Origin of the sequence: Nonomuraea sp. NPDC048892 (genome assembly GCF_040649735.1) — a bacterium.
Lineage (GTDB): Bacteria > Actinomycetota > Actinomycetes > Streptosporangiales > Streptosporangiaceae > Nonomuraea > Nonomuraea maheshkhaliensis.
This window is the reverse complement of record NZ_JBEZFZ010000002.1, coordinates 1-114,234: the sequence shown is the minus strand read 5'-3', so window position 1 is coordinate 114,234 and position 114,234 is coordinate 1. Positions and strand designations below refer to the sequence as shown.

The window sequence follows — 114,234 nt, the reverse complement described above, 5'->3', positions numbered from 1 at the left end:
AGGATCTCCTCCTGGACGGACAGGCTCATGCGTTCGGCCAGGTCCTGCATCAGGGCCAGTTCGGCGCGGCCTAGCGCGACGCCCGTCGCCAGGGACGCTCCGGCGGCTACGGCCCAGAGCGCGGCAGGGGACGCGTGGCCTGCGGTGGCGGCGTCGGTCAGCTCCCGGAGGAAGACGCCCACCAGGCCGTGGCTGAGCGCTCCGGAGAGGAGGAAGGCGGTCAGGACGAGGCCGGCGCGGCGGTCCGTGTGCCAGGCGAGGGTCAGCAGGCTGCGGAGGGTGCCCCACGTGGTGGAGGCGGCTGGAGTGGAGATGGCTCCCGTGGAGGTGACGTCCGTCGTGGCTATCCCGGTGGGGATCGGCTCGGTGGAGGTCGGTTCCGTGGGGGTGGGTGGGGTGGGGTTTGTGGTCATTGGGCGTCCCGGGTGATCAGGTCTGCCTGGAGGTGGTACCAGTGCGCGTAGTGGCCGTTCGTGGCCAGTAGCTCGGTGTGGCTGCCTTCCTCCGCGATGACGCCTTGGTCGAGGACGATGATGCGGTTCGCTCTGCGTACGGTGGCGAAGCGATGCGAGATGAGGACCAGGGTGCGGCCTCGGGCGCGCTCCAGCAGGCGTTCGAAGACCTCGCGCTCGGCGCGGGCGTCCAGGTGGGCGGTGGGTTCGTCCACGATCAGGACCTGGCGTCCGCGTGGGTGGAGCGCGTACATGGCTCGGGCCAGGGCCACCTTCTGCCACTGGCCGCCGGACAGGTCGCGGCCCCCGGTGAAGGCGCGTGAGAGCGGCGTGTCCAGGCCGGCGGGCAGGACGTCCAGGAGGTCGAGCGCGTCGGCCGACTCCAGGGCGGACAGGACGTCGGCGTCGGTGCCGGCGAAGGTTGGATCACCCAGGCGGATGTTGTCGCGGAGGGGCAGGGGGTAGCGGACGAAGTCCTGGAAGACGGCCGCTGCGGTGGTGGGGGTGGTGGCGAGGCCGGTGGTGGGGGTGTAGAGGCCGGTGAGGAGCTTGGCGAGGGTGGTCTTGCCGGCGCCGTTGCGGCCGACGACGGCCAGCCGTTCGCCGGGGCGGATGTGGAGGTCGAGGTCGTGGAGGAGCGGGGTCTCGGCACCGGGATAGGCGAAGGTGACTCCCTCTAGCGCGAGGACGCTTCCGTCACGGGCGAACGAGGCGCGAGTCGGTGCGGGCGCCTCCTCATCTGTCGCCAAGTGGGCAAGCGAGGCGCTTCCCGGGGCTGGTGCATCCACGTTCTCCCCCGGGTCGGCGAACGACACATCTTTCGGTGTAGGCGCGTCTTCGTCCTCCACCGGGCGGGCGGACGAGACGCCTCCCGATGCGAGCGTGTCCCCGTTCTTTGCCGGGCGGGTGGCTGTGGTGGGGGCGGGGGTGGACAGGGGTGGGGTGAGGAGGCGTTGGGTGGCGTGGTGGGGCTCTCTTGCGTGGGCTATCTCGAACATCTGGTGGCTGCCTGCGCCGTACGCGAACACCAGCAGGGCCGCCAGTACGCACTGCGCCAGCTCGCCGGGACCGAGCAGGCCCGTTCCGGTGTGCCAGGCGAGGATGGCGAACGTGCCGGCGGCGGAGAGCAACTGCAGGGACAGCACTGTCCCGTATCCGCGCACCACAGCGCGCCGGCCGCGTGACTGCGGGGTGAGGAATGCGCGCATCGCGGCCACGTACCGGTCGATGAAGAAGGGCTGGAGGGAGAAGACGCGCAGTTCCTTGGCGGCGGCCGGGCCTCCCGCGACCTCGGCCAAGTAGTCGGCGCGGCGTCGGCGGCGTGCCTGGTCGGGGCTGTCGGCCAGGGTGTCGGCTCCGCCGGGGCCGACCAGCATGGTGGCGATGCGGTGGTTCTGGAGCAGGGAGAGTGACAGGGCCAGGACGGCCGGCCACCACACGTGCAGGGCCAGGATCGACGCGCCCAGCAGGGCGGAGGCCAGGCGGCCCGCCTCGCCGGCCGCGGCTACTGCTGCCGTGCCCGGTGTCCTGCCTCGGTGGCCGTGCAGGGCCAGCCGTAGGTCCGCCTGTGTCGCCGGTGTCTCCAGGAGGGCGAGCGGCAGGTTCGAGGCGGCAGCACGTACGCGTGTGCGGAGGACGCCGTCGATTCGGCGGGCCGCGGCGGTTCCGGCCGGTTCGCGCAGAGCCGTGCAGAGCTCCTGGGCGAGCAGTACGAGCAGCAGGGTGATCAGCGGCGCGGCGCCTCCGTGAGAGATGAGGAGGCCGAGGGGCACCGTGCTGAGCGGGCCGAGCGTCGCCGCGCCCACGCTGAGCAGCATGAACGGCAGCAGGTTACGCGCCCCGGCCAGCGGCAGCAGCCTGGCGTATCTCGTCATTGCAATCCGATGTGACCGTATTGGTCTGCCATGGGCGTGACCGTAACTCGGCGACACCGGATCAGTCAAACCGATGTGGTCAGCTTGGAATGTGTATCCGACGCCTTCCGCCGGTGACCGGGTGGCCAGGTTCGAGTAGGTTCTGGGCGGCGTCGCGGGGTGAGGGTGGCGGGAAAATGTTCGCCTGGGCTGTCGATCCGACCGGGTGCCGTTCGACGCGTTGATGGGAGGCGGCGCCGCGCGACCGCCCGTCACGAGCGAAGGAGAACAGACCGATGAAGTTCATGATCGTGGGCAAGGCCAGTCCCGAGTCCGAAGCCGGGGAGTTGCCCAGCCAGGAGCTCGTGGACAACATGCACGCCTACAACGAGTCGCTGGCCAGGGCCGGGGTGCTGCTGGCGGCCGAGGGTCTCTACCCCAGCTCGCACGGCGCGCAGATCGCCTACAGCGGGGGCAAGGCGAGTGTGATCGACGGACCGTTCGCGGAGGCCAAGGAGCTGATCGCCGGGTTCTGGCTGATTCAGGTCAAGTCGCGTGAGGAGGCCCTCGAGTGGGCGCTGCGGGTGCCGGTGCCGCCGGGGCACGACGGGATCGGGCTGGATGTGTGGCGGGTGTTCGACGCCTCGGACGTACCGGACGACTCGATGCCGGCCGAGGAGCGTGAGCGTGAGGAAGCGCTGCGGGAACGACTCGGCGCGGACCAGGGCCAGGGCCACCCCAACGCCTGATCCTGGTCAGAACGGGTGGGTCGGTCGGGCGCCTGACCGCTGCGGGTGACCGGGTCGGCGGCTGAGCACCGTTGAGGCGGGTTGCGAGGGTGTGAGGCGGGCTGGTCTCATGGGCCGGTGACGGCTACGGACACCCACCGCGCCATCGAGGCGGTCTGGCGCATCGAGGCGGCCCGGCTCATCGCCGGGCTCGCCGGGCTGGTGCGCGATGTCGGCCTGGCCGAGGAGCTGGCGCAGGACGCGCTGGTCGCAGCCTTGGAGCAGTGGCCGGAGTCCGGCGTGCCGCGCAATCCGGGCGCCTGGCTGATGACGGTCTCCAAGCGGCGCGCCATCGACCTGATCCGCCGCAACGAACGGCTCCAGCGCAACCTCGTCGAGCTCGGCCACCGCCTCGACCTGGAGGAGGAGCCGCCGGAGGTCGACGAGATCGAGGACGACCTGCTGCGGCTGGCGTTCACCGCCTGCCATCCGGCGCTGTCGGTGGCGGCGCGGGTGGCGATGACGCTGCGGGTGCTCGGCGGGCTGACCACCGACGAGATCGCGCGGGCGTTCCTGGTGCCGGAGGCGACCGTGGCGCAGCGCATCGTCCGGGCCAAGCGCACGCTCGCCGACAGGAAGATCCCGTTCGAGGTACCGCAGGGCGCTGAGCTGGCCGGTCGGCTGTCGTCCGTGCTGGAGGTCATCTACCTCATCTTCAACGAGGGCTACTCGGCGACCGCCGGTGACGACTGGATGCGGCCCGGCCTCTGCGCCGACGCGCTGCGGCTGGGGCGGGTGCTGGCCGGTCTGATGCCGAAAGAACCCGAGGTGCACGGGCTGGTCGCGCTCATGGAGATCCAGGCGTCCCGGTCGGCGGCCCGCGTGGGTCCTTCGGGTGAGCCGATCCTGCTGCTGGAGCAGAACCGGGCGAAGTGGGATCGGCTACTCATCAACCGGGGCCTGGCCGCGCTCGACCGGGCCGAGGAGCTGTCCAAGGCTGCGGGTATGCAAACCGGGGAAGCCATCGCAGGTCCGGGCGCCGCCGGGGAAACGGGGCAAGGGGCGGGCGCGGCCGGAGGATCGGGTACAGCGGCAGGGCCGGGTGGGATTGGGGAAGTCGGCACAGTGCTGGGGCCGTACACACTGCAGGCGGCCATCGCCGCCTGTCATGCGCGGGCGAGCGCCCCCGAGGAGACCGACTGGGTGCGCATCGCGAGCCTGTACGAGGCGCTGGCCCGCCTGTCCCGCTCCCCCGTCGTCGAGCTCAACCGGGCGGTGGCGCTGTCGATGGCGTACGGGCCGGCGGTCGGGCTCGGGCTGCTCGACCAGATCGTGGACGAGCCGGCGCTGAAGGGCTACCACCTGCTGCCGAGCGTACGCGGGGATCTGCTGGTCAAGCTGGGGCGGATGGCGGAGGCGCGGGTGGAGTTCGAGCGGGCGGCGGGCATGACCCGTAACGCGCGTGAGCGTGCCCTGCTGGAGGAGCGCGCCGCCGCCGCTTCCCGAGATGCCACCTCCTAGAACCTGGAAGGCCACCCCCAAGGCGCCGCTCGCCAACGCGGCTGAGGCTCACTCTGGGTGACATTGCCCTGGATGTGACACGAATGGTGCCTCTTGAGATGGGAGCGCTCCCAAACGGGCCTTTACGAGGTTTATGCCCATAAGTCCTATTCAAAGCGACTAAACCGCCCCATTGGTAACGGTTCCGTTTCGCGGGATTGACGGGCAGAGCCGCTAAGTGCACCCTTTGTGGGAGCGCTCCCAAAGACTCCCACCGCGGCGGAGCGGGGTACCGCGGTGCACTCCCCCAACCCAGTCACCCGAGAAGGGGTCCACCATGATGATCAGCAAGCGTCGCGGCGGTCTTGCCGTGGCCTCGGCCCTGGCCGCGGCGGCGCTCACCGTCGCGTCCTGCGGCTCCGGCAGCACCCCGGAGTCCAGCGCTCCAGCTTCGTCGGCGGCCGCTGAGCCCGTCACGATCCGCGTGCAGACCTTCGGCGGCGGCACCAACTTCGGCTACAAGAACGCCATCACGAAGTGGAACGCCGAGCATAAGGACATCCAGATCAAGGAAGAGCACCTCACCGACCAGTTCGAGCAGCAGTACTGGCCGCAGATGATCCAGTGGCTGCAGGCGGGCAACGGCGCCGGTGACGTGGTCGGCATCGACGAGGGCGGCATGGGCCTGGCCAAGGCGCACCCGGAGTGGTGGGCCGACCTGAAGGAGTTCGGCCTGGAGTCGCGCAAGGCCGACTTCCCCGCGTGGAAGTGGGAGAACGGCGTCGCCGCCGACGGCAAGCTGTTCGGTCTGGGCACCGACATCGGCGGCATGAGCATCTGCTACCGCACGGACCTGTTCAAGAAGGCCGGCCTGGCCACGGACCGTGAGGAGGTCGGCGCGCTGTGGCCGACGTGGGACGAGTTCATGAAGGTGGGCCAGCAGTTCCAGGCGAAGGTCAAGGACACCAAGTGGGCTGACGGCACCAACACCCTCTACCAGGTGGTCCTGTATCAGGAGGCGGCCAAGAACGGCAACGTCACCTACTTCGACAAGGACAACAACCTCATCGTCGACAAGAACCCGGCGGTGAAGGCGGGCTTCGACTTCGCCTCGAAGATGAGCCAGCAGGGCCTGACCGCCAAGCTGCGCAACTTCACCGACGAGTGGGCGGCGGGCACCCAGAAGGGCGCGTTCGCCACGGTCGGCTGCCCGTCCTGGATGCTCGGCGTGGTCAGCGGCAACGCGGGCGACGCGGGCGCGGGCAAGTGGGACGTGGCCTCGGTGCCCGGCGGTGGCGGGAACTGGGGCGGCTCCTGGCTGGCCGTGCCGAAGCAGTCGAAGCACCCGAAGGAGGCCGCGCAGGTCGCGGACTACCTGACGCAGGCGCAGACCGAGGCGAGCATCTTCACCGACTTCGGCAACATGCCGAGCAACACGAAGGCGCAGCAGGACCCGGCGGTGCAGGGCGCCAAGAACGAGTTCTTCAACAACGCCCCCATCGGTGAGATCTTCGCCAAGTCGGCGTCGAGCCTCCAGCCGGTCTTCCTCGGCGTGAAGCACGCCCAGGTCAAGAACGCCATCGAGTCGGTCATCCAGGGCATGGACGACGGCTCCGTCCCGCACGACAAGGCCTGGCAGCAGCTGGTCGACGACGCGGTCAAGGCCGCGGGCTGATGACCGTCCCGCCCGGCCCGCCATCGGCGGGCCGGGCACGTCGCCGCTGAAAGGTCTGGTATGAGCCTCGACACCCCTACGACGTACCGTCGTGATCGTCCGCCCGGTCGCCGCTGGCGTTCCAGGTTGGACGTCAGGGCGATGCCGTACGCCCTGGTGTCTCCCTACTTCATTCTGTTCGCCGCCTTCGGGCTGTTCCCGTTGGCCTTCACGCTCTACTACTCGCTCTACGACTACGACCTGGCCGGGACCACGGAGTGGGCCGGGCTGGACAACTACGCCGCGCTGCTGGCGGACGACGACTTCTGGCGTGCCGTGGTGAACACCGTGGGCATGTTCGTCATCGCCACCGTCCCCCAGATGTTGCTGGCGCTGTTCCTGGCCAACGCGCTGAACAAGCGCTTCAGGTTCCGGCTGGCGATCCGGATGAGCGTGCTGCTGCCGCTCGTCACGTCGGTGGTCGCGGTCGCGGTGGTGTTCACGCAGCTGTACGCCCGCGACTGGGGCCTGGTCAACTGGATCCTGGGCGCGTTCGGCGTGGAGAACACCAACTGGCGGGCCGAGCGCATCCCGTCCTGGATCGCCATCGCCACCATGGTCGACTGGCGCTGGACCGGCTACAACGCGATCATCTTCCTGGCCGGCATGCAGACGATCCCGCGCGACCTGTACGAGGCCGCCGCGATCGACGGCGCGTCCAGGCGCCGGCAGTTCTGGCAGATCACGCTGCCGATGTTGCGCCCGACCATGATCTTCGTGGTGCTCAACTCGACGATCGGCGGGCTGACGCTGTTCTCCGAGCCGACCACGTTCTACAACGGCAACGTCGACGGCGGCTCGCAGGGCCAGTTCCAGACGGTGGCCATGTTCATCGTCAAGCAGGGCTTCCGCGAGTTCGACTACGGCTACGCCGCGGCCGCCGCCTGGCTGCTGTTCCTGCTGATTCTCATCGGAGCGGCGATCAACTTCCTGTTCGTGCGCAGGATCGGGGGCACGAAATGACCAACTGGTCACCGACCATCCTCACCAGGGTGATGCTGGCCTTGGCGGTCTTCCTGTCGGCGTTCCCGCTGTACTGGATGCTGGTCATCGCCTCGCGCACCAACGCCGACGCGGTGGCGGTGCCGCCGCCGTTCCTGCCGGGCGGCAACCTCGGCGAGAACATCGTCGCGGTGCTCAACAACGAGGACGCGAAGTTCCTGCTGGGGCTGACGAACTCGTTCATCGTGGCGACCGTGGTCACCGTCTCCGTGGTGATCATCTCCACGCTGGCGGGCTTCTCGTTCGCCAATCTCAACTTCAGGGGCCGCAACCTGCTGCTGGTCCTGGTGCTGCTGACGATGGCGGTGCCGCTGCAGCAGATGGGCGTGGTGCCGCTCTACCGGCTCATGGTGAGCCTGGAGTGGACGGGCACGCTCAAGGCGGTCATCCTGCCGTACCTGCTCAACGGGTTCGGCGTGTTCCTGATGACGCAGTACACGCGCCAGGCCGTGCCGATGGAGCTGGTCGAGGCCGCCCGGGTGGACGGCGCCGCCACGCTGCGCATCTGGTGGAACGTCGTGCTGCCCGCCGTGCGGCCAGGAATGGCCGTGCTCGGCATCAACACGTTCATGCTCATGTGGAACGACTTCATGTGGCCGCTGATCGTGCTCACCCCGGACAACCCGACCGTGCAGATCGCGATCACCTCGCTCAACGCCAGGTTCTCCACGAACTACACGTTGATCTTCGCGGGCACGGCGCTGTCCATCATCCCGCTCATCGCGGTATTCGTCGCATTCGGCCGTCAGATCGTCGGCGGACTCATGGAAGGTGCGGTCAAGGCGTGACGACTCAAGAGGAACAGACGCGTTCCGACCTGTGCTTCCCTCCTGGTTTCTCGTTCGGCGCGGCGACGTCGGCGTACCAGATCGAGGGTGCCGTCTCCGAGGACGGGCGCGGCGTCTCCATCTGGGACACCTTCACCAAAACGCCGGGCAGGGTGCTGAACGGCCATCATGGTGACGTTGCCATGGATCACTACCACCGGTTCGCGGAAGACGTCGCGATCATGGCGGAGCTGGGGCTGACCGCCTACCGGTTCTCGGTGTCGTGGCCGCGGATCCAGCCGACCGGCTCCGGCGCGATCAACCAGAAGGGCCTGGACTTCTACCGGCGGCTCACCGACGAGCTGCTGCGGCACGGCATCGACCCGTGGCTCACCCTCTACCACTGGGACCTGCCCCAGGCGCTGGAGGACCAGGGCGGCTGGCCGAACCGGGACACGGCCTACCGGTTCGCGGACTACGCGGCGGCCGTGCACGAGGCGCTGCAGGACCGGGTGCACACGTGGAGCACCGTCAACGAGCCGTGGTGCGCCGCGTTTCTCGGCTACGCCTCTGGGGAGCACGCCCCCGGCAGGCGTGAGCCGCAGAACGCGATCAGGGGCGCGCACCACCTCAACCTGGCCCACGGGCTGGCCGTGCAGGCGATGAACGCCCGCCGCGTCGGCGGCTGCGTGAACCTGTACGCGGTCACCCCCGAGACCGACAGCGAGCGCGACCTGGACGCGGCCCGGCGCATCGACGGGCTGCAGAACCGGTTCTTCCTCGACGCCCTGCTGACCGGCCGCTATCCGGAGGACGTGCTGGCGGACCTGCGGGTGGAGCCGGAGGACTTCATCCAGCCTGGCGACATGAAGACCATCGGCGCGCCGATCGACGTGCTGCTCGTCAACTACTACAGCCGCTTCACCGTCTCGGGGGCTCCGGGCGGCAAGGCGTCGGCGGCGGCGGCCCCCACGGACTCGGCCTCCCCGTGGGTGGGCAGCGAGCACGTGTCGTTCGTCAACGGGGGCCGGCCGGTCACCGCGATGGGCTGGGAGATCGACGAGGCCGGCCTGGTGGAGGTGCTCACCCGGGTGATGCGGGACTACCCGCCGATCGCGATGGTGGTCTCGGAGAACGGCGCCGCCTTCGACGACGTGCTCACCGACGGCCGGGTCCACGACCGGGAGCGGCGGGCGTACGTGGAGGCGCACCTGGGCGCGTGCAAGGAGGCGATCGAGGCGGGCGTGCCCCTGGAGGGCTATTTCGCCTGGTCGTTGATGGACAACTTCGAGTGGGCCTGGGGTTACGGCAAGCGGTTCGGCCTGGTCCATGTGGACTTCGAGACGCAGGAACGTCTGCTCAAGGACAGCGCGCTCTGGTACGCGGAGATCATCCGGCAGAATAGGCCACATGAACCGACCGACTCTTGAGGCAGTCGCTGCCCGGGCCGGCGTGGGCCGGGGCACGGTGTCGAGAGTCATCAACGGCTCACCGAACGTCAGCGCCAAGGCCCGCGAGGCCGTCGAGCTGGCCATCAGCGAGCTGGGCTATGTACCCAACCGTGCGGCGCGTGCCCTGGTCACGCGCCGCACGGACACCGTGGCGCTGGTGGTGTCCGAGTCGCAGTTCCGGGTCTTCGACGAGCCGTACTTCGCGGGCACGATCCGCGGCATCGGCTCGGCGCTGGCCGAGACCGGGTTGCAGCTCATCCTGGCGATGGCGCGCACCCCTGAGGAGCACGCGCGGCTGGAGCACTACCTGACGGGGCAGCACGTCGACGGCGTGCTGCTGCTGTCGCTGCACGGCGCCGACCCGCTGCCGGGGCGGCTGGAGGCGATGGGCGTGCCGACCGTGCTCGGCGGCCGGCCCGTCGGTCTCGACCCCTACAGCTACGTGGACATGGACAACAGGGCAGGGGCCCGGCAGGCGGTCAAACACCTGCTGGGCCTCGGCCGCACCGCCATCGCCACGATCGCCGGGTCGCAAGACATGGGCGTGGGCGTCGACCGGCTCGCCGGATACCGTGACGCGCTGCTGCCCTCGCGCCTGCCCGAGCTGGTGGCCTACGGCGACTTCTCCGAGCACAGCGGCGCCACGGCGATGACCGAGCTGCTGCGGGATCATCCCGACCTCGACGCGGTCTTCGCCGCGTCCGACCCGATGGCGCTGGGCGCGATGCGCGTGCTCAAGGCCCAGGGCCGGGTGATCCCCGGCGACGTCGCGGTGATCGGGTTCGACGACTCCAAGGCCGCACTGCATGCCGACCCGCCGCTGACCACCGTCCACCAGCCGACCGAGGCGATGGGCCGTCAGATGGCCCAGCTCCTGGTGGCCCGGATCAACGGCGAGCAGCTGCGCCAGCCCGTCGTCATCCTCGACACCCATCTGGTGCGGCGCGAGTCCGCCTGACAGTCACGAGAGGGGTCCCGTGGACAGCAGGACCAAGCGCCGGTTATCACCCGCCGAGCTCGACGCGCTCGTCCGGCGGGCGGTCGGCACGGGCGTCACCAGCGCCACCGAGCTGACCGACGGCTACGCCAACGCCGTCTGGCGGCTGAAGCTGGAGGACGGCCGGGAGGCGGTGCTCAAGCTGTCGCCGCCGCCCGAGCTGCGCCAGCTCAGCTACGAGACCAACCTGCTGCGCATGGAGGCCGCCGCCATCGCCCTGGCGCTGGAGGCGGGCGTGCCGGTGGCGGGGCTGCTGCGGGCCGGCTTCGACGATCCGGTGCTGGGCGGCGACTACCTGCTGCTGGACGCGCTCGACGGCGTGTCGTGGAACGACGTCAAGCCCGAGGGCGAGGCCGCGCTGCGCAGGGAGCTGGGCGCACATCTGGCCCGGTTCAACGCGGTGACGGGCGAGGTGTTCGGCTATCCGCACGCCGGCATCGTGGGCGCGACGTGGCGGGAGGCGTTCCTGGCCATGGTGGCGGCGTTGCTGGGCGACACCGAGCAATATCCGGCGCCGCTGCCGCTGCCGGCCGCGCGGATCATGGAGGTGTTCGAGGCCGCGGCGCCCGCGCTGGACGAGGTCACGACGCCGCGGCTGGTGCACTTCGACGTGTGGGCCGGCAACGTCTTCCTCGACCTGCGCGGCACGCCCAGGATCGAGGCGATCATCGACCACGAGCGCGCCTTCTGGGGCGACCCGCTCGCCGAGTTCGTCACCCCGACGATCTTCGGCGAGCTGAGCGAGGACGATCCGCTGCTGGCGGGCTACCGCGAGGTGACGCCGCTGGAGCTCACGCCCGCCGCGATGGTCCGGCTCGACCTCTACCGGACCTACCTCTACCTCATCCTGCTGATCGAGAACGGACCCCGGCAGTACCCGGAGGACGAGTACGCCAGGGTCCGCGATCTCGCGACGGCCTCACTGACCGATGTGCTCGACCGCCTCGTACGCGCGTCCCCTGGAGCCGTCGGCTAGGTCGGCGCAGGCGCCGCCGCCCTTGACCGTGTTCGGCACGCCGAGGTCGACCGGCATGGTGCCGGAGCAGGCGAGCGCGCCCGCGATCGTGCTGCCCGACAGGATCGGCGCGGTGTTGCCGCTCAGCAGCGCGGCGCCGCGCAGGTCGGCGCCCACGACGGTGAGGTTGCCCGCGCCGCTCACGGCGAGCGCGCCGCTGACGCGCGTGCCGAGCAGGTGCACCTGCGCGGCCCCCGCGGCGGTGAGCGCGCCGGTGACGCGGCCGCCGGTGACGACCAGCGAGGCGCCCGGCCTGACCGTGACCGCCCCCGTCACCTCGGCGCCGTCGAGGCAGGTGACCCCGGAGGACACGACGAGCGCGCCGCGGTGCACGCCGGTGACGGTGCGGGTGCAGGCGGGCGGCGGGGCGATCGTGGTGACGGTGAACTTGTCCGGCTTGCCGTAGTTGCCGGCCGCGTCGATCGAGCGGTACTCGATCGTGTGCCGGCCGCGCGGCAGCTTGCCGTACACGAGCGAGTCGATCGTCGTGCCCTGCTCCGTGAACGTCCACGGCAGCTCCGACGAGGTGGGCCAGCCGAAGTAGTTGAACCAGCCGTCGCCGTCCACCCGCGACTCCGACACGACGTAGCCGTCCTTGTCGTCGGTGCCGGTGAGCCGCATGGTGAAGGGGCCGTTGTAGACGTAGGTGTGGCCGGAGCGGGCCAGCGGGCGCGACAGCTCGTACGCGGTGGCCGGCCCGGTGGCGTCGATCGTCCAGGTCAGCGTGCTTGTGCCGAGGGCGGCGGTGAGGGTGTGCGTGCCCGGCTTCAGGTCCAGCTCGCCGAGGTCCAGGTCGGCGCCCTCGTACCGGGTGCCGTTCAGCGTCCAGGTGACCTGGGGGACGGTCCGGGCGGGGTGGGTGGTCTCCACGTACACGACGTCGTCGCGGCCGAGCGGCCGGTCGGTGGGGGTGGAGGAGACGAACGCGGGCTCGGTGGCGTCCGGCGGGGTGGTGATCGCGGTGTCCACCGTCCAGGTGCGGGACCTGGTCATCGCCGCCCTGACGTCCGGGTCACGGACGAACGCGGTCGGGTCGGAGACGGTCGCGGTGACCGTGTGCCGGCCCTGGGCCAGGCCGAGCTCGCGCAGGTCGAGGGAGTCGCGGTCGCCGGGCAGGTCCCGGCCGTCCACGTTCCAGGTGGTGACCAGGGAGTGGCCGACGGGGCGCATCGGCTCGACCCACAGCACGCGGTCGGCGCCGACCGGCGCGCCCGTGGGCGTGGCGTCCTGGACGACCATCGTCTTGGCGGTGATGCTGCGCACCATGACCTCGCGGCTGACCTGGTCGAAGTAGTAGCCGAGGGTCTTCATCATCGAGTGCGCGCTGGGCCGCCACACGCCGGTGGTCGCGTACATGCCGCCCTCGTAGCGGCCGATCGGGCCGCCCGACTCGCTGGGCTCGCCCAGCCAGCGCCACCACTTCCTGCGCTGGTCGCTCATCTCGCGCTCGGTGAGCAGCGTGTGGTGGGCGCTGGACGGCTCAGGTCCTGTGTAGGCGCCGCCGGGGACGCCGCGCTGGTAGTAGTCGTACTCGTCCTGCAGCCCGCCCAGGGAGTGGCCCAGCTCGTGCGGGCTGATCAGAGCGGACATGCTGTTGCTGCCCGAGGCGGTGGCGTACGAGCCGCCCGCGCCGCCGTACGTGCCGCTGTTGCCGAGCGCGAGGATCTGCCGGTTGGCCGAGGTGGTGCCGGTGACCATGTTGGCGTAGCGGGTGGCGGCGGCGTTGTCCATGGTGATCAGGCGCTGGACGCTGCCCGGGTTGCACTGGCCCCAGAAGCCCATGCTCAGCGGGGTCGTCCTGCGCGGCGCGTCGAGGCCGGGGTCGCAGCTGATGCCCGACTCCCCCGAGACGATGTCGATCCGATAGACGTTGATGTAGTTGCGGTAGGACTTGAACGGCTCGATCGACCACATGACGTTGAGGTGCCGGTCGGTGTCGGCCCGGAACTTCTCCTGCTCGGCCTCGGTGTAGCCGTCGCCCATGACGATCAGGTTGAACCGCTTGGCGGTCGTGCCCGTGACCTGCACGGGCACGACGGTGGCCGAGCCCGGCTCGGCGGCGCTCGCGGGGGCGGCCGGGGAGAGGCATAACGTGGCGGCGGCCAGAGTGAGGGCCGCGAAGATACGCATGATCAGCACTATCGGACCGGCGCTGCCCGCGCGTCCATCCCCATACCCCATCAAACCCACCCGATTCGGGATATGTCCCGATCGGACTCGTCCTGATCAGGTCGCGCGCTCAGGTCCGCGCAGTGGGCTGCACGCAGTGGGATGCGCGCGATGAGGGTGCGGCGATGGGGGTGCGGCGATGGGGGGCAGGCGGTCGGGTGCGCGCGATGGGGGTACGCGCGGCGACGTGCGGGCAGCGGGGCACGCGCGGTGGGGCGCGCGGTCGCGTGCGGGCGGTCAAGCGCGGGGCAGTTGGGCGAGCATGATCGGGCGGGTGGTCGGGCGGTCGGAGCCGCCGGCGGGCTCGACGGTCAGCGCGACGCGGTCGTCGCGCTTCAGCGCCACGAGCACCAGGGGCGCGGTCATCCCGTCCGCGCCCCGCCGCAGCAGGCCTGCGGGGCGGGCGCCCGCCGGGTCCATCAGCCACAGCTCGTACGCCTTCGTGGCGGGCAGCTCCGGCAGGCCCGACGAGGTGAACAGCACCCGGCCCTCGTCCCGCGAGATGACGATCGTGCCCGTGCCGCCGGAGGCGATCGGGCGGCGCAGCGTCTCGGCGTCGGGCGCGGCCAGCACCGCGACCAGCCGCTCGTTCCTGGTGGCGGCCTCCTCCAGGTCGCGGCGGGCGTCGAACGCGACCACGCCGAGCGCCACGGCCGCCGCCGCGCTGACGGCCGTCAGCGCCGCCATGACCTTCGTCCGCCGCCGCGGCACCGGCACCCCGCCGTCCGCGACCAGGTACGGCCCGCCCGCGGCGATGTCCGGCGCATCGGCGGTGACGTACGGCCCACCTGCCACGATGTGCGGCCCGCCGGCGGTGGCGGGCGACTCGGTTCCGGTGGTGTGCCACCCGGCCGGCGCGCCCGCCCAGGGCCCGGGGCGGGCGTCATCGGGACGGCTCTCGGGGCCGCGTGACCGATGCGCGGCGGCGAGCAGGCGACCGCGCAGCCCCGTGGGCGGCGCCTCGGCCACCGACTCCGCCAGTTTCGCGGCGGTCTCGCGCAGGCGTCGCACCTCGTCCGAGCAGCCCTGGCACACGTGCAGGTGCTGCTCGAACCGCACCCACTCGGCGTACGGCAGTGCGTGCACGGCGTAGGCACCAGAGAGGGTGTGGAGTTCGTCCTTCATCGTCCACTCCCTGCGGTGAGAGGCGGCTCACGCATGTACTTCGGCCGTTCGGGCATGGCGGATGGTTCCGGCCTTGCTCTTTTCCCGTGACATGAGACAATCTCATTGGGTGATGAATTATGGGGTGTGTAATAGCCGGCGGCGGACCCGCCGGAGCGATGCTGGCCCTGCTGCTGGCCAGAGCGGGCGTCGAGGTGACGCTGCTGGAGAAGCACGGCGACTTCCTGCGCGACTTCCGGGGTGACACGATCCACCCGTCGACGCTGCAGGTGCTCGACGAGCTGGGACTGGCGCCGGAGTTCCTGAAGCTCCCGCACCGCAAGGCGTACGAGCTCAACCTGGTCACCGACGCCGGTGAGGTCAGGCTGGCCGACCTGCGCGGGCTGCGCGGCGCCTACAAGTACATCGCGTTCGTGCCGCAGTGGGACTTCCTCACGCTCATCACGTCGGCGGCCGAGCGCTACCCGGGGTTCCGGCTGCTGATGAACGCCGACGCGTACGACCTGATCCGCGAGGGCGGCGCCGTCCGCGGGCTGCGTTACCGCGACGACTCAGGCGAGCACGAGATCAGGGCGGACCTGACGGTCGCCGCCGACGGGCGGCACTCGGTGCTGCGCGCCCGCGCGGGCCTGGTGCCCGAGAACCTCGGCGCGCCGATGGACGTGGTCTGGTTCCGGCTGCCCCGCCACGAGACCGACAGGGACGACACGTTCCTGCGCATCGCCGGCGGGCGCATGATGGTCGCGATCAACCGCGAGAGCTACTGGCAGCTGGCCTACCTCGTGCTCAAGGGCGGCTACGACGAGATGCGCCGGCAGGGCATCGACGCGCTGCGCGAGCCCGTGGCCAGGCTGATGCCGTGGCTGGCCGACCGAGTCTCAGACATCGGCGGCTACGACGACGTCAGCGTGCTGACCGTCCGGCTCGATCGGCTGCGCCGCTGGCACCGGCCGGGGTTTGTCTGCATTGGGGACGCCGCGCACGCCATGTCGCCGGTCTTCGGGGTCGGCATCAACCTGGCCGTGCAGGACGCGGTGGCCACCGCCAACCTGCTGGCGGGTGCGCTCAGGGCGGGCGCGCCGATCCCCGAGCGGACGCTGCACCGGCTGCAACGCCGGCGCATGCTCCCGACCAGGGTGACCCAGGCGGCCCAGCGGCTGGTGCAGAACCGGGTCATCGGCCCGGCACTGCGGCGGCGGATCGACCCGGCCGGGCTGCCGCGCGATCTGACCAGAATTCCCCTGGTCGGCCTGCTGGCGCCGCGCTTCATCGGCCACGGTGTCAGACCCGAGCACGTGGCGGTAAAGGAACTTTGACTGCCTCTGGGTTAGTCTGCGGATAACCGCATTCTCACAACGTGGACATGGGGGTCGGTGGGGCCGGGCCAGTGGAATACCCTCGTATCTCGTGAGCAGCAATCTAGTGGACCTCGATACCTGGCGAGCCCTCCCCGCGGCGCAGCAGCCTGACTGGCCAGACCGCGGCGAGCTCGACAAGGTTGTCGCCGAGCTCGGCGGCCTGCCCCCATTGGTCTTCGCCGGCGAATGCGACCAGCTCAAGGAGCAGCTGGCCGCCGTCGCGCGCGGTGAGGCGTTCGTCCTTCAGGGCGGCGACTGCGCCGAGACCTTCTCCGGCGCCACGGCCGACAACGTGCGCCAAAAGCTGAAGACCTTGCTGCAGATGGCCATCGTGCTGACCTACGCCGGCCGGGTGCCGGTGGTCAAGATCGGCCGGGTCGCGGGCCAGTTCGCCAAGCCGCGTTCGAAGGGCACCGAGACCCGGGGCGGGGTCGAGCTGCCCGCCTACCGGGGTGACATGGTCAACGGCTTCGACTTCACCCCCGAGGCGCGCAGGCCCGATCCGTGGCGGCTGCTCAAGGCGTACCACTCCTCGGCCGTGACGCTCAACCTGGCCCGGGCCTTCACCAAGGGCGGCTACGCCGACCTGCGCCAGGTGCACGCCTGGAACCAGGACTTCGTGGGCGAGTCGCCCGCCGGCCGGCGTTACGAGCAGCTGGCCAGGGAGATCGACCAGGCGCTCGCGTTCATGCGGGCCTGCGGGGCCGACCCCGAGGAGTTCCACACGGTCGAGTTCTACTCCTCGCACGAGGCTCTGATCCTCGACTACGACCAGGCGCTCACCCGCATCGACTCGCGTACGGGCCTGCCCTACGACGTGTCGGCGCACATGGTCTGGATCGGCGAGCGCACCCGCCAGCTCGACGGGGCCCACGTCGAGTTCTTCTCCAAGATCCGTAACCCGATCGGCGTCAAGCTCGGCCCGACGACGACGCCGGACGAGGCGCTGGCGCTCATCGACAAGCTCAATCCGGGCAACGAGGCCGGGCGGCTCACGTTCATCACCCGCATGGGCGCCTCCAAGATCCGCGAGCACCTGCCCGCGCTGGTCAAGGAGGTCACGGCGACCGGCGCCCGGGTGGCCTGGATCTGCGACCCGATGCACGGCAACACGTTCGAGGCGCCCAGCGGGCACAAGACCCGCCGCGTGGACGACGTGCTGGACGAGGTGGCCGGCTTCTTCGAGGTGCACCGCTCGCTCGGCACGCACCCCGGAGGCATCCACATCGAGTTCACCGGCGACGACGTGACCGAGTGTGTCGGCGGCGGGCACGAGATCGGCGAGACCGACCTCGCGACCCGCTACGAGACGGCGTGCGACCCCAGGCTCAACCGCAGCCAGTCGCTCGACCTGGCCTTCCGCGTGGCCGAGCTCTACCGCGGCTGACCTGCCGAGGTTCCGTCGCCGCCGGGCTCCCGGCGGCGACCCTCACCCTGCCGGGCATGCGCGGGTGAACGCCTGAGATGAAAGTGATTCAGGTCTCATCGCCGTACGTGAAGAACCTTCGGTGAACCCTGGGATTCCAGGGCTATGATCGCCCCGATAGATACCAATTTTTCGGGAGATGATCCGTGGATAATGCTCCAGAGGGGGTCGACCCGAACGTCCCCAACGTCGCGCGAATGTACGACTATTTTCTCGACGGCAAGGACAACTTCGCCGCCGACCGGGCCGCCGCGGAGCAGATCCTCCAGACGTTCCCGAACACCAAGGAGGGCGCCCGCGCGAACCGGGCGTTCCTGCGGCGGGCGGTGCGGCACCTGGTGGACCAGGGCGTCAGGCAGATCGTGGACCTGGGCGCGGGGCTGCCCACTCAGGGCAACACCCACGAGATCGCCCCTGAGGCACGCGTGGTGTACGTGGACTACGACTCCGTGGTGTGCGTGCACGGCAGGGCGCTGCTGGCCAGGCGGGACAACGTGGACTTCCTCCAGGCCGACGTGCGCGAGCCCGAGGCGCTGCTGGACAAGCTCGGCACGATGGTGAACTTCGAGCAGCCCGTGGCGTTCCTGATGCTGGCGATCCTGCACTTCATCCCGGACGACGACGCCTACGACGTGGTGACGAGGCTGCGCGAGGCCAGCGCGCCCGGCAGCTACCTGGTCATCAGCCACGCCGTGGACAGCACGCCGGACACCACCCCGCAGGCCCTGGAGATCTACCGCAGGGCCACCGCCGCGCTCAACCTGCGCACGCGGGAGGAGGTCCTGCGCTTCTTCGACGGCTACGAGCTGGCGGAGCCGGGACTGACGTACCCGAACGGCTGGCGTCCCGAGGACCCGGACGCGCCCGGGAACGGCATCACGTTCGGCTACGTGGGAGTCGGCCGCAGGCCCTGAGGGCACCTGGACAGACGAAGACCCCGCTCGTGAGGGCGGGGTCTTTTTGCGTGCGCGAGTTCAGTTCTGCTGGGCGCTCTTCAGCTCTTCGCTGAGCTCGGCCCTGATCGCGTCCATGTCGAGCGCCTTCACCTGGCGGATGAGGTCTTCGAGCGCGGGCCCGGGGATGGCACCGGCCTGCGCGAAGACGACGATGCCGTCACGGATCGCCATCAGCGTGGGGATCGAGGTGATGTCGAATCCCTGCGCGAGCCCCTGCTCGGCGTCGGTGTCGATCTTGCCGAAGGTGATGTCGTCGTGCTTGTCGGACGCCTGCTCGAAGATCGGCCCGAACTTCTTGCACGGCGGGCACCACTCGGCCCAGAAGTCGAGCAGCACGATCCCCTTGTCGGCGATGTCGTTGAAGTTCTTCTCTGTTACTTCGATGGTCGCCACAAGTGGCTCCTCGCTCGTTGTCGCTGTCATGCGGTTTGTCGCTGAAGTGCATCGGTTTCAACCACGTACCCGGCACCAGCATTCCATGCCCGGCGGGCGGGCGCGGCCCCGTGCGTGCCGCGCCCGCGCGCGGGTTCAGCGACCGCCGGGCAGCGTCAGGCCGATGACCAGCGGGTCGTGGTCGGAGGAGCGGTAGGCGTCCGGCTGGTAGAGGCCGGGCGGGTTGAACTCCTGGTTGTAGTCGCGGATGCGCGGCTCGTCGGAGTTGATGTGCCAGATCGTCGCGCTCGTCACCCGCTTGAGCAGCTGCTTGCCGACGAGGGCGTGGTCGAGCTCACCCGCCAGCCCGTCGAAGAGGTAGCTGTAGCGCTGCGGCTCGGGCACGAACCTCTTCGTGACGCTGGTCAGGCCGCCCGCCTCCAGGGTGTCGATCGGGTCCTCCTCGCCGTAGGCGTTGAGGTCGCCGAGCACGATCGGGTTGGGCAGGTCCAGGTCCGCGACGATGCCGAGCAGCGCCTGGGCCTGGGCCACGCGGGTGGGGTTCCAGCAGCTCTGCCCGTCGCCCTGGTCGGCGTCGGGGCCGCTCGCGGGGCAGCTGCCCTTGGACTTCAGGTGGTTGACCAGCATGGTGAACGGCTGGCCGCCGCTCTTCCTGCGGAAGGTCTGGATCAGCGGCGGGCGGCTGAACACGGCGTCCTGCGAGGCCTTCGGCTCGCCGACGGGGGTCAGCTTGGCGGGCTTGTAGATGAGGCCGACCTGGATGGCGTCGGTGCCGGGGAACGGGTGCGCGAGCGCGGCGTACGTACCGGCTCCGACCTCGGCGTTGACGGCGTCCACGAGCGCCTGCAAGGCGGTCTGGCCGTTGTTCTCGACCTCCATGAGGGCCACCGCGTCGGCGTTCAGCCCCTTGAGCGCGGCGACCAGCTTGGTGAGCTGGCGCTGCTGCTCCACCGCGTTGCTCGCCCCCCTGGAGCCGAGGGTGGTGAACCAGTTCAGCGTGTTGAACGAGGCCACCTTGACGTTGCCCACGACCGGGAACGGCTTGGGCGGGCGCGGGTTGGCGTTCAGATAGCTGACGGGCTTGGTGGGTTGCAGGCGGTAGGAGCCGAACCCGTACCCGAGCACGCCTGTCACGCCGACCGCCACGGCGCCCGTGCGCACGATGGGCGGCAAGGTGGCCGGGTTCTCGCGGGTGGAGCCGTCGTCGACGAGCAGGGAGCGGCGCTCGTTCCGCGCGGCGTCCACCCCGCGGCGGTCGGTCGGCTGGAACAGCCGGCCCTGCGAGGAGAGCACGACCTCGCCGAAGCGGCCGAGGTTGAAGTGCTCGCTCACGGTCAGCGGCTGCGGGAAGGTCAGCAGCATGTTCTCGACGGGCTCAAGCCCGTCGGAGGGCAGCCGGTACGACTGCGTCCTCACCTTGCCGGTGCCGCACACGTCCACGGCGGTGACCGGCGACAGCTCGGTCCAGCCGTTGAACTCGATCGCCCGGCCGGTCACGAGGACCCGGTCACCGGGCTGGACGTCCTTGACCGTGTCCCTGGCGAAGGCGAACAGCCCCTCGGACGTCCGCGGGTCGGCGTCGGGGCTCGGATCCTGGAGGAAGAACCCGCTCAGCTGGTCGGAGCGCTGGAAGTCGCCGGTGACGATCCCCTCGACCCGCACCGTCTGGCCGGCCAGCGGAGTGGCGTCACCATCACCCTGCACCTGGGCGATGCGGTGAGTGGCCGGGGTGTCGCAGGGCGCCGCCGGTTCGGCGGCCGCGGGACCGGCGCACAAGGCCACCGCGAGGAGGGCGGCCAAGGAGGCTTGGGATAAAGCTCGCATGTCACGCACTTTAGAGCCAATTTAGCTCGCATTTTTCCACATAAAAGTGGATAGAACATGAAATCACCGAACCTTGACATCGGCCGCGGCGGGTATCACCCATGCATGGACTGGGTCACCTGCGCGCATTCTGCTGGTTGCACCGGAATCGCCGGCCGGCCGTCCGGCCTCTGCCTGGCACATCTGTCCCCAGAACAACTCGGCGCGGCGCTCGGCGCGCTGTCCCCCGGCCGCCTGCTCGACCTGCGCGGCACCACCGTCACGAGCGATCTACTGTCCCGGGTGCTCGACGCCACCGGCGCCAGGCCCGGCAGGACCCGGCTCGACCGGGTCAGGTTCACCGGCGACGTCAAGCTGGCGGGCGTGACGTTCGGGGGCGACGTGTCGCTCGACGGCGCCACGTTCGAGCGGCTGGCCTCGTTCTTCGGCGCCCGGTTCGAAGGCAACGTGTCGCTGGCCGGCGTGCGGTTCAGCCGGGAGCTGTCCTTCCACGGCGTCACCGTGCGCGGCCACGTCTCGCTCGACCGGGCCGTGATGTCGAGAGACGCGCTGTTCAGCCAGGCCGTGTTCGGGCACGGGCTGTCGTGCGAGCGGGCCAGGTTCGACGGCTACGCCACCTTCGACGGCGCCAGGCTCGGCGACGGCGCCGCCTTCAGGGGCGCGCGCTTCGGCCGTACGCTGTCGTTCCGCAAGGTCAGCGGGCACGCCGGGTTCGACGGGGCGCACTTCGCGGCCGACGCGTACCTGTCGGCCACCGGCCGGCTGTCGGCGGCCAGGGCCCGCGCCGACGGGCTGCTCGACGTGGCGGTCGCGCGCTGCGGCGTCGACCTGCGCGGCGTGGAGGTGACGGGGCCGATGACGGTGCGGCTCACCGACTCGCAGGCCGACCTGGAAGGCGCGCGGCTACGCGGGCCCGCCACCGTGACGGGCCGGGGCAGGTCCACGGTGACCTCGCTGCGGGAGGTCGAGGCGGCCAGCCTGGGGCTGTTCGGGCTGGACCTGTCGTCGTGCCGGTTCGCCGGGCTCGCCCATCCGTCGGGGGTTCGGGTGAAGGACTGCACGTTCGCGCTCACACCGCGCGGGATCCAGGTGGGGCTGCGCTGGCCGATGCTGCGCTGGTTCTCGCGGCGGCGCGCGCTCGCCGACGAGCACACCAAGCGCGGGCACGGCCACCTCGGCGACGACCCCGGCGCCTCGCCCGACAGCCTGGCCGCGCTCTATGCGGGCCTGCGGCCCACCGACCGGGCGACCGCGGCCGACTTCGCGTTCGCGGCCATGGAGATGCGCCGCCAGGCCGGGCACGGGTGGTGGCTGTCGGTGTCGTGGCTCGTCTGCGGGTACGGCATGCGGATGGGGCGGGCGGCGGCGTGGTGCGCGCTGGTGGCGGCGATCACCGCGGCGGCGGTGCTGTGGAGCACGGCCTCCCACGCCACCGGCCACACCGGCGCACCCGCCTTACCGTCCGCCCCCGCCCATTACACCTGGACCCGCTGAGCCCTCCGTTCTTGGGCGTGGTGGTGAAGGTGAACCGGTGTCTTGTCGTCATCGGGGTGGGACATCGTCGTCCTCCCTCTCGTCGAGCAGGGTCGTGAGGCCGGCGAGTCGTTCCCGCCAGAACCGTTCGTACGGGCCGAGCCAGTCGCGGATCTCCATCAGCGGCCCCGCCTCCAGCCGGTAGTGGCGTTCCCTGCCCCTGCGGCTCTCGGCGACCAGCCCGGCGTCCTTGAGCACCTTGAGATGCTCCGACACGCTCGGCCTGCTCATGTCGAACCGCTCGGCCAGCCGCCCGGCGGGCTGGGCGCCCTCGTCGAGCAGCAACCGCAGCAGCTCCCGCCTGGCCGGGCTGGCCAGCGCCGTGAAGACGTGGCCGGCCGTCACGCGTCGTCGCCGGACGGGCCGCCGGACGGGTCGCCGGACGGGTCGCCGGACGGGTCGCTGAAGGGCACGGTGAGGATCGATGAGATCGGCATGCCAGCCACGATATGTAGGAATTTTCCTACATGACAAGCGCCGAAATATCAGGGGGTTCCCCGATGGGACCCCGAGGGCGGCGTTCGTACACTGGGGGGCATGCTCATCGACGACTACGTGGCCGAGCTCGACGACGCCCTCGCCGGCCCCCACGGACCCAAGCGGGACCTGGTCGTCGAGGCGCGGGACAGCCTGCTCGACACGGCCGAGGCGCTGGAGGCCGGCGGGCTCGACCGGGCGGAGGCCGAGCGGCTGGCGGTGACGGAGTTCGGGGCGGTCGCCGAGATCGCGCCCGGCTACCAGGCCGAGCTGACCGCCTGCTCGGGGCGGCGGCTGGGCCTGCTGCTGTTCGTCAGCGTGCCGATCACGGTGGCCATGTGGTCGGTGCTGTGGCGGCTCTACCCGGCCACCGACGAGGCGTGGACGATGCAGCCGGCCTGGTGGTCGGTGGTCTCGCGGCTGCTCGACGTCGTACAGCTGGGCGTCGGCGTGTACGGCGGCCTCGTCACGTTCGCGCTGAGCCGGGGTTCGCGCTGGATCCGCCGGCCGCGGCCGGCGACCAGGTCGCTGGGCGTGCTGGTCTGGACGGCGCTGCCGGTCACCGTCGGCCTGAGCCTGCTGCTGTCGTACGGCACCGGCACCTCACCCAACACCCTCACCGCGCTGCCGGCCCTGCTGGCCAACCTGGTGACCATGGCGATGTGGGGGCTGCAGATCTACGGGGCCACCCGGTGCGTGCGGATCACGCGGGCGTCCGTACAGACCGCTTGACGTTCCTCCGCGCTCACCCCTGGGCGCTCATCCCTGGGCGGTGGCTTCGGCGCGCAGGACGCCGCCGATCACGTTCGTGAACTCCTGCCAGGCCGACCGCTCCCCCTCCAGTTGCTTCCTGCCCGAGGCGGTGAGCCGGTAGGTGCGGCGCTTGCGCCCGCCGACCGTGGCCCACTCGCTGGCCAGGTAGCCGATGCGCTCCAGCCGGCGCAGCGCCGGATAGACGGTGCCCGTGGGCACGTTGAGCGCGCCCCCGCTGCGCTCCAGCAGCGCCTCGATGATGGCGTAGCCGTGCAGCGGCTCCCGCTCCAGCACTGAGAGCAGCAGCGCGTCCATGTGCCCGCGAAGCGCGTCGGGATTCATGACTCCGATCCTAAACACCGATCCTCCATGTAGACAGACTACATGTAGACTGTCTACTCATAAGAGAACGTACGACGACGGAGCGGTGATGGACGTAGTCGATCTGGCACGCACGCAGTTCGCGGTGACGGGCAGCCTGCACTTCCTGTTCGTGGTGCTCACGCTCGGCCTGGCGCCCCTGGTGGCGATCATGCACACGCGGTGGGCGCGGTCGGGCCGACCGGTGCACGAGGCCATGACGCGGTTCTGGGGGCAGGTGTACGTCATCAACTACGCGCTCGGCATCGTGACAGGGCTGGTGATGGAGTTCCAGTTCGGCCTCGCCTGGAGCGGGCTGACGCGGTACGCGGGCGACGTGTTCGGCGCGCCGCTGGCCATGGAGACGCTGGTGGCCTTCTTCCTGGAGTCCACGTTCCTGGGCCTGTGGATCTTCGGCTGGGGGCGGCTGCCCAAGTGGGCGCACGTGGCCTGCATCTGGGCGGTCACGCTGACCGCGTACGCGAGCGCGTTCTTCGTCATGGTGGCCAACTCGTTCCTGCAGAACCCGGCCGGGGCGGTGGTCAGCGGCGGGCGGATGCACCTGACCGACTTCGGCGCCCTGCTCGCGAACAAGGCCCTCGTCTTCGCCTTCCCGCACGTGATCGGCGCGGGGCTGTTCACCGGCGGCATGGTGCTGGTGGGCGCGAGCGCGTGGCGGCTGCGCCGGCGCACCCCCGACACGGAGTTCTTCACCCGGTCCCTGCGCACCGGCGTGGTCACCGCCGCCGTCGGCATCTTCCTGGCCATGGGCTTCGGGTACGCGCAGTTCGGCGGCGTCGCGGAGGACAAGTTCGGCCCCGGCCTCGACCCCCTGGCCGCCGTGGGGCTCGGCTTCATGATCGAGATAGGGCAGTTGCTCGCGCTCGTCGTGCTGCTCGTGATGCTGCCGATGATCTCCGTCCTGCCGCGGCTGCGGTGGACGCACCCGATCCTGATCGCGATGACGCCGCTGCCGTTCGTCCTGTCGATCCTGGGCTGGATGGCCAGGGAGATCGGGCGGCAGCCCTGGATGATCTGGGAGCGGCTCACCGTGGCCGACGCCCTGTCGCCTGGGCTGACCTCCGGCATGGTCACGGGCTCGCTCATCGGGTTCGCGGCGGTGCTGGGGCTGCTGGCCGTCGTCGACTACGTCCTCATCGCGCGGGTGATCAGGCGCGGCCCGTACGGACTCGACCTCGGCGCCGCCGGCGACGAGACGCGCGCCCCCGCGCTGAGCTACTGAGGAGTGCTGAGCATGGAAGTGATCTGGTTCGTCGTCTTCGCGCTGTTGCTGGCCGGATATTTCGCCCTTGAGGGCTTTGATCTGGGTGTCGGGCTGTTACTGCCGGTGCTGGGCAGGACGCCCGCGAACCGGGACCGCATGGTGGCCGCCGTGGCTCCGTACGTGCTGGCCAACGAGGTGTGGCTGGTGGCGGTGGCCGGGACGCTGTTCGGCGTCTACCCGCTGCTGGAGCACCACGTGCTGTTCGGGCTGTATCCGCTGGTCGTGGCCATGCTGCTGTGCTGGGTCCTGCGCGACGCCGGGCTGTGGTTCCGCCGCAGGCTGGACGGCGCCCTGTGGCGGGGCTTCTGGGACGGCGCGATCGCGTTCGGCTCCCTGGGACTGTCGGTGGGCTGGGGCATGATCCTGTACGCGGCCGCCACCGGCTTCGCCGCCTCCCCCGTGCATCCGGTGGGCCTCATGCTGGGCGTGGTGGTGACGCTGCTGTTCGCCCTGCACGGATGGACGTTCCTGGGCTGGCGGCTGCCGGGCGTGTTCGGGGTCACCAGGCCGGGGCGGGTGCTGCTGGCGACGGCTCTGGTCGCGGCGCTGCCCGCGCTGGGGGTGCTCGGGGGCGCCATGCCGTACCTGCTGGCACACAGCGCGCCGCCGGCCACGCTGAATGTGCTCAGTCTCATGGTCCTGCCGTTCGCGCCCATCATGCTGGGCGCGCAAGTATGGGTATGGCGCACTTTCCGGCCAGGCAAGGACGCCGTCCGGCTCCTCCCGTCGTTCTTCTGAGGGAACGTGCATAAGGATCTTCTCGCGCTCATGCGGGCCGAGCGCTCGGTGCGCCGCCACCTGGGCATCACCATGGCCGCCGCCATGCTGGCGGGGCTGCTCGTACTGGTGCAGGCCGAGCTGCTGGCCGGGGTGCTGTCCGGCCGCTTCACCGCCGCCGCCCTCGCGCTGCTGGCGGCGGTGGTGGGCGCGCGGGCGCTGCTGGCGTGGACGCAGGGGATCTTCGGCGGGCGCACCGCGACGGGCGTGAAGTCCGCGCTGCGGCACCGGCTGCTGGAACGGCTGCGCGAACTCGGGCCCGCCCGGCTCGCCGCACACCGCTCGGGCGAACTCGTCACCCTGGCCGGACGCGGCCTCGACCGGCTCGACGACTACCTGACCGGCTACCTGCCGTCGATCGCGGTGGCCGCCGTGGTGCCGCTGGCGGTGCTGGTCCGGCTCTTCGCCGCCGACCTCGGCAGCGCGGTGATCGTGCTGATCACGCTGCCGCTGATCCCGATATTCGGCGCGCTGGTCGGGATGACCACCAAGGCGGTGACCGAGCAGCAGTACCTGGCGCTGTCGCGGCTCGGCGGGCACTTCCTCGACGTCGTACGCGGCCTGCCCACCCTGCGCGCCTTCGGCCGGGCCCGCTACCAGGCCACCGTCATCAAGGAGATCGCCGACGCGCATCGGGGCGCCACCATGCGGACGTTGCGGGTGGCGTTCCTGTCGTCGCTGGTGCTGGAGCTTTGCGCGTCGCTGTCGCTGGCGCTGGTGGCGGTGCCGATCGGGCTGCGGCTGCTCGGGGGGTCGCTGGACCTGACGACGGCGCTGCTGGTGCTGCTGCTGGCGCCGGAGGCGTACCTGCCGTTGCGGGCGATGGGGACGCGTTTTCACGCCTCGATGGAGGGGGTGGCCGCCGCCGACGCGGCCTTCGCCGTACTGGATCGGGCCTCCGACGAACCGGCGCCCAGAACCGGCGTCCTCGCGACCACCCAGGAGAGCAGCCCGGCACCCAGCGGCGGCGCGCCGGAGATCCGACTTGAGGGCACGCCGGGGACAGGTCTTGAGGGCACGCCGGAGATCCGGTTCGAGAACGTGACCGTGCGCTACCCGGGGCGCGACGTGCCGGCCCTGGAGGACGTCTCGCTCACCATCGGCGCGGGCGAGCGGGTCGCCCTGGTCGGTGAGAGCGGCGGCGGCAAGAGCACCCTGCTCCACCTCGTCCTCGGCTTCGTCAGCCCGTCGGAGGGGCGGGTCTTTGTGGACGGCGTCGACCTGCGCGAGCTGGACCTCGCGGAGTGGCGGGGGCGGCTGGCGTTCGTGGCGCAGCGACCGCACCTGTTCGCCACGTCGGTGGCCGACAACATCCGGCTGGGGGCGCCCTCGACGTCGCTGGAGGAGGTACGCCGAGCGGCCGGCGCGGCACACGCGGACTTCGTGGCGGAGCTGCCCGAGGGGTTCGACACCGTCCTCGGCGAACGCGGCACCAACCTGTCGGCGGGCCAGCGCCAGCGCATCGCCCTGGCCAGAGCGTTCTGCCGCCCCGCCGCGTCGGTGCTGCTGCTGGACGAGCCCACCGCCCGCCTGGACGGCCGCAGCGAGGCCGCCGTGGTGGCGGGCACCGCCGAGCTGTCCAGGGGCCGCACGGCGATCATCGTCGCCCACCGCCCCGCCATGATCGACCTGGCCGACCGCGTCATCCGCATCCACCAAGGCCACGTGGTCTCCGACACAGCCGCCACACCCACGGACGCCGCACCTACGGACACCCCACCCGGGAACAACACACACGGAGACGCTGCACACGCGGACTCGACGCCTCCGGACCCAGCGCCTGAGAACGGGGCACTGGTGGACCGAGCACACGCGGACCCGCGACCCGCGGGCCCAGCGCCTTCGGACCGGACACAGGCGGACACCATACCCAGGGACCCGCAACGCGCCGACTCGGCACCTACGAACCCGCCGCCTGGCGATCGGGCACCAGCGGACCCCATGCAGGCGGACACCACACCTACAGGCTCGACGCCTGCGGACCCCATGCAGGCGGGTGCTTCGGGGAGCGGGCAGGAGCGGGTGACCGTGACGTGGCGGGAAAGGGGCGGGCGATGAACCGGCGTATGGGGGCGCGTCTCTTCTGGGCGGTGCTGGCCGGGGCGGCGGCCGATCTGGCCGGGCTCGGGCTCATCGCCGCAGCCGCCTGGCTGATCACGCGGGCCGCCGAGCAGCCGCCGCTGGCCGCGCTGAGCGTGGCGATCGTGGCGACCAGGGCGTTCGCGACCGGAAAGGGCGTGTTCCGCTACGCCGAGCGTCTCACCGGCCACGACGTCGCCCTCCGCGCCCAGGCCGGCACCAGGGAGCGGCTCTACGAGGCCCTGATCCCGCCGCAGCGGCCCCGGCACGGCGGCGCCGACCTGCTGAGCCGCATGGTGGACGACACCGAGGCCGTGCAGGACCTGCTCGTCCGCTGCCTGCTCCCGGCCGCCGCGGCGGCGATCGCGGGGCTGGCCGCCGTCGTCGTCGGGCTGACGATCCTGCCGGTGTCGGCGCTGGTGCTGGTGGCGGGTCTGGTGGTGGCCGGTGTGCTGCTGCCCGCGGGTACGGCCGCCGCGGCCCGGCGCTGGTCGGCCAGGATCGCCCCGGCGCGGGCGGCGCTGGCGGGCCGGGTGGCCGACCTGGTGCACGGCTCGGCCGACCTGGCCGCGTACGGCGCCGACGGGCAGGCGCTGGCCAGGGCTCTGACCGCGGACAGAGCCCTGGCGGCCCTGGAGCGGCGCCAGGCGCGCGTGCACGCCGCCGCCCTGGCCGGAGGCACCCTGGTGCAGGGGCTGACGGTGGCGGCCGTCGTGCTGATCGCGCAGGGCGCGGGGGCGGGCTCGGTCGGTACGGCCGTGCTCGCGCTGACGTCCCTGGTCGCCTTCGAGCCCGTGCTGCCGCTGGCGGCGGCGGGTGAGCGGCTGGCGGGCATCACGGCCGCGCTCAGACGCCTGCGCGAGGTACGCGCCACCGCCCCGGCGACCACCGAACCGGTCACCCCCGCGCCCCGCCCGGAAGCCCCGCTGACCATCGAGATCGACAACCTGGTGGTACGCCATCCCACCCACGACAGCGACCCCCCTGCCGGCCCCGGTGACCTACTCTCGGCGCCTGCCCTCGACCGGCGCTCCTCCGCCTCCGGTGACGCCTCGTCGCTGCCTGCCCATGGCCAAGACTCCCCCGCCCTCGGCGAGGTACCCTCGCAGCCTGCTCCTGACCGGCGATCGTCCACCTCCGGCGATGTGCGCGCGCCGAGCGGCGGCGCCCCCTCACGAGGCGATGACGTGCCCTCTCTTCCCTCCCCCGATCGGCAAGCGTCTGTTCCTGGCGACGTGGGCTCGGCGAGCGGGGGCGCGTCCGCGCGAAGCGGCGGTGGGGTGGGACGAGCCGGCGCGAGCGGGCGGCCCGCGCTTGATGGGGTGTCGTTGCGGCTGACTCCCGGGAAGCGGGTCGCGATCGTCGGTCCCAGTGGGGCCGGTAAGAGCACGCTGCTGGCCGCACTCATGCGGCTGGTCGAGCCCGAGTCGGGCGCGGTCAGGGTCAACGGCACCGACCTGCGTGACCTGGCCGGTGACGACGTGCGGACGCTGATGACCGGCCTCACCCAGGACCCTTACATCTTCCGCGCCAGCCTGCGCGACAACCTGCGGCTGGCCGGGCCCGGCGCCGACGACGAGCGGCTGTGGCAGGCCGTGCGGGACGCGCGGCTCGACGAGTGGGTGGAGCGCACGGGGTGGGACGCGGAGCTGGGTGAGGACGGCAGAACCGTGTCCGGCGGCCAGTTGCAGCGGCTGGCCCTGGCCAGAGCCCTGCTGTACGACCCGCCGGTGCTGCTGCTCGACGAGCCGGCCGAGGCGCTCGACGAGGAGGCGGCCGACCGGCTGATGAGCGACCTGCTCGACGTGACCCGCGAGCGTACGACGCTGCTGGTCACGCACCGGCTCAAGGGGCTGGAGCTGGTCGACGAGATCGTGGTGCTGGAGGAGGGCCGGGTCGTCCAGCGAGGCCGGCACGACGAGCTGGTCTCGGTGCCCGGTTACTACCGCGACCTGTGGGAGTCCGAGGTCCTCACCCGGCGGTAAGGGTCATTCGCCCGACCCCGGTGCGCTTGGCGGCGCAATCAGGTTTATGATGCAAACTAGTTTACTGATTCGAGGAGTTTGCATGGTGGACGATGATCGCGCGCCGAGTCCCGAGGAGATGCTCCGCGTCATGGAGGAGCAGAACGTCGCCACGGTGCGATGGCTCTACGCCGACAGCGTCCTGCTCTACGTGCCCTGGGGCGTGGCCTGGCTGTTCGGCTTCACCGCGCTCTTCCTGCACTACGGGCTCGACGGGCACTCCTACGCGCCGATCACGCAGATGCAGGGCGTCGGCGTGCTCATGGCGGGCCAGCTCGTCGCGGGGTCGTTCGCCGCGTTCGGCATCGTGCGCATGAACCGGCTGGTACGCGGGGGCACCTCCATGAAGGGGGCGATGTACGGGTACGCGTGGTTCGCCGGGATGCTCCTGATGACGGTCATCGCGCTCAGGCTCAGCCCGCTACTCCCCCCGGAAGAGAGCGGCCTGCTCTGGGCGGGCAGCTCGCTCATGGTGGTGGCCGTGCTGCAGATGGCCGGCGGCGCGGTCTGGGGCAACTGGCCGATGTTCTTCGTCGGCGCCTGGGTCGCCGGCGTCAACGCGCTGGGCGTGCTGCTCGGCGCGGGCTGGCACGCGCTGCTCACGGCCGTGCTGCTGGGCGGCGGGTTCATCGTCGCCGGGCTGTGGCTGAGGCGGCGCAAGTGAGTGACGACAACGCTTCTCCCGACGACACCCCGGCCGACGACACCGCGCCTGGCAAGACGGCGCCCGACGGGCCCGATCTCGGCGTGCCCGATCTCGATCCGGTGATCCACGCTCAGGCCAGGCTGCGCGTGGTCGCCACGCTCAACGTCCTGCCCGACGGGGACGAGATGGCGTTCAACTCGATGAAGCGGCTGCTCGGCATGACCGCGGGCAACCTGTCGGTGCACCTGACCAAGCTGGAAGACGCCGGATACGTCCGGATCAACAAGACCCACAGGGGCCGAACCCCCGTCACGTTCGCGGCTCTCACCAAGCGCGGGCGGCTGGCCTTCGAGGAGTACACGAAGGCGATCCGCGCACTGCTGGACAACGCTGGAGGAAACCCATGACGGTCCTTGCCCGGGCACACGAGGTCACCCGCCGCTACGGCGAGGTCCTGGCTCTCGACCGGCTCTCGCTCGACATCGGGGCGGGCGAGCTGGTCGGGCTGCTCGGCCCCAACGGGGCGGGCAAGTCCACCCTGATCAACCTGTTCGTCGGCCTGCGCCGGCCCACGTCGGGCACGGTCGAGCTGTTCGGCGGCTCGCCGCTGGACCCGGTCATGCGCCGCGGCATCGGCGTGACACCGCAGGAGACGGGGCTGCCCGAGTCGTTGCGCGTGAAGGAGATCGTCGACTTCGTCTCGGCCCACTTCCCCGAGCGGGCCGGCACGAAGGAGCTGCTGGCCAGGTTCGGGCTGGACGACCTGGCCGGGCGGCAGGTCGGCGGATTGTCCGGCGGGCAGCGGCGGCGGCTGGCCGTGGCGCTGGCGTTCGCGGGCAAGCCTCGGCTGGTGTTCCTCGACGAGCCGACCACCGGCCTGGACGTCGAAGCCAGGCGGGCGCTGTGGGACGGCATCAGGTCCTTCCACGAGGAAGGCGGCACCGTCCTGCTGACCAGCCACTACCTGGAGGAGATCGAGGCCCTGGCCCAGCGCGTGGTCGTGATCGGCTCCGGCCGGGTGCTCGCCGACGACACGGTCAGGGCCGTGCGCGACATGGTGGGCGTGCGGCGCGTCTCGCTCGTCGCCGGCGACCTGCCCGAGCTGCCGGGCGTGCTCGGCAGCGAGCACGTGGACGGCCGGACCCACCTGGTGACCACCGATCCCGACCGGCTGGTCGTCGAGCTCGTACGGAGCGGCACGCCGTTCTCCGGCCTGGAGATCAGGCCGACCACCCTGGAGGAGGCCTTCCTGGCCCTGACCACGAAGGAGAACGCGCATGTCTAGCCTGGCCCTCGCGCACACCCGCTACCTCCTGCTCGAACAGCTCAGAGTGCCCATCGGCCTGATCGCGGGCGCGCTGTTCCCCGCGATCACGATGGTGGCGTTCGTGGTGCCGTTCGCGGGCCAGGATCCGCGGGCCGCCACGATGGCGACCGGGTCGCTGATGTTCTTCGGCGCGATGTCGGGGGCGCTCATCGGGCTGAGCATCACCGTGGCCCAGGACCGCGAGCAGCCGTGGAACCCTTACCTGCGCACGCTTCCCGCCGGGCCGGCGGCCCACTTCACCGGCCGGATCCTGGCCACGCTCGTCACGACGGTGATCTCGACGGTTCCGGTGCTGGTGGTCGGCGCGCTGTTCACCGAGGCGACGTTCACGGCGCCGCGGCTGCTGGCGGCGGTGGGCGTGGTGGTCGCGGGCACCGTGCCGTTCATGCTGCTGGGCCTGCTCATCGGCTACCTGATGGCGGCCAAGGGCGCGATCGCGGTGTCGCAGGTGCTGTTCTTCCCGCTGGCGATCCTGGGCGGGCTGCTGCTGCCGCCCGCGATCCTGCCGGACTTCATCCAGGTCGTCTCGCCGTTCACCCCCACCAGGGGCGTGGCCGAGCTGATCTGGGCGGTCACGGCGCAGACGACGCCCGATCCGGTGGCGCTGGTCTCGCTGGCGGTGTGGACCGTGCTGGCGGCGGTGGCGGCGGGCTGGGCCTACCGCCGCGACGAGGGCCGGCGCTTCTCCTGAAAGTCCGCGCTTCTTCTGAAAGCCGGAAACGCCTCTTGAAATGGGGGGGTGTGCCGCCGAGTCCGCAGCGATCTCGACGGCACACCCGTCCATGAGGGGGTCCTGTTAGTTGTTCTCACTGAGGGTCACGGTGACCTCGGCGGTCTTGCCGTCCCTCATATAGGTGATCTTGACCTGTTGGCCCGGTTTGAAACCTCTGACCTGCCCGACAACGGTATCGCCTCCGTCAACCGCCTTGTCGCCGATTTTGGTGATGAGGTCGCCCTGCTGCAGTCCGGCCTTCTCCGCCGGGCTTCCGGCGGTGACCTGCCGGACGAGGGCCCCCGGCACGTCGCCCGTCGCGTCGGTGACGCTCACGCCGAGGAAGGCGTGGCTGACCTTGCCGTTGCGGATGAGCTGGTCGGAGACCTGCTTGGCGGTGTTGACGGGGATGGCGAAGCCGACGCCGCCGCCCGCGGCGTCGGAGGCGATGGCGGTGTTGATGCCGACCAGTTCGCCCGCGGCGTTCACCAGCGCACCGCCGGAGTTGCCCGGGTTGATGGAGGCGTCGGTCTGGATGGCGCCGCCGATCGTCGTGGGCGCGCTCTGCTGCTGCTGTTCCTGGCCCCAGCCGGGCGGGATCTGCTGCCGCTGGTCGTTGCCGAGGTTGAGGGTGCGGTCGAGGGCGCTGACGATGCCCGCCGTCACGGATCCGTCGAGGCCGAGCGGGCTGCCGATGGCGAGCACGGCGTCGCCGACCTTGAGCTGGTCGCTGTCGCCGAGCGTGGCCTTGGTCAGCCCCGAGACGCCTTCCGCCCTGATGACGGCGAGGTCGGTGGCGGGGTCGGTGCCGACGACGGTGGCCTTGGCCGTCTTGCCGTCGCTGAACTTGACGGTCATCTGGCCGCCCTGCCCCGCGCCCACGGCCACGTGGTTGTTGGTGAGGATGAGCCCGTCCTCCGACAGCACCACGCCGGAGCCCTCACCGGTCTGTCCCTGGATCATCACGACGGTGGGCTGCACCCTGGCCGCGACCTCGGCGACGGTGAGCGGGTCGCCGGCCGACTTGAAGACCGGGCTCGGTGCGTTGGGGCTGCTGCTGGCCACCTGCTCGGGCTGGAACGAGGTGGCGACGACGGCCCCCACGGCGCCGCCGCCGATCGCCATGGCGGCCATGGCGAGCCCCGCGACGACCTTCTGCCCGGTGGTGAACCGGTGTCTGACGGGAGCCGCCGCCGGGGGTGGTGGCGGCACCTCCATGGCGATCGTGTCGCGCCGGGGGAAGCCCCCTGCGCGCGGCGGGGCGGATCCGAACTGGCTCCACCCACCGGCGCCCTTCTCCTGCGGGCCCTGCTCGTGAGGCTCGTTCGCGTTCATCTGTCATCTCCTCGAATCCCGATGATTCAAGGATGTCAAGTCGCGCGTAAGAGCTGGTTAAGGGGATGATTGCGGTGGGCGGCGGCGCCTGACGGCGGCCTTATCGGCAAAGGTCGGACGACCGCCGCCGGCCCGGGAAAATCTTCAAGATTTTACTTTCCGGCGGGCCAGTACTCGTCTCTGAGCAGCCGCTTGTAGAGCTTGCCCGTCGGGTGGCGGGGCAGCTCGGGCCGGAAATCCACCGACTTGGGGCACTTGTAGTGCGCCAGATTCTCGCGGCAGTACGCGATCAGCTCCGCCTCGAGCCCTGGCCCCGCCTCATCCATGGACATCGGCTCGACCACGGCCTTGACCTGCTCGCCCATCTCTTCGTCCGGCACCCCGAAGACCGCGACGTCGGCTACCTTGGGGTGGACCGACAGCACGTTCTCGGCCTCCTGCGGGTAGACGTTCACGCCGCCGGAGATGATCATGTACGAACGGCGGTCCGTGAGATACAGGAAGCCCTCCTCGTCGAGGTAGCCGATGTCGCCCAGCGTGGTCCAGCCGCGACCCCTGGGGTCCTGGGCGGAGCGGGTCTTGCCCGGGTCGCCGTGATACTCGAACCGGCCGCCGTTCTCGAAGTAGATGGTGCCGTGCTCGCCGGGCGGCACGTCCTCGCCGTCCTCGTCGCAGATGTGCACGACGCCGAGCAGTGAACGGCCGACGGTGCCCTTGTGGCGCAGCCAGTCGTCGGGGCCGACGTAGAGGAAGCCGTTGCCCTCGGTGCCCGCGTAGTACTCGTGGATGATCGGGCCCCACCAGTCGATCATCTGCTCCTTGACGGGTACGGGGCAGGGGGCGGCGGCGTGGATCGCGTACTTGAGCGAGGAAATGTCATACTTTTCCCGTATTTCTGGCGGCAGTTTGAGCATCCTGATGAACATCGTCGGGACGAGCTGCGTGTGCGTCACGCCGTACCGCTCGACCAGCGACAGGTACTGCTCGGGGTCGAAGCGCTCCATCACCACCACCGTGGCCCCGAGCCGCTGGAACGTCAGGCTGTAACGCAGCGGCGCGGCGTGGTACAGCGGCGCGGGCGAGAGGTAGACGCTCTCGGCGGACGGCGCGAACAGGCCCTGGATCAGCTTGAACAGCATGCCGGGCTCGTCCAGCGGGCCGTGCGACGACACCAGCTTGACGCCCTTCGGGCGGCCCGTGGTGCCCGAGGAGTAGAGCATGTCGACGCCCGTGCACTCGTCCTCGATCGGGGTGACCGGCTGCCCCGCCACCACCTCCTCGTACGACGCGAAGCCGTCGGCCACGCCGTCCAGCATGAGCCGCAGCTCGACGCCCGGCGTGGCGGCGGTGATCGAGGTGGCGACGCCGGCCAGATCCGCGCTGGAGATGAAGACCCGGGCGCCGCAGTTGCCGACGATGTAGGCGAGCTCGTCGGTCTGCAGCCGCGAGCTGACCGGCGTGTAGTACAGGCCCGCGCGGTGCGCGGCCCAGGCGACGACCAGGAAGAGAGGGTGGTTGGCGAGCATGAAGGCGATGTGGTCACCCGGCCGCAGCCCCGCCGAGCGGAACAGGTGGGCCAGCCGGTTCGACTCCTCGTCCAGCTCGCGGTAGGTGACGACCCGCCCGGAGCCCGCCATGATCACAGCGGGCTTGTCGGGGGTGACTGCTGCGATGGCTCCCGGATACATGATTAGAACAGTATTCGGTTGATCGGCCGCCACGCCAGAACCCGTTCGGGGATGCGGGAAGCCGCGGCCTCCTCGTCGAGGCCGCGGCTTCGCGGGTGCCGGTGAGAGGCGGTCAGACGGCCGCGTGGTACACGTCCTTCCAGCCGGAGTAGTGGCCGGTCGGACGGTGGTGGCCACCCCGGCTCACGTTGACGTAGATGTGCGCGGCGTTCTTACCGTGGAAGGAGAAGTGCCCGCGGTGCTTGCCGCACTGGGAGAAGGTCCTGAAGTACGAGGAACCGTCGTGGTTCACGACCTTGAACGTCTCCCACGCGCACTTGTTCCTGCCCCACCACTTGTAGTTCTGCAGCGTGCTGTGCACGGTGTAGAAGTGGTCGAAGCGCCATTCCCAGACCTTCTTCTTGAACGTCTTCTCGACCCACCTGCAGTGCCGGTGACCCTTGTGGTCCTTGCGGCACTCGCGCTTCTTGACGACGTCCGTCTTCCAGTACCAGTGCTTGAACCGCTTCCTGTCGACGGACACGTGACCATAGGCCTTGGCCTTGTGATCGGCGGAGAAATAGGGTCCCCAGCCGTCGTAGGAAGAAGCGGCGGGCGTTGCGGATGTGACGGACGCGTTCGCCGCGACGGGCGCGCCGATCGCGACCACGGTGGCGGCGGTGAAGCCGAGCAAAATCCGGGACACGAATTTCACTGGGTGCCTCCTCGGGAGAGGTTGACTGACACCGCATTCGTACGCCCGCCACATTGCGTTCCACTTACAAGGGACTTAATACGCTCAAGTATCGGATAAGTGGATATTTCCGATCATGTCCGGTGATTGTTCATTCCGCCGGAATGACCGAGCCCTCGTACTTCTGCTTGATGAAGTCCTTGACCTTCTGGTCCTGCAGCAGCTTGCCGAGGGTGACGATGTTGGGGTCCTTCTCGTGCCCGGCCGGCACGACCAGGCCGTTGACGTACGGGTTGCCCTCGGTCTTCTCCAGCACCAGCGCCTGCGTGGCGGGCTTGAGCCCGGCCTCGATGGCGTAGTTGCCGTTGATCACGGCGGCGTCCACGTCCTCGAGCGAGCGCGGCAGCTGGGCCGCCTCCAGCGGCTTGAACTCCAGCTTCCTGGGGTTGTCGACGACGTCGCGCTCGGTGGCGGCCGTCCCGGCGCCGTCCTTGAGCTTGATCACGCCGTTGTCGGCGAGCAGCTTGAGCGAGCGGCCCAGGTTGGTGGCGTCGTTCGGCAGGGCCACGGTCGCGCCGGTGGCCAGCGCCGTCACGTTCGTGATCTTCTTGGAGTACAGGCCGAGCGGCTCCAGGTGGACCGGCGCGACGAAGACCAGGTCGGTGCCCTTGGAGGCGTTGAAGTCGTCCAGGTACGGCCTGTGCTGGAAGAAGTTGGCCGTGAGCTGGCCCTCCTGCAGCTGCACGTTCGGCTGCACGTAGTCGGTGAACTCCACGATCTCCAGCTTGAGCCCGGCCGCGGGGGCCAGGTTCTGCTTGACGAAGTTGAGGATCTCGCCGTGCGGCACCGGGTTGGCGCCGACCTTGATCACGGCGTCGGCGCCCTCGGCGGCCGCGGTGTTGGTGGCGGACTGCGACGTACCGCATGCGGCGAGCGACAGAGCCAGCGCAACGACACCTACAAAGCGGTGAATTTTCATGATTTTTCCTTACTTATGCGATAGGCGCCGAGCGACCCAGTCGCCCAGGCTCTGCAGCAGTTGCACGATGACGAGCAGCAGCACAACGGTGACGATCATCAGGAGCGTCTCGAAGCGCTGGTAGCCGTACCGGACGGCCAGGTCCCCCAGCCCGCCCCCGCCGAGCGTGCCGGCCATGGCGGAGTAGCCGATGAGCGCCACCACGGTCACGGTGAGCCCGGCGATCAGGCCGGGCAGCGCCTCGGGCAGCAGCACTTTGCGCACGATCGTGGCCCGGCTCGCGCCCATGGCCTGGGCGGCCTGCACCACGTCCGCGCCGACCTCGCGCAGCGCCGTCTCGACCAGCCGGGCGAAGAACGGCACCGCGCCCACGGTCAGCGGCACCACGAACGCGGCCGTCCCGATGGTGGTCCCGACGACGAGCCGGGTGAACGGGATGATCGCGATCATCAGCACGATGAACGGCAGCGACCGCCCGACGTTCACCACGAACCCGAGTGACGACTTCAGCGCCGGGACCGGCCGCAGCCCGCCCCGGTCGAACACCACCAGCGCCACGCCCAGCGGCAGCCCGAGCAGCAGGGTGAACAGCGTGGACCACCCGACCATCAGCGCCGTCTCGACCGTCGCCGGCCCGAGCAGCGGCAGCATCTCCTCCCAGGTCACGCGGCCTCCCCTGCCGTCTCGACGATCAACCCGCACTCGCGCAGGTAGGAAAGCGCCGCCCCTGTGTCCGCGCCCTCCAGCGCGACACGCAACCGGCCCACCGAGCCCCCCGCGAAGTCCTCGATGGAGCCGCCGAGGATGCTGAGGTCCACGTCGAACTTCCGCACCACCTCCGAGACCACGGGCTGGCGCGGGTCACCGGTGAACGTGAGCGTCACCGAGCCGGCCGGCGCGGGTTCGGGCAGCGGGAAGATCTCCCTGGTCAGGCGCGATCCTGGCGTCCTGATCAGGTCGGCGATGGCGCCCGACTCCTCAATCCGGCCGCGGGTCATGATGGCGACCGAGTCGCAGACGCTCTTGACCACGTTCATCTCGTGGGTGATGAGCAGGATCGTCAGGCCGAGCTCGGTGTTGAGCCGCTTGAGCAGGGCGAGGATCGACTGCGTGGTGGCCGGGTCGAGCGCCGAGGTGGCCTCGTCCGACAGCAGCACCGCCGGGTTGCCGGCCAGCGCCCTGGCGATGCCGACGCGCTGCTTCTGGCCGCCCGACAGCTGGTGCGGGCGGTCCTTGCCGCGGCCGTCCAGGCCGACGAGCTCCAGCAGCTCGGCGACGCGGCGCTCGCGCTCGGCCGCCGGCACGCCCATGACCTCCAGCGGGAAGGCGACGTTGCCGGCGACCGTGCGCGAGGAGAGCAGCGCGAAGTGCTGGTGGATCATGCCGATGCGCTGCCTGGCCCGGTTGAGGTCGCGGCTGCCGAGCGCGGTCAGGTTCTGGCCGGCGACGGTGACGGTGCCCGCGGTGGGGCGTTCGAGCAGGTTGACGCAGCGCAGGAGCGTGCTCTTGCCGGCGCCGCTCTGTCCGAGCACGCCGAAGATCTCGCCTTCGCGCACGTGCAGGTCGACGCCGTCGAGCGCGACGGTGTCGCCGTACTGCTTGCGCAGGCCGGAAGCCTGGATCACGGAGAATCCCCACGACTGAGGGCGGCCTGTGGCGGGACCGCGGGAACGTACATCACCTGGAAGAAGAACCGGGGTAAGCCTCAGCGGGTGCCGGGGTGGAACGGCAGGTGGCTCAGCCTGCGCAGCACGTAACCAGGTGTGATCATGACGACCTTCGGGGAGAACGGGCGGACGGGCTGCTTCAACGGGCCGGCATTCGCCCCGTACAAGCACGGCGACACGCGGCGCCGTATGGGACGCTGCTCATGGTCGCGGTTGCCTCGTTCACGCCGTAGCTAACGACCGGAGGGATTTCCGATATTCCCCACCGGTTTCGTGATCTGTGTCACGCTCCGCTACTTCACCTTACGGTACGAGCGCCGTTACTTCCGGCGCAGGCGCATCGCCAGCCGCACGATGAGGAACACCACGACACCGATCACGACCAGCTGCAGCAGTTCCGGGACGCCCATGTTGCCCATATCGCTCCACATCAGTGCCGGGGGTGACATGAGCGGAACGCGCGCGACTTGATCGAAAGTTCCCGAAGAGAGGGCCCCGTGATCACGATCGATCACGGGGCCCTACGGGACGGACGGTCAGGCGGCCACGGAGGACGAGGCGACCGAGGCCGGGGCGAGCGCGATGTCGAGGACCTCGCGCACGTCGCTGACCGGGTGGATGGTCAGCTCGGCGCGGACCTCCTCGGGCACGTCGTCCAGGTCGGGCTCGTTGCGAGCCGGGATGAGCACGGTCGTGATGCCCGCCCGGTGCGCCGCCAGCAGCTTCTGCTTGACGCCGCCGATCGGCAGCACCCGCCCGGTCAGCGAGATCTCACCGGTCATGGCCACGTCGCCGCGGACCAGCCGCCCGGACAGCAGCGAGGCCAGCGCCGTGGTCAGGGTCACGCCCGCCGAGGGGCCGTCCTTCGGCACGGCGCCCGCGGGGAAGTGGACGTGCACCGAGCGGTCCTTCAGCGCGGTGACCGGCAGCTCCAGCTCCGCGCCGTGCGAACGCAGGTAGGACAGGGCGATCCTGGCCGACTCCTTCATCACGTCGCCGAGCTGGCCGGTCAGCGTGAGCCCGGTCTCGCCGGTCTCCGGGTCGGCCAGCGACGCCTCCACGTAGAGCACGTCGCCCCCGGCCCCGGTGACGGCCAGCCCGGTGGCCACGCCCGGCACGGAGGTGCGCTGCTTGGCCTCGGGCAGCGACGACTCCGGCACGAACCTCGGCCGCCCGATGTAGTCGACCAGGTCGGCCTCGCCCACGGTGACGGGCAGCTCGCCCTTGGCGGTCACCTTGCGCAGGATCCTCGCGATCGAGCGCTCCAGCGAGCGGACCCCGGCCTCGCGGGTGTATTCGGCGGCCAGCCGGCGCAGCGCCGCGTCCTCGACCGTGACCTCCTCGGGGGTCAGCCCGGCCAGCTCAAGCTGCCTGGGCAGCAGGTGGTCGCGGGCGATGGCGACCTTCTCGTCCTCGGTGTAGCCGTCGAGGGTGACGATCTCCATGCGGTCGAGCAGCGGCCCGGGGATGGCCTCCAGGACGTTGGCCGTGGCCAGGAAGAGCACGTCGGACAGGTCGAGCTCGACCTCGAGGTAGTGGTCGCGGAACGTGTGGTTCTGCGCCGGGTCGAGCACTTCGAGCAGGGCGGCCGTCGGGTCGCCGCGGTAGTCGGCGCCGACCTTGTCGACCTCGTCGAGCAGGACGACCGGGTTCATCGAGCCGGCCTCGCGGATCGCGCGGACGATGCGGCCGGGCAGCGCGCCGACGTAGGTGCGCCGGTGGCCGCGGATCTCGGCCTCGTCGCGGACGCCGCCGAGCGCCACCCGGACGAACTTGCGGCCCATCGCGCGGGCCACGGACTCGCCCAGGGACGTCTTGCCGACTCCGGGAGGGCCGGCCAGGGCCAGCACGGCGCCGCTGCGCCGGCCGCCCACCACGCCGAGACCCTTGTCCTGGCGGCGCTTGCGCACCGCCAGGTGCTCGATGATGCGGTCCTTCACGTCGGCCAGGCCGGTGTGGTCGGCGTCGAGCACGGCCCTGGCGCCGGTGATGTCGTAGTTGTCCTCGGTGCGGTCGTTCCAGGGGATGTCGAGCACGGTGTCGAGCCAGGTGCGGATCCAGCCGGTCTCGGGCGACTGGTCGGAGGTCCGCTCCAGCTTGTCGACCTCCTTGAGGGCTGCCTCGCGCACCTTCTCCGGCAGGTCGGCGGCCTCCACCCGGACCCGGTAGTCCTCCTCCTCGGTCTCGGCGGAGTCGCCGTTGAGCTCCTTGAGCTCCTTGCGCACGGCGGCGAGCTGCTGGCGCAGCAGGAACTCGCGCTGCTGCTTCTCCATGCCCTCCTGGACGTCCTTGCGGATCGTCTCGGCGACGTCGAGCTCGGCGAGGTGGTCGCGCGACCACTCGACCAGCTTGGCCAGCCGGTCGGCCGGGTCGGCGGCCTCCAGCAGCTCGACCTTCTGCGCTGTGGTCAGCCACGGGGTGTAGCCGGAGCTGTCGGCCAGCACGGACGGGTCGTCGATCTGGTTGACCTGGTCGACCACCTGCCAGGCGCCGCGCTTCTGCAGGATGGTGGTGGCCAGGACCTTGTACTCCTTGGCCAGCTCCTGGGCGCGCTCGCCCACGGCGACGGTGTCGATGGTGTCGGCCTCGACCCACAGCGCGGCGCCGGGACCGGTCGTGCCGGTGCCCACCCTGACCCGGTTGACGCCGCGCACGACGGCGGCGGGCTCGCCTCCCGGGAGCCTCCCGACCTGCTCGACGACGGCCTGAACGCCGATCGCGCCGTAGCGGCCGTCGATCCGGGGAACGAGAAGGACCCGTGGCTTGTTGCCACCGGATGCACGGGCCGCGTCGATCGCGGCGCGCACCTCGGAGTCGGACAGGTCCAGCGGAACCACCATGCCCGGCAGCACGACCTCGTCGTCCAGCGGCAGGACCGGGAGGATCAAGCTCTCACTCATACGAACTCCCAAGGGTTGAGTTATACCGGCTCAACTCATCGGAGCCCCGCCGTGTTCCCTTCCTTGCCGATGTTCGCTCACGGCGATCGTAATCATGTAAGCGCAGCCTCAAGAACGGGCCCCGTCGTACAGTCGGCGGATGGACCCGGTTGAGCTCTTCCACGAGGTGGCGGCCACCGTTCCCGCCTACGGCAGGTTCCTCGCCGAGCAGGGGGTGGACCCGGAGAAGATCGTGACGCGGGACGACTTCGCCCGCCTGCCCATGACCACGAAGGACAGCTACACCCTGCGGCACCCGCTGCCCGACCTGTGCAGGAACGGCGTGATCGGGGACATGATCGCCGTCTCGTCCGGCTCCACCGGCACGCCGTCGTTCTGGCCGCGCTCGGCGGGCGACGAGCGGGTCATCGCCGAGCGGTTCGAGGAGGTGTTCAGGGACTCCTTCCTGGCCCGCGAGCGCCGTACGCTGGCCGTGGTCTGCTTCGCCCTCGGCACCTGGGTCGGCGGCCTGTTCACCATCGGCTGCTGCCGTCACCTGGCCGAGCGCGGTTATCCGATCACCGTGGTCGCCCCGGGTTCCGACCGGCGGGAGATCGCGCGGGTGCTGCCCGATCTGGCCCCGTACTTCGACCAGGTGGTGCTGCTCGGCTATCCGCCGTTCCTGAAGAACGTCATCGACGGTGAGGACCTGCCCTGGGCCGAGTGGGACGTCAAGCTGGTCACGGCGGGCGAGGTGTTCAGCGAGGAGTGGCGCACGCTGGTCGCCGAGCGGGCCGGGATCGCCGACCCGGTGCGGGGCATCGCCTCCCTGTACGGCACCGCCGACGCGGGCGTCCTGGGCAACGAGACCGCGCTGTCGGTCGGGATCCGCCGTTTCCTGGCCGCCCGCCCCGGCCTGGCCAGGGAGCTGTTCGGGGAATCCAGGCTGCCCACCCTCGTCCAGTACGACCCCGGCGTCCGCTACTTCGAGGAGCACCAGGGCACGTTGCTGTTCTCCGGCGACAACGGCGTCCCGCTCGTCCGCTACCACATCGCCGACGAGGGCGGCGTGCTGCCGTACGAGGAACTGCTGGGCTTCGTCCGCGCCCACGGCTACGAGCCCGAGGCGGAGGGCCCCGAGCGGCCCTTCGTGTACGTCTTCGGCCGCGGCCACTTCACCGTGTCCTACTACGGCGCGAACGTCTACCCGGAGAACATCGCGATCGGCCTGGAGCAGGCGGAGGTGAGCGGGTCGGTCACCGGCAAGTTCGTGGTGGAGGTGGCCACGGACGAGCGGCACGACCGGCACCTGACGGTGACGGTGGAGCTGGCGCCGGGCGAGCGGCCGTCCGAGGAGGTGGCCCAGGCGGTGGGTGCGTCGATCCTGGGCCAGTTGCTCCGGCTGAACAGCGAGTTCGCCGCGTACGTGCCCGCCGGGCGGCAGATGCCGTTCGTCCGGCTGCGCGAGGCCGGCGACCCGGAGTACTTTCCTCCGGGCGCCAAGCACCGCTACACCCGTTAGGCCGACACCCCCGCAGGGGTGAGGGCGGCGGCGATGCGCGACTCCGCCCAGGGCACCATGAGGAAGCCGCGCTTGACCGTCAGCACCTGCACGCCCGCCGTCCACGAGTTGATCCCCGGCACCGCGGCCAGCGTGCGGGAGGTGAAGTGGTGCAGGTCGGCGGTGGTGGGGACGATCACCTCGCAGACCAGCGACGCCTGCCCCAGCGTGGAGGCGATCATGCGGACGCCGCGCTCGCCGGCCAGCCGCTCGGCCACGCTCTCCTGCATGCTGGGCTCGACCGTCAGCCACAGCAGGATCTCGGCCTCGTAGCCGAGCGCCGCCGCCGGGATGAAGGTGGTGACGCTGGCGCAGCCCCGGTCGAGCATGGCCTCCAGCCGCCGCCTGGCGGTGCTCTCGCTGATGCCGAGGCGGCGGCCGATGGACTGGAAACTGGCCCTGCCGTCCTCGCGCATGGCGGCCAGCACCTCGCGGTCGACGTCGTCGAGGTGGCCACGCTCGCAGGTGTGGACGGGCCGGTGCAACGCGAACGTCGCGGCCTTCTCGCCGAGGACGGGCACGCTCCAGTCGTAGCTCACCTTGTACGTGTGCAGCACCAGGTCGGCGTTGCTCTGCTGCGCCCCCGGCACCGAGTGCACGTAGTCGACCAGCATCGAGTAGAGGTCGCGGTGCTTGGGCGCGACCAGCTCGAAGACGATGTCGTAGCCACCGGTGACGATGGTGACGTACCGGATGTCCGGATTTTTCGCCAGAAGCCCGGCCACTCTGAGCTGGCTGCCGGGCGCGCACGTCAGCCGCACCAGGAACACGTGGACGGGTCCCTCGTGCTCCAGGTGCGGCAGCACCGCCACGCGGGCCAGGCCCGCGCCCATGAGGTGCTGGGCCCGCCGCGCCACCGTCGTGGTGGAGATGCCGAGCAGCTGGGCGATGTCGGTCCAGCTCGCCCGGCCGTTCACGTGGAGCGCGGCCAGGATCTTGCGGTCTAGGTCGTCGAGATCTTCCATCGGGGGCATCATCGCGCGTTCAGCCCCGGTCGCGCACCCCGGACAGGAAGGCGCGCACGGTGGCCTCCCACAGCTCCGCCTCCTCGACCTGCGGCGAGTGCCCGGACTTCTCGAAGATCCGCAGCTCGGAGCCGGGGATCAGGCCGGCGATGGTGCGGCTGCACTCGACCGGGGTGATCCAGTCGTGGCGGCCGACGGTGATCAGGGTGGGGGCGGTGATGCCGGGCAGCAGGTGCTTGATGTCGTAGTTCGGCTGGTTGACGGCGAAGGCGTAGTTGTGGGTGGCGTAGTGGTACGGGGTCGCGGCCACCCGCTTCTCCACGGCGGCGGGGTCGTAGTCGTGGTCGTACAGGGGCAGGATCTCGCGCCAGCAGTCGCGCAGGTCGTCGTCGTCGCGCACGGTGCCGGACATGATCCGGTCGAGCTTGGCACGGTCGATGGTGACCCGGGAGGAGGCGGCGGCGTTGCGGATGGCCAGGTCCTGGTTGGCGTTGTCGGCGGAGGTGTCGCGCAGCACGACGGCGCTGACCCGGTCGGGGTGGCGGGCGGCGTACTCCATGGCGATGAAGCCGCCGTAGGAGCCGCCGGCGATGACGACGCGCTCGGCGCCGAGCCAGCGGCGCAGTCCCTCGACGTCGGCGACCCACTGCTCGTGCGTGAACGGGCCGTTCTGCCCGCTCTGTCCGGATCCTCGGGCGTCGAAGACGACCACCTTGTACGCGTCCGCGAGCCGGCCGAAGCTGCTCCTGGGCTCGGCGAGCGAGCCGAGGCCCGGCGCGCCGTGGTGGGCGATGATGACGTCGTCGCCCTCGCCGAGGACTTCGACGTTGAGCCGGTTGCCGTTGATGTCGACGAACAAAACGGTCCTTCCAATAGAGCAGATGATCAGATGATGACGTCGGTGAGCTCGCGCGGGTACGCCGTCAAGCGGCGCGGCCCTGACTCGGTGACCAGGACGGTGTCGGAGATGCGGTATCCGGCGTGGCCGGGCACGTACACGCCGGGCTCGCTGGACAGGATCATCCCGGGGGCCAGCTCGGTGGTGTCGCCGTACGACAGCCAGGGCGGCTCGTGGAAGCCGAGCCCGATGCCGTGCCCCTGCCGGTGGCGGATGTGCTCGGCGAACCCGGCCCGCTCGATCACCTCCAGGCAGCGCCGGTTGGCCTCCTCGCAGGTGGCGCCGGGGACGAGCGCCTCGGTGCCGAGCTCCTGCGCCTCGCGTACGACCTCGTAGTAACGGGCCTGCTCGGGAGTGGGCTCGCCGATGACGAACGTGCGCTCGCTCTCCACGAACCGGCCGCCGACGGCGCAGCCGAGCGAGAGCATGAACGTCTCCCCGGCGCGCAGCCGGTCGCCGCCGGGCAGGCGGTGCGGCTGGGCGGAGTTGGGGCCGCCGTAGACGAGGCCGCCGGTCAGCATGGGCACGACGACGACGTCCTCGTGCTTGGCGTACATGAGGCGGGAGCCGTGGGAGATGACGTGCCCGGCCAGCTCGGTCTCGGTGGGCAGCTCGCCGCCGGCCTCGACGGCCGACCTGACCAGCTCGACGCCGGCCTCGATCATCTGGTCGGCGATGCGGGCGGCCTCCTCGTGCAGCGTGATCTCCTCGGGCAGCTTGCGCAGCCGCACCCGGCCGAGCGCGCCCGAGGCGCTCCAGCGGGTCGAGGGGAACGCCTCGGCCAGCGCCTCCGCCCGGCCCACGCTGGTCGAGGGCGCGTACGCGGCCGCTTCTGGAGCGGGGACGTGCGCGGCCAGGACCGCGAACGGCGACCTGACGCCGGGGAACTCGGGGTAGGCCACGATCTCGGCCCTGGCCTGCTGGTCCTGGGCGTACTCGCGTTCCAGGTCGGGCACGAGCAGCACGGGCTCGCCGTCGAGCGGCAGCCAGCAGGCGACCGGCCGCTCGTTCGGGAAGTGGTGGAAGCCGGTGAGGTAGGCGACGTCGAGCGGGTCGTCGAGGATCAGGGCGGACAGGCCCTCGCGGGACATCTCCGCTCGTACCCGGTCGAGCGCACCCGCGTAGAAGGCGCCGGGCAGCCGCTGGGAGAAGGTCATGTGTCGCTCCTGTGGTTGCGGGCGTCGTTGTAGGCCACGGAGAGCAGCGTCGTGGACAGGACGAGCAGCAGGATGGCCAGCGACGGGAACAGGGTGGTCCACCAGGCGGAGGCCAGCGCGCCGGACTGCTGGGCCTTGTGCAGGATCGTGCCCCACGACCAGCTGTTCGGATCGCCGAGCCCGAGGAAGGACAGCCCGGCCTCCGACAGCACGGCCCGGGAGGTGGTCAGCACGACCGACACGCCGACGACGGGGATGACGCCGGGCAGCAGGTGCTTGCGCACGATCCACAGGGACGAGCCGCCGACGATCTTGGCCGCCGACACGAACGGCATGGGCACGATGGCCAGGGCCTGCGAGCGCACCACGCGGGCCACCTCGGGCCAGCTGAACAGCGCGATCACCACGGCCAGCGTGCGCACGCTGGGCCCGGCCAGCGCCGCGACGAGGATCATCAGCGGCAGCACGGGCAGCGACAGCGACAGGTCGACCAGCACGCCGAGCGGGGTGTCCAGGCGCCGGAAGTAGGCGGCGCAGACGCCGATGAGCAGGCCGATGACGATGGCCAGCACGGAGGCGCTGACGCCGACCGCCATGCTGACCCTGGTGCCCCAGACGACCTGGGCGAAGACGTCCTGGCCGATGTCGTCGGTGCCGAACCAGTGGGCCGCGGAGGGCGGCTGGGAGGTGTCGGCGCCGTACCCCTCGGGGAACGGCGCGATCAGCGGCGCGCAGATCGCGACCAGGGCCAGCAGGATCAGCAGGATCCCGCTGGCCACGCCGAGGGGGTTGCGGCGGAAGGAGGACCAGGTCCGCTGGCGCGGCGTGAGTTCCACGGCGGCTGCCGTCATGAGGTACGCACCCTGGGGTCGAGGATTCCGTAAGCCACGTCGGTGATCAGGTTGGCCGCCACGACGGCCGCCGCGAGCAGCACGAACGCGCCTTGCAGGACGGGGAAGTCGAGCTGGCCGACCGCCTCGTAGATGGCGCGGCCGATGCCGGGATAGGCGTAGATCGTCTCGGTCAGCACCGCGCCGCCGACGAGGGTGCCGAGCTGCAGCCCGGCGATCGTGGTGGTGGGCAGCAGCGCGTTGCGCAGGGCGTGCTTCCACACGACCGTCCCCGGCCGCACGCCCTTGGCCTTGGCCAGGGACACGTAGTCCTCGCCGAGCGCCTCGATGAGCGTGGTCCGCATCGTCAGCACGTAGCCGCCGAGCTGGATGAAGACCAGCGACAGGCACGGCAGCACCAGGTGGTGCAGCATGCTGAGCGTGGCGCCCAGGCCGGTGGCGTCCAGGTCGACCGCGCCGCCGATGGGGAACCAGCCGAGCCAGACGCCCAGCACGTACATGAGCAGGATGCCGACGCTCCGCACGAACAGCGACTGGGCGGTGATGCCGGTGAGCTGGATGACGCGGTCCAGCCAGCCCTTGGCCCTGGTGGCGGCGAGCACGCCGAGCGGGATGCCCAGCGCGATCGTCACCACCATGGCCGAGATGGTCAGGATCAGCGTCCAGGGCAGCCGCTCCATGAGCACGGTCGTCACGGGGATCGACTGCCGGAAGGACATGCCGAGGTTGCCCTGCACCAACTGGCCGAGATAGTCGAGGTACTGCGCCGCCAGCGGCTTGTCCAGGCCGAAGTCGGCGAGCAGCTTCTGGCGCAGTTCCTCGGTCATGTTCGGATCGGCCACGGCCAGCACCGGGTCACCTGGCAGCAACCGCACCAGGAAGAACGTCACCGTGACCGCGAACCAGAGGGTGAGCAGGCCGCGGGCCAGCCGGAGGCCGATGAAGCGCATGCCGATCAGCCCGCGGGCTTCGCCGCGGCGAGGGAGAGCGGGTTCAGGATGGACAGCAGCTCGCTGGGCATCGGCTGGAACCCGGTCCACTTGGCGGAGTGGGCGACGTTGAACGTCTCGACGTACAGGACGTTGTCGTAGACCTGGTCATGGATGATCCTGGCCGCCTCCTGGATCGGCGTCTTGGCCTCCTCCTGGGTGAGCGCCCGCTGCGCCTGGTCGATCAGGTCGTCCAGCTTGGGGTCCTCGACCTGGGCGTAGTTGATGAACCCGCCGCTCTTGAAGGCCAGCCCCAGGTTGGCGGGCGGGTTGTCCATGACCGCCCACGAGCCGGCGTAGATGTCGAAGTCCCGCTTGGTGGTCTTGTCCAGGTACGTGTTGCGCTCCAGGCCCTGCAGCTCGATCGTGATGCCGGCCTTCTTGGCCGCGTCGCGGACCATGGGCGCCCAGCGGGCGATGTTCGGGTCGGCCTGGTCGTAGATCATGCTCAGGCTCAGGTTCGTCTGCCCGGCCTCGGCCAGCAGTTTCTTGGACTGCTCGGGGTCGAAGGCGTACTCCTTCGACGCCGTGTCGGTCCACTGGGGCAGCGAGGGCGTCAGCACGCTGGAGTTGGAGGACTTGGCGAAGCCCTTCAGCGCGATGTTCCTGATGGCCTCGTAGTCGACGGCGTGGGCCAGCGCCTGGCGGACGCGGACGTCGTCGAGCGGCTTGCGCTTGGTGTTGTACTGCAGGTGCGCCCAGCCCAGCGACGGGATCTGCTCCAGCTTGACCTTCTGGTCGTTCTTCAGCTCGATCGCGGTGGCCGGCGGCAGCACGTTGCCGATCATGTCGATCTCGCCGTTGCGCAGCGCCAGGACCTCGGTGTTGACGTCGGGGAAGACGCGGAAGACGACCTGCTTGACGGTGGGCTGACCGGGCCCGAAGTCGTCCACCCGGTCCATGATGTAGCGCTGGCCGCGCTCGACCTTGGTCAGCTTGAACGGCCCGGCGCTGACCCAGTCCTTGTCGTTGGCGAACTTCTGCACGCTCGGCGCCTTGGAGAAGACGTGCTCGGGCACGACGGGCAGCCAGAAGCCCACGTTGTCGAGGAACGTGCCGTCGGGGCGGGTGAGCTTGAAGCGCACCTCGGTCGGCGAGACCGCCTCGGCCTTGTCCAGCGCGGTGATGAGCCCGGCCACCACGCCGAACTTCTCCTTCTGCACCGCGGTCACCGAGAACACGACGTCGGAGGCGGTGACCGGCTTGCCGTCGGACCACTTCATGTCGTCACGCAGCTTGGCGGTCGCGACCTTGCCGTCGTCGGAGTAGGACCATTCGGTCGCCAGGTACGGGATCCGCTTGCCGGTGGCGTCCATCTGGGTCAGCTTCGGGTACATGAGGTCGGTGACCCACGAGTCCGTACGGCTGTTGCCGACCAGCGGGTTGTAGTTGACCACGTCGGCGGTGGTTCCGATGGTCAGCCGGTCGGCGCTGGCGGGCGCCTGAGTGCCCGGGGAGCCGGAGGAGCCTGAGGAACCGGGCACGCTGGGAGCGCAGGCCGTAAGCGCCACGGCCAGCGCGGTGAGAAGAACCGCACGTCTCATCAGATCCAGACCTCTTCCAGCACGCGCATGACGTTGCCGCCGATGACCTTGGTGATCTCGTCGTCGGAGTAACCGTGGGTGACGAGCCACGAGATGATGTTCCAGAAGCACTCGGCCGGGTTCTCCAGGCCGTCCACGTAAGGGACCTTCTCGTACGCCTGGCCCGCGTGGGCCTCGTTGAGCGACAGGTGCTCGGCGAACGTGTCGTGCAGCCCCACGTGGTCGCCGAACAGCGTGTCGGGTCCGAAGGCCACGTGGTCGATGCCGACCAGGTCTACACAGTACGTGAAGTGGTCCATCACCGACTCCAGGCTGTGCCGGGGATGGTCGGGCGACAGGGTGGTGTGGGGGGCCGCCTCCAGCCCGATCACGCCGCCGCGCTCGGCCGCGGCCTTGATGACCGAGTCCGGCTTCATCCGGTTGGTCGGCCAGACGGAGCGGGCGCCCGCGTGGGTGATGAGGATCGGCCGGTCGGAGTGGCGGATCGTGTCGAGCGAGGTCTGGTCGCCGGAGTGAGAGACGTCGATGGCGATGCCCAGCTTGTTCATCCGGCGCACGGCCTTCTCGCCGAACAGCGTCAGCCCGCCGTCGCCGCGCTCCTTCAGGCCGCTGCCCAGGGTGTTGGCCTCGCTGTAGGCGATGCCCATCTGGCGCACGCCGAAGCCGTAGAGCATGTCGATCCGGTCGACCTCGTTCTCGATCATCGTGGCCGCCTCCAGGGCGAGCACGAGACCGATCCGGCCGCTGGAGTGCGCCTCGTGCACGTCGGCCAGGCGCTCGATCTTGATCAGGAAGTCCTGGTGGGCCACGTCCGACAGGCGCATGCCGATGTCGGCCACCACGTCGTTCCACTTCCAGCCGGCCTGGCTGGTGATGCAGCAGGTGCCGTCCATCAGGTTGTCGAAGACGACGGTCATGCCGGAGCGGGACAGGCCCTCGTAGCCGGTGTGGTGGCGGGCGGTGCGGTTGTAGTCGACGGTCTGGCTGATGTCGTCGGGGAAGATCGACGGGTGGTCGTGCAGGGAGACGACCAGGCTGTCGGTGAGCAGGCGACGTACGCGCTCGCTCTGCTCGGAGGTCAGCTCGGGCCCCTGGTAGGCCGGCACCCGGCCGAGCTCAGGCGCCAGGTCGAACCGGCGGTAGTCGACGCCCTCCTCCAGGTATTCGTACGAACGGTAGCCCTTGTAGCTCTTCGCAGCTTCCAGCATCTGGTAACCCCTCTTGTCCAATTGCCCGCAGCTTGCCAGAATCAGGCGTGAAAGACAATATTGGAGTTGTTTTCCGGCATCACAGACTTTGTTAACGCCACGTTTCGTCATGATCATAGAAGGGGGTGCGGTGAACGAGCCACCGGTCCTGGAGATACGCGACCTGCACGTCACGTTCACCGCACACGGACGCGAGATCCCCGCGGTGCGCGGGGTGGACCTGACCATCGAGCGCGGCCAGACGCTCGCGCTGCTCGGCGAGTCCGGCTCGGGAAAATCCGTCACGGCCAAGGCCGTCATGGGCCTGCTCGACCAGCCCGGCGCCCGGGTGCGCTGCGAGAGCGCCAAGCTCGGCGGGCGCGACCTGCTCGCGATGACCGAGGACCAGCTGCGCGCGCTGCGCGGCAGCGAGATGACACTCGTCTTCCAGGACGCGCTGTCGGCGCTCAACCCCGTGCTCAGCATCGGCGACCAGATCGGCGAGCTCTACCGGGTGCACCGCGGTCTGTCCCGCCGGGAAGCCAAGGCCCGCTCGATCGAGATGCTGGACCTGGTCGGCATCCCGGCCGCGGCCAAGCGGATCAACGACTACCCGCACCAGTTCTCCGGCGGGATGCGGCAGCGGATCCTGGTCGCCATGGCGGTGGCGCTGGAGCCCGACCTGATCATCGCCGACGAGCCGACGACCGCGCTCGACGTGACCGTGCAGGCGCAGATCCTGGAGCTGATCGACCGGCTGCGGCGCGACCTGGGCACCGCGGTGCTGCTCATCACCCACGACCTCGGGGTCGCCGCCGAGGTCAGCGACCGGGTGGCGGTGATGTACGCGGGCCGCATCGTCGAACGCGGCGAGGTCGAGGAGATCTACGACCTGCCCGCGCACCCGTACACGGAGGCCCTGCTCGCCGCCATCCCCGACCTCGACGCCCCCGCCTCGGAGCTGCGCGCCATCCCCGGCGCCCCGCCCAGCCCCGCCGAGACCCCGCCCGGCTGCTCCTTCGCGCCGCGCTGCGAGCGCGCGAGCGAGGTGTGCGTGACCACCCGGCCCGCCCTGACGCTGCTGGAGACCGGCGCCGGCCGCTACACCGCCTGCCACCACTCGGAGGAGATGCTCGATGGCGCCCTCGCCTGACGTCAGGGAGCCCGTGCTGCGGGCGACGAACCTGCACAAGACCTACCGCTCCGGGCTGCTGTCCAGGGGCGGCGGAGTGCGCGCGGTCGCGGGCGTGGACCTGGAACTGTACGCCGGTGAGACGCTGGGCATCGTCGGCGAGTCCGGCTGCGGCAAGTCCACCCTGGCCCGCATGCTCGTCGGTCTCGAACGCCCCGACCAGGGCGAGGTCACCTTCCGCGGGCAGCCCTTCTTCACCAGGGGCGGCGTGCCGCGCGACATCCGGCGGCGGGTCCAGATGGTCTTCCAGGACCCGCTCACCTCGCTCAACCCGCGCATGACGGTGCACGACATCGTGGCCGAGCCGCTGCGCGTGCACCGGCTGGCGCAGGGCTCGCGCGCCATGCGCGACCGGGTCGGGGAACTGCTGACGCTGGTGGGACTGTCCCCCGACCGGATGAACCGGTTCCCGCACGAGTTCTCCGGCGGGCAGCGGCAGCGCATCGGCATCGCCAGGGCCCTCGCCACCGAGCCCGACGTGATCGTGTGCGACGAGCCGGTCTCGGCGCTGGACATGTCGGTGCAGGCGCAGGTGGTCAACCTGTTCGCGCAGTTGCAGCGCACGCTCGGGGTGGCGCTGGTGTTCATCGCGCACGACCTGGCCGTGGTGCGGCACGTGTCGCACCGGGTGGGGGTGATGTACCTCGGGCGGGTGGCCGAGACCGGACCGGCGGCCGGGGTGTACGGGGCGCCGGCGCATCCGTACACGATGGCGCTGCTGTCGGCGGCTCCCGTGCCGAAGCCGCGGTTGAAGGGGCGCTCGCGCATCATGCTCGCAGGGGACCCGCCGAGCCCGGTCGCGCCGCCGCCGGGGTGCCGGTTCCACACGCGCTGCTGGAAGGCCACCGAACGGTGCGCCGAGGAGGAGCCGGTGCTGGAGCCGGGGCCGGACGGAGGCGACCACCACGCCGCCTGCCACTACGCGGAGCGGGCCTCCTGAGTCACGGGCGGCGGCTCCTCTGAGTCACGGGTCCCGGCGGACGACGACGAGTGCCACGTCGTCCTCGCGCGCTCCGAACGCGGCCAGCATCCGGTCGGCGAACTCCTCCAGATCGTCCTCGACGACCTCCGCGAGCCGCCTGGCGGTCTCCATGCTCTCGTCCAGCGAGATGTGCCGGTCCTCCACGAGCCCGTCGGTGAACAGCAGCAGCGTGCCGCCGGGCGGCAGCTTCAGCCGGTCCACCGTGTACGACTCCGGCAGGGCGCCGAGCAGCAGGTTGCCCAGGTTGTGATAGGCGCAGCCGGGACCGGAGAACAGCGGCGGGATGTGACCGGCGTTGGCCACCTCCATCTCCCCCGTGGCCGGGTCGATGAGCACCAGGCACAGCGTGGCGGTCATGCGCGGGTGGTAGCGCCGCATCATCTGGTTGAGCAGGTCGAGCGAGGCGCTGAGGTCCACCTGGCCGATGAACGAGGCCCGCATGGCGTGGCGCAGCTCGGCCATCACGGTCGCGGCGTGCAGCGAGTGCCCCTCCACGTCGCCGATGGCCACCAGCACCCGGTGATCGACCGGCAGCACCTCGTAGAAGTCGCCGCCCACCTCGATGTTGTCCGCGGCCGGCTGGTAACGCATCGCCACCTGAAGGCCGGGCACCTCGGGGATGCGGGTGGGCAGCAGGCTGCGCTGCAGCGTGAGCGCGATCGTGTGCTCCTCCGCGTACGCGCGCAGCGCGTCCACCGCCAGGGCCAGCTCCTGGCCGAGCTGGCGCAGCAGGTTCACCTCGTCGGTGTCGAGCGGCGGCTCGGCCTCCACCCCCAGGTAGATGGGCGCCTTCGAGTTCTTCGTCCGGCAGAGCACGCCCGTGCTGCTGCCCTCCGTCCGCACGTCGGGCACCAGACCGCGCCACTCGTCCGCGTGCAGGGTGAACACGTGGGTGCGGGCCGCCTCCCGCTGCACCATCCGGCTGAGCCGGCCGAGCAGGTCGGGCCCGGCGGGGGCGGCGACGGCCCGCTCGCCCGGTTTGGCGCGGTAGCGGCGGATCCGTCCGTCGGGCATCAGCGCCAGGGTGCCGCAGTAGCGGTTCAGCAGCTCGGCCGAGCCCTCGACGGCCACCGTCAGCAGCTCGTCGAACGTCTCGGACTCGTTGATGCGCAGCGTCACCTCGGCCAGCAAGGCCAGGCGCCTGGCCATGAGCTCGGCCCGCCAGCGCGCCCGGTAGTAGCGCAGCATGGCCTCGACCGTGGCGGCGAACTCGGCCGGCTCGATCGGCTCGGCCAGGTAGGCGTCCGCGCCGCGCTCCAGCCCCTCGGCCCGGTCGGCCACGGTGATGGCGTTGGCCGAGACCTGGATGACGGGGATCGCGGCGGTCTCCGGGTCGGCCTTGATGCGCTCGCACACCTCGTACCCGGGGATGTCGGGCAGCCGCACGTCGAGGACGACCAGGTCGACGTGGTGCGCGGCGAGCAGCCGCAGCGCCTCCTCGCCGCCGCTCGCCTCGATCACGGTGTGCCCTGCCCGGCGCAGCCAGCTCGACAGGATGTACCGCTTCGTCGGCGTGTCGTCGACCACCATGACGGTCGCCGTCTCAGGCATCCTTCGTCCCCTTCGCGCCGCGGATGGCATGAAGCAGTTGTTCCCTTCTCAAACCGTGCTTGGACAGCACCTTCTTGGTGTCGGGAGCCTGCTGCGGCGAGATCGTCACCACGACCACGGGGATGTCGCGCAGCCGCTCGTCCTCGGCCATCCGCTGGAGCAGCACGCTGCCGTCCAGGCGCGGCATGAGCAGGTCGACCAGGATCACGTCGGGCGGGGCCGCCGCCATCAGCTCCAGCGCCACGGCCCCGTCGGGGGCCTCGTCGACGTGTGTGGCGAAGCCGTACAACATGCGGCGGGCGGCGGCGCGGAACACCTCGTCGTCGTCGGCGACCAGCACCCGCTCCAGCTCGGGCGGCCCGCTGTAGTGGGGCAGGCGCAGCGTGGCCGTGGTGCCCTCGCCCTCCGCGCTGGCCAGCTCAAGGGTGCCGCCGAGCGCCTCGGCGAGCCTGCGGGCGTACGGCAGGCCGAGCCCCGTCCCCCGGTACCTCACCTGCAAGGAGCCGGGGATCTGGTAGAAGTCCTCGAACACGCGGTCGATGTGGTCGGGCGGGATGCCGATGCCCGTGTCGCTGACCGTGATGACGGCCTCGTTCTCGGCGTCGTCGAGGCGGGCGCGCAACGTCACCGCGCCGCGCTCGGTGAACTTCAGCGCGTTGGACAGCAGGTTGCGCAGGATCCTGACCAGCATGCCCTCGTCGGCGTACAGCTCGGCGGCCTCGGTGGCCACGTCGTGGCGCAGCTCGACGCCGGCCTGCTCGCTCGTCGGGCGCATCGTCACCCGCAGCTGCTCGGCGACCTGGACCAGGTTCACGTGCGCCGGCTGCGGGTCCAGGCGGCCCGACTCCGCCTTGGCCATGTCGAGCAGCTCGCTGACCAGCTCAAGCAGCGTCTCGGTCGAGCTGCCGATGAGCCGTACCTGATGCTCCTGCTCCTCGGTGAGCTCGTCGCCTCCTGGGCCGGTCAGCAGCCTGACCAGGCCGATGACCGAGTTGAGAGGCGTGCGCAGCTCGTGGCTGACGGTGGCCCAGAAGCGGTTGCGCGCCTCGGTGGTCTCGCGCAGCAGGCTCGACCTCTCGTCCAGCTCGGCGTAGAGGGCGACCACTCCCCTGTTGGTCTCCTCCAGCTCGTCGGAGAGCTGGTTGTACATCGCCAGCACACCGGAGTTGGTCTCCTGGAGCTCGGCGTTGAGCCGCAGCACATCCTCCAGCGTGCCGGCCAGCTCCTTGTTCTGCTCGCGCAGCTCGTCGAGCGCGGAGACCGGCGAGAGCCGGGCGAGCCTGGTGCGCATCTCCTCGACGGGTACGGCCCGTGGGAGGACGCGCAGCCGTTTGGACAGCGTCACGCTGTGCTCGTCGAGCGCGACCGAGTCCACCAGCCGGCCGGCCAGTGTCAGGCCCTCGGAACCGGCCAGGTCGGAGCGCCCGGTGTGCTCCAGGGTGATGAGCAGCCACTGGTCGTCGAGGGAGACCGTGGCGCTCGACCCGGGGCCGTACACCTCGCGGCCGGCCTCGCTGAGCGCCGTCGCCACCCGGATCTGGTCCTGCTGGTCGAGCCCGGCCAGCTCGGCGGCGGCGCGGCCGATGCGGCGCAGCACGAAGACGTCCTGGTCGGCGTCGAGCCGGACGCGGACGAGCTCAGCGGCCGGCATGGCCGGGCCTCACCGTCACCACGCAGGCGTCGTCGCGCCTGCTGCCCGCCTCGCGCAGGAGCCCCGCGGCGATCACCGCCGGGGTGCGGGCGAACAGGCCGGGGATCGCCGCCGGGTCCCAGCGGTCGGTCAGCCCGTCGCTGTGCATGACCACGACGGCGTACGCGGGCAGCTCGTAGGAGTACTGGCGCAGCCGGCCTCCCCGATGCCCCGCGATGCCGGGAACCGACACCATGCCATGCCGTCCTTCCCCGTGCGCGACCCAGCCGGAGACGTTGCCCAGGCCGGAGTAGGAGACACCGCCCGGCTCGACGCGGGCGACCGCCACGGCGCCGCCCCTGGTGCCGGACATGCCGGCGTGCAGGCGTGCCACGATGTCCAGCGGCTCCTGGTCGCTCACGCCGTGGAACAGCTCCACGGCCCGCTGCGCGGCCTGCGCGGCAATGTGGCCGTGCCCAAGCCCGTCGCAGACCAGCACGGTCGTCACCGAACCCGACCTGGCGATGGCGAAGCCGTCACCGGACACGGGCTCCTCGCCGATCGGCCGCGTCACGCCGCCGGCCAGCAGCGGCGGCGGGGCCGCGCCGTCCGCGGTGAAGTACATGGCCAGGACGGTTCCCCGGCCTGGCAGGGAGTGAACGTCGTAGCCGGAGGCGATGCGGGCGATGGCGCCCAGCCCGATGCCGAGGGTGCCGGAGGTGGAGTAGCCGTCGCGCAACGCGCGGGCCACGTCGGCCATGCCGGGGCCGCGGTCCAGGCAGATGAGCTCCACGGTGGCCGGGGCCTCGGGGTGGGGGCGCACCATGACCGTGCCCTCGACCGCGTGCTTGACCAAATTGGAGACGGCCTCGCTGACGGCCACGGCCGTCTGCCCGACGAGCACCGGGTCGAATCCGGCCGCCTCGGCCAGCCCGACGGCCTTGCGGCGGACCGCGCCGACCGCGCTGGGGTCCTCGGCGCGGACCCAGTCGTCTACGCGAGGACCGGTCACCGCGCCCATGCCACCACACCCCAGGTCACCGGGCCCCGTGTCACCGCACCCCGTGTCGCTGGGCCTCGTTTTTCTGGGCCCCAGGTCACCGGGCCCCAGGTCGCCGGGTCCGGTGTCATCGGGCCCATTTGGTCACCGTCACGGTCGTGCCCTTCCCCGGCCCCGACAGCAGGTCGAACTCGTCGACCAGCCGGCGTGATCCGCTGAGCCCGAGCCCGAGGCCGTTCCCGGTGGTCCAGCCGTCGGTCAGGGCCAGTTCGAGGTCGGGGATGCCGGGGCCCTCGTCGGTGACGACCAGTTTGAGCCCGCGTCTGGGGCCGTTCTCGACGACCAGGATGCGCACGTCGCCGCCGCCTGCGTACACCAGGGCGTTGCGCGCCAGCTCGCTGGCCGCGGTGACGATCTTGGTCTGATCGACGAGGGACAGGCCCACCTCGATGGCGACGCTCCGTACGAGCTGGCGCACCGCGACGACGTCGGCGCTGCTCGCGATGACGACCTCGCGCTCGCCGCTCACGGCGTCGCGCTCCGGATGTGGTCCAGCAGCGCGACCCCCTTCTCCAGATTGAGTGCGGTACGGACGCCGCCCAGCGACAGCCCGAGCTCGACGAGCGTGATGGCCACGGCCGGCCGCATGCCGACGACCACGGTCTGCGCGTCGAGCATGCGGCACATTCCGGCGATCGTGGCCAGCATCCGGCCGATGAAGGAGTCGACGATCTCCACGGCGGTGATGTCGATGATCACTCCCCTGGCGCCGTGCTCCACCACGGCGTCGGCGAGGTCTTCCTGGAGGGCGAGCACGCTCTGGTCCTCCAGGTCGATCTGGATGGAGACGATGAGGACGTCACCGAGTTTGAGTACGGGAACGTGCTGCACTAGGCGTTCTCCGCCCGGATGGAGACGTGCGCCTGACGCGCCCGGCCCACTTCGATGCCCGCGCGCCTGAAGGTGTGCGCGAGCGCGTCGGCCAGGGACGCCTTCGTCACGATGTCGCCGAACTCGACGCCGAGCGTGACGAGGGTGTGCGCGATCTGCGGGCGGATGCCGGAGATGACGCACTCCGCGCCCATCAGGCGAGCCGCGACGACCGTCTTCAGCAGGTGCTGGGCGACCTGGGTGTCGACGGCGGGGACGCCGGTGATGTCGATGATCGCGTGCTCGGCACCGGTGTCGACCAGCGTCTGCAGCAGCTTCTCCATCACGACCTGGGTGCGGGCGGAGTCGAGGGTGCCGATCAGCGGCACCGCCACGATGCCGTCCCATATCTTGACCACCGGCGTGGACAGTTCGAGCAGCTGCTCGGCCTGGTCCAGAATGATCTTCTCGCGGGCGTCGGTGTACGTCTCGAACGTGTAGAGCCCCAGGTCGTCGATCAGCCGGGAGAACCAGACCAGCCCACCGGCCGCCTCGGCCCAGTCGGCATCGGCCTCGGTGAGCTCGAAGACGACCTCCTTCAGCCCGAACACCGCCCTGGCCGTGTCGGAAGGCGCGAAGCCGGCGCGGGCCCGCGATCGTGAGAGCTCGGCCAGCAGTCCGCGGACGTCGGCGAAGTCGTTCTTGCCCGCGTCGAGTGCGGCGAGCAGCGCCCGGTAGAGCTCCGACAGCTCCTCCGAGGACGCCTTGGCGATCTTGACCCAGCGGCTGATGACCTGCTCTTCATTGGTCCTGAGCAGTTCTTGCATGCGTCGCCTGGCTGTGTCGGCTTGAACGGACAAGGATCACTCCATTAGGGGCGGCCAGCAATGGTCGTATGCTAGTGCGAATTATCGGCATCAGGCACTCCATTGAGGGCTCTCCAGTGTCACCGACCGTGTACGCCCGTGCGGGCCGGAGCGCGTTCATGACGCCCACCGAAAACGATCTCTTGCTGCCGGATGCCCCGGCAAATGGAGGTTTTGCCGCTTAATTTCCCGCGCACGGGATCTCTTTCACTATAAGTGCGGCGGGCGAATGCTTTTCCGCTGCCGCGCCCGGCGGAACGCCGATCACACAGGGTCTCCGGGCGTCGGCGCGGGAACCCGGCTCTTGGTGGCGCCGTTCATGGGTACGGAAGTGGAGAGGCAGGATTTGCTGACATGGTGTCGTCATCAGCTTGACGCCGGATGCCGGCGTTTGTGACACTTCGTCATGAAACGTCAGCACGAGAGGTGGGCCGCGTGACCGCGTCGTTCTCCGAGACCCTGCGAACCGCCACCTGGGCCGACCACGAGTCCGCCGAGTCGGAAGGTTACCTCTCCGCGTTGATGGCCGGGCGGCTGAGCGAGCACGACTACGGCGAGATGGTGGCTCAACACTACTTCGCCTACACCGCGCTCGACGGCGTCTCGCGCGCACTCGCCGACCACCCGGTGGCCGGCCGCTTCGTCTTTCCCGAGCTCTACCGGGAGCCCGCGCTGGAGCGCGACCTTGAGACGATCTACGGCTCCGGCTGGCGGGAGCGGATCACCCCGTCGAAGTCGACCCGCACCCTCGTGGCCCGCATCCAGCAGGTGGCCGACTGGCCGGCCGGCTACGTGGCCCACCACTACACCCGTTACCTGGGCGACCTCTCGGGCGGGCAGTTCATCCGGATGGAGCTGCAGAAGATCTACGGGTACGCCAAGGGCGGCGGCGTCGACTTCTACATCTTCGACGAGCTGGGCAGCCTGCCGCGGTTCAAGACCGAATACCGCTCCCGGCTCGACGAGCTGGGCACGGGGCTCGCGGAGCGGGAGCAACAGCGGATGATCGGCGAGGTCAAGCTGGCCTACCAGCTCAACACCGAGGTGCTGGGCGACCTGGCCCACCTGGCCAGAGCCGCCGCCTGACCCACCCGCCCGCCGCACCTGGCCGGCGCTGCCGCCCGGCCGCCGCAGACGGCGGCTGCGGGTCAGTGCGCTGTTCCGGACAATTCGCCGGACAGCTTGGCGTGCATCTCCGCGCTCGGCTCGTTCAGGCCGACGATCCGCACGCTCTTGCCGCGGGCGGCGTACTTGGCCTGCACGGCGTCAAGCGCGGCGACCGAGGTGGCGTCCCAGATGTGCGCGCCCGACAGGTCGATGACCACCTGTGCGGGGTCGCCGGCGTAGTCGAACCGGGTGACCAGGTCGCCGGTGGAGGCGAAGAAGAGCTGTCCGGTGACGGCGTAGACGGCCTGCTCGCCGTCGGGGTCGACGACGGCCGAGACCTGGGCGAGGTGCGCGACCCGGCGGGCGAAGATCACCAGCCCGGTCAGCGATCCGGCGACGACGCCGATCGCCAGGTTGTGCGTGGCGACCACGACGGCCACGGTGACGACCATGACGGTGATCTCGCCCGCGGGCATGCGCCGCAGCGTGGCCGGGGCGACGGAGTGCCAGTCGAAGGTGCCGAACGAGACCAGCACCATCACCGCGACCAGCGCGGCCATCGGGATCTGCGACACCCACGGCCCGAAGACGATGCACAGCACCATGAGCATGACCCCGGCGGTGAACGTGGACAGGCGGGTGCGGGCGCCGTTCTTCACGTTGATCATGGTCTGGCCGATCATGGCGCAGCCGCCCATGCCGCCGAACAGGCCGGTGACGATGTTGGCCAGGCCCTGGCCGATGGATTCGCGGGTCTTGCTGGAGCGGGTGTCGGTGATGTCGTCGACGAGCTTGGCCGTCATCAGCGACTCCATCAGGCCGACCAGGGCGAAGGCGAGCGCGTACGGGGCCAGCAGGGTGAGCGTGTCCAGCGTGAGGGGCACGTCGGGCAGCCCGGGCACCGGCAGCGACGACGGCAGCGTGCCGCGGTCGCCGACCGTGGGGACGGCCAGCCCCGCGCCGACGGTGATGGCGGTGAGCGCGGCGATGGACACCAGCGGCGCGGGCACGGCCCTGGTCAGCCGCGGGAAGAACACCATCAGCGCCAGCCCGCCGGCCAGCAGCGGGTAGACCGCCCACGGCACGCCGATCAGCTCGGGCACCTGCGCCATGAAGATCAGGATGGCGAGGGAGTTGACGAAGCCGACCATCACGCTGCGCGGGACGAACCGCATCAGCCTGGCCACGCCGAGGGCCCCGAGCACGATCTGGATGAGCCCGCCGAGGATGACGGTGGCGATCAGGTAGCCGAAGCCGTGCTCGCGCGCCAATGGCGCCACCACCAGGGCGATGGCGCCGGTGGCCGCCGAGATCATCGCGGGGCGGCCGCCGGCGACGGCGATGACGACCGCCATCGTGAAGGAGGCGAACAGGCCGACGCTGGGATCGACGCCGGCGATGATCGAGAACGAGATCGCCTCGGGGATGAGGGCGAGGGCCACGACCAGCCCGGCCAGGAACTCGGTGCGGGCCACCCTGGGGTGGAGCCAGGCCGGGCGGGCGAACACGGGCTTGCGGACTGCTGCGGGTGCGGGGCTGGGCAAGAAGTTCCTTCTGCGCGAGACGAACGCTCCTGTTCAGAGCCCCGGCGACTTTACCGTACAGGTCCGCGCGGGGGTCAGCGCGGCGGGAGCCGTACCCAGGCGCAGCCGTCCGGGGCCAGGAGCCCGTCCTCGACCGGCGCGCTGGCGAGCAGGACGTGGCCGGGCAGCGGCACGGAAGCGCCGGTGAAGTTCACGAAGCAGGCGAATCCCTCCTCCCTGGCGAAGGCCACCACGCCGGGCTCCGTGTCTAGCCATGTCAGCGCCGGGGGCAGCCCGGCGAGCAGGTCGCGGCGCAGCGCCAGCGCGGACCGGTAGAGGGAGAGCATCGAGCGGGGGTCGGCCGCCTGGGCGGCGGCGGTCAGGCCCTTCCAGGTGAGGGGCTGCGGCAGCCAGGGAGCGCGGGCCGCGCCGGGCGGCGAGAAGCCGAAGGGGTGCTCATCGCCCGACCAGGGCAGCGGCACCCGGCAGCCGTCCCTGCCCCGGTCGGTGTGGCTGGAGCGTTCCCACGTGGGATCCTGCAGCAGCTCATCGGGCAGGTCCTCCACCTCGGCCAGCCCGAGCTCGTCGCCCTGGTAGACGTAGACGCCGCCGGGCAGCGCCAGCGTGAGCAGCGCGGCCGCACGGGCCCTGCGCACACCCAGCTCCAGGTCACTGGGCGCGCCGTGGCGCTTGTTCCCCATGTCGAAGGCCGTCTCGGCGCGGCCGTAGCGGGTGACGTGGCGGATCGTGTCGTGGTTGGACAGCACCCAGGTGGGCGGCGCGCCGACGCTCTCGTGCGTGGTCAGGGTGGCGGTGATCACGTCGCGGACGGGGCCCGGCTCCCAGGCGCCGCACAGGAACTCGAAGTTGAACGCCGAGTGCAGCTCGCCGGGCCGCAGGTAGCGGGCGTACTGGGCAGGAGTCGGCAGCCACACCTCGCCGACGAACACCCGCTCACCCGGATAGGAGTCGGCGACCCGCCGCCACGACCGGTAGATCTCGTGCACGCCGTCGACGTCCTGGTACGGCAGGTCCGCCGGGTCCGGGTCCTCTCCCACGTCCGGCAGCCCGGCCTTCTTGACCAGCCCGTGCGCCACGTCCACGCGAAACCCGTCCACCCCGCGATCCAGCCAGAAGCGCAGGATGTCCTCGAACTCCCCGCGCACCTCCGGATGTTCCCAGTTGAGGTCCGGCTGCTCGGGGGCGAACAGGTGCAGATACCACTGCCCGTCCGCGACCCGCGTCCACGCCGGCCCGCCGAAGTAGGAGCGCCAGTCGTTGGGCGGCAGCTCGCCGTCGCGCCCCCGTCCCGGCCGGAACCAGAACCGCTCCCGCGCCGGCCCGCCCGCCAGCGCCTCGACGAACCAGGGGTGCCGCGCAGAGCAGTGGTTGGGCACCAGGTCGACGAGCAGGCGCAGGCCATGGGCGTGCACGTCGGCGATGAGCCGCTCGGCCTCGGCGAGCGTGCCGAAGACGGGGTCGATGTCGCGGTAGTCGGCCACGTCGTAGCCCGCGTCGGCCATCGGGGAGACGTACCACGGGGTGAGCCAGAGGGCGTCCACGCCCAGGTCGCGCAGGTAGGGCAGGCGCTGCCGGAGCCCGGCGAGGTCGCCGACGCCGTCTCCGTTCCCGTCGGCGAAGCTGCGCACGTAGATCTGGTAGATCGCGGCGGTACGCCACCAGGCGGCGGACGGCACGGACGGCTGGGGATGGGACACGTGGCTCCTGACTGTCAACGGAGGAGGAGAAGCAGAGAAGAGGAGGAGAAAGGGGGCATCCCGCGAGATGCCCCCCGGGGGTCCGGCCGTCACCGGCCACATGTCCGCCGGGGTGCGGCCGTCACCGGCCGCATGTCCCCGGGGTGCGGCCGTCACCAGCCGCTGTTGCCCTGACCTCGGACGAAGGTGTAGCCGGTGAGGTTGTTCAGGCCGCCGGACGCGGCCCCGGTGACCTTGACGCCGCTCGCGGTGGCGCTGCCGGCCGCGGCGGCCTCGATGCCGTACGTGCCGGCGCCGGAGATGGTGACGTTGTCGAGGGTGAGGCCCGAGATGGTGCGCTGCCAGCTCAGCAGCAGCCCCTGGTGGAGGCTGTCGCTGACGGTGACGTCCTGGACCACGACGGCCGCGGTGATGTCGGCCGTGTCGGCGTAGATCCACAGGCCGCCGAGCTGGGCTCCCCAGTTGGGCTCGTACCCGCCGGTCCTGGTGAGCGTGTTGCGCCGGACGGAGGTCGTGCCGCTGAAGGGCACCGGCGCGAAACGGGTGCTGATCGCGATGCCGGCCGAGGCGGTCACGGTGTCGGACAGCAGGTTGTCCTCGACCCGGTTGCCGGAGCCGCCGTAGACGCCGACGGCGTTGGCCAGCATCGGCAGCGTGACCGTGTTGAAGGTGAACGCGCAGTTCGTCACCGCCGCGCCCTGCGAGAACATGGCCAGCCCGTCGTCCCCGGTGTTACGGACGACGCTCTGGTCGAAGCGGGTGTCGCGGACGTTCGCGTGGATGTTGACGCCGTCGGCGAACGTGTCGCGGATGCGCACCCCGGCGACGTACAGGCCGTCGGTGCCGGAGTCGATCCACATGCCGACCTTGACGTGCTCCATCCAGACGTTGTGCACCAGGGAGCCGGTGCCGAAGTTCCCCTCGATGCCGGTGTCGAAGGCGGCGTCGTCGCGGTAGCGGACGTCGCCGGCGATGGTCAGATCGGCGATCTGCACGCCTGAGCCGGTGGCGAAGAAGCCGCCCTTGCCGTTCGTGCCGCGGACGGTGCTGTACCACTGGCCCGCGCCGCGTACCGCGACCCCGGCCACGTTGATCCGGGCGCCGATGACGAACGTGCCCTGCGGGATCCACACGCCCTTGCCCTGGGCGCGGGCGGCCGCGATGGCGGCGTCGATCGCGGCGGTGTCGTCGCCGGCGTCGTTCGCGACGGCGCCGTAGGAGGTGATGGACAGGTGGTCGGCGGGCATGGGCAGCGCGGGGGCGACCTGCTCGGTGTCGATCAGGTCGATGACATAGTAGGCGGCGCTGGACGAGGCGTCCTTCTGCAGCTTCAGCACCGTGCCCGCGGGCTGGGCGGGGATGCGGGCGCGGGCCTCGTCGAAGAAGTGGTGCGGGCTGCCGCCGGCCGGGTCGTTGCCGTACGGGTAGGCGCCGTAGACCCAGCTGTAGGTAGAGCTCAGCGTGAGGTCCTGCAGCTTGACGCCGTCGGCGTACAGGGCCAGCGGGGCGGTGATCCCGGTTCCCGCCGCGTTGTCGGGGACGATGTGGCGCACGACGATCGAGTTCGCCGGCCTGGTCAGGGTGAACTGGACGTACTCGCCGGTGGCGTCGAGCTTGACGGCGCGGCGGCCCGACGCCTCGGCGGCCTGGGTGAGGTAGGCGCGGTCGGGGCCGATGACGGAGGCGTTCGTCGTGCCCTGCTCGGCCTCGTACTCGGTGTAGGGGACGGTGGCGCCCCTGGCGGCGAGGGTGCCGGCGCCGGCGACGGTGATGCCGTCGAGGGCGACGCCGCCGGTGTCGCCGCTGTCGTACTGGTAGCCGATGAGGTTGAGGCCCGCGCGCAGGGTCAGCGTATGGGTGAGGGTGAGCCAGCCGGAGCCGGCGGGCAGGGTGAGGCGGCCGGCCTTGAGCCCGTTGACGTACGCGGTGAGCGTCCTGGCGCCGCCGGTCGCGTTGGCGTAGCGCAGCGTCGTGGCGGCCGAGCCCGCGGCGGGCATGGTCACGGTGCGGATGGCGCGGGCACCGGGCGTGGTGAACCCGGTGGCATAGCCCGTTCCCGCGTAGCCGCCGATCGAGGTGGCCACGCTCGCGCCGCCGGACAGGAACGCGCTCTCCATCTCGTACGGCAGCGCCGCCACCGGATCGGCGACCGTGATGCTGTCCAGGTTGACGTTGCCGAGGTCGGTGGCGTCGAAGCGGTAGGCGATGGTGTTCTGACCGGCGTTGAGAGTGAACGTCTCGTCCCTGGTGGCCCAGGTGTTCCAGACGCCGACGGCGGGCAGGGAGATCTGGCGGATCTTGGCGCCGTTGACGTACACGGACAGGGACATCGTGGCGGTGGTGCCGTTGGCGTAGCGCAGGCCGACGGTGGCCGCGCCCGAGGTGGCGGCGGTGACGGTGAACGTGGTGGCGGCGCGGCCCTTGTTGCCGTCGGTGTAGCCGGCCACGAAACCGCTGCCGGTGTAGCCAGCGTGCTCGGTGCTGACGGCCGCGCCGCCGGACAGGGCGGCCGATTCGGCCTGGTAGGTGCGGGTGGCGGCCTGTGCGGCGGGAAGGGCCACGAAGGCGAGGGCGATGGCGGGGAGGAGGGCGAGCAACAGGGTTCTGAGCGTGCTTCCGGACAGCGTGTTCTCTGGCAGCGTGTTTTCTGGCAGCCTGTTTTCGGGCATGGCGGACCGGGCTCCTTACTCGGGGTGAGGGGTGGATCAGCCCTTGAGCGCGCCGGCCGACAGGCCGTTGAGTATGCCGCGCTGGAAGATCATGAAGATGACGATCATGGGGATGGAGGCGATGGCGAGCGCGGCGAACATCTCGTTCTGGGGCACGTACCCCGTCATGGCCAGCCGGCTCAGCGCCACGCTGAGCGTCTGCGCCTGAGGGTCGCGCAGCACCAGCAGCGGCCAGAGGAAGTCCTTCCACGAGCCGATGATCGCGAAGATCGACACGACGGCGAGCACCGGCCGCGACAGCGGCAGCACGACGCTCCACAGGGTGCGCAGCCGCCCGGCCCCGTCGATGGCCGCCGCCTCCAGCAGCTCGCCGGGGATCCGGTCGAAGAAGCGCTTGAGCACGTAGATGTTGAAGGCGTTGGCCGCGGCCGGCAGCCACAGCGCCCACGGCGAGTCGACCAGGTTGACGCCGAAGATCGGCACGTCCACCACGGCCAGGTATTTCGGCACGAGCAGCGCGTCGGCCGGGAGCATGAGGCTGGCCAGGATCAGGCCCAGCACCAGCTTGCCGAGCACGGGCCGAAGGCGTGACAGCGCGTACGCCGCCGCCACGTCCACCACGAGGGTGACGAGCCAGACGCCGGCCGTGTAGAAGGCGGTGTTGAGCAGGAACCTGCCCAGGTCCAGCCGCTCCCACGCGACGGCGAACGTCTCGGGGTGCCACGCGCGCGGCACCAGCGTGGGCACCGGCTCGGCCAGCTCGGCGGGCGCCTTCATGGCTCCGGTGATCATCCAGTACAGGGGGAAGATGAAGATCAGCAGGAACAGCGCGGCCATCGCCGTCAGCGCGGCCCAGTAGAGGACGCGGCGGTGGCCCCGGTTGAGGTCGGCCTCGGAGATCAACGTCCTGGCGGCGGGCTCGCGCCGCGCCCGCCGGCGACCGCGGGCGCGCCGCGACCGGCCTGGCGGCGGCCCGGCGACGGCGGCCGGGCGCACGGTGGTGAGGGTCATCTCAGTCCTTGTCGCGGGTCAGGCGCAGGTACGCGGCCGAGAACGCGCCCAGCACCACGAACAGCAGCACACTCATCGCGGCGGCCAGGCCGAAGTCGTTGTTGACGGTGAAGGCGTAGCGGTAGACGAGCACCAGCACCGTGATCGTGTCCGGGTTGGTGGTGCCGGTCAGCTGGTACGGCTCGATGAAGACCTGCATGGTCGCCACGATCTGCAGCAGGAGCAGCACCAGCAGGATGAAGCGCATCTGCGGCAGCACGACGTGCCTGACGCGCTGCCGGACGCCCGCGCCGTCGAGCTCGGCGGCCTCGTACAGTTCGCTCGGGATGGTGGCCAGGGCGGCCAGGTACATGATCGTGGCGCCGCCCATGTTCGCCCAGGTCGAGACGAGGACCAGGGAGATCATGGCCATCTTCGGCGACTGCGTCCAGTCGGAGGCGGGCAGGCCGATACCGGTCAGGATCGAGTTGAACAGGCCGTTGCCCGGGTCGTAGAAGTACTGCCAGAGCAGCACGCTGACGATCGGCGGCAGCATGACCGGGGTGTAGACGGCGATCCTGAAGAAGCCCTTGAGGTGCCGGAACTCGTTGATCACGATGGCCACCACGAACGGCACCGCGTACCCGAACAGCAGCGCCAGCCCGGTGAACTCCAGCGTGTTGGCCCAGGCGGTGAAGAACAGCGGGTCGTCGAACAGGGCGCGGAAGTTGTCCCAGCCCACCCAGACCGCGTCGGTGACGAAGTTGACCTGCTGGAAGCTGAGGACGATCCCCCTGACCAGCGGGTACCACGAGAACAGGGCGAAGCACGCGACGCCGGCCGCCAGGAAGGCCCAGGCGTGCAGGTTGCGGCGCAGCCAGGCCCCCCTCCGGCGGCCGCGGTGCGCGGGGACGGCCGTCACTTGACCGCGGCCAGGATCTGGCCGACCTGCTTCTCGGCGTTCGCCAGCAGCGCATCGACGTCGGCGTTCTCGTCGGTGAGGACCTTCTGCATGGCGGTGTCGAGCACGGCGTAGATCTGCTGCGCGTTCGGCGGCTCCAGCTTGACCGGGACGCGGCCGAGCGCCTCGGCGAACGGCGCGAAGTTCTTCGTGGGGACGGTGGCGTGCTTCTCGGTCGCCTCACGCTGCTTGCGCTCGGAGTCGCCGGTCCACACGTTCGGCTCGGGCAGGCCGACAGGCAGGCCCTTGGCGGCGGCCCGCGCGTTGTCGGCGTCGATGCGGTCGGGGTTCTTTCTGAACGTCAGCCAGGCCAGGCCCGCCTTGATCTGCTCCGGGCTGAGCCCGGCCTTGAACATGTAGCCGGAGCCGCCGCCGAGCGTGCCCTGGCCGCCGGGGATCGGGCCCATGCCGAAGTCGTCGTACGTGGACTTGAACCGGGTGACGGTGTTGGTCAGGTCGCCGGTCGAGCCGATCATCTGGCCCAGTTTGTGCGAGGCCATGAGCTTGACCAGGTCGTCGTACTCCAGCAGTTGCCGCTGCCCCATCGTGTCGTCGGTCCAGCGCATGTCCTTGAGCTGGCGCAGCACCTGGCGGCCCTGGTCGCTGTTGAAGGCGGGCTTCCAGGCGCCGGTGGCGTCCTTGACGGCGACGTCGCCGCCGACGGAGTAGATCTCGGCGGTGAAGTGCCAGCCGCCGGTGTTGGACTTGCTGTAGTCGCCGTAGCCGACGACGCCGCCGCCGAGCGCCGTCAGCTTCTTGGCGTTCTCGCGGACCTCTTCCCAGGTGAGCGGGGGCTTGTCGGGGTCGAGGCCGGCCTTCTTGTACAGGGCGCGGTTGTAGAGCAGGCCGAGGGAGTAGTTGTCGTCGGGCAGCCCGTACAGCTTGCCCTTGTCGTCGGAGAAGACCTTCATCAGGCCCGGCTTGTAGTCTTTGGTGACGGGGAAGTCCGCGAGGTACGGGCTGACGTCGGAGACCTGGCGCCTGGCGATGAGGTTCTGGGCGTCGGTGAGGTAGACGTAGAAGACGTCTTCGAGCTGGCCGCCGGCGATCTTGGCGCTGAACGTCTGAGGGTCCATGAAACCCTCCTTGGCCTCGATCCGGTAGTCCGGGTAGCGGGCCTCGAACGCCTTGACGTTCTCCTCGAAGACGGCCCGGTTGTACTCGTCGGTGGCCGGAGGCAGGCCGTTCACCGTGATGGTCACGGGACCGCCCGCCGGCTCCTGCTCCGGAGCCCCGCCGCCGCATGCCGCGCAGGCCAGCGTCGCGCAGACGGCCAGTGACAGCCCGAGGGCTCTGCCGCGCTTCATCCCTAGCGATCCCTTCCGTGGGGGGAACTTCCGCACCAGGGCAGCCCGGATCGCCAGCGGGACGCGCTGGTGTCACGTGGTGATGACCGGCATGTCGCCTGGAGGTTTCCGGGCGCCGAGGTGTTGCCAGAACCGTAGGACCGCGCTCGCCGGATGTCCATAGCGTGCCGCAAGAATCTTGCTGTGATATGAAATTTACTGACAGCGGCTCTGGGCTAGCGGGCGGGACACATCCCCGTGGATCCCCGCACGATCAGCTCGGGGTCGAACAGCACCTCGTCGACAGGCACCACATGGCCGTTGATCTGCGACATCAGCGCGGCGACCGCCGCGCCGCCCATGGCCGCGATGGGCTGGCGCACGGTGGTCAGGGGCGGGTCCGTGACGCTCATCAGGCTCGAATCGTCGAACCCGACCACGGACACGTCGGCCGGCACGCGCAGGCCCTGCTTGCGTACGGACTTGACGGCGCCGAGCGCGAGCGCGTCACTGGCGCACACCAGCGCCGTGGCACCCTCGCCCACCAGGCGCGCGGCGGCGGTGGCGCCGCCCTCCATGGTGAAGATCGTGTGCGCCACGAGCGCGCGCCACCCCGGCTCACCACGCTCGCCTGACCAGCGGCCGCGCACCCCCTGCGTCCCCTCCTCGCGCTCAGCGGCCTCTTCGGCGAAGGCGGCGAGCTTGCGCGCGGACGGGACGTGCCCGACCGGCCCTAGGATCAGCCCGATGCGCTCGTGCCCGAGAGCACGCAGATGGCCGAGCGCCTGCCGCACGGCGACCCCGTCGTCCACGCACACCCGGGGTACGTCGAGGTTCTCGTCGGCCGCGTTGATCAGCACGATCGGCAGCTTCCGCGCGCGCAACTCCTTGACCTGCGCCGCTCCGGCGTCGGCGTAGCTGCTGCCGATGAAGACGATGCCGCCGACGTTCTGGGCCAGCAACATCTGCACGTAGTGCGCCTCCGGCAGCCCGTCGGCGGTGCGCGTGCACAGGACGGGTAGCAGGTTGTGCCTGATCAGCTCGGTGACGACCAGCTCGGCCATGGCGGGGAAGATCGGGTTTTGCAGCTCGGGCAGCACGAGCCCGATCAGCGGTGCGCGCTGGTTGCGCAGCTTCTGCGGGCGCTCGTAGCCGAAGACGTCGAGCGCGGTGAGCACCGAGTCACGGGTGGCCTGGGCGATGCCCGGCTTGTCGTGCAGCACCCGGCTGACGGTGGCCACACTGACCCCGGCGAAGGCGGCCACGTCGGAGAGTCGTCTCGGCATGAGGCGATGTTACAACCGTTGCCGCAAAAATGGAAATGAGTAACGCAAGAAATCGACAGTCGCTTTACGACCGGCGAGGCAGGCCCGGCACGGCACGACGCGGATCGGCTTCAGCGGCGCTTCTCTCTCGCTCCCCCGCCGACAGAAAGACCATGTTGCCGGGAACGTCGGCGCGCGCCCGGCCTACGATTGACGCATGCCCCGCATCCAGGCCGCCACCATCGGCGAGCACCGCGCCCAGACGCGCGACAGGATCCTCCAGGCCGTCTCGCGCCTGTCGAGAGTGCAGGGCATCGACGCCATCTCCATGACCGACGTGGCGAGCGAGGCCGGCATCACCCGCACGGTTCTCTACAACTACTTCCCCGACAAGGCGGCGCTGCTGCTGGCGTTCACCGAGCGGGTGACCCAATACTTCATCGACGCCTACGAGCAGGAGATGCCCGCCGGGGCCGGGCCCGCCGACCGGCTGCGGGTGTTCGTCCGGCTGCAATTGGCGGGGCTGCTGGCCCATCCGCATCCGGGCGCGGCCGACCTCAGCGCCGCCCTGGGGCCCGACGCGTACCAGCGGCTGGCCGAGCACGTCGCGCCCATGCAGCGGATCCTGGCCGGGATCCTGGAGAGCGGCATCGAGGCCGGCGACTTCCGGGTGCTCGACGTCCCCGCCACGGCCCGGATGATCCTGGCCGTCATCGGCGCCGAGCGGCTCCCGCTGATCAGGGGCGACGTGACGGTCGAGGCGGCCGGCGCCGTGGTGTCGGAGTTCGTCCTCCGTGCCCTGGCCAGCGACTGACCCCGGCCGCCGGCGCCACGACTCCCCCGCCCCGGCGGCCGGCCCCGCCACTCGTCGTCATCGGAGCGATCAGGCGGGACCGGGCCTGCGGTGGAAGTGTCAGGGGCCGGTGACAGGATGGGCCGTATGACCAACCACCTGGACGCGTCGCACGACCACGTCGAGCTCAAGTCGGCGCGCGGCCGGTGGATCCTCGGCACGACCGTGCTCGGGTCCGGTCTGGCGCTGCTCGACAGCACCGTGGTCAACGTGGCGCTGCCCTTCCTGGGCCGCGAGCTCGACGCGGGCATGGCCGGCCTGCAGTGGACGATCAACGCCTACACGCTCACGCTCGCGGGGCTCATCCTGCTCGGCGGCTCGCTCGGCGACCGCTACGGTCGGCGCACCGTCTTCCTGATCGGCACCGTCTGGTTCGCGGTCGCCTCCGCCCTGTGCGGGCTGGCGCCGAACATCGAGTTCCTCATCGCCGCCCGCGCCCTCCAGGGCATCGGCGGGGCGCTGCTGACGCCGGGGTCGCTGGCGATCATCCAGGCGTCGTTCGTCCGGCACGACCGGCCGAGGGCCGTGGGGGTGTGGTCCGGGCTCGGCGGCGTGGCCAGCGCGATCGGGCCGCTGCTGGGCGGCTGGCTGGTGCAGACGGCCGGATGGCGGTGGGCGTTCCTGATCAACCTGCCGTTCGCGGCGCTGATCGTCTTCGTCACTCTGCGGCACGTGCCGGAGAGCAGGGACGAGCAGGCGGCCGGGCGCTTCGACGTGCTCGGCGCGGCGCTGGCGGCGCTGGCGCTGGCCGGGATCACCTACGGGCTGATCGGGAAAGGCGCGTGGCTGCCGCTGCTGGCGGGGGCGGCGGCCGGGGCGGCGTTCGTGGTGGTCGAGATCCGCAGGTCGCCTGACGCGCTGGTCCCGGTGGGGATGTTCCGCGACCGCGTCTTCACCGCCGTCAACGTGGTGACGCTGATCATGTACGCGGCCATGGGCGTGGTGTTCTTCCTGCTGGTGGTGCAGCTCCAGGTGGTCTCCGGGTTCTCGCCCATCGCCGCCGGGCTGTCGATGCTGCCGACCACGATCCTGATGATGCTGCTGTCGGCCCGGGCCGGCGAGCTGGCCAAACGCCTGGGCCCGCGCTGGCCCATGACGCTCGGCATCCTGGTGGCGGGCTGCGGGTTCCTGGCGATGAGCACGATCGGGCCCGGAGCGTCCTACCCGTTCCAGGTGCTCCCTGCGGTGTTCGTGTTCGGGCTCGGCCTGTCGGCGACGGTCGCGCCGCTGACCGCGACCGTCCTCGCCACCGCCGACGAGCGCTACGCGGGCACGGCCAGCGGCGTCAACAACGCGGTGGCCCGCACCGGCAGCCTCCTGGCGGTGGCCGCGGTCCCGCCCCTGGTCGGCCTGGTGGGCGACGCGTTCGAGCAGCCGTCGGTGTTCGACGCGGGCTTCCGCATGGCCATGCTGATCAGCGCCGCGATGATGGTCGTAGCGGCCCTGATCACCTTCTTCACCATCAGAACGAACGTCCTGGCCTCCGACGATGACGACGACGACGTTGACAGCGGCAGGTCCAGCGCCAGTGACGGCCACCGCGACAGCGACGGCCGCGACGGCCGTTCCTGAGATCACGACCCCCCGGCAGACCCACCAGCCGAACCTCGACCGGTTGCGGCAGGCCCTCGGCAAGTCCATGGCAGACCCTCGGCTTGGCCCGCGACCTGGCCCCCGCGCGTTCTCGCAGCGGTGCGTGCTACGTTGGCTAGACACAACGTTGCGTCTAGATGATGGTGAGGAGCGAACACCATGACCACCACCTCCGCCCGCCAGGCCCTTGTCATCGGCGCCTCCAGAGGGCTGGGCCTTGTCCTTGTCAACGAGCTGGCTCGGCGTGGATGGAAGGTCGTCGCCACGGTTCGTGAGGGCGCTCCGGACTGGGGTGACGGCATCGAAGGTGAAACTCTGGAGATGACCAGCCCCGAACAGCTGGTCGCGTTGCGGGAACGCCTCTCCGGCCGTGAGCTCGATCTGCTCTTCGTGAACGCCGCGATCGACCGGGGCGATCTGACGATCGACGAGGTGCCGACCGGCATGTTCACCGAAGTGATGATCACCAACACCTTGAGCCCGCTACGTGCCCTCGCCGCGCTCCGCGACCTCGTCCAGCCAGGCGGGACCGTGGCGGTCATGTCGTCCGAGCAGGGCTCGATCTCGCGCAACACCGAGGGCGGCTACGAGCTCTACAAGGCCAGCAAGGCCGCGCTCAACCAGTTGATGCGCAGCTACGCGACCCGCCACGCCGACGACGGCCACACCAAGCTGCTCATCGACCCCGGCCACAACCGGACCCGGCTCGGCGGGCCGGACGCGCCTCTCGATCCTGAGGAGAGCGTCCCGGCCGTCGTGGACGTCCTCGAAGCGCAGACCGGGGCGCCCGGCCTGCAGTTCCTGGACCGCCACGGCGAGCCCGTCCCCTGGTGATCACCCCACCAGCGAGATTCGGCTCAGAAGGCGTAGGGCTGGCTGCGGACGCTGTTGTCGAAGTTGGACAGCAGGAGCTCGGGCTCGCCGACCGAGCGGATGCCGGGCAGGCGGGTGAGCAGTTCGCGGAACATCGTGCGCATCTCCTGCCTGGCCAGGTTGGCGCCGAGGCAGAAGTGGGGCCCTGGGCCGCCGAAGCCGACGTGGGGCTTGGTCTCGCGGGTGATGTCGAACGTGTCGGGGTCGGGGAAGACCGACTCGTCCCGGTTGGCGGAGCCGTAGAAGAGCACGACCTTGTCGTCCTTCTTCAGCTCCAGGCCGCGCAGCGAGTAGTCCTCGGTGACCGTGCGCCGGAACTGCATGATGGGCGACACATAGCGGACCATCTCCTCGATGGTGTTGTTGATGTGGGCGTCGAAGTCGCTCATGAGCAGCTCGCGCTGCGCCGGGTTTTCGGTGAGCAGCCTGATGCCGTGGGCCATCGTGTTTCTGGCCGTCTCGTTGCCCGCGACCAGCAGCAGGGCGAAGAACGAGCCGAGCTCCTTGTCGGTGAGCTTCTCCCCGTCGGGGTTGGCGTTGACCAGCAGCGAGACCAGGTCGCCCTTGGGCTCGGCGATGCGCTCGTGGCCGAGCTTGATGACCATGCGCTGCAGAGCGAGCAGGGCCAGCATGTTCTGGCCGGCCATCTGCACGCTGCGGGCCAGGCTGGGGCGCACGCCGGTGTAGGCGGTGGAGATGTCGACGTGCTTGTGCACCTGCTCCCGCAGCTCCTGCGGGATGTCGAGCATGTCGCAGATGACATGGATGGGCAGCCGGGCCGCCACCTGCGTGACGAAGTCGCCCGGCCCGTCCTTGATCGCGTCGTCGACGATGCGCGTGCACGCCGTCTCGATGTCGCTCTGCAGGCCGGCCAGCATCTTGGGGCTGAACGAACGGGTGACGATGCGGCGCAGGCGGGCGTGGCGGGGGTCGTCCATGTTGACCATCGACTCGCCGAACACCTGCTTCACCCAGCCGGGCGGCTCGGGGTTGGTGACGGCAGGCTCGCTGGAGAAGATCTTGGCGTTGCGGCTGGCCTCGATCACGTCCGCGTGCCGGACGAGGGCGTAGAAACCCTTGCCGGAACGGAGGAACGGCACCTTCTTCTCCGGGAAGAACACCGGATGCTCCAACTGCCGAAGCTGGGCGAACGCCTCATTACGCTCCTTGAGGCTCTTCCGCCAGAAGTTCAGATCCGCGAGGTCGATGTCCACCCGTCTATCCTGGCACGTTCCCGGGCCTCGAAAGGCCCGTAGAACCGGGCGACCCGGCCACAAGTGCCGGCCCGGCACGGATGTGGTGATCAAGGAGCCACGAGGCCTCAGGGGCGAGGTGGAGATTCGTCCGCGGACCGAGGAATGGGATGTGCATCCGGGTCTCTTGGGCCGTTCTCGTGCTGTTCAGACGTGGTTCGAGCTGACTGGTCATTACTTCCGGTATGAATGCTCTGCTCGCTGCCTGTCTGATTCTTCCCCTCGCCTCAGGCGTCTCCCCGGCCACCACCCGTGTCTGCGGCGGCCATCCGCTCGACTTCGACGGCGACGGCCGTCCCGATCTCGCCGTGGCCGCCCCGTACGACTCCGCCAGGGCCGGCTCGGTGACCGTCATGTACGGCTCCGGGGAGAAGGTGAAGCTCACCCAGGAAGGCGCCGAGCCGGGTGACTCGTTCGGGTCCGCGCTGGCCGTCGGGGACTTCAACGGCGACCGGTGTGCCGACCTGGCGGTGGGGGTGTCGGAGGAGTTCGTGGGCGAGCGGGTGCCGGGCGGCGACGGCAACGGGGTCGTGCAGATCTTCGACGGCTCCCCCGGCGGGCTCGTGGCCGGCGCGGAGCTGGCCTTGGCGAAGCCGTCCAGCGACCGGTTCGGGGCGGCGCTGGCGGCGGGCGACCTTGACGGGGACGGCAAGGACGAGCTGGTCGTGGGCGCGCCGAGCCATCGGTCGGGCGGGGCGGTGACCGTGTACTGGATGAAGGGCCGCAAGCCGTACCAGATCACGCAGAAGACGTCGTGGGTACGGCAGGCGGCGGCCGTCACCGACCAGTGGGGCGCGTCGCTGGCGACCGGGGACTTCGACGGTGACGGAAGGGACGAGCTGGTGGTCGGGGCGCCGGCCGACAGCGTGACGATGGACGGGCAGGGCTCGGCCACCGTGATCGACGTGCGCGGCCGGCGGGCCCGGCTGCTGACGCAGAGCACGCCGGGGATCAAGGGAGCCTCCGAGAAGTGGGACAACTTCGGGACCGCCCTCGCGACCGGCGACTTCAACGGCGACGGCGAGGACGACCTGGCCATCGGCGTGCCCGGCGAGGGGCTGAGCGCCAACCAGCGGGCGATGGACTACGGCGACGGCACGGTGGACGTGCTGTACGGCTCGTCCGGCGGGCTCAGGACCGACAGGACCGAGGCGTGGTCGCAGAACTCGCTCGACGGCAAGCCGCGCTACTACGACCGGTTCGGGGCGTCGCTGGCCGCCGGGGACTTCAACGGCGACGGCAACGACGAGCTGGCCATCGGCGTGCCGGGTGAGAAGGCCGTCCAGGTGCTGGCCGGGCGGTCGGCGGGCGGGCTGACGCGGGTGGGGAACCTGCTGGTGAAGGGCAAGGGGCGGGACTTCGGCGCCCAGGTGACCGCCCTGCCGGGCTGGGAGCGGTACCGGTCGTTGTCGGCCAAGAGGCCCGCGCTGGACGGGCTGGTGGTGGCGGCGCCGGATCAGGGGCTCGTCATGTACGCTCCCGGACGGCGCCGGTCCGGGCTGGAGCTGGGCAAGGTACGCCCGCTCAGCGAGGGCACCGGCCTGTACGGCTACGCTTTCGGCTGAGATGCACCGCCGCGTGCGGGCAGGATGATCCGGAACAGGGCGCCCTTGCCTGGTTCGCTCTCGGCGACGACGATCCCGCCGTGCGCCTCCACCAGCGTGGCCGCGATCGACAGCCCCAGCCCCGACCCGCCCGCCGCACGCGCCGGATCCGCCCGGTAGAAGCGTTCGAACACCCGCTCCGCCACCTCCTCCGCGAACCCGGGCCCCTCGTCGGCCACCTCCACCACGGCCCGGTCGCCGTCCACGCCCACGCGCACCTGGAACGCGGTGCCGGGCGGGGTGTGGGTGAGCGCGTTGGCGACGAGGTTGTTGATCACCTGGGCCAGGCGCGGCTCGTCGCCGGTCACGACGACGTCGCCCTCGCCGCCGAAGAGCCGGACCAGCTCGATCCTCCGGTCGGGGGCGAGCGTCTGGGCGTCGATCACGGCGGTGGCGGCCAGGCTGAGCAGGTCAACGGGCCCGGTCGCCAGTTCGCGCCGCTGGTCGAGCCGGGCCAGCAGCAGCATGTCCTCCACCAGCAGCCCCATCCGGGCCGCCTGCCCCTCGATGCGGCCGAGCAGCCGTACCGCCTCGGCCAGCTCCTTCTCCTCCCCCAGCCGGAACAGCTCCGCGAACCCCCTGATCGAGGTCAGCGGCGTGCGCAGCTCGTGCGAGGCGTCGGCCATGAACCGGCGCATCACCTCCTCGGAACGCCTGGCGGCGGTGGCGGACGCGCGCGCCGACTCGGCGGCCTCCTCCCGCTCGCGCGCCGCCACCTCGATCTGGGCCAGCATGGCGTTGAGCGAGCGGCCGAGCTTGCCGACCTCGGTGGTGCCGGCCCAGAGCGGCACGCGGCGCGACAGGTCGCCGCCGGCGATGTCCTTCGCGGTACGCGCGATCTCGCCCAGCGGGCGCAGGCTCCTGCGTACCAGCCAGAAGCAGGCGAACCCGAGCACGACCAGCGTGCCGCCGCCGGCCGCCGCCACGATCAGGACGAGCTGGGAGACCGTGGCGTCCACGTCGCCGAGGCTGATGGCCGTCATCCGGGTCAGGCCGCCGCGCGTCGGCACGGCGACGACCCGCCAGCTGGGGCCGTCCGCGCCGCGCGACTCCACCGTGAACGGGCGTCCCCGCATGGCGAGCACGTCGGCGGCGGTGAGGCGGGGCAGGTCGGGGGTGTTCGTCTCGGTGGACTCGCTGATGATCCGGACCACGTCGCCGCCCGGGCTGAGCACGACGCCGTGGAACAGGCCGAAGAAGCGCTGTGTGCGCCCGTCGGGACGCGGTTCGGCCGGCGGGGGCGGGTCCCGCGGCAGCGCGGCCACGCGGAGTTGCTGGTCGACGCGCTCGACGAGGTAACTGCGCAGCAGCCGTACGGCGAACAGGCCGGTCAGCGTGATGGCGAGGGTGACCAGCAGGAGGGTCGCCGACACCAGCCGCAGCCACAGCGGCGCCCGGGAGAGCTGTCTCCTGAGCCGCATGTGCGCGGACGACCGCTTGCCAGGGCGCGGGTGCGCGGACGACTGCTTGCTCATAGGCGCGGCGGGCGCAGGATGTAGCCGACCCCGCGCAGCGTGTGCAGGTATTTGCGGTCGCCGGTGTCGACCTTGCGGCGCAGGTACGACACGTACGACTCCACGAGACCGACGTCGGTGCGCCAGTCGCCGTTCCAGACATGGTCGAGGATCTGGGTCTTCGACAGCACCCGGCCGGTGTTGAGCATGAAGTACCGCAGCAGCCTGAACTCCGTCGGCGACAGCCGTACGGGGACGCCGTCGCGCCACGCCTCGTGGGTCTCCTCGTCCAGCTCCAGGTCGGCGACCCGGATCCGGTTCGGCGGCGGCGTGCCGCGCCGCGTTCTGCGCAGCACGGCCCTGATCCTGGCGATGACCTCCTCCAGGCTGAACGGCTTGGTCACGTAGTCCTCACCGAGGCCCAGCCCGGCGATCCTGTCCTCCGGCGTGTCCTTGGCGGTCACGAACAGCACCGGGACCCGCCGGCCGCGCGAGTGCAGCCGGCCTGCCACGGTCATGCCGTCGAGGTCGGGCAGCATCACGTCGAGCATCACCAGGTCGGGCGAGCTCTCCTCGGCCACCCGCAGCGCCTCCTTGCCGTCGGCGGCGGTCAGCACCTCGAACCCGGCCATGCGCAGGCTGGCCGAGAACAGCTCCCTGATGTTGGGTTCGTCGTCGACCACCAGCAGCCTGGCCTCGGGTGCGTTCATCGCGGGCCTCCTCCCTGGGGGCGCTGGAAGCCCTGGCCGCCCTCGCTGATCGAGTCGGCGGTGACAGCTCCGTCGGCGCCCTTCTGGCCGCGTACCACGATCGTGCTGCCCTGCTTGAGGTCGGTGACCTTGGCCGGCTGGGAGATCCGCACGGTGGTCTGGTCGGTGGTGTTCACCGTGACGGTGGCGCCGTCCGCGGTCTTGACGTAGACCTTGCCGCCCTCGACCTTCTCCACGGTGCCGGCGGTGCCTCCCCCGCCACCGCCGCCCATGCGCTGCCGTCCGCCGGGCTGCTGGCCCGAGCCCGGCTGACCTGAGCCAGGCTGGCCCGCGCCCGGCTGGCCCGCGCCGAAGCGCTGCGCGCCCGCCTGGGCCGCGGCGCCGGCGGAGCCGAACAGGTTCTGCGCCTGGATGCCGACGAGGATCCCGGCCACCAGCACCACCCCGGCGCCCAGCGCCATCGTGAGCTTCGACGGGCCCCTGACGGGCCGGACGGCGAGCTCCTCCCGCAGGTCGCCGGGGAACGGCGAGGAGTCCAGGTGGGACATGTCCTTCTCCTTACTCGTGGCGCAAGGCCTGGATCGGCCTGAGCTTGGCCGCCCGGTTGGCGGGATAACTGCCGAAGAACAGCCCGATCCCCAACGAGACGCCCAGCGCCAGCACGACCGACGACGGCACCAGGACCGGCTCGATGCCGGCCACGCTGAACCTGGTCCCGACGAACGCCACCAGCACCCCGGACAGCCCGCCCACCAGGCTCAGCAGCGTGGCCTCCATCAGGAACTGGCCCAGGATCGCGCTCCTGGGCGCCCCGATGGCCTTGCGGATGCCGATCTCGCGGGTGCGCTCGGTGACCGTCACGAGCATGATGTTCGTGATGCCGATGCCGCCGACCAGCAGCGAGATCGCGGCGACGGCGCCGAGCAGCACGGTGAAGGTGCCGGTCGCCTCACTGACGGTCTCCTGCAACGTGGCCTGGTTGAGTATGCGGTAGTCGGGATTGTCGTTCGTGATGCCGTGTCGTTGGTTGAGGATAGCCGTGACCTCGGCCTGGGCCGTCGTGGTGGTGCCGGCTCCGGTGGCCTGCACGACGATCTGGCCGAGCGGGCCGAACCCGCTCAAACTCTGCTGTACGGCCGGCAACGGCGCGATGGCCACGTCGTCGGCGTCCTGCATGCCGGTGGAGCCCGACGCCTTCAGCACGCCGACCACCGTGAACGGCACCCCGGACACGCTGATCCGCCCGCCGATCGGGTCGGCGTCGCCGAAGAGCTCCTCGGCCACGGTCCGGCCGAGCACCACGACCTTCCTGGCGGCCAGGACGTCGTCGTTGAAGAAGTAGGTGCCCTGGGCCACGGGCTTGTTCACGGCCTCGAAGTAGCTGGGGTACGTGCCGACGAACTGCCCGATCGCGTGACTGGCGGCCCCGTACGCGGCGGTGGCCGAGGGGGCGTTGACGACCGGCGAGACGCTCTTGACCGACGGGGCGAGCGTCCTGTCCGTCAGCGCCTTGGCGTCGGCGAGGCTGAGCTGCCTGGCCTGGGTGCGCGGCCCGGTGTTCCCGCCGTCGGCCGGCCCCCGTACGCCCCCGCCGCCTCCGCCACCGCCGCCACCACCACCGCCGCCCGAGAAGGACGGGGAGATCGTGAGCGTGTTCGCGCCGAGGCGCTGGATGTTCTGCTGGATGCTGCGTGACGAACCCTCGCCGACGGCGACCAGCATGATGACCGCGGCCACCCCGATGAGGATGCCGAGCGTGGTCAACGCGCTGCGCAGCTTGTTGGCCAGCAGGCCGCGCAGGGCGAAACGGAGGATCTCGATCCGGTTCACGCGGCGCCCTCGCCCTGCGGCAGCCGCGGCGGCGGGCCGTCCACCGGCGCCTGTCTGCGGTCCTCGACGACCTCGCCGTCCACCAGCCTGATCACCCGCTTGGCGTGCGCGGCCACGTCGTCCTCGTGCGTGATCAGCACGATCGTGCGGCCGGACGCGCTGAGCCGGTCCATGATCTCCAGGACGTCGCGGGTGGAGGCGGTGTCGAGGTTGCCGGTCGGCTCGTCGGCCAGCAGCAGCGCGGGGGCGGTGACCAGCGCTCTGGCCACGGCGACGCGCTGCTGCTGGCCGCCGGAGAGCTGGTTCGGCTCGTGGTGCACGCGGTCGGCCAGGCCGACCTGCTCCAGCGCGGCCAGGGCCCGCGCGCGCCGCGCGGCCAGGGCGACGCCGCCGTACACGAGGGGCAGTTCGACGTTGGCCAGCGCGCTCATGCGGGGGATCAGGTTGAACGACTGGAAGACGAAGCCGACTCTGCGGTTGCGCAGGACGGCGAGCTGGTGCTCGTCGAGGCGGCCCGCGTCGGCGCCGTCGATCAGGTACGTGCCCGAGGTCGGGACGTCGAGGCAGCCGAGGATGTTCATCAGCGTGGACTTGCCCGAGCCGGACGCGCCCATGACGGCCACGTAGTCGCCCCGCTCGACGTCCAGGCTGACGCCGCGCAGGGCGCGCACCCGGGCGTCGCCCTCGCCGTACTCCTTGACGAGGTCGCGTACGCGCAGCACGGGGACGGGCGCGGTCTCCTCCTGGACGGTCATCGCCTGCCTCCGCCCGGCACGCCCCCGCCACCGGGGAACCCGGCACCGCCGCCGAACTGGCGCTGCCCGCCTGTCGTGCCGTTCGCGGGCGCCGGGGGCACGATCAGGTCGCCTTCCGACACGCCCGACCTGATCTCCGTCAGCGTCGTGCCCCGCACGCCGACCTCGACCGCGACTCTGCTCTGACGGCCGTCGCGGAGCACGGTGACCGTGCTGCGTCCGCCGCTGGTGGACACCGCCGTCGAGGGGACGGTGACGACGTCGTCGGCCCGGCCCACCACGACCTCGACGGTGGCGGTCTGGCCCAGCCTGACCTGGTCGGGGACCTCGCCGAACGTGACCGTGACCGGGTAGCGCACCACGTTGTCGCTGGTCGAGGCGACGGGCTGAATCTGGGTGACCTTGCCCGCGGCCGTCACGCCGGGCAGCGCGTCGAACGTGATCGTGGCCTCCTGGCCCTGCTTGAGCCGGCCGACGTCCGACTCGGTGAAGGTGCCCACGAGGCGCAGCCTGGTGGTGTCGGCCAGCTCGACGAAACCGCCGCCGGACGTCGTGCCCTGTCCTGAGCTCGTACCGCCTGACCCGGAGCCCGAGCTCGATGCTGAGTTTGATTCTGAACCGTCGCCTGAGCCTGCGCTCGTGCCGCCGACCGAGCCGTTCACCGCCGTGATCGTGCCCTTGAACGGGGCCTTCAGCACGGTGGCTGCGACCGTGCGTCGCGCCTCCCTGTAGGCGTTGCGGGCCTTGACGAAGGCGGCGTAGAGCCGGGCGGTGTCCGTCCCGTCGTCGAGGGCGCTGTCGTACGCGGCCTTGGCCGCCGACAGGCTCTCCTGGGCGGCGGTGTCGTCCAGCCTGGCGAGCAGGTCGTCCTTGGCCACCTTGTCGCCGGGCTTGACGTAGATCTTCGCCACGGTTCCGCTCGTACCGAACGAGAGCGCCCTGGACCGGGAGCTTTCGACCGCGCCCGAGGCGGACACCGAGGCGGTCACCGAGCCGCGGGAGGCGGTCACCGTCCGCACGGCGCTCTCCCCCGACGCCTGGCCCGCGCCGAGCTGGGCGTAGGCGAGCCCGGCGCCGCCCAGGAGGAGCACCGTGAGCACTCCGTTGGTAATCAGCGCTCTGCGCCTGATCGACACCTTCACGGCGGTGACCCTTGCACACGAGGCTGCGCCGCAGCCGCGAGCAGCCTGAACGTTCGCTGACAAGCCGGCGTCCCGCGCGGGCACTCAGGCAACTCTGAGGGTCCTGACAGCTCGGCGCGATCCTGCTGGGCCAGGATGTCCCCTCATGAGACCGACTTTCGCGCTGGGCGGGCTCGCCCTGGCCGTGCTCGTGGCCGGGTCCGGCCTGGCACTGGCTCTGCGCGACGACACCCCGCCCGCCGTCCAGGTACGGCTGGCCGCCGCCCAGCGCGGGCAGGTCACGGCCGCGGTGAGCGCGGCGGGTGACACCGTGGACGGCTCGCGCCGGGACCTGGCGTTCGGCTCTTCGGGGACGCTGACGAAGGTGTACGTGAAGGTCGGGGCGAAGGTGAAGAAGGGCCAGGTGCTGGCCAGGATCGACGGGCGGGCGGCGCGGGAGGCGTACGAGGCGGCCAAGGCCGATGTGGCGGCGGCCGAGGAGTCCAGGGACGAGGCCGCGTCCGCCCCCTCGACTGGCGGCGGCGACCGGGCCCCCGCGACCTGCGTGCCCACGACCGGCCCCGGGAAGAAGGCTTCGACGCCCGCGAGCACGGGCCGAGCGACACCGGTCCCCACGGGCGCGACGCCCGTCCCGACGAACAGCCCATCGGACAGCCCGGCGGGAGTGCTGGTGGACACCGCGTTGGGGGGCGGCAGCGGGGGTTACGGGCCCGAGGAGCCTTATGGGGAGAAGACGGATCCTGGTACGGGCGAGGCACGCGGCAGAAGCCCGCGACCCACGCGCACGCCGACCCCTACGCCGACGTCCACCCCGACGTCCACCCCGACGTCCACCCCGACGTCCAGGCCCACGTCCGGCCCCACGGAGCCCGAGCCCCGGCCCACGGTGACGGTCACCGTGACCGCGACCGAGACCGTCACGGCCACCGTGACGGCGACCGTCACCGCCAGGCCGACCGGCGGCTCATCGGACGGCGGCACCGGCGGGATCGAGCAGCCAGGAAGCCACCCCTCCACGACCGCCACCCCACCCGACCGACCCGCCACCAGCACGCCCACCAGCGCCAAGCCGTCCACCAAGAAGCCCATGGCCACCGGCAAGCCCACAGGCGGCGCGAAGCCGTCGGCGAGCGGCAAGCCCACGGGCGGCGGCAAGCCGACCTCCGGCACCGGCCACCCCTCCCAGGGTTCCTGCGGCGGGACCGCCGGCACGGGAACCGGCAGCACCACCAAGGCCGCAGGAACCACGGGCACAGGCGGCACTGGCACAGGCGGTACGGAGACCGGCACCAAGGGCACCACCAGCGCTGACGCTAAGGACGCCACCGGTGGTGAGGGCGGCGTGGGGTCGCAAGCTGCCGGCGGGCTCAGTGCGGAGCAGGCAGCGGCGGACGTGGAGCGCGCCGAAGCCGCGCTCCAGCAGGCGGCCGACGCCGTACGGGCGACCAGGATCGTGGCCCCGGCGGCGGGCACGGTCCTGTCGGTCGCGGGCGGACCCGGCGACCGGGCGGGCACCGGCACCTTCATCAGCCTTGGGGACCTCGACGAGCTGCAGGTCCAGGCCATGGTCACCGAGTCCGACGTGGGCCGGCTCAAGCTCGGCCAGCGGGCCGTGGTCACGCTGGCCACACGCGGTGACGAGCGCCACGAGGGGACGGTGACGGCCATCGCGCCCACCGCGACCGTCGACGGCCGGCTCGTCCGCTACCCGGTGACGGTCGCTTTCGACGAGCCGCCGGCCGGGCTCATGCTCGGCCAGACCGCGTCGGTGACGATCACGACGGGCCAGGCCAGGGACACGATCTACGTCCCCGCCGCGGCGGTGCGCAGCCGCTCCGACGGCACGCAGGTGGTCACCGTACGGTCCGGCGGGCGGGACGCGTCCAGGGTGGTGCGGACCGGGGTGCGCGGCGACCAGTACGTGGAGGTCGTCTCGGGCCTGGGCGAGAGCGACCAGGTGGTCCTGTCGGGCGGCACGCCGGGCGAGTTCCCCGACGGGAGCTGGCCCGGCGCATGAACCGGCCGGTCCGGACGGCGACCACCCGCCCGCCCGGGCCGGCCTCTCTCCCGGCCGGACTCCGCCCCACCTGCCATCCGGAGTCCGGCCGGGCCTCACCACATCCCCGAAGCGCCCGCCAAGGGCCAGGAAGAACCTCGGAAGGGCCTCGGAGGGTCTCGGAAGCGGTTGAGCAAACCCTCAGCATCCTCCCAGCCGACGTTCAGCCCGTGCGGGGTGGGGCGGCCTGGGCCGCGGCGGCGGTGGTGTCACTGGTGGACGGGATCGTGATCCGGTGGGACGTCTTGGCACGGGCGCCCCTGCGGGAGATGTAATCCAGGGTCCTGAAATCCACCGACAACTCGTCCTGGGTCAGCCGCGCCATCAGATACCCGCGCCGCTGATCGATGTACGAGATGTGCGGATTCTCCTGAAGTGCCTCCGAGATCCACGTCCGGTCCCGGTACCCGTCCCCGTCGCTCGCGATCGACGACGCCACCAGTTCCCTGGCCACCACCGGCGAGTCCGGGTCGTCGAAGTCGGGCTTGAGCTCGGCCAGGTGGTGCATGTGCGCGTCCCCGGTCAGCACCACCGGGTTGGGGGTACGCGCCAGCGAGCCCAGCAGCCGGGTGCGTTCGGCCGCGTAGCCGTCCCAGGAGTCGAGGTTCACCTCGCGCCCGGGCCCGACCTTGAAGTCCCGCTGCGCCATCAGGATCTGCTGACCGAGCAGGTTCCAGCGGGTGGTGGAGCCGTTGAGGCCGCTCTCCAGCCAGCGCCACTGGCCGGCGCCGAGGAGTGTGCGCCCGTCGGAGAGCCGTTCGTCGCAGCCCGCCCGCACGCCGTCGAGGCAGGCCTGGTCGTCGCGGAACTGCCGGGTGTCGAGCAGGTGGAAGCGGGCCAGCGTGCCCCAGGAGACGCGCCGGTTCACACGGAGCACCGCGCCCTGGAGGCTGCCCTTTCGCAGCGGCATGTTCTCGTAGTACGCACGGAACGCCTGCGCCCGGCGCTGCTCGAACCCCTGGGCGCCGGTGCTGGAGACGGGCCCGGCCCAGTTGTTCTCCACCTCGTGGTCGTCGAACGACACCAGCCACGGCGCCACCGCGTGCGCGGCCTGGAGGTCGGGGTCGCTCTTGTACTGGGCGTGCCGCAGCCGATAGTCGGCGAGCGTGCGGCACTTGCCGGGGCTGTGGGTGCGGACGCGGCCGGCCAGGGCGGTGTAGCCGCTGGGGCCGTACTCGTACATGTAGTCGCCGAGGAAGACCACCAGGTCGGGCTCCTGCTCGGCCAGGCGGCGGTAGGCGGTGTAGTAGCCGTGCTCGTAGTGCGCGCACGCGGCCACGGCGAACGTGAGCGGAGTCTCCCCCACCGGCGTCGTCCTGGTGCGGCCGGCCGGTGAGAGGCGGCCCTGGCTTCTGAACCGGTAGAAGTAGTCGCGCCCCGGCCGCAGCCCCTTCAGCTCCACGTGGACGCTGTGGGCGTCGCGCGCCCTGGCGGTGGCCGTACCGGATTCGACGATCTTGGAGAAGCGCTCGTCGGTGGCGACCTGCCAGTCCACCTCGACGTCGCGGGAGGGCATGCCGCCGCGGCCGTCCCCGCTCATCGGGTCGGTGGCGAGCCTGGTCCACAGGACGAAGCCGTCGGCCGAGGGGTCGCCCGAGGCCACGCCGAGCGTGAACGGGTCGGATCTGAGTGTCCTGGACGAGGAGGCCGCGGCGGCCGCCGCCGGAGCGGCGGGCTGCGGGAGGAGGAGGCCGGCTGTCGCCGCTGTCAGGAAGGCTCTGCGGTCCACGTCATCAGGTATCGCCGCCCGCGCTGACTCCGCCGTGACAACGGAGTCAAGCGTGGGTGAACAGCATCGGTCCGGTCGTTCCATCCGCAAAATGGACAGAGCAGGACAAAGATCAGTGGACGGGGCCCGGCACGTCGGGGAGTGCGGCGCGCAGGGCGGTGGCGTCGGTGAAGTGCACGCCGGTCATGCCCGCCCGCCGCGCGCCTTCGACGTTCTCCTCCCGGTCGTCGATGAAGACGATCTCGGACGGATCGGCCCCGAGTCCGGCGGCCAGCCGGTCGTAGATCGCCCGGTCGGGCTTGACCAGCCCCATCCTGCCGCTGTAGAAGCGGTGCCCGATCGCGGCGATCCAGGGCAGCTCGTCGAGGCCGTCACCGACGCAGATCGGCGCGTTCGACAGCAGCGCCACGTCGCGGCCGGCCGCGAGCAGGTCGTCGAGCAGCGCGACCGTGCCCTCGTCTGGGTAGGCCCAGCTCGCCACGTCCCTGGCGACCAGCCGGGCGACCTCGGTCGTGGTGGCGGGCCTGCCCAGGACGGCCGACCAGTAAGCGTGCGGGCTCAGGCCGCCCCGGTCGAACTCCAGGCGGTGCTCCCAGTAGCCGAGCTTGAACGGGCCCGGCTCGGCGCCCACGGCCCGCGCCATCGCGTCGGCGTCGGACTCGGGCTGGGGCAGGGACAGGACACCGCCGTAGTCGAAGACAATCCACGTCATGCCACGAATGGTCGCAGATACGGGTCGAGCGCCGGGCAGCCTAGGTATTTCTCGGCGGTGTGGAAGTCGATCCAGTCGAGGTTGACCAGCTCTTCGACGTCCACGCCGGTGAAGCTGGCGGCCAGGGCGGGCGGGATGGCCGCGATGTCGTCCTTGTCGGCGATGTTCACCCAGCGCCCGACCCCTCGGGGCCGCTCGCCGCGGCCGTTGACGGGGGCGGGCAGGAGGCGCTCGAAGACGACGTTGCGCATGCCCAGCGGGCTGCCGAGGGTGATGAGCAGGTCGACCTTGAGGTCGGGGTTCGCCCACAGGGCCTCGTACGTCACCACGCTGCCGAGCGAGTGGGCGATGACCACCTTGGGCCGGTTTCGCCGGATGACCTCGGCCACGGCCTTCCGGGACTTCTCCCGCTTGGCCGCGTCGGTGAGGTAGGCGGCGACCTCCGGCGCGAACAGCTTGGCGAACGCCGCCGACCTGCCGTCCAGCCGGTCCAGCAGCCAGCCGGTGGCCGACTTGAGCACGCCGGTGACGTGCTCGCCCACGCCGAGGTTGCGCGCCCAGCCGATGACCACCTGCTGGGCCTGCAGCTCCATGGCGGCGGCCGCCCGGCGCGGCACCGCCGTGTCCGCCCCGTCGACGGGGCCGTCCTCACCGTCGTGCAGCAGGTGGGAGAAGTAGGCGATCTCGGCGAAGTACGCCCGCGCCTCCCCGCCGAGCGCGGCGTGCAGGTAGCGGTCCCACTTGCGCCGCATCACCTCGGCCGCGCCCGTGGCGGACCGGCCGGCCTGGAGGTAATAGTTGTACTTGCCGATCCCGTGAACGCCGACGATGACCGTCATCCGCGCCTCCCCAACCCCGTGATCCTCTCGCGCGATATTGGCATACGCCGCTTGCACCCGGCCGTCAACCAGGTTCCGGCGGGAGAAAACCACTGGGGGCGGCATAGGCCGTCCCGATACGGTGACATGTCACTGCAGAACGCTCGTTACGCGAACAGGAGCTCCACCCATGCCCGGCCCGCTGGTCGTCAACGACTCGATCGTCATCCCCGACATCGAGCTCGTCTGGCGCTTCTCCCGTTCCTCAGGTCCGGGCGGCCAGGGCGTCAACACCACCGACAGCCGGGTGGAGCTGACCTTCGACGTGGCCGCGACGACCGCGCTGCCCCCGGCGCTCAAGGCGCGGGCGATCGAGCGGCTGGGCTCCGGCACGATCACGATCGCCGCCTCCGAATACCGCTCCCAGCTGCGCAACCGGGAGGCCGCCCGGCACCGCCTGGCGCAGCGGCTGCGCGAGGCCGTGGCCCCGCCGCCCAAGCGCCGCCGGGCCACCAAGCCCAGCAGGGGCGCCGTCGAGCGGCGGATCAAGTCCAAGAAGCACCGCTCCGACGTCAAGCGCCTGCGCCGCGACCCCTGAGCTTTCAGGGGATGAGGCGGGGCAGGCGGGTGACGAGAGCGGCGAGATAGCCCGCCACGGCCTGCGGGATCAGATTCCTGGCGTGCAGCTCCGAGCGGGCCAGGGGAACGTGCTCCACCTCGTACAGCCCGTACGCCGGGTCCTCGAACTCCGGCCCGTGCCGCAGCTCCGGGTCCATCGTCTTGAGCCGGCAACCGAAAACGTGCTGCGTCTTGACCTCTCCCCGCCACGGGTACGACACGCTGACCAGAGGCGTCACCGCGTACACCGTCGCGCCGAGCTCTTCCAGCAGTTCCCGGTGCAGGGTGTCCTCCAGCGAGCCGTCCTCGGGCTCGACGTGCCCGCCGGGCACGGTCCAGTAGAGCGGGCGCCCCGGCACCGTCCGCCGGAACAGGACCAGCCGCTCGTCATGATCGAGCAGGACACCACGGACACTAGGTCGCATACATCCACCCTATTTGACCGGTATGTCCTTCGGGTAGCCTAACCTACGGTACCGTAACCTGAAGGAGAAGATCATAGATGGCGATGACTCAGACGGAACTCCTCCACGAACTCGAACCCGTGGTCGCGGGAGAGCTCGACCGGCACGAGAAGATGGCCAAGGAGTGGTTCCCGCACGAGTACGTCCCGTGGAGCCAGGGCCGCGACTTCGACGGCATCTACGGCGGCGAGGCGTGGCAGGACGCCGACTCCAAGATCCCGGAAGCGGCCCGCGTGTCGCTCATCGTCAACCTCCTCACCGAGGACAACCTGCCCAGCTATCACCACGAGATCGCCACGACCTTCGGCCGTGACGGCGCCTGGGGCACGTGGGTGCACCGCTGGACGGCCGAGGAGGACCGCCACGGCACCGCCATCCGCGACTACCTCACCGTCACCCGCGCCGTCGACCCCGTGGCGCTGGAGCGGGCGCGCATGGCGCACATGGAGAGCGGGTTCGTCACCGAGTACAACACGATGCTGCAGCAGCTGGCGTACGTCTCCTTCCAGGAGCTCGCCACCCGCATCGCGCACCGCAACACCGGCCGGGCCTCCGGCGACGAGGGCTGCGAGCGGCTGCTGGCCAGGATCGCCGCCGACGAGAACCTGCACATGCTCTTCTACCGCAACCTGCTCAAGGCGGCCTTCGAGCTCGACCCCAACCAGACGATGCGCGCGGTGACCGACGTGGTCACCACCTTCCAGATGCCCGGCCAGGGCATGGACGGGTTCGCCCGCAAGGCCCTGATCATCGCCAACGAGGGCATCTACGACCTGCGGCTGCACCTCGACGACGTGCTCATGCCGGTCCTGCGCCAGTGGGCGGTGTTCGACAAGACCGGCCTCGACGCCGAGGGCGAGAAGGCGCGCGAGGAGCTGTCCTCGTTCCTGGCCAGGACCGAGGACACCGCCGCCAGGTTCGTCGAGCGCCGCGAGGAGCGCCGCGCCCGCGCCGCCGCCCGGGGCTAGCCGAACACGCCGGGCGTGCGCGCCCTCGCCCGGCGATACCGGTACGAGCCGGTCGATTCTCCCTGACACGGAACACGACCGGACAGTCGTGTCGGCGTGGGAGGATCCTGGCCCATGGACTTTCCCACCGCGGTGGTCGTCGGGATCGCCACACTGCTGACCATCATGCTGCTCGCGGTCGCGACGCAGCGGCTGCTGGATGTCAGGTTCGGCGCGCTGCGCACGTTCCTGGCCACGCTGCTCGCGTTCGTGCTCGCGCAGCCGGTGCTGGAGCCGATCCTGAGCACGATCGGCCCGATGGACGGCGGGCAGCCGCCCGACGCGGCCGCCCTGGGGCTGCTCCTGCTGGTCCTCATGTGCATGGTGCTGATCCCGATGACGGTGCTGGTGGTGGCCGAGGCGCTGGTGCCGCCCGGCTCGCTGCCGGGGCCGCTGGAGCTGGCCAGGTCCGTACGCGGCCGGCTGTCGCGGGGCCGGCGCTACTCCCAGATCACCAGGATCGCCGTCAGGCACGGCCTCGGCCCCTACCTTCGGGGGCGGGGCGAGCGGCTGGACGACCGGTCGGGCAAGCTGCGCCTGGCCGCGTCGCTGCGTGCCGCGCTCGACGACGGCGGGGTGACGTTTGTCAAGCTCGGGCAGGTGCTGTCGACCCGGCGTGACCTGCTGCCCGCCGAGTTCGTCGAGGAGCTCGGACGGCTGCAGGACCAGGTCGCCCCGGCCCCGTGGGAGCAGATCGAGCCGGTGCTGCGCGCGGAGCTGGGCGGGCCGGTGGACGAGGTGTTCGCCGCGTTCGACCGGACGCCGCTGGCCGCCGCCTCGATCGGGCAGGTGCACGCGGCCCGGCTGCGCTCCGGCGCGGACGTCGTGGTCAAGGTGCAGCGGCCCGGCATCGAGGCGGTCGTCGGCAAGGACCTGGAGATCGTCCGGCGGCTGGCCGCCACGCTGGAGAGCAGGACCCGATGGGGGCGCTCGCTCGGCCTGCGCGACCTGGCCGAAGGGTTCGCCACGGCGATCAGGGAGGAGCTGGACTTCCGGGTCGAGGCCGCGAACATGGCCGCCGTCTCCGCCTCCCGCGGTACCCCACGCGCCGCCGAGACCACCGAGAGCGCCGCCGGCCACGCCGGGACCTCCCCCGGCCACGCTGAGAGCCCAGCCGGCTCAGGCGGTCTCCTGAGCGGCTCCAGAGGCGGCGGGACGGCCGTCGCCTACCCCGCGCCGGTCGGTTCCATGTGCTCGGAGCGGGTGCTGGTCATGGAGCGCCTGTCGGGCCGGCCGATCACCACGGCGAACCAGGAAGAAGGGCCGCGCCTGGCCCGCGACCTGCTCGACTGCCTGCTGCGGCAGATCCTCGTCGAAGGCGTCTTCCACGCCGACCCGCACCCGGGCAACCTCATGCTGCTCGACGACGGCACGCTGGGCCTGCTCGACTTCGGCTCGGTCGGCCGGCTCGACGCCTCCGTACGCTCGGCGCTCCAGCGCTTCCTGCTCGCCATGAACCGCCAGGACCCGCTGGGCGTCACGGACGCGCTGCTGGAGGTGGTGCCGAGACCGGAGGAGATCGACGAGCCCGCGCTCGAACGAGCCCTCGGCCAGTTCATGGCCAGGCACCTGAGCCCCGGCATGGACAGCGCGCGGATGTTCACCGACCTGTTCACGATCGTCTCGGAATACGGCCTGTCGATCCCGCCCGAGGTGGCCGCCGTCTTCCGCGCGCTGGCCACGCTGGAGGGCACGCTGGTGCGCCTGTCGCCCGGCTTCAACCTGATCGGCGAGGCCCGCGCGTTCGCCGGCCGCCATCTCAGCGAGCAGATCACCCCCGAGACGATCAAGGAGTCGCTCACCCAGGAGCTGACCGCGCTGGTGCCGATGCTGCGCCGCCTGCCGCGCCGGGTCGAGCGGATCGCCAGTGCCGCCGAGCACGGCCGCTTCACCGTCAACGTGCGACTGCTGGCCGACGAGCGCGACCGCCGCTTCGTGACGGGGCTGCTGCACCAGGTGCTGCTCACGGTGCTGGGCGCCACGGCCGGGCTGATGGCGGTCATCCTCCTCGGCACCGAGGGCGGGACCCCGCTGGTGGGCACGACGAGCCTGCTCCACCTCATCGGCTACAACCTGCTGGTGATCTCGGCGATTCTAGGGCTGCGGGTGCTGGCGCTCGTCTTCCGCCGCCCCCGCGCCTCCGACGAACGCAGCGGCGCCCGGTAGGCGCTTCCCCAGGAGCCCCGGCAGGCGATCCCGAGGGCGCCCGGTAGGCGGATCTACCAGCGTGTCCCCACGTACGGCAAAGACTGTGCGCCTCTTGACCCGGCCGTGGTCTTGGACATCCGAGGCATCGGGCAGGTTCTCGGTAACACCGGAACCCCTTGGGAGCAGTGGGTGAAAATCATCGGGATCGCCGCCAGTCTCCACACGGGGTCATTCATCACCAGATTGTTGGACGCAGCGGGCGGTGAACTGCCGGACAGTGTCGGGTTCGACGTGTGGCGCGGGCTGGAGGAGATCCCGCCGTACCGGAGCGGGCCGGTGCCGGCCGCGGCACGCGAGCTGCTCACCCTGGTCGCGGACGGTGACGGGGTGCTGCTGACCGCTCCCGAGCACAGCCTGCTGCCGCTGGAGCTGACGTACACGCTGGACTGGATGTCGGCCAGGGACGGGCTGTCGGGCAAGCACGTGGCGGTGATGAGCGCGAGCGCGCGCGCCTGCGGGGCCATGTGGGCGCAGGCGGAGCTCTACAAGCACCTGCTGGGGGCGGGCGCCGTCGTGAGCGGGGCCGAGCTGGTGATCTCACCCGCCTGGCCGCTCTTCGGCGACGACGGCCAGCTGATCGCTCCCGACCTGCGCGACCAGGTACGCACCGTGATCCGGCGGCTGTGCCCGTCGGACGTCATGGAACCGGCGCTGTCGCTCTAGCCGGGACCGCCCTGGACCGCCCCCGTGGCCGTCACGCGTCCCAGGGCGTGCGTTTCAGCAGCCGGTCGAGCTTGATGTTCATGTCCATCGCCTCGGAGCGCAGGAAGTCGAACTCGCGCCGCCACTGCTTCCTGAACTTGTCGATCTCGATGGAGAGCTGGGCCCGCAGTTCCTCGATGAGGTCCGGGCGCTCTGTCATCGCCCTCCGCACGCTCTCGACCTCGATGCCCATCGCGGCGAACTCCTCGGTGAACTCCACCACGGCCTGGTCGATCTGGCTCTGCATCGTCGCGAGCCCCGCCTGCAGCTTCATGGACCGTTCGGCGATCTCGTGCAGGAGAATCACCTGCCGTTCGAGATCGCCACCGTGCTCCATGGTGGTCTCGAGATCCTCGACGCGAAGTTTCAAGTCGAGCAGCTCAGCCCGTACGTCCACGTCACCCCGCCCTTTGCCGGCCGTCTCCGATGCTGTCAGGACATCGTCGCAGCCTGTGAGCACCCCTGCCACCCGGAGGACAACGGCGGGTGAGGATCTGTCCGCCCGCCATCTCAGCGAGGTAGAGGATTTTCCCCCGGCGGGGTCGGACAGCGGGGTCAGATCAGGTCGATGAGATCGGCCACGGAGTCGACGACCAAGGAGGGGCGGTAGGGGAAGCGGTCGATCTCGTGCCGCTGGGTGACCCCGGTGAGGACGAGGATGGTGAACAGGCCCGCCTCCATGCCGGAGACGATGTCGGTGTCCATGCGGTCGCCGATCATGGCCGTGGTCTCGCTGTGGGCCTCGATCTCGTTGAGCGCGCTGCGCATCATGCGCGGGTTGGGCTTGCCGACGAAGTAGGGCTCGACGCCGGTGGCCTTGGTGATGAGCGCGGCGACCGCGCCGCAGGCGGGCAGCGAGCCCTCGGTGGAGGGGCCGACGGGGTCGGGGTTGGTGGCGATGAAGCGGGCGCCGCCCTCGATGAGGCGGATGGCGCGGGTGATCTGGGTGAAGCTGTAGGTGCGGGTCTCGCCGAGCACCACGTAGTCGGGGTCGAGGTCGGTCAGGATGTAGCCGACCTCGTGCAGCGCCGTGGTCAGCCCGGCCTCGCCGATGACGTACGCCGAGCCGCCCGCCCGCTGGTCGTCGAGGAACTGGGCGGTGGCCAGCGCGGAGGTCCAGATGGACTCGGCGGGCACGTCGAGGCCGGCGCCGGCCAGGCGGACCGACAGATCGCGCTGCGTGTAGATCGAGTTGTTGGTCAGGACCCGGAACTTCCGGCCGGACTCGCTGAGTCGTTTGATGAATTCGTCCGCGCCCGGGACAGGACGTCCCTCGTGGACGAGCACGCCGTCCATGTCGGACAACCAGGAGTCGATCCGCTTACGCTCAGTCACGCGGCCCATGGTACCGAGCGCGCCTTATCGACTTCCCGCCCGGCACGTGAACAATGTTCTTCATGTCGTTCATCGAATCCGCCCAGGACATGCGGGACGAGCTCGTCCGGCTCAGGCACTCCTTGCACACCACCCCCGAGCTCGGCCTGCACCTGCCGCGTACGCAGGAGAAGGTGCTGGCGGCGCTGGAGGGGCTGCCCTTGGAGATCAGCACGGGGAAGGCGCTCAGCTCCGTCACCGCCGTGCTGAGAGGCGGCCGGCCGGGGCCCGCGGTGCTGCTGCGGGGCGACATGGACGCCCTGCCCGTAACCGAGAAGAACGACCTGCCCTACGTCTCCCAATTGCCCGGTCAGATGCACGCCTGCGGGCACGACCTGCACACCGCGATGCTGGCGGGGGCGGCGCACCTGCTGAGCGCGCGGCGCGACGAGCTGGCCGGTGACGTGATCTTCATGTTCCAGCCGGGCGAGGAGGGTCACGACGGCGCCAAGCAGATGATCGGCGAGGGCGTGTTGGACGCGGCGGGGGCGCGGCCGGTGGCGGCGTACGGCATGCACGTGGTGTCGTCGATGTTGCCGCCGGGGCTGTTCGCGTCGCGGCCGGGGCCGATCATGGCGGCGGCGGACGTGTTCGCCGTGACGGTGAAGGGGCGCGGCGGGCACGGTTCGACCCCGCACATGGCGCTGGACCCGATCCAGGCGGGCTGCGAGATGGTCACCGCGATGCAGACGATGGTGACCAGGACGTTCAACGTGTTCGACCCGGTCGTGGTGACGGTGGGCAGCTTCCACGGCGGGTCGGCCGACAACGTGATCCCCGACGAGGCCAGGTTCGAGGCCACGGTGCGCACGTTCAGCAAGGAGAACCGGGCACTGGTCAAGCGGCGGCTGGAGGAGGTCGTGCGAGGCGTGGCGGCGGCGCACGGGCTGGAGGTGGAGACGGCGCTCGGGATGGGCTACCCGGTGACGGTGAACGACCAGGACGAGGCCGCGTTCGTGGGCGCGACGGCCGACGAGCTGTTCGGTCCCGGCCGCTACTTCGTCTCGCCGCAGCCGGTGATGGGGTCGGAGGACTTCTCGTACGTGCTGGAGAACGTGCCGGGCGCGTTCGTGTTCCTGGGGGCCTGCCCGCCCGGCAGGGACCCGGCGACGGCGCCGTACAACCATTCGCCCGAGGCGCAGTTCGACGACGCGGTGCTGCCCGACGGGGCCGCCCTGTACGCGTCGCTGGCCTTCTCCAGGCTGTCCTGACATGCGTGCCTGGGTGGTGGAGCGGCCGGGGCCGATGGCGTCGGGGCCGCTGGCGCTGATCGAGCGGGAGGTGCCCGAGCCGGGGCCCGGTGAGGTCCTGGTGGAGGTGGAGGCGTGCGGCGTGTGCCGTACGGACCTGCACCTGGCCGAGGGCGACCTGGCTCCGCGACGGCCCAGGACCACCCCCGGGCACCAGGTGGTGGGCCGCGTCGTGGGCGGGGCCGGGGCGATCGGCGCGCGGGTGGGCGTGGCCTGGCTGCGCTCGACGTGCGGCCGGTGCCGCTACTGCCTGCGGGGCATGGAGAACCTCTGCCCCGACTCCACCTACACCGGGTGGGACGCCGACGGCGGCTACGCCGACTATCTCGTGGCGCCCGCCGACTACGTCTATCCCCTGCCCGACGACCGTCCCGCCGAGTGGCTGGCCCCGCTGCTGTGTGCCGGGATCATCGGCTACCGGGCGCTGGCGCGCTGCGACCTGCCCGCCGGCGGGCGGCTGGGCATCTACGGGTTCGGGGCCTCGGCCCATCTGACCGCGCAGGCGGCCATCGCGCAGGGCGCCACCGTGCACGCGGTGAGCAGGTCGGAGGGTTCCCGGCGGCTGGCCCTCGACCTGGGCGCCGCCTCGGCAGGGGACCGGCCGCCCGAGCCGCTCGACGCGGCCATTCTGTTCGCGCCCGTGGGTACCCTGGTACCACCGGCGCTCGAAGCGCTCGACCGGGGCGGCACTCTGGCCGTGGCGGGCATCCATCTCACCGACGTGCCGGTGCTCAACTACGAGCGGCACCTGTTCCAGGAGCGGACGCTGCGCAGCGTGACGGCCAACACCAGGGCCGACGGGCGGGCGTATCTGGAGCTCGCGCTGGCGCATCCGCCACGAGTGACGACGACGGCCTATCCGTTCGAGGAGGCCGGGCGGGCGCTGGCCGATCTGGCCGCGGACCAGGTCAACGGCGCGGCCGTCCTGGTAAAGACCTGACCGAATGCTTGATGGCGCTTAGCACCACTTCGTACACTCATGAAGGAAAGTTACATTAGCCTCACAACCACTGGAGATTATTGACGCTGGTTCGACGCGATCGTAATGTCCGGTCAATCCCTAGAGACATCCCCCGGAGCGGCAAATGAAGCGACTGGCAGCGGTAGTGGCGTTGCTGGGCCTTGCCACCGCGACAGCGGCGTGCAGCGGCGGTACGACCAACAAGTCCGGCGGCTCGGGCGGCGGTGGAGGCGGACTCTTCACCACGATCGACGTGAACCGGCCAGGGCTTGAGGCGTCGGCCCCGGCCAACCCGTACAACCCGAAGGGCAATTCCTTCCCCGGCTACAGCTCCATGAAGCTGGGCTGGGTCGTCAACCACCTGACCGACCCGAACAAGGCTTTGCCAGGTCTGGCGGCCAGCTGGGAGATCGCGCCGGACAATTCGGCCATCACCCTCAAGCTGCAGCCGAACGCGAAGTGGTCGGACGGCAAGCCGGTCACCGCCGAGGACGTCAAGATGTCCATCGGCATCGCCTACACGCAGGGCAGCACGGCCTTCTCGGTCACGCCCGGCGCCGCCGGCGCGGCGGCCGAGGTCGAGGTCGTCGACCCGCAGACCGTGAAGATCACCCAGGACATGGCCAACCCGAGCCCCAAGTTCGCCCGCGGCGTGCTCGACACCACCGTCCTGCCCTCGCACGTGTGGAGCAGCGTGCTCCCCGCGGACTTCTGGGACAAGCTGAAGGCCGCCCGCGGTGAGGGCGCCGACGCCGAGAAGGCCCGCGAGGAGGTCACCGCCCTGGGCGAGAAGGTCATCGCCTTCGCCCCGCCGAAGGACGTCTCCGCCGGCCCGTTCGTGCTGGAGCGGGTCAACCCCTCCGAGGCGCTGCTGGTCAGGAACAAGTACTTCTACAACGCCGCGAACGTCGCCCCGGCGCAGGTGAAGTTCCTCAACTACACCGGCAACGAGCAGATCTGGAACTACCTGACCCAGGGCAAGCTCGACCACGCCGGCTTCACCGCCGCCCCGACGGACGTGATGAACCGGATCAAGGCGGCCTCGGGCAACGAGGTCATCAAGGGCTACTCCCCCGTCGCCGTCGGCATGGCCTTCAACCAGACGAAGAAGCCGTACGACAACGTGCACGTGCGCAGGGGCCTGGCCTACCTGATCGACCGTGACCAGGTCACCAAGGTCGCCTCGCCCGAGGGCGGCACGCCCGCCGCGACGACGAGCGGCATCCACCAGAAGGCCGCGCAGGCGTGGATCCCCGAGACCGTCCCGCAGCTTGAGCAGTACAAGCCGGACGTGGCCAAGGCCGAGACCGAGTTCAAGGAGGCCGGCCTGGTCAAGAAGGACGGCAAGTGGACGCTCGCCGACGGCAAGCCGTGGAAGGTGTCCATGCACGCGCCGTCCGGGTTCTCCGACTGGCTCTCGGCCCAGGAGAACATCAAGAGCCAGCTCATCAAGGCCGGCGTGGACGCCGAGGTCGTGACGACCGCCGACTACCCGCTTTACCTGGAGGAACTGGCCGCCGGCAAGTACGACGCCGGCTTCTGGCTGATGGCGCTCGGCCCCGCGCCGTACGACATCTTCCAGCGCCTCTACGGCGCCTCCAACGGCTGGACCAACGTCGCCGGCAAGGTCACGCACGCAGCGGCGGGCAAGAACGGCAACTGGATGGGCGGCCCCGAGGAGATCGAGGTCGACGGCGAGAAGATCAACCCCGGTGAGCTGACCGGCCAGCTGAACTCGGCCGACGAGCAGGCCGCCAAGCCGATCATGGCCAAGCTGGCCAAGGCGGCCAACCAGGACCTGCCCGTCATCCAGCTCTGGGACTACATCAACACCCAGTTCGTCAACAACAACCGTTTCACCGGCTGGCCCCACGACGACGAGGTCCTGCGTATGGGCACCGGCGTCCTGCCCTCCGGCGTGTGGATCCAGCAAGGTCTGATCAAGGCGAAGCAGTAGCCTATGACGCTCATCGCGCGGCGACTCGCGGGCCACCTGGCCCGCGGGTTCGTCATGATCCTGGTCGTCGCGACGATCAGTTTCTTCATCGTCAACAACATCCCCGGCGACCCCATGGCCGCCCGCTACGAGAAGCTGATCGAGCAGGGGATGGCGCCGGAGGCGGCCAGGCAGGCCGTGAAGGTGCTGTACGGCTTCCAGCCCACCGGCACCCTCTGGCAGCAGTACTCCGACTACATCACCGGCCTGCTCCACCTCGACCTCGGCGTCTCGGTGACCAGGCCGGGGACTCCCGTGCTCGACGTGCTGACCGACGCGGCCAAGTGGACCGTCGTGCCGGTGCTGGTGGGCACGCTGCTGAGCTTCCTGGTCGGGATCATCTTCGGCGTGTACGCCGCCATCAAGCGCACCGGCAAGCTCGGCGACGCCCTGTCGATCTCCGGCTCGCTGCTGCACGGCATCCCGCAGTACGTGCTGGCGATGCTGCTGGTGGTGATCTTCGCGACGCTCATCCCGATCCTGCCCGCCGACGGATCGGTGGACATCCTGTACGAGCCCGGCTTCAACGGCCCGTACATCGGCTCGCTGGTCGAGCACGCGGTGCTGCCGGTGCTCACGTACGCGCTGTCGGCCTACGGCGGATGGGTGCTGGCGATGAAGTCGAGCGTGGTGACCGTGCTCGGTGACGACTTCATCCTGGCCGCCGAGCTGCGCGGGGTGAAGCGCTCGATCGTCTTCCGCTACATCGCGCGCAACGCGATCCTGCCGCTGTTCACGATGCTCGCCCTGTCGCTGGGCCTGCTGCTCGGCGGCGCGGTCTTCATCGAGAAGATCTTCAACTATCCGGGGCTCGGCTGGTTGCTCATCAGCAGCGTCACCGACCGCGACTACGCCCTGATGGGCGGGGCGTTCCTGCTGATCACCGTCGGGACCATCCTGGCCAACATCGTGGCCGACCTGTTCTACACGGTCATCGACCCGCGCGTGCGCAGCGGAGAGGAGGCGTCGTGAGTGCCACGCTGATTCCGGAGACCGGCTCGGCCGCCTCGGAGATGCGCCGCAACTTCTGGCGCGGCGTCTGGCGGGTGATGAAGCGCAAGCCCAGCCGCCTGGTCGGGGTCGTCATCATCGCGGGCTTCATCGTCATGGGGGTCGTCGGGCCGATGGTGCTGCCCGAGCACCTGCCGTCCGACACCAACGCGATCACGCAGGCGCCCAGCTGGGAGCACTGGTTCGGCACCGACCCGCAGGGCAGGGACGTGCTCGCGCTGGTCATCACCGGCTCGCGCTACGTGCTGCTCACCGCCGCGGTGACGGCGCTCATCACCGTCGTCGTGGGCACCTCGATCGGCCTGTTCTCCGGCTTCAAGCGGGGCCGCTGGGACACCGTGCTGATGCGGTTCACCGACATGAAGCTGACGATCCCCGGCCTGCCGCTGCTGCTGGTGCTGGCCACCGTGTGGCAGTTCGGCAGCCCGCTGCAGATGGGCCTGGTGCTGGGCCTGCTCGGCTGGGGCGGCGTGGCCAGGGCGGTGCGCTCCCAGACGCTGTCGCTGCGTGAGCGCGGCTTCATCGAGGCGGCGCGCGGGCTGGGCCTGTCCACGACGCACATCATCGGCAAGGAGCTGCTGCCGAGCATGGCGCCGTACATCGCGATGAACATGCTCATCTCGGTGACCGGCGCCGTGTACTCCCAGGTGGGCCTGTTCTTCCTGGGCGTGCTGCCGTACGAGTCGGACAACTGGGGCGTCATGCTCAACCTGGCCGTGTTCCAGGCCGGCGCCATGATCACACCGAACGCGCTCGGCTACCTGCTGGCGCCGCTGCTGGCGATCCTGCTGCTCACGCTCGGCATCGTGCTCGTGGTCGACGCCATGGACGAGATCTTCAATCCCCGGCTGCGCGAGGAGTAACGGTGGGTACACAAGCGCCGGGAGTGCGCATCGGCGGCCTGACGGTCGTCTACAAGACCCCGGCGGGCGAGCTGCCCGCCGTCAGGGACATCAGCCTCACGCTGGAGCCCGGCACGATCACCGGCATCGTCGGCGAGTCCGGCTCGGGCAAGTCCACGCTGGCCCTGTCGCTGCTCAACGCCGTCCAGCCGCCCGGCAGGATCGCGGCGGGCAGCGTCGAGATCGACGGGCTCGGCGACGTGGTCGGCCTGGCCGGCGAGGAGCTGCGCAAGGCCAGGGGCCGGCACATCGGCTACGTCTTCCAGGCAGCACAGAACTCGCTCAACCCGCTCAAGACGGTCGGCAAGCAGCTGCTCGACCTGGGCCGCTCGCACGGCGTGGAGGACCTGCGCGGGCTGGTGCGCGAGGCCCAGGAGCTGCTCGGCCGGATGGGCCTGGACGGCGCCCGGGTGCTCGACTCGCACCAGCACGAGCTGTCCGGCGGCATGCGGCAGCGGGTCGGCATCATGCTGGCGCTGGTGCTCAACGCGCACCTGGTGGTGCTGGACGAGCCGACGACCGCCCTGGACATGATCACGCAGGCGAACATTCTGAAGATCGTCCGTGAGGTGCACGCCGAGCGCGGGCTGACCACGCTGGTCATCACGCACGACATCGGCGTGGTGGCCGAGGTGGCCGACCGGCTGGCCGTCATGTACGGCGGCCGCCTGGTCGAGCAGGGCCCCACCAGGGAGGTGCTCGGCGCGCCGCAGCACCCGTACACGCGCGGCCTGATCAGGGCCATCCCGCGGCTCGTCGGCGACATCGACGAGGCGCAGGCACTGCCGGGACGCCCGCCGACGCTGGTGACCGTGCCGAAGCAGGGCTGCGTGTTCAGGGAGCGCTGCGCGCTGCGCATGGACGTGTGCGACAGCGTGGACCCCGAGCCTCAGGTCGACCAGGGCGAGCGCGGGCCGAGGACGGTCGCCTGCCACGCCGTGACGGTGAAGGAGCACGCATGATCACCGGGACCGGGGTCGTCAAGACCTTCAAGCAGCGGGGCAAGATGCTCGGCGCGCGCGAGGTGCGAGCGCTGCGGGGCGTGGACTTCGCCATCCCCAAGGGCGGCGCGGCCTCGTTCATCGGCGAGTCCGGGTGCGGGAAGACCACGCTGGGGCGGATCATCGCGGGGCTGGAGACGTACGACGAGGGTGAGATCGAGATCGGCGGCGTCCCCATGTCGGGGCTCAAGCACAAGCAGCGCCAGCCGCACTTCCGCAAGATCCAGCTGATCCACCAGGACCCGTACTCGGCCCTGAACCCGACCAGGACCGTCCACCAGACCCTGCACGCCCCGCTGAGCCTGCGGGCCGGGCAGACCGGGCGCTCGCGGGCGTGGATCGAGGAGCGGGCGGCCGAGGTGCTGTCGCTGGTCGGGCTGGACCCGGGCACGGTGCTGTCGCGCTATCCGCACCAGCTCTCCGGCGGCATGCGCCAGCGCGTGGTCATCGCCCGCGCGCTGACCGTGGACCCCGAGATGCTGGTCGCCGACGAGGCCGTGTCGATGATCGACGTCTCGCTCCGGCTGGGCATCCTGGCGCTGCTGAAGGACCTGCGCGAGCGGCTCGGGGTCAGCGTGCTGTTCATCACGCACGACGTGGCCACCGCCCGCTACATCGGCGCCGACGGCGAGCTGTACGTCATCTACCGGGGGCAGGTCGTCGAACGCGGCGCGGTGGACACGATCATCGCCGATCCCGTGCACCCGTACACGCAGTCGCTGCTGTCGGCCATCCCCGTGCTGCACGGCCTGGAGCAGCCCGGTGAGCAGCCCGTGGTGCCGCTGGAGTCGCTGGACGAGAGCCAGTCCGACGCGGGCTGCCTGTTCGCCCGCCGCTGCCCGTTCAGGGGCGAGCGGTGCGCGGACGAACGGCCGCTGCTGCGCATCACCGACGGGGCGCCGCAGGAGCACGCGTGCTTCTACCCCGAGCGCCGTGACGTGATCGCCCGGCCGATGAGCGAGGTGTGATGGCTCACGCCGTACGGGCCGCCGAGCCCGCCGAGGCGGCGCGCGCCGCCGAAGCGGCGCTGACGCTCGACGCCGGTGAGGCCCCCGCCCTGACGGAGGCGCTGTGGCGGCCTCCCGCCGGGCGGCGCTGGACGGCGCTGGCCACCGGCGGCGGCGTGGTGCTGGCCTCGATGTCGGAGAAGGATCCGCAGGCGGGGCACATCGACCTGCTCGCCGTGCACCCCTCCGCCCAGGGTCAGGGGCACGGCACGGCGCTCGTGCGCGCGGCCGAGGAGTGGCTGCGCGGCCAGGGCGCGCGGCAGGCCCGTTTCGCCGGGAACCCGCCGTGTTACGCCTGGCCCGGGATCGACGTACGCTACACCGCCGCCGCCTGCCTGGCCGAGCGGCTCGGCTACGAGCGTTACCACGTGGCCTGGAACATGACCGCGGACCTGGCGACCGCCGACCTGTCCGTGGCGGACGAGCTGGCCCGGCTCGAAGAGTCGGGGGTCACGGTGCACGCGGCCGGGGACGACCGCGAGCGCGTCGCCGCGTTCGTCGCGGAACACTGGAACGAGCGGTGGGCCTGGGAGGCGGTCAACGCGGCCGGGCTGCACTACGCCGAGCGCGACGGCCGGATCCTCGGCTTCGCCGCGTGGGGGTCTCGGCCGGCCTGGTTCGGGCCCATGGGCACCGCCGAGGACGCGCGCGGGCTGGGTCTCGGCCGGGTGCTGCTGCGCAGGTGCCTGGCAGACCAGCGGGCCGCCGGGCAGGACAGCGCCCAGATCGGGTGGGTGGGGCCGTTGCGGTTCTACTCGCGCGCCGTCGGCGCGCGAGCGGAACGCGTCTTCTGGCTCTACCGGCGCGATCTGGCGTGATGTCACGTATAGAGCAGATGTCCCTCAGGGCGGCCCGGCGGTGGGCACAGCTCGCGGGGATCTTCACCGGCCTCCAGGGTCCTGGTGAGGGTGTCGGAGCCCCACAGGTGGTCGAGGAACAGGTCGGGGCCCCACCAGCGCAGGTCGTCAGGATAGAGCGTACGGGCCACGTGCAGCATGGACAGGCCGGTCAGCACCGGCCTGAAGGCGCGCCGGTCGTGCACGTGGAGCTGCACCCCGCGGACGGGGGTGCCGGCGTGCTTGTGGAAGGTCGGGGTGAACCACGTCTCCCTGAACCGCACCCCCGGCAGGCCGAGCGCGGCCAGCGCCGGCGCGAACCTGTCGTCGGCGTACGGAGCCCCGACCAGCTCGAACGGTCTGGTCGTGCCGCGCCCCTCGGAGAAGTTGGTGCCCTCGAACAGCCCGGTGCCCGGGTAGACGAGCGCGGTGTCCGGGGTGGGCATGTTGACCGACGGCATCACCCAGGGCAGCCCGGTGTCGTGGTGGGCCATGTCCCGCCGCCAGCCCTCCATGGTCACCACGGTCAGGTCCAGGTCGAACCCGAACAGCCCGGCCAGCTCGCCCGCCGTCCTGCCGTGCCGCAGCGGCAGCGGGAAGCGGCCGACGAAGCTGGCGAACGCCGGGTCGAGCTTCGGCCCCTCCTCCACCTCGCCGCCCAGCGGATTGGGCCGGTCGAGCACCACGAACCGCAGCCCGAGCCTGGCGGCCGACTCCATCAGGTCGTACATGGTCCACACGTAGGTGTAGAAACGGGCGCCCACGTCGGCGATGTCGAAGACCAGGGTGTCCACGCCGGAGGCGGCCACCACGCGGTCGAGGGCCTCGCCGGAGAGCTTGTGGGTGTCGTACACCGGCAGCCCGGTCCTGCCGTCGACCGTGTCGCCCTCGCTGCCCGCCGCCTGGGCGGTGCCGCGCATGCCGTGCTCGGGACCGAACAGGGCGGTCAGCTTCAGCCCCGCGTTCAGCAGGGCGTCGGGGGTGGCGGTCAGGTCGGGCAGGACACCGGTCGGGTTGGTGATCAGGCCGAGGCGGGAGCCTCCGGCGAGGGAGGGATCCGCGGCCAGCCGTTCTGCTCCGGTTCTCACATGTTGCATGAACCCATTGTCTGAAAGATATTTACAAGAGAGAAGTAGAGGGTGGAAATTAGCGACATGATTGATCCGCTACCCGAGCTGTCCACCGAGCAGAGCGATCCCCGCTACAGCCAGATCGACCGGCTGCCGACGGAGCAGATCGCCCGGCTGATGAACCAGGCCGACGCCGCCGTGCCCGCCGCGGTCGCCACGGCCGTCCCCGCGATCTCGGCCGCGATTGACGCGATCGCCGCCAGGATGGCCGAGGGCGGCCGGCTGCTCTACGTGGGCGCCGGCACATCCGGCCGGCTGGCCGTGCTCGACGCCAGTGAGTGCCCGCCCACCTTCGGCACGGACCCCTCGCTGGTCCAGGGCGTCATCGCCGGCGGGCCCGACGCGCTGACCCGCTCCGTCGAGGGGGCCGAGGACGACCCTGAGGCGGGCGCGGCCGCGTTGAAGGACCTGGAGGTGGGACCGCTCGACTCGGTGGTGGGCGTGTCCGCCAGCGGGCGGGCTCCTTTCGTGCTGGGCGCGCTGGCCGAGGCCACCGCCAGGGGCGCGCTGACCGTCGGCCTGTCGTGCAACGCGGGCGCGCCGTTGTCGGCCGCCGCCGAGCACGCCGTCGAGGTCGTCGTGGGGCCCGAGGTGGTGACCGGCTCGACCCGGCTGAAGGCCGGCACGGCCCAGAAGCTCGTGCTGAACATGATCTCGACGATCTCCATGGTGAAGCTGGGCCGCACGTACGGGAACCAGATGATCGAGATGTCGGCCATGAACAGCAAGCTCGCGGGACGGGCGCTGCGCATGGTCAGGGACATCACCGGGGCCGACCAGGAGACCGCGCGCGCGGCGCTGGAGGCGGCGGGCGGCCAGGCGAAGATCGCGGTCCTGATGATCCAGCACGGCCTCGACGCCGAGGCGGCCCGCGCGCTGCTGGAGTCGCACGGGGAGCGCCTCAGCGACGCCCTGAGCGGCTGAGGCGCGGGAGCGTTCCGCTCGGGGTGAATGTCCTGGGCGAATGTCGGGGTGGATGTCCGGGGCGAACGTCGGGGGAATGTCCGGGGTGAATGTCGGGGTGGGGATGTCCGATCGTCTTGAGGCGATCCTGGCGGACGCGGTGCCGCGTGTCTGCCCGGCCGCGGTCGCGCTGATCGCCGTCGACGGATCCGTGGTGGCCTCGGCCGCCGCCGGGGAGCTCGTCCGGTACGCCGGCGCCGAGGGCGGCCTGGCCGCGGACCGGCCCTCCGCGCGCCGCGACTCGATCTTCGACCTGGCCTCGGTCAGCAAACTGTTCACCACGGTCGTGCTGCTCTCGCTGGCCGAGGAGGGCCTGCTGGACCTGGACGAGCCGGTGACCGGACTGATCGAGGCGGCCGATCGGAGCATCACGCCGCGGCGCCTGCTCACCCACACGGCGGGCCTGCCCGCGGGCCGCCGCATCGGTGACGAGCTGCCCGGCCCGCTCACCCCCGCGACGGCGCAGCGTCTCGCCGGGGCCAGGATGGCCGCCATGCTGCGCACGCCGGTCGTCCATCCGGCGGGCGGGCCGTACCTCTACAGCGACGTCGGCATGGTCATGGCCGGCCGGCTGGCCGAGCTGGCCGGCGGCGCGCCCCTGGACGTGCTGGTCCGCGACCGCGTCACGAACGTGCTCGGGCTGTCGGCCACCGGCTACCGGCCTCCGCCCGCGCTGCTGGACCGGATCGCCGCCACCGAGTTCAAGGCCGAACGTCCTGGGCCCGGCTGCGTCAGGGGCGAGGTGCACGACGAGACCGCGTACGCGCTGGGCGGCGTGGCCGGGCACGCCGGCGTGTTCGCGCCCGCCGCCGACCTGCTGGCCTTCGGCGAGGCGCTGCGGCTCGGCGGCGGGGGCGTGCTGCGCCCTTCGAGCGTGGCCGAGATGACGCGCGACCAGGGGGTGGAGGGGGCGCCGTTCCGACACGGGCTCGGCGTGCGCATCGGCGATCCCGGCGTGGCGGGGCCGCTGGCGGACGCGTACGGGCACTCGGGCTTCACCGGCACCTCGCTCGTCGTCGACCCCGCCCGCCGCCTGACCGTGGTGCTGCTGACCAACGCCGTCCACCCGGTGCGCGGCCGCGACGGCATCAGGGAGCTGCGCGGGGCGGTGGCGGCGCACGCCGCGCGCCTGGCGGGCCGCCTCCCCGCCTCCGAGGCCCGTCCGGCGTAATCTGCGGGCATGCCCGTGCATCTGAACCACACGATCGTGCCGGCCACCGACAGAGACGCGACCGCCGACTTCCTCGTCGAGGTCCTGGGGCTGGAGCCCGCGCCGGTCTACGGGCCGTTCCGGGTCGTCTCGCTCGGCAACGGCGTCTCGCTCGACGTCTCCCAGACCGACGGCGACGTGCCGCCACAGCACTACGCGTTCCTGGTGAGCGAGCCGGAGTTCGACGAGATCTGGGGCCGGATCAAGGAGCGGGGCCTGACCTTCTGGGCCGACCCCTACCACCAGCGTCCTGGGCAGATCAACACCAACGACGGCGGGCGCGGCCTCTACTGGTCCGCACCCGACGGCCACAACCTGGAGATCATCACGGTGCCGTACGGCGGCTGGTAGCCGCGATCGGCGGCCGCCATGCAGCGTGTGGCCGGCCACCGTCCCGCCTCAGGGGGCCAGCGCTTCGAGCGCCTCCTCGGCCCGGCGCTGCGCCTCCTTGGGGTCGGCCTCGGGGATCTCTCGGTCGAAGTTCAGGTCGTGGAAGACGTCGGTGACGCCCTGGGCGGCCAGCTCGGCCACGTCGCGCCGGATCTTGTCGTACGTGCCGCTCAGCGGACGGTCCTCGTCGGCCGCCCGCACCCGCGTGACCCCGCGTACCACGAACCTGAACGCCTCCGGGTCACGCCCGGCTCCGGCCAGCTCCTCCTTGATCAGCGCGATCCGCCCGGCGATGGCCGACAGGTCCTCCCTGCTGGAGCTGACCCAACCGTCCGCCAGCCGGGCCGCGCGGCGCAGCGCGACGTCGGCGGTGCCGCCGAGCAGGATCTGAGGCGGCCCTGGCTCGGGCTTGGGATCGATGTGGGCGGGCGGCACCCGGAAGAACTCGCCCTCGTGCTCGACCACCTCGTCACGCCACGCCTTGCGCAGCACCTCGACGAACTCCTCGCCCCTGCGCCCGCGCCCCGCCATGTCCACGCCGGCCGCCGCGAACTCCTCGGGCAGCCAGCCCAGGCCCAGCCCGGCGGTGACCCGGCCGCCCGACAGCGTCTGCAGCGTGGCCAGCTGCTTGGCCAGCGCCACCGGCTGCGCGTACGCGTTGAGCACGGCGACGCCGAGCCCGATCCTGCCGGTCACGGCCGACAGGTGGGCCAGCGTGATCAGCGGGTCGTGCACGGCGCGGTAGGTGGGGCCCATGGGATGGCCGACGGGGTAGAGGAGCCGCTGGAACGTCCAGAGCTCGGCGTAGCCCAGCTCCTCGGCCCGGACGGCGACCCTGCGCATGTTTCCCGGCGTGGCCCACGCCCCTGACTGCGGTACGGCGAAACCGACTCTCATGGTCCCAGTGTTAACGACGCCGCTTCGCTCCCCGCACCCGGCGGTCATCGTCCCGTCCCTCCTGGCCGGGAACCTCGGCCCCGGCGCCGGGCCCGGGTCGTGCCATCGCGCCCTTACTCTGTACGGGTGGGTCTGGAGGAGGAGCTCGCGGGCATCGCCGCGGCGTACGGCGGCGCGGGCGAGCCCGTGTTACATCCGACGCGCACCGACGTCGTGGTGCTGCGCAGAGGAGAGGTCGTGGTCAAGGCCCACTCGGCGCGTGACGACGCCGGGGACTTACGGCCGAGGCTGAAGGCGGCGGCCTCGGCCGCGGTGAGCAGCGTGATGCTGGCCCCGCTGGAGCCCGAGGTGCTGTCGGCGGGCGGGCGCGCGGTCACGGTGTGGCCGGCGGGCCGGCCCGTGGCGCAGGACGACGACCCGGCCGACGCGCCGTGGGAGGAGGGCGCCCGGCTGCTGGCCAGGCTGCACGCCGTCCCCCTCACGCTGATGCCCGGCCTGCCGGCCGCCGGAGGGCCCGCCAGGGCCGCCCGCGCGGTGGCCAGGATGCCCGGCGACGGGCCGGTCGAGCAGCTCGTCAGGCGGGCGTTCAAGGAGCTGCCCGAGCCGCGGCCGATGCCGGCCCTGCTCACCCACGGAGACTGGCACCTGGGCCAGCTCGTCCACCGCGACCGCTGGTTGCTCATCGACGTCGACGACCTGGGCGTCGGCGACCCGGCATGGGACCTGGCCAGGCCGGCCGCCTGGTACGCGGCGGGGCTGCTCGCCCCCGCCGTGTGGGAGCGGTTCCTCGGCGCCTATCTCGCCTCCGGCGGGCCCGCGCTCGGCCAGGGCGACGATCCCTGGCAGCGGCTCGACGTGCCCGCCAGGGCGCTGACCGTGCAACTGGCCGCCGTGGCCGTGGTCAACGCCTGGCACGAGCGCCGGGAACTCGACGAGGTCGAACATTCGTTGGTCGAATCGTGCAACAGAATCGTCCGAGCGTGACGGGGTTGCGCACGGTAGGTTTCACCCTGAGACCTCGAAGCCAAGGAGTGCGACTTAGATGCAGTGCCCTAAGTGCCGCGGAAGCATGCGGACCTATGAGCGCAACGGCGTCCACATCGAGCAGTGCGACAACTGCCGGGGGATCTTCCTCGACTACGGCGAGCTCGAGACGCTGACCCGGATGGAGTCGCAGTACCACGCTGCTCCCCCGCCCGCCCCCGGACACGCCCCCGGCCCCGCGTGGGGCGCCCCGCACCACGGAGGCGGCCACCACGGTCACCACCGGGGTCAGCGCAGCTGGGTAGGCATGCTGTTCTCCACCTGATCGTCCGCCTCTGATCGGAGCGGCCGCGCACGCGGGGTGCGCGGCCTCCCCGGCCGCTCAGTCGCCGGGGAAGTCGTCCGGGTCCACGGGCGCGGTGCGGGCGTTGCCGCCCGAGATGGCGTGCAGCGTGATCCGCCAGTCGTGCCAGCGGATCTGCGTGGCGGTGAACGTGGTCTTGAACTTCACCGTCTTCTCGAACCGCTCGAAGCTGCAGTCACGGGTGAAGGCCTTGGTCTTGCCCTCCCAGTCGGAGCCGTGCGTGAAGTAGATCTTGTAGCTGCCGTCACGGACGCCTCTGACCTTGAACTTCGCCTTCCTGCGCACATAGACGCTGAACGCCTTGCTGCCGCCGCGCATGGCGGTGACCACCGCGTCGCGGCTGCCGCCGTTGTCGATCTCCAGTGAGCCGCGGCCGTTCAGCGTGCCCTTGCGCAGGAACGAGCCGTTGCTCAGCCGCCTGCTCTTCTTGCCCGTGGCCTTGACGCCGACGATGTCGGCCGGGTAGTCGCCGGCCTCCTGGAGCGCCCGGCCCGCCTCGTCGAGCGCGGCCAGCTTGTCGTCCACGTCGGTCAGTACGGCCGAGGACGTGCACAGGTCGCGGGCGCCGACCTTGCCGGCGGTGGCGCCGAGCGCGGTGGCGAAGTCGCGCAGGCTGCTCACGTACGCCTCGTGCTGGGCGCGCACGGTCTCGGGCGGCGCGAGCGCGGACAGCGCGTCGGCGGCGCCGCTCAGCGCCTCCTCGGCCCGCCCCACGCGCTTGTCCAGCGCCTTCACGCCGCGCGCCCCTGCCAGCGAGGTGATCGCGCCGGACATCGCCTTGTGCCGGTTCTCAAGCTCACTCTTGTACGCCTCGGGCGTCAGCGCCGCCGGGCTCTGCGCACCGGCCGCGGTGCCCGCGGGGGCTGCGCCCTGGCCGCCCGCGACACCCGTGACCCTCGGCTCGCCACCGGTCGGCGACGCCGAGCCCGTGGAGCACGCGCCGAGGGTCGTGAGGGTCGCCAGCGCGAGAACACAGGAGATCAAACGGGGTGTAGCCACCTGCCACACTATCGTCCGGTTGATCCCCAACCGTCAATTACGATTCCGCCAGTCCCTCGTCCCGATCCTGCCGCAGCCGGCGGGTGATCCCCAGCTCCTCCAGGAACGGAAGGTCGTGGCTGGCCACGATGAGCGCGCCCCGGTAGGCCGACAGCGCCTGCGCGAGCTGCCTGACACTGGCCAGGTCGAGGTTGTTGGTCGGCTCGTCGAGCAGGAGGAGCTGCGGCGGCGGCTCGGCCGACAGCAGGGCGGCCAGCGTGGCACGGAAGCGCTCGCCTCCCGACAGCGTGCCCACTGCCTGGCCGGCCCGATCGCCCCGGAACAGGAAGCGCGCCAGGCGGGCGCGTACCTCGTTCACGGAGGCGGACGGGGCCATCGCGCGCACGTTGTCCACCACGCTCAGCCGGTCGTCCAGCAGGTCGAGCCGCTGCGGCAGATAGCGGAGCGGCACGTGCGCGCCGTGCGCGACGATCCGCTTGAGCAGCGTGGTCTTGCCCGAGCCGTTGGGGCCGAGCAGCGCGATCCGCTCGGGCCCGCGCACGACCAGCGTCTCCAGCACGGCCACCCTGCCAACGGCTGGGCCGGCACCTGAGCCGTCATCCGGGCCGTCATCCGGGCCGTCATCTGGGCTTTCGGCGGGCGCGGAACGGGGTTCCAGCGGCAGGGTCAGGACCGTGCGGCCCGCGGGCACCTCCGTGCCCGGGAGCTCGATGCGGATCTCCGCGTCGTCGCGCACGGCCTGCTCGGCCTCGCTCAGCCGCTCGTTCGCCTCCTCCAGCCGCTCCGCGTGCAGCGCGCGCTGCTTGCCCGCGCTCACCTGGGCCTTGCGCTTGAGCGCGCCGGCCACCATCTTCGGCACCTTCTTGTTCTCGAACGCCTTCCTGCCGTACCGCTGCCCCCTGTCGATCCTGATCGCGCTGTCGACGAGTTCGCGCCGCCGGCGGCGGATCTCGCCCTCGGCGGTGCGCACGGAGCGCTCCGCGGCCTGCTGCTCGGCCTCGGCCTGCTCCTCGTAGGAGGTGAGATTGCCCCCGTACATGCGCACGGAGCCCTCGCGCAGCTCGGCGATCTGATCCACCAGCTCAAGCAGCGCCCGGTCGTGGCTGACCACGAGCAGCACCCCCTGCCAGGCGGAGACGGCGTCGTAGAGCCGCCGCCGCGCGTCCAGGTCGAGGTTGTTGGTGGGCTCGTCGAGCAGCAGTACGTCGGGCCGCTTCAGCAGCCGCGCGGCCAGCGAGACCATGACGGTCTCGCCGCCGGACAGCGTGCCGACCGTGCGGTCCAGCCCGACGTGGCGCAGGCCGAGCCGGTCCAGCTCGGCCCTGGCGCGCTCCTCGACGTCCCAGTCGTCGCCGACGGCGGCGAAGTTCTCCTCCGCCACGTCGCCGGCCTCGATGGCGTGCAGGGCCGCCCGGACACGGCCGATCTCCAGCAGGTCCGACACCGAACGGCCGGCGGCGAGCGGCAGGTTCTGCGGCAGGTAGCCCACGACGCCCCGGACCGACACCGACCCGGAGGCCGGGGTCAGCTCCCTGGCGATCACCCTGAGCAGGGTGGACTTGCCCGACCCGTTGAGCCCGATCAGCCCGGTACGTCCCGCCGGGAAGGCGGCGTCGAGCCCGTCGAGCACGGTGGTGCCGTCCGGCCACGCGAAGGAGACGTGATCGACGACAATGGAAATAGACATAAGGCGGTTCCCATCACAAAAGTCGAAATTTCGTGACTGGGCGGGAAACACCGCAGACGCACGCGACACCAGGAAGCCGGCACCAGCCGACGGCAAGCCCGAGAAGACCCGCGAAGATCCGTGAGAGGTCCAGGTGTGAACGCGCGCAGGCCCACGGAAGGGCGGAACGGCGCGGTGCCCGCGACCTCAGATCCTCACGTCAGTTGCCCCCACGGCTCGGCGATACGACGTCACCAGCGTACGCGACCTGCCGATCACCTGGCAACAAGCCCCTTCGCGGGCGCGACCCATCGACTGGAACGCCGCCGTGGTCCTAGAGTCGGGGCCAACACCCCCTGGAGGTCAGGCATGTCGAGCATTCCCTCCCTGCTCCGCGACCGGATCGCGGCGACCCCCGACGCCGAGGCGTACCGTGTGCCCGCGGGCGACGGGTGGACCTCGTTGTCATGGCGGGAGGTGGACGAACGCGTACGCGGGCTGGCCCTCGGCCTGGCGGAGCTGGGCGCGGGCCCCGGCACCCGCGTGTCGATCCTGTGCTCCACCCGCCTCGAATGGATCCTCTGCGACCTCGCGGTGCTGGCGACCGGAGCGGCCACGACCACGATCTACCCGTCCAACACCGCCGCCGAGTCCGCGTTCGTCATCACCGACTCCGGCAGCACCATCGTCATCGCCGAGAACGACGACCAGGTCGCCAAGCTCGCCTCGGTGCGCAAGGAGCTCCCCGACGTCACCCACGTGATCGTCATCGACGGCTCGCCCGGCGAGGACGGCTGGGTGATCACCCTCGACTCGGTGAGCCGTGACACGGCCGCGAGCGGGCGTGACTACGACGCGATGGTGGACGCCATCGCCCAGGACGACCTGGCCACGCTGATCTACACCTCGGGCACCACGGGTCGGCCCAAGGGCGTCGAGCTGACCCACGACAACTGGCTCTACACCGGCCAGGCGGTGCGCGAGCTCGACCTGATCTCCCCCGACGACCTGCACTTCCTGTGGCTGCCGCTGTCCCACTCGTTCGGCAAGCTGCTGGAGGTCGTGATGATCGACCTCGGCGTGCCCACCGTGATCGACGGCCGCCTCGACAAGATCGCCGAGAATCTCGGCGTGGTACGGCCGACGCTCATGGCCGCCGCGCCGCGCATCTTCGAGAAGATCCACAACACGGTCGTGGCAAACATGCACCGCGAGGGCGGACTCAAGCTGCGCATCTTCAACTGGGCCCGCGCGACCGGCCTGCGGGTGAGCCGGGCCCGTCAGCGCGGCGCCGAGCTGCCGATCACCATGCGCGCCGAGTACGCCCTGGCCGACCGCCTGGTCTTCGCCAAGCTGCGCGAGCGCTTCGGCGGCCGGATCCGCCTGTTCATCTCCGGCGCCGCCCCGCTGTCGCAGGACATCGCGGAGTTCTTCGACGCGGCGGGCCTGACCATTTACGAGGGGTACGGCCTGACGGAGTCGTCGGCGGGCAGCTTCCTCAACCGGCCGGAATCGGTGAAGTTCGGCACGGTCGGCCCGCCGTTCCCCGGCACCGAGGTACGCATCGCCGACGACGGGGAGATCCTGATCGGCGGGCGCGGCATCATGCGCGGCTACCACGGGCTGCCCGAGGAGACGGCCGCCGCGTTGCAGGACGGCTGGCTGCACACGGGCGACATCGGCGAGGTGGACGAGGCCGGGCGGCTGCGCATCACCGACCGCAAGAAGGAGCTGATCAAGACCTCGGGCGGCAAGTACGTCGCGCCGACGTACCTGGAGGGCCGGATCAAGGCGGCCTGCCCGTACGCGTCGCACGTGTTCGTCCACGGCGACCGGCGCAACTACGTCACGGCGCTGATCACGCTCGACATGGACGTGGCCGGGCCGTGGGCACGGGCCGAGTCGCTGCCGGACGACCCCGAGAAGCTGCGCGAGCACCCGCGCATGCGCGAGGAGGTGCAGAAGGCGATCGACCAGGTCAACGCGGGCGAGGCCAGCTACGCCACGGTCAAGAAGTTCGCGATCCTGGGGGCCGACTTCGCGGTGGAGACGGGCGAGCTGACGCCCAGCCTCAAGATCAAGCGCAAGGTCGTCGAGGAGCGGAACGCGGAGGTGCTCGACTCCTTCTACACCTGACCGGACGCGGACGCTGGAGTGGTGGGGGGGGCCCCGCGCCCCACCCCCCCCCCCCCCCCCCCCACCCCGCCCAACATGGTAAATGGCCCC

General features: G+C 70.9%; 101 protein-coding genes (1 of these 101 only partly in view). 48 read left to right on the top strand and 53 right to left on the bottom strand.

Going from position 1 to position 114,234, the window contains the following annotated elements; genetic code table 11:
• Window positions 1–413 carry the start of an ABC transporter ATP-binding protein gene (locus tag AB0C28_RS06015; RefSeq protein ID WP_358073225.1) on the bottom strand. 1,615 nt of this gene lie to the left of the window's left edge, so only the first 413 of its 2,028 coding nucleotides appear in the window; it begins with the start codon at window positions 411–413; the stop codon falls past the left edge of the window.
• A complete protein-coding gene (locus AB0C28_RS06010; protein WP_358073224.1) occupies window positions 410–2,326 on the bottom strand; it encodes an ABC transporter ATP-binding protein in 1,917 nt (638 codons plus the stop codon). Before AB0C28_RS06010 ends, AB0C28_RS06015 begins: the two co-directional genes overlap by 4 nt.
• Before the next feature lie 275 nt (window positions 2,327–2,601).
• On the opposite strand from AB0C28_RS06010, the gene AB0C28_RS06005 reads away from it, so the two are divergent.
• The 8 genes from AB0C28_RS06005 to AB0C28_RS05970 all read left to right on the top strand — a co-directional run bounded on the left by AB0C28_RS06005 (window position 2,602) and on the right by AB0C28_RS05970 (window position 11,440).
• Window positions 2,602–3,054: a YciI family protein gene (locus AB0C28_RS06005; protein WP_357841061.1), complete on the top strand. Its 453-nt coding sequence runs from the start codon at window positions 2,602–2,604 to the stop codon at window positions 3,052–3,054.
• 117 nt (window positions 3,055–3,171) lie between these two features.
• Entirely contained in the window at window positions 3,172–4,554 is a 1,383-nt protein-coding gene (locus AB0C28_RS06000; RefSeq protein WP_358073223.1) for an RNA polymerase sigma factor, read from the top strand.
• A gap of 316 nt (window positions 4,555–4,870) precedes the next feature.
• Complete coding sequence (locus tag AB0C28_RS05995; protein WP_357841056.1) at window positions 4,871–6,208, top strand: extracellular solute-binding protein; 1,338 nt, start codon at window positions 4,871–4,873, stop codon at window positions 6,206–6,208.
• A 126-nt stretch (window positions 6,209–6,334) separates the two neighbouring features.
• Window positions 6,335–7,210: a sugar ABC transporter permease gene (locus tag AB0C28_RS05990; RefSeq protein WP_357841053.1), complete on the top strand. Its 876-nt coding sequence runs from the start codon at window positions 6,335–6,337 to the stop codon at window positions 7,208–7,210.
• On the top strand, window positions 7,207–8,037 hold the full coding sequence (locus tag AB0C28_RS05985) for a carbohydrate ABC transporter permease (protein WP_357841050.1): 831 nt from the start codon (window positions 7,207–7,209) through the stop codon (window positions 8,035–8,037). The genes AB0C28_RS05990 and AB0C28_RS05985 overlap by 4 nt, the downstream gene beginning before the upstream one ends.
• Window positions 8,034–9,446, top strand: coding sequence for a GH1 family beta-glucosidase (locus AB0C28_RS05980; protein ID WP_357841047.1), 1,413 nt, complete (start codon window positions 8,034–8,036; stop codon window positions 9,444–9,446). Before AB0C28_RS05985 ends, AB0C28_RS05980 begins: the two co-directional genes overlap by 4 nt.
• Window positions 9,427–10,425 (top strand): LacI family DNA-binding transcriptional regulator, encoded by a 999-nt coding sequence (locus tag AB0C28_RS05975; RefSeq protein ID WP_357841044.1) that lies wholly within the window; start codon window positions 9,427–9,429, stop codon window positions 10,423–10,425. The genes AB0C28_RS05980 and AB0C28_RS05975 overlap by 20 nt, the downstream gene beginning before the upstream one ends.
• Before the next feature lie 19 nt (window positions 10,426–10,444).
• A complete protein-coding gene (locus AB0C28_RS05970; RefSeq protein WP_357841041.1) occupies window positions 10,445–11,440 on the top strand; it encodes an aminoglycoside phosphotransferase family protein in 996 nt (331 codons plus the stop codon).
• Here AB0C28_RS05970 and AB0C28_RS05965 read toward each other — a convergent pair.
• On the bottom strand, window positions 11,384–13,609 hold the full coding sequence (locus AB0C28_RS05965; protein ID WP_358073222.1) for a M64 family metallopeptidase: 2,226 nt from the start codon (window positions 13,607–13,609) through the stop codon (window positions 11,384–11,386). The two genes, AB0C28_RS05970 and AB0C28_RS05965, sit on opposite strands and share 57 nt — an antisense overlap.
• Window positions 13,610–13,885: 276 nt before the next feature.
• A complete protein-coding gene (locus tag AB0C28_RS05960; protein WP_358073221.1) occupies window positions 13,886–14,773 on the bottom strand; it encodes an anti-sigma factor in 888 nt (295 codons plus the stop codon).
• 119 nt (window positions 14,774–14,892) lie between these two features.
• Here AB0C28_RS05960 and AB0C28_RS05955 point away from each other — a divergent pair, with 119 nt between their 5' ends.
• The 3 genes from AB0C28_RS05955 to AB0C28_RS05945 all read left to right on the top strand — a co-directional run bounded on the left by AB0C28_RS05955 (window position 14,893) and on the right by AB0C28_RS05945 (window position 18,471).
• The gene (locus AB0C28_RS05955) at window positions 14,893–16,089 is read left to right on the top strand and encodes an FAD-dependent oxidoreductase (RefSeq protein ID WP_358073220.1); all 1,197 of its coding nucleotides are present in this window, start codon (window positions 14,893–14,895) and stop codon (window positions 16,087–16,089) included.
• Window positions 16,090–16,180: 91 nt separating this feature from the next.
• Complete coding sequence (locus tag AB0C28_RS05950) at window positions 16,181–17,518, top strand: class II 3-deoxy-7-phosphoheptulonate synthase (protein ID WP_357841030.1); 1,338 nt, start codon at window positions 16,181–16,183, stop codon at window positions 17,516–17,518.
• A gap of 185 nt (window positions 17,519–17,703) precedes the next feature.
• Window positions 17,704–18,471, top strand: coding sequence for an SAM-dependent methyltransferase (locus AB0C28_RS05945; protein WP_358073219.1), 768 nt, complete (start codon window positions 17,704–17,706; stop codon window positions 18,469–18,471).
• A gap of 60 nt (window positions 18,472–18,531) precedes the next feature.
• On the opposite strand, the gene AB0C28_RS05940 is transcribed toward AB0C28_RS05945, so the two are convergent.
• Together AB0C28_RS05940 and AB0C28_RS05935 are read right to left on the bottom strand one after the other, a co-directional pair.
• Entirely contained in the window at window positions 18,532–18,906 is a 375-nt protein-coding gene (locus tag AB0C28_RS05940) for a thioredoxin family protein (protein WP_346110244.1), read from the bottom strand.
• A gap of 135 nt (window positions 18,907–19,041) precedes the next feature.
• Window positions 19,042–20,730 carry an ExeM/NucH family extracellular endonuclease gene (locus tag AB0C28_RS05935; RefSeq protein ID WP_357841023.1) on the bottom strand — a complete coding sequence of 563 codons (1,689 nt, stop codon included), beginning with the start codon at window positions 20,728–20,730 and terminating at the stop codon, window positions 19,042–19,044.
• Between the two features lie 105 nt (window positions 20,731–20,835).
• On the opposite strand from AB0C28_RS05935, the gene AB0C28_RS05930 reads away from it, so the two are divergent.
• Window positions 20,836–22,224 (top strand): pentapeptide repeat-containing protein, encoded by a 1,389-nt coding sequence (locus AB0C28_RS05930; protein ID WP_357841020.1) that lies wholly within the window; start codon window positions 20,836–20,838, stop codon window positions 22,222–22,224.
• Between the two features lie 48 nt (window positions 22,225–22,272).
• Here the strand turns inward: AB0C28_RS05930 and AB0C28_RS05925 are convergent, their stop codons facing one another.
• Window positions 22,273–22,608, bottom strand: a complete 336-nt coding sequence (locus AB0C28_RS05925) for a metalloregulator ArsR/SmtB family transcription factor (RefSeq protein ID WP_357841017.1) — start codon at window positions 22,606–22,608, stop codon at window positions 22,273–22,275.
• Window positions 22,609–22,800: 192 nt separating this feature from the next.
• Between AB0C28_RS05925 and AB0C28_RS05920 the strand changes: the two genes are divergently transcribed.
• Window positions 22,801–23,472, top strand: coding sequence for a permease prefix domain 1-containing protein (locus AB0C28_RS05920; protein ID WP_357841014.1), 672 nt, complete (start codon window positions 22,801–22,803; stop codon window positions 23,470–23,472).
• A gap of 27 nt (window positions 23,473–23,499) precedes the next feature.
• Here the strand turns inward: AB0C28_RS05920 and AB0C28_RS05915 are convergent, their stop codons facing one another.
• A complete protein-coding gene (locus tag AB0C28_RS05915; RefSeq protein ID WP_357841011.1) occupies window positions 23,500–23,835 on the bottom strand; it encodes a helix-turn-helix transcriptional regulator in 336 nt (111 codons plus the stop codon).
• Window positions 23,836–23,923: 88 nt separating this feature from the next.
• On the opposite strand from AB0C28_RS05915, the gene AB0C28_RS05910 reads away from it, so the two are divergent.
• The 8 genes from AB0C28_RS05910 (at window position 23,924) to AB0C28_RS05875 (ending at window position 32,682) form a co-directional block, all read left to right on the top strand.
• Window positions 23,924–25,096 (top strand): cytochrome ubiquinol oxidase subunit I, encoded by a 1,173-nt coding sequence (locus AB0C28_RS05910; protein ID WP_357841009.1) that lies wholly within the window; start codon window positions 23,924–23,926, stop codon window positions 25,094–25,096.
• 12 nt (window positions 25,097–25,108) lie between these two features.
• Window positions 25,109–25,876: a cytochrome d ubiquinol oxidase subunit II gene (locus AB0C28_RS05905; RefSeq protein WP_357841006.1), complete on the top strand. Its 768-nt coding sequence runs from the start codon at window positions 25,109–25,111 to the stop codon at window positions 25,874–25,876.
• A gap of 6 nt (window positions 25,877–25,882) precedes the next feature.
• Window positions 25,883–27,973 carry a thiol reductant ABC exporter subunit CydD gene (gene cydD, locus AB0C28_RS05900; protein ID WP_358073218.1) on the top strand — a complete coding sequence of 697 codons (2,091 nt, stop codon included), beginning with the start codon at window positions 25,883–25,885 and terminating at the stop codon, window positions 27,971–27,973.
• Window positions 27,970–29,979, top strand: coding sequence for an ATP-binding cassette domain-containing protein (locus AB0C28_RS05895; RefSeq protein WP_358073217.1), 2,010 nt, complete (start codon window positions 27,970–27,972; stop codon window positions 29,977–29,979). The genes cydD and AB0C28_RS05895 overlap by 4 nt, the downstream gene beginning before the upstream one ends.
• An 82-nt stretch (window positions 29,980–30,061) precedes the next feature.
• Window positions 30,062–30,682 (top strand): hypothetical protein, encoded by a 621-nt coding sequence (locus AB0C28_RS05890; RefSeq protein WP_358073216.1) that lies wholly within the window; start codon window positions 30,062–30,064, stop codon window positions 30,680–30,682.
• The gene (locus AB0C28_RS05885) at window positions 30,679–31,071 is read left to right on the top strand and encodes a transcriptional regulator (protein WP_357840995.1); all 393 of its coding nucleotides are present in this window, start codon (window positions 30,679–30,681) and stop codon (window positions 31,069–31,071) included. The genes AB0C28_RS05890 and AB0C28_RS05885 overlap by 4 nt, the downstream gene beginning before the upstream one ends.
• Window positions 31,068–31,949: an ABC transporter ATP-binding protein gene (locus tag AB0C28_RS05880; RefSeq protein ID WP_357840992.1), complete on the top strand. Its 882-nt coding sequence runs from the start codon at window positions 31,068–31,070 to the stop codon at window positions 31,947–31,949. The genes AB0C28_RS05885 and AB0C28_RS05880 overlap by 4 nt, the downstream gene beginning before the upstream one ends.
• Window positions 31,942–32,682 (top strand): ABC transporter permease, encoded by a 741-nt coding sequence (locus AB0C28_RS05875; protein ID WP_358073215.1) that lies wholly within the window; start codon window positions 31,942–31,944, stop codon window positions 32,680–32,682. Before AB0C28_RS05880 ends, AB0C28_RS05875 begins: the two co-directional genes overlap by 8 nt.
• 105 nt (window positions 32,683–32,787) lie before the next feature.
• Here the strand turns inward: AB0C28_RS05875 and AB0C28_RS05870 are convergent, their stop codons facing one another.
• From AB0C28_RS05870 to lon, 8 genes are all read right to left on the bottom strand, one after another.
• Window positions 32,788–34,038 (bottom strand): trypsin-like peptidase domain-containing protein, encoded by a 1,251-nt coding sequence (locus AB0C28_RS05870; RefSeq protein ID WP_357840986.1) that lies wholly within the window; start codon window positions 34,036–34,038, stop codon window positions 32,788–32,790.
• 152 nt (window positions 34,039–34,190) lie between these two features.
• Entirely contained in the window at window positions 34,191–35,726 is a 1,536-nt protein-coding gene (locus tag AB0C28_RS05865; protein WP_358073214.1) for an AMP-binding protein, read from the bottom strand.
• Between the two features lie 112 nt (window positions 35,727–35,838).
• Window positions 35,839–36,420: a hypothetical protein gene (locus AB0C28_RS05860; protein ID WP_358073213.1), complete on the bottom strand. Its 582-nt coding sequence runs from the start codon at window positions 36,418–36,420 to the stop codon at window positions 35,839–35,841.
• Window positions 36,421–36,550: 130 nt separating this feature from the next.
• Window positions 36,551–37,378, bottom strand: a complete 828-nt coding sequence (locus tag AB0C28_RS05855; RefSeq protein ID WP_358073212.1) for a MetQ/NlpA family ABC transporter substrate-binding protein — start codon at window positions 37,376–37,378, stop codon at window positions 36,551–36,553.
• Window positions 37,379–37,387: 9 nt separating this feature from the next.
• Window positions 37,388–38,044: a methionine ABC transporter permease gene (locus tag AB0C28_RS05850; protein ID WP_357840974.1), complete on the bottom strand. Its 657-nt coding sequence runs from the start codon at window positions 38,042–38,044 to the stop codon at window positions 37,388–37,390.
• Window positions 38,041–39,003 (bottom strand): ATP-binding cassette domain-containing protein, encoded by a 963-nt coding sequence (locus AB0C28_RS05845; protein ID WP_358073211.1) that lies wholly within the window; start codon window positions 39,001–39,003, stop codon window positions 38,041–38,043. The genes AB0C28_RS05850 and AB0C28_RS05845 overlap by 4 nt, the downstream gene beginning before the upstream one ends.
• A gap of 362 nt (window positions 39,004–39,365) precedes the next feature.
• Window positions 39,366–39,560 carry a hypothetical protein gene (locus tag AB0C28_RS05840; RefSeq protein ID WP_357840969.1) on the bottom strand — a complete coding sequence of 65 codons (195 nt, stop codon included), beginning with the start codon at window positions 39,558–39,560 and terminating at the stop codon, window positions 39,366–39,368.
• A gap of 21 nt (window positions 39,561–39,581) precedes the next feature.
• Window positions 39,582–41,945: an endopeptidase La gene (lon, locus tag AB0C28_RS05835; RefSeq protein ID WP_357840967.1), complete on the bottom strand. Its 2,364-nt coding sequence runs from the start codon at window positions 41,943–41,945 to the stop codon at window positions 39,582–39,584.
• Window positions 41,946–42,084: 139 nt separating this feature from the next.
• Here lon and AB0C28_RS05830 point away from each other — a divergent pair, with 139 nt between their 5' ends.
• Window positions 42,085–43,446, top strand: coding sequence for a phenylacetate--CoA ligase family protein (locus AB0C28_RS05830; RefSeq protein WP_358073210.1), 1,362 nt, complete (start codon window positions 42,085–42,087; stop codon window positions 43,444–43,446).
• Here AB0C28_RS05830 and AB0C28_RS05825 read toward each other — a convergent pair.
• Genes AB0C28_RS05825 through AB0C28_RS05795 form a run of 7 tightly spaced genes read right to left on the bottom strand, consistent with a single transcriptional unit; the run spans window position 43,443 to window position 51,097 of the window.
• On the bottom strand, window positions 43,443–44,450 hold the full coding sequence (locus tag AB0C28_RS05825; RefSeq protein ID WP_358073209.1) for an Lrp/AsnC family transcriptional regulator: 1,008 nt from the start codon (window positions 44,448–44,450) through the stop codon (window positions 43,443–43,445). The genes AB0C28_RS05830 and AB0C28_RS05825 overlap by 4 nt on opposite strands.
• A gap of 19 nt (window positions 44,451–44,469) precedes the next feature.
• Window positions 44,470–45,309: an alpha/beta hydrolase gene (locus AB0C28_RS05820; protein WP_357840959.1), complete on the bottom strand. Its 840-nt coding sequence runs from the start codon at window positions 45,307–45,309 to the stop codon at window positions 44,470–44,472.
• Between the two features lie 26 nt (window positions 45,310–45,335).
• Complete coding sequence (locus AB0C28_RS05815; protein WP_357840956.1) at window positions 45,336–46,505, bottom strand: Xaa-Pro peptidase family protein; 1,170 nt, start codon at window positions 46,503–46,505, stop codon at window positions 45,336–45,338.
• Entirely contained in the window at window positions 46,502–47,356 is an 855-nt protein-coding gene (locus AB0C28_RS05810) for an ABC transporter permease (RefSeq protein ID WP_357840953.1), read from the bottom strand. Before AB0C28_RS05810 ends, AB0C28_RS05815 begins: the two co-directional genes overlap by 4 nt.
• Window positions 47,353–48,306 carry an ABC transporter permease gene (locus AB0C28_RS05805; RefSeq protein WP_358073208.1) on the bottom strand — a complete coding sequence of 318 codons (954 nt, stop codon included), beginning with the start codon at window positions 48,304–48,306 and terminating at the stop codon, window positions 47,353–47,355. Before AB0C28_RS05805 ends, AB0C28_RS05810 begins: the two co-directional genes overlap by 4 nt.
• A 5-nt stretch (window positions 48,307–48,311) precedes the next feature.
• Window positions 48,312–49,889 carry an ABC transporter substrate-binding protein gene (locus AB0C28_RS05800; RefSeq protein ID WP_357840950.1) on the bottom strand — a complete coding sequence of 526 codons (1,578 nt, stop codon included), beginning with the start codon at window positions 49,887–49,889 and terminating at the stop codon, window positions 48,312–48,314.
• On the bottom strand, window positions 49,889–51,097 hold the full coding sequence (locus AB0C28_RS05795) for a membrane dipeptidase (protein WP_357840947.1): 1,209 nt from the start codon (window positions 51,095–51,097) through the stop codon (window positions 49,889–49,891). Before AB0C28_RS05795 ends, AB0C28_RS05800 begins: the two co-directional genes overlap by 1 nt.
• 130 nt (window positions 51,098–51,227) lie before the next feature.
• Between AB0C28_RS05795 and AB0C28_RS05790 the strand changes: the two genes are divergently transcribed.
• Window positions 51,228–52,229: an ABC transporter ATP-binding protein gene (locus AB0C28_RS05790; protein ID WP_357840945.1), complete on the top strand. Its 1,002-nt coding sequence runs from the start codon at window positions 51,228–51,230 to the stop codon at window positions 52,227–52,229.
• Window positions 52,213–53,208, top strand: a complete 996-nt coding sequence (locus AB0C28_RS05785) for an oligopeptide/dipeptide ABC transporter ATP-binding protein (protein WP_357840942.1) — start codon at window positions 52,213–52,215, stop codon at window positions 53,206–53,208. The genes AB0C28_RS05790 and AB0C28_RS05785 overlap by 17 nt, the downstream gene beginning before the upstream one ends.
• A gap of 24 nt (window positions 53,209–53,232) precedes the next feature.
• On the opposite strand, the gene AB0C28_RS05780 is transcribed toward AB0C28_RS05785, so the two are convergent.
• From AB0C28_RS05780 to AB0C28_RS05755, 6 genes are all read right to left on the bottom strand, one after another.
• Window positions 53,233–54,801 (bottom strand): fused response regulator/phosphatase, encoded by a 1,569-nt coding sequence (locus tag AB0C28_RS05780; RefSeq protein ID WP_357840939.1) that lies wholly within the window; start codon window positions 54,799–54,801, stop codon window positions 53,233–53,235.
• Window positions 54,794–56,452 (bottom strand): ATP-binding protein, encoded by a 1,659-nt coding sequence (locus AB0C28_RS05775; RefSeq protein WP_357840937.1) that lies wholly within the window; start codon window positions 56,450–56,452, stop codon window positions 54,794–54,796. The genes AB0C28_RS05780 and AB0C28_RS05775 overlap by 8 nt, the downstream gene beginning before the upstream one ends.
• A complete protein-coding gene (locus AB0C28_RS05770; protein ID WP_357840934.1) occupies window positions 56,439–57,452 on the bottom strand; it encodes an ATP-binding protein in 1,014 nt (337 codons plus the stop codon). The genes AB0C28_RS05775 and AB0C28_RS05770 overlap by 14 nt, the downstream gene beginning before the upstream one ends.
• Window positions 57,453–57,558: 106 nt before the next feature.
• Window positions 57,559–57,960, bottom strand: a complete 402-nt coding sequence (locus AB0C28_RS05765) for an anti-sigma regulatory factor (RefSeq protein ID WP_357840931.1) — start codon at window positions 57,958–57,960, stop codon at window positions 57,559–57,561.
• Window positions 57,957–58,322: an STAS domain-containing protein gene (locus AB0C28_RS05760; protein ID WP_357840928.1), complete on the bottom strand. Its 366-nt coding sequence runs from the start codon at window positions 58,320–58,322 to the stop codon at window positions 57,957–57,959. The genes AB0C28_RS05765 and AB0C28_RS05760 overlap by 4 nt, the downstream gene beginning before the upstream one ends.
• Window positions 58,322–59,128 (bottom strand): STAS domain-containing protein, encoded by an 807-nt coding sequence (locus tag AB0C28_RS05755; RefSeq protein ID WP_357840925.1) that lies wholly within the window; start codon window positions 59,126–59,128, stop codon window positions 58,322–58,324. The genes AB0C28_RS05760 and AB0C28_RS05755 overlap by 1 nt, the downstream gene beginning before the upstream one ends.
• A gap of 474 nt (window positions 59,129–59,602) precedes the next feature.
• On the opposite strand from AB0C28_RS05755, the gene AB0C28_RS05750 reads away from it, so the two are divergent.
• Window positions 59,603–60,253 (top strand): biliverdin-producing heme oxygenase, encoded by a 651-nt coding sequence (locus AB0C28_RS05750; protein WP_357840922.1) that lies wholly within the window; start codon window positions 59,603–59,605, stop codon window positions 60,251–60,253.
• A gap of 62 nt (window positions 60,254–60,315) precedes the next feature.
• On the opposite strand, the gene AB0C28_RS05745 is transcribed toward AB0C28_RS05750, so the two are convergent.
• The 7 genes from AB0C28_RS05745 to AB0C28_RS05715 form a co-directional block, all read right to left on the bottom strand.
• Window positions 60,316–61,782, bottom strand: coding sequence for a SulP family inorganic anion transporter (locus AB0C28_RS05745; RefSeq protein ID WP_357843055.1), 1,467 nt, complete (start codon window positions 61,780–61,782; stop codon window positions 60,316–60,318).
• Window positions 61,783–61,892: 110 nt separating this feature from the next.
• Entirely contained in the window at window positions 61,893–63,515 is a 1,623-nt protein-coding gene (locus AB0C28_RS05740; protein WP_358073207.1) for a glycoside hydrolase family 13 protein, read from the bottom strand.
• Between the two features lie 152 nt (window positions 63,516–63,667).
• Window positions 63,668–66,184, bottom strand: a complete 2,517-nt coding sequence (locus tag AB0C28_RS05735) for a CBM35 domain-containing protein (RefSeq protein WP_357840916.1) — start codon at window positions 66,182–66,184, stop codon at window positions 63,668–63,670.
• A 36-nt stretch (window positions 66,185–66,220) separates the two neighbouring features.
• On the bottom strand, window positions 66,221–67,195 hold the full coding sequence (locus AB0C28_RS05730; protein ID WP_357840913.1) for a carbohydrate ABC transporter permease: 975 nt from the start codon (window positions 67,193–67,195) through the stop codon (window positions 66,221–66,223).
• Between the two features lies 1 nt (window position 67,196).
• Complete coding sequence (locus AB0C28_RS05725) at window positions 67,197–68,096, bottom strand: sugar ABC transporter permease (RefSeq protein ID WP_357840910.1); 900 nt, start codon at window positions 68,094–68,096, stop codon at window positions 67,197–67,199.
• Window positions 68,093–69,442: an extracellular solute-binding protein gene (locus AB0C28_RS05720; RefSeq protein WP_357840908.1), complete on the bottom strand. Its 1,350-nt coding sequence runs from the start codon at window positions 69,440–69,442 to the stop codon at window positions 68,093–68,095. The genes AB0C28_RS05725 and AB0C28_RS05720 overlap by 4 nt, the downstream gene beginning before the upstream one ends.
• A 215-nt stretch (window positions 69,443–69,657) precedes the next feature.
• On the bottom strand, window positions 69,658–70,707 hold the full coding sequence (locus tag AB0C28_RS05715; RefSeq protein WP_357840905.1) for a LacI family DNA-binding transcriptional regulator: 1,050 nt from the start codon (window positions 70,705–70,707) through the stop codon (window positions 69,658–69,660).
• Window positions 70,708–70,903: 196 nt separating this feature from the next.
• Here AB0C28_RS05715 and AB0C28_RS05710 point away from each other — a divergent pair, with 196 nt between their 5' ends.
• From AB0C28_RS05710 to AB0C28_RS05700, 3 genes are all read left to right on the top strand, one after another.
• Entirely contained in the window at window positions 70,904–71,500 is a 597-nt protein-coding gene (locus tag AB0C28_RS05710; RefSeq protein ID WP_357840902.1) for a TetR/AcrR family transcriptional regulator, read from the top strand.
• A 126-nt stretch (window positions 71,501–71,626) separates the two neighbouring features.
• Entirely contained in the window at window positions 71,627–73,111 is a 1,485-nt protein-coding gene (locus AB0C28_RS05705) for an MFS transporter (protein WP_357840899.1), read from the top strand.
• Between the two features lie 180 nt (window positions 73,112–73,291).
• The gene (locus AB0C28_RS05700; protein WP_358073206.1) at window positions 73,292–73,966 is read left to right on the top strand and encodes an SDR family NAD(P)-dependent oxidoreductase; all 675 of its coding nucleotides are present in this window, start codon (window positions 73,292–73,294) and stop codon (window positions 73,964–73,966) included.
• 23 nt (window positions 73,967–73,989) lie between these two features.
• Here the strand turns inward: AB0C28_RS05700 and AB0C28_RS05695 are convergent, their stop codons facing one another.
• Window positions 73,990–75,219, bottom strand: a complete 1,230-nt coding sequence (locus AB0C28_RS05695) for a cytochrome P450 (RefSeq protein ID WP_357840894.1) — start codon at window positions 75,217–75,219, stop codon at window positions 73,990–73,992.
• Between the two features lie 224 nt (window positions 75,220–75,443).
• On the opposite strand from AB0C28_RS05695, the gene AB0C28_RS05690 reads away from it, so the two are divergent.
• The gene (locus tag AB0C28_RS05690; protein WP_357840891.1) at window positions 75,444–76,823 is read left to right on the top strand and encodes an FG-GAP and VCBS repeat-containing protein; all 1,380 of its coding nucleotides are present in this window, start codon (window positions 75,444–75,446) and stop codon (window positions 76,821–76,823) included.
• Here AB0C28_RS05690 and AB0C28_RS05685 read toward each other — a convergent pair.
• The 6 genes from AB0C28_RS05685 to AB0C28_RS05660 are packed head-to-tail and all read right to left on the bottom strand — an operon-like array spanning window position 76,808 to window position 82,753.
• A complete protein-coding gene (locus AB0C28_RS05685) occupies window positions 76,808–78,337 on the bottom strand; it encodes a HAMP domain-containing sensor histidine kinase (protein WP_358073205.1) in 1,530 nt (509 codons plus the stop codon). The genes AB0C28_RS05690 and AB0C28_RS05685 overlap by 16 nt on opposite strands.
• Window positions 78,334–79,026, bottom strand: coding sequence for a response regulator transcription factor (locus AB0C28_RS05680; RefSeq protein ID WP_346114700.1), 693 nt, complete (start codon window positions 79,024–79,026; stop codon window positions 78,334–78,336). The genes AB0C28_RS05685 and AB0C28_RS05680 overlap by 4 nt, the downstream gene beginning before the upstream one ends.
• Window positions 79,023–79,574, bottom strand: coding sequence for a hypothetical protein (locus AB0C28_RS05675; protein ID WP_358073204.1), 552 nt, complete (start codon window positions 79,572–79,574; stop codon window positions 79,023–79,025). The genes AB0C28_RS05680 and AB0C28_RS05675 overlap by 4 nt, the downstream gene beginning before the upstream one ends.
• Window positions 79,575–79,584: 10 nt before the next feature.
• Window positions 79,585–80,856, bottom strand: coding sequence for an ABC transporter permease (locus tag AB0C28_RS05670; protein ID WP_358073203.1), 1,272 nt, complete (start codon window positions 80,854–80,856; stop codon window positions 79,585–79,587).
• Entirely contained in the window at window positions 80,853–81,611 is a 759-nt protein-coding gene (locus AB0C28_RS05665) for an ABC transporter ATP-binding protein (protein ID WP_358073202.1), read from the bottom strand. Before AB0C28_RS05665 ends, AB0C28_RS05670 begins: the two co-directional genes overlap by 4 nt.
• On the bottom strand, window positions 81,608–82,753 hold the full coding sequence (locus AB0C28_RS05660) for an HlyD family efflux transporter periplasmic adaptor subunit (RefSeq protein WP_358073201.1): 1,146 nt from the start codon (window positions 82,751–82,753) through the stop codon (window positions 81,608–81,610). Before AB0C28_RS05660 ends, AB0C28_RS05665 begins: the two co-directional genes overlap by 4 nt.
• Before the next feature lie 145 nt (window positions 82,754–82,898).
• On the opposite strand from AB0C28_RS05660, the gene AB0C28_RS05655 reads away from it, so the two are divergent.
• The gene (locus tag AB0C28_RS05655; protein WP_358073200.1) at window positions 82,899–84,770 is read left to right on the top strand and encodes an efflux RND transporter periplasmic adaptor subunit; all 1,872 of its coding nucleotides are present in this window, start codon (window positions 82,899–82,901) and stop codon (window positions 84,768–84,770) included.
• A gap of 202 nt (window positions 84,771–84,972) precedes the next feature.
• Here AB0C28_RS05655 and AB0C28_RS05650 read toward each other — a convergent pair whose 3' ends face one another.
• From AB0C28_RS05650 to AB0C28_RS05640, 3 genes are all read right to left on the bottom strand, one after another.
• Window positions 84,973–86,538, bottom strand: a complete 1,566-nt coding sequence (locus AB0C28_RS05650; protein ID WP_357840870.1) for an alkaline phosphatase D family protein — start codon at window positions 86,536–86,538, stop codon at window positions 84,973–84,975.
• 112 nt (window positions 86,539–86,650) lie between these two features.
• Entirely contained in the window at window positions 86,651–87,250 is a 600-nt protein-coding gene (locus AB0C28_RS05645; protein WP_357840867.1) for an HAD family phosphatase, read from the bottom strand.
• Entirely contained in the window at window positions 87,247–88,089 is an 843-nt protein-coding gene (locus AB0C28_RS05640; protein ID WP_357840863.1) for a hypothetical protein, read from the bottom strand. The genes AB0C28_RS05645 and AB0C28_RS05640 overlap by 4 nt, the downstream gene beginning before the upstream one ends.
• Window positions 88,090–88,258: 169 nt before the next feature.
• Between AB0C28_RS05640 and arfB the strand changes: the two genes are divergently transcribed.
• Window positions 88,259–88,666, top strand: a complete 408-nt coding sequence (gene arfB / locus AB0C28_RS05635; RefSeq protein ID WP_357840860.1) for an alternative ribosome rescue aminoacyl-tRNA hydrolase ArfB — start codon at window positions 88,259–88,261, stop codon at window positions 88,664–88,666.
• A 4-nt stretch (window positions 88,667–88,670) separates the two neighbouring features.
• On the opposite strand, the gene AB0C28_RS05630 is transcribed toward arfB, so the two are convergent.
• Window positions 88,671–89,111: an NUDIX hydrolase gene (locus AB0C28_RS05630; protein ID WP_357840857.1), complete on the bottom strand. Its 441-nt coding sequence runs from the start codon at window positions 89,109–89,111 to the stop codon at window positions 88,671–88,673.
• A 77-nt stretch (window positions 89,112–89,188) separates the two neighbouring features.
• Between AB0C28_RS05630 and AB0C28_RS05625 the strand changes: the two genes are divergently transcribed.
• The 3 genes from AB0C28_RS05625 to AB0C28_RS05615 all read left to right on the top strand — a co-directional run bounded on the left by AB0C28_RS05625 (window position 89,189) and on the right by AB0C28_RS05615 (window position 93,028).
• Window positions 89,189–90,118, top strand: a complete 930-nt coding sequence (locus AB0C28_RS05625; protein ID WP_357840854.1) for an acyl-ACP desaturase — start codon at window positions 89,189–89,191, stop codon at window positions 90,116–90,118.
• Window positions 90,119–90,232: 114 nt separating this feature from the next.
• On the top strand, window positions 90,233–92,323 hold the full coding sequence (locus AB0C28_RS05620) for an AarF/UbiB family protein (RefSeq protein ID WP_358073199.1): 2,091 nt from the start codon (window positions 90,233–90,235) through the stop codon (window positions 92,321–92,323).
• A gap of 105 nt (window positions 92,324–92,428) precedes the next feature.
• Window positions 92,429–93,028 carry an NAD(P)H-dependent oxidoreductase gene (locus AB0C28_RS05615; RefSeq protein ID WP_358073198.1) on the top strand — a complete coding sequence of 200 codons (600 nt, stop codon included), beginning with the start codon at window positions 92,429–92,431 and terminating at the stop codon, window positions 93,026–93,028.
• A gap of 31 nt (window positions 93,029–93,059) precedes the next feature.
• Here the strand turns inward: AB0C28_RS05615 and AB0C28_RS05610 are convergent, their stop codons facing one another.
• A complete protein-coding gene (locus tag AB0C28_RS05610) occupies window positions 93,060–93,464 on the bottom strand; it encodes a hypothetical protein (RefSeq protein WP_357840846.1) in 405 nt (134 codons plus the stop codon).
• A 158-nt stretch (window positions 93,465–93,622) separates the two neighbouring features.
• A complete protein-coding gene (locus tag AB0C28_RS05605; protein ID WP_357840843.1) occupies window positions 93,623–94,411 on the bottom strand; it encodes an HAD-IIA family hydrolase in 789 nt (262 codons plus the stop codon).
• A gap of 53 nt (window positions 94,412–94,464) precedes the next feature.
• On the opposite strand from AB0C28_RS05605, the gene AB0C28_RS05600 reads away from it, so the two are divergent.
• The 8 genes from AB0C28_RS05600 (at window position 94,465) to AB0C28_RS05565 (ending at window position 103,387) form a co-directional block, all read left to right on the top strand.
• Window positions 94,465–95,652, top strand: a complete 1,188-nt coding sequence (locus AB0C28_RS05600) for a M20 family metallopeptidase (RefSeq protein WP_357840840.1) — start codon at window positions 94,465–94,467, stop codon at window positions 95,650–95,652.
• A 1-nt stretch (window position 95,653) separates the two neighbouring features.
• On the top strand, window positions 95,654–96,631 hold the full coding sequence (locus tag AB0C28_RS05595) for a zinc-dependent alcohol dehydrogenase family protein (protein ID WP_358073197.1): 978 nt from the start codon (window positions 95,654–95,656) through the stop codon (window positions 96,629–96,631).
• A 145-nt stretch (window positions 96,632–96,776) separates the two neighbouring features.
• Window positions 96,777–98,609 (top strand): ABC transporter substrate-binding protein, encoded by a 1,833-nt coding sequence (locus tag AB0C28_RS05590; protein ID WP_358073196.1) that lies wholly within the window; start codon window positions 96,777–96,779, stop codon window positions 98,607–98,609.
• A 3-nt stretch (window positions 98,610–98,612) separates the two neighbouring features.
• A complete protein-coding gene (locus tag AB0C28_RS05585; protein WP_358073195.1) occupies window positions 98,613–99,620 on the top strand; it encodes an ABC transporter permease in 1,008 nt (335 codons plus the stop codon).
• Entirely contained in the window at window positions 99,617–100,522 is a 906-nt protein-coding gene (locus AB0C28_RS05580) for an ABC transporter permease (protein ID WP_357840828.1), read from the top strand. Before AB0C28_RS05585 ends, AB0C28_RS05580 begins: the two co-directional genes overlap by 4 nt.
• Window positions 100,523–100,524: 2 nt before the next feature.
• A complete protein-coding gene (locus tag AB0C28_RS05575) occupies window positions 100,525–101,523 on the top strand; it encodes an ABC transporter ATP-binding protein (RefSeq protein WP_357840825.1) in 999 nt (332 codons plus the stop codon).
• Window positions 101,520–102,530 carry an ABC transporter ATP-binding protein gene (locus AB0C28_RS05570; protein WP_357840822.1) on the top strand — a complete coding sequence of 337 codons (1,011 nt, stop codon included), beginning with the start codon at window positions 101,520–101,522 and terminating at the stop codon, window positions 102,528–102,530. Before AB0C28_RS05575 ends, AB0C28_RS05570 begins: the two co-directional genes overlap by 4 nt.
• Window positions 102,530–103,387, top strand: a complete 858-nt coding sequence (locus tag AB0C28_RS05565; RefSeq protein ID WP_358073585.1) for a GNAT family N-acetyltransferase — start codon at window positions 102,530–102,532, stop codon at window positions 103,385–103,387. Before AB0C28_RS05570 ends, AB0C28_RS05565 begins: the two co-directional genes overlap by 1 nt.
• Window positions 103,388–103,389: 2 nt before the next feature.
• Here the strand turns inward: AB0C28_RS05565 and AB0C28_RS05560 are convergent, their stop codons facing one another.
• Window positions 103,390–104,502 (bottom strand): DUF1343 domain-containing protein, encoded by a 1,113-nt coding sequence (locus tag AB0C28_RS05560; protein WP_358073194.1) that lies wholly within the window; start codon window positions 104,500–104,502, stop codon window positions 103,390–103,392.
• Window positions 104,503–104,559: 57 nt separating this feature from the next.
• On the opposite strand from AB0C28_RS05560, the gene murQ reads away from it, so the two are divergent.
• From murQ to AB0C28_RS05545, 3 genes are all read left to right on the top strand, one after another.
• The gene (gene murQ, locus AB0C28_RS05555) at window positions 104,560–105,459 is read left to right on the top strand and encodes an N-acetylmuramic acid 6-phosphate etherase (RefSeq protein ID WP_357840813.1); all 900 of its coding nucleotides are present in this window, start codon (window positions 104,560–104,562) and stop codon (window positions 105,457–105,459) included.
• Between the two features lie 103 nt (window positions 105,460–105,562).
• The gene (locus AB0C28_RS05550; protein ID WP_358073193.1) at window positions 105,563–106,669 is read left to right on the top strand and encodes a serine hydrolase domain-containing protein; all 1,107 of its coding nucleotides are present in this window, start codon (window positions 105,563–105,565) and stop codon (window positions 106,667–106,669) included.
• Window positions 106,670–106,678: 9 nt separating this feature from the next.
• Window positions 106,679–107,059 (top strand): VOC family protein, encoded by a 381-nt coding sequence (locus tag AB0C28_RS05545; protein WP_358073192.1) that lies wholly within the window; start codon window positions 106,679–106,681, stop codon window positions 107,057–107,059.
• A gap of 48 nt (window positions 107,060–107,107) precedes the next feature.
• Here AB0C28_RS05545 and AB0C28_RS05540 read toward each other — a convergent pair whose 3' ends face one another.
• Window positions 107,108–107,995 (bottom strand): TIGR03619 family F420-dependent LLM class oxidoreductase, encoded by an 888-nt coding sequence (locus tag AB0C28_RS05540; RefSeq protein ID WP_358073191.1) that lies wholly within the window; start codon window positions 107,993–107,995, stop codon window positions 107,108–107,110.
• A gap of 126 nt (window positions 107,996–108,121) precedes the next feature.
• Here AB0C28_RS05540 and AB0C28_RS05535 point away from each other — a divergent pair, with 126 nt between their 5' ends.
• Both AB0C28_RS05535 and AB0C28_RS05530 read left to right on the top strand, forming a co-directional pair.
• A complete protein-coding gene (locus AB0C28_RS05535) occupies window positions 108,122–108,979 on the top strand; it encodes a phosphotransferase (protein WP_357840802.1) in 858 nt (285 codons plus the stop codon).
• Window positions 108,980–109,037: 58 nt separating this feature from the next.
• Entirely contained in the window at window positions 109,038–109,304 is a 267-nt protein-coding gene (locus tag AB0C28_RS05530; protein WP_357840799.1) for a zf-TFIIB domain-containing protein, read from the top strand.
• 57 nt (window positions 109,305–109,361) lie between these two features.
• On the opposite strand, the gene AB0C28_RS05525 is transcribed toward AB0C28_RS05530, so the two are convergent.
• Together AB0C28_RS05525 and AB0C28_RS05520 are read right to left on the bottom strand one after the other, a co-directional pair.
• Complete coding sequence (locus AB0C28_RS05525; protein WP_357840796.1) at window positions 109,362–110,342, bottom strand: hypothetical protein; 981 nt, start codon at window positions 110,340–110,342, stop codon at window positions 109,362–109,364.
• Window positions 110,343–110,379: 37 nt separating this feature from the next.
• Window positions 110,380–112,029 (bottom strand): ABC-F family ATP-binding cassette domain-containing protein, encoded by a 1,650-nt coding sequence (locus tag AB0C28_RS05520; protein WP_358073190.1) that lies wholly within the window; start codon window positions 112,027–112,029, stop codon window positions 110,380–110,382.
• 348 nt (window positions 112,030–112,377) lie between these two features.
• Between AB0C28_RS05520 and AB0C28_RS05515 the strand changes: the two genes are divergently transcribed.
• On the top strand, window positions 112,378–114,144 hold the full coding sequence (locus AB0C28_RS05515; protein WP_358073189.1) for a long-chain fatty acid--CoA ligase: 1,767 nt from the start codon (window positions 112,378–112,380) through the stop codon (window positions 114,142–114,144).
• Window positions 114,145–114,234: the final 90 nt, after the last annotated feature.

Bases quoted from the DNA above. Each gene is read 5' to 3' on its own strand.
- AB0C28_RS06010 (WP_358073224.1), bottom strand. From the start codon at position 2,326: ATGACGAGATACGCCAGGCTGCTGCCGCTGGCCGGGGCGCGTAACCTG.
- AB0C28_RS06005 (WP_357841061.1), top strand. From the start codon at position 2,602: ATGAAGTTCATGATCGTGGGCAAGGCCAGTCCCGAGTCCGAAGCCGGG.
- AB0C28_RS05995 (WP_357841056.1), top strand. From the start codon at position 4,871: ATGATGATCAGCAAGCGTCGCGGCGGTCTTGCCGTGGCCTCGGCCCTG.
- AB0C28_RS05985 (WP_357841050.1), top strand. From the start codon at position 7,207: ATGACCAACTGGTCACCGACCATCCTCACCAGGGTGATGCTGGCCTTG.
- AB0C28_RS05975 (WP_357841044.1), top strand. From the start codon at position 9,427: ATGAACCGACCGACTCTTGAGGCAGTCGCTGCCCGGGCCGGCGTGGGC.
- AB0C28_RS05965 (WP_358073222.1), bottom strand. From the start codon at position 13,609: ATGCGTATCTTCGCGGCCCTCACTCTGGCCGCCGCCACGTTATGCCTC.
- AB0C28_RS05960 (WP_358073221.1), bottom strand. From the start codon at position 14,773: ATGAAGGACGAACTCCACACCCTCTCTGGTGCCTACGCCGTGCACGCA.
- AB0C28_RS05955 (WP_358073220.1), top strand. From the start codon at position 14,893: ATGGGGTGTGTAATAGCCGGCGGCGGACCCGCCGGAGCGATGCTGGCC.
- AB0C28_RS05935 (WP_357841023.1), bottom strand. From the start codon at position 20,730: ATGCGAGCTTTATCCCAAGCCTCCTTGGCCGCCCTCCTCGCGGTGGCC.
- AB0C28_RS05930 (WP_357841020.1), top strand. From the start codon at position 20,836: ATGGACTGGGTCACCTGCGCGCATTCTGCTGGTTGCACCGGAATCGCC.
- AB0C28_RS05920 (WP_357841014.1), top strand. From the start codon at position 22,801: ATGCTCATCGACGACTACGTGGCCGAGCTCGACGACGCCCTCGCCGGC.
- AB0C28_RS05915 (WP_357841011.1), bottom strand. From the start codon at position 23,835: ATGAATCCCGACGCGCTTCGCGGGCACATGGACGCGCTGCTGCTCTCA.
- AB0C28_RS05910 (WP_357841009.1), top strand. From the start codon at position 23,924: ATGGACGTAGTCGATCTGGCACGCACGCAGTTCGCGGTGACGGGCAGC.
- AB0C28_RS05905 (WP_357841006.1), top strand. From the start codon at position 25,109: ATGGAAGTGATCTGGTTCGTCGTCTTCGCGCTGTTGCTGGCCGGATAT.
- AB0C28_RS05895 (WP_358073217.1), top strand. From the start codon at position 27,970: ATGAACCGGCGTATGGGGGCGCGTCTCTTCTGGGCGGTGCTGGCCGGG.
- AB0C28_RS05890 (WP_358073216.1), top strand. From the start codon at position 30,062: ATGGTGGACGATGATCGCGCGCCGAGTCCCGAGGAGATGCTCCGCGTC.
- AB0C28_RS05880 (WP_357840992.1), top strand. From the start codon at position 31,068: ATGACGGTCCTTGCCCGGGCACACGAGGTCACCCGCCGCTACGGCGAG.
- AB0C28_RS05875 (WP_358073215.1), top strand. From the start codon at position 31,942: ATGTCTAGCCTGGCCCTCGCGCACACCCGCTACCTCCTGCTCGAACAG.
- AB0C28_RS05870 (WP_357840986.1), bottom strand. From the start codon at position 34,038: ATGAACGCGAACGAGCCTCACGAGCAGGGCCCGCAGGAGAAGGGCGCC.
- AB0C28_RS05865 (WP_358073214.1), bottom strand. From the start codon at position 35,726: ATGTATCCGGGAGCCATCGCAGCAGTCACCCCCGACAAGCCCGCTGTG.
- AB0C28_RS05855 (WP_358073212.1), bottom strand. From the start codon at position 37,378: ATGAAAATTCACCGCTTTGTAGGTGTCGTTGCGCTGGCTCTGTCGCTC.
- lon (WP_357840967.1), bottom strand. From the start codon at position 41,945: ATGAGTGAGAGCTTGATCCTCCCGGTCCTGCCGCTGGACGACGAGGTC.
- AB0C28_RS05830 (WP_358073210.1), top strand. From the start codon at position 42,085: ATGGACCCGGTTGAGCTCTTCCACGAGGTGGCGGCCACCGTTCCCGCC.
- AB0C28_RS05825 (WP_358073209.1), bottom strand. From the start codon at position 44,450: ATGGAAGATCTCGACGACCTAGACCGCAAGATCCTGGCCGCGCTCCAC.
- AB0C28_RS05815 (WP_357840956.1), bottom strand. From the start codon at position 46,505: ATGACCTTCTCCCAGCGGCTGCCCGGCGCCTTCTACGCGGGTGCGCTC.
- AB0C28_RS05810 (WP_357840953.1), bottom strand. From the start codon at position 47,356: ATGACGGCAGCCGCCGTGGAACTCACGCCGCGCCAGCGGACCTGGTCC.
- AB0C28_RS05805 (WP_358073208.1), bottom strand. From the start codon at position 48,306: ATGCGCTTCATCGGCCTCCGGCTGGCCCGCGGCCTGCTCACCCTCTGG.
- AB0C28_RS05800 (WP_357840950.1), bottom strand. From the start codon at position 49,889: ATGAGACGTGCGGTTCTTCTCACCGCGCTGGCCGTGGCGCTTACGGCC.
- AB0C28_RS05795 (WP_357840947.1), bottom strand. From the start codon at position 51,097: ATGCTGGAAGCTGCGAAGAGCTACAAGGGCTACCGTTCGTACGAATAC.
- AB0C28_RS05785 (WP_357840942.1), top strand. From the start codon at position 52,213: ATGGCGCCCTCGCCTGACGTCAGGGAGCCCGTGCTGCGGGCGACGAAC.
- AB0C28_RS05780 (WP_357840939.1), bottom strand. From the start codon at position 54,801: ATGCCTGAGACGGCGACCGTCATGGTGGTCGACGACACGCCGACGAAG.
- AB0C28_RS05775 (WP_357840937.1), bottom strand. From the start codon at position 56,452: ATGCCGGCCGCTGAGCTCGTCCGCGTCCGGCTCGACGCCGACCAGGAC.
- AB0C28_RS05770 (WP_357840934.1), bottom strand. From the start codon at position 57,452: ATGGGCGCGGTGACCGGTCCTCGCGTAGACGACTGGGTCCGCGCCGAG.
- AB0C28_RS05755 (WP_357840925.1), bottom strand. From the start codon at position 59,128: ATGCAAGAACTGCTCAGGACCAATGAAGAGCAGGTCATCAGCCGCTGG.
- AB0C28_RS05735 (WP_357840916.1), bottom strand. From the start codon at position 66,184: ATGCCCGAAAACAGGCTGCCAGAAAACACGCTGCCAGAGAACACGCTG.
- AB0C28_RS05730 (WP_357840913.1), bottom strand. From the start codon at position 67,195: ATGACCCTCACCACCGTGCGCCCGGCCGCCGTCGCCGGGCCGCCGCCA.
- AB0C28_RS05720 (WP_357840908.1), bottom strand. From the start codon at position 69,442: ATGAAGCGCGGCAGAGCCCTCGGGCTGTCACTGGCCGTCTGCGCGACG.
- AB0C28_RS05715 (WP_357840905.1), bottom strand. From the start codon at position 70,707: ATGCCGAGACGACTCTCCGACGTGGCCGCCTTCGCCGGGGTCAGTGTG.
- AB0C28_RS05710 (WP_357840902.1), top strand. From the start codon at position 70,904: ATGCCCCGCATCCAGGCCGCCACCATCGGCGAGCACCGCGCCCAGACG.
- AB0C28_RS05705 (WP_357840899.1), top strand. From the start codon at position 71,627: ATGACCAACCACCTGGACGCGTCGCACGACCACGTCGAGCTCAAGTCG.
- AB0C28_RS05700 (WP_358073206.1), top strand. From the start codon at position 73,292: ATGACCACCACCTCCGCCCGCCAGGCCCTTGTCATCGGCGCCTCCAGA.
- AB0C28_RS05690 (WP_357840891.1), top strand. From the start codon at position 75,444: ATGAATGCTCTGCTCGCTGCCTGTCTGATTCTTCCCCTCGCCTCAGGC.
- AB0C28_RS05685 (WP_358073205.1), bottom strand. From the start codon at position 78,337: ATGAGCAAGCAGTCGTCCGCGCACCCGCGCCCTGGCAAGCGGTCGTCC.
- AB0C28_RS05680 (WP_346114700.1), bottom strand. From the start codon at position 79,026: ATGAACGCACCCGAGGCCAGGCTGCTGGTGGTCGACGACGAACCCAAC.
- AB0C28_RS05675 (WP_358073204.1), bottom strand. From the start codon at position 79,574: ATGTCCCACCTGGACTCCTCGCCGTTCCCCGGCGACCTGCGGGAGGAG.
- AB0C28_RS05665 (WP_358073202.1), bottom strand. From the start codon at position 81,611: ATGACCGTCCAGGAGGAGACCGCGCCCGTCCCCGTGCTGCGCGTACGC.
- AB0C28_RS05655 (WP_358073200.1), top strand. From the start codon at position 82,899: ATGAGACCGACTTTCGCGCTGGGCGGGCTCGCCCTGGCCGTGCTCGTG.
- AB0C28_RS05645 (WP_357840867.1), bottom strand. From the start codon at position 87,250: ATGACGTGGATTGTCTTCGACTACGGCGGTGTCCTGTCCCTGCCCCAG.
- AB0C28_RS05640 (WP_357840863.1), bottom strand. From the start codon at position 88,089: ATGACGGTCATCGTCGGCGTTCACGGGATCGGCAAGTACAACTATTAC.
- arfB (WP_357840860.1), top strand. From the start codon at position 88,259: ATGCCCGGCCCGCTGGTCGTCAACGACTCGATCGTCATCCCCGACATC.
- AB0C28_RS05630 (WP_357840857.1), bottom strand. From the start codon at position 89,111: ATGCGACCTAGTGTCCGTGGTGTCCTGCTCGATCATGACGAGCGGCTG.
- AB0C28_RS05625 (WP_357840854.1), top strand. From the start codon at position 89,189: ATGGCGATGACTCAGACGGAACTCCTCCACGAACTCGAACCCGTGGTC.
- AB0C28_RS05620 (WP_358073199.1), top strand. From the start codon at position 90,233: ATGGACTTTCCCACCGCGGTGGTCGTCGGGATCGCCACACTGCTGACC.
- AB0C28_RS05605 (WP_357840843.1), bottom strand. From the start codon at position 94,411: ATGGGCCGCGTGACTGAGCGTAAGCGGATCGACTCCTGGTTGTCCGAC.
- AB0C28_RS05600 (WP_357840840.1), top strand. From the start codon at position 94,465: ATGTCGTTCATCGAATCCGCCCAGGACATGCGGGACGAGCTCGTCCGG.
- AB0C28_RS05595 (WP_358073197.1), top strand. From the start codon at position 95,654: ATGCGTGCCTGGGTGGTGGAGCGGCCGGGGCCGATGGCGTCGGGGCCG.
- AB0C28_RS05590 (WP_358073196.1), top strand. From the start codon at position 96,777: ATGAAGCGACTGGCAGCGGTAGTGGCGTTGCTGGGCCTTGCCACCGCG.
- AB0C28_RS05585 (WP_358073195.1), top strand. From the start codon at position 98,613: ATGACGCTCATCGCGCGGCGACTCGCGGGCCACCTGGCCCGCGGGTTC.
- AB0C28_RS05570 (WP_357840822.1), top strand. From the start codon at position 101,520: ATGATCACCGGGACCGGGGTCGTCAAGACCTTCAAGCAGCGGGGCAAG.
- AB0C28_RS05565 (WP_358073585.1), top strand. From the start codon at position 102,530: ATGGCTCACGCCGTACGGGCCGCCGAGCCCGCCGAGGCGGCGCGCGCC.
- AB0C28_RS05560 (WP_358073194.1), bottom strand. From the start codon at position 104,502: ATGCAACATGTGAGAACCGGAGCAGAACGGCTGGCCGCGGATCCCTCC.
- murQ (WP_357840813.1), top strand. From the start codon at position 104,560: ATGATTGATCCGCTACCCGAGCTGTCCACCGAGCAGAGCGATCCCCGC.
- AB0C28_RS05550 (WP_358073193.1), top strand. From the start codon at position 105,563: ATGTCCGATCGTCTTGAGGCGATCCTGGCGGACGCGGTGCCGCGTGTC.
- AB0C28_RS05545 (WP_358073192.1), top strand. From the start codon at position 106,679: ATGCCCGTGCATCTGAACCACACGATCGTGCCGGCCACCGACAGAGAC.
- AB0C28_RS05540 (WP_358073191.1), bottom strand. From the start codon at position 107,995: ATGAGAGTCGGTTTCGCCGTACCGCAGTCAGGGGCGTGGGCCACGCCG.
- AB0C28_RS05530 (WP_357840799.1), top strand. From the start codon at position 109,038: ATGCAGTGCCCTAAGTGCCGCGGAAGCATGCGGACCTATGAGCGCAAC.
- AB0C28_RS05520 (WP_358073190.1), bottom strand. From the start codon at position 112,029: ATGTCTATTTCCATTGTCGTCGATCACGTCTCCTTCGCGTGGCCGGAC.
- AB0C28_RS05515 (WP_358073189.1), top strand. From the start codon at position 112,378: ATGTCGAGCATTCCCTCCCTGCTCCGCGACCGGATCGCGGCGACCCCC.